Annotated in this window: 115 protein-coding genes (2 of these 115 running past the window's edge); 11 read left to right on the forward strand and 104 right to left on the reverse strand. The window is 40.3% G+C overall.

Annotation, left to right across the window (positions count from 1 at the left end):
- The 53 genes from UFO1_RS25880 to UFO1_RS21215 form a co-directional block, all read right to left on the reverse strand.
- Positions 1–87, reverse strand: partial view of a 3-deoxy-D-manno-octulosonic acid transferase gene (locus tag UFO1_RS25880; protein ID WP_038673948.1) — the 5' portion only. The gene continues 1,209 nt to the left of window position 1, outside the view; 87 of the gene's 1,296 nt are visible here — the first part of the coding sequence; its start codon is at positions 85–87; its stop codon lies off the left edge, out of view.
- 33 nt (positions 88–120) lie between these two features.
- Positions 121–1,842, reverse strand: a complete 1,722-nt coding sequence (msbA, locus tag UFO1_RS20960; RefSeq protein WP_038673949.1) for a lipid A export permease/ATP-binding protein MsbA — start codon at positions 1,840–1,842, stop codon at positions 121–123.
- A 2-nt stretch (positions 1,843–1,844) separates the two neighbouring features.
- Positions 1,845–2,990: a lipid-A-disaccharide synthase gene (gene lpxB / locus UFO1_RS20965; protein WP_038673950.1), complete on the reverse strand. Its 1,146-nt coding sequence runs from the start codon at positions 2,988–2,990 to the stop codon at positions 1,845–1,847.
- 216 nt (positions 2,991–3,206) lie between these two features.
- Positions 3,207–4,010, reverse strand: a complete 804-nt coding sequence (locus UFO1_RS20970; protein WP_038673951.1) for an LpxI family protein — start codon at positions 4,008–4,010, stop codon at positions 3,207–3,209.
- Positions 4,011–4,022: 12 nt separating this feature from the next.
- Positions 4,023–4,841 carry an acyl-ACP--UDP-N-acetylglucosamine O-acyltransferase gene (gene lpxA / locus UFO1_RS20975; RefSeq protein ID WP_038673953.1) on the reverse strand — a complete coding sequence of 273 codons (819 nt, stop codon included), beginning with the start codon at positions 4,839–4,841 and terminating at the stop codon, positions 4,023–4,025.
- A gap of 182 nt (positions 4,842–5,023) precedes the next feature.
- The gene (gene fabZ, locus UFO1_RS20980) at positions 5,024–5,452 is read right to left on the reverse strand and encodes a 3-hydroxyacyl-ACP dehydratase FabZ (RefSeq protein ID WP_038673955.1); all 429 of its coding nucleotides are present in this window, start codon (positions 5,450–5,452) and stop codon (positions 5,024–5,026) included.
- 18 nt (positions 5,453–5,470) lie between these two features.
- The gene (gene lpxC / locus UFO1_RS20985) at positions 5,471–6,289 is read right to left on the reverse strand and encodes a UDP-3-O-acyl-N-acetylglucosamine deacetylase (RefSeq protein ID WP_038673956.1); all 819 of its coding nucleotides are present in this window, start codon (positions 6,287–6,289) and stop codon (positions 5,471–5,473) included.
- 97 nt (positions 6,290–6,386) lie between these two features.
- Positions 6,387–7,160: an amino acid ABC transporter ATP-binding protein gene (locus tag UFO1_RS20990; RefSeq protein ID WP_038673958.1), complete on the reverse strand. Its 774-nt coding sequence runs from the start codon at positions 7,158–7,160 to the stop codon at positions 6,387–6,389.
- Positions 7,161–7,285: 125 nt separating this feature from the next.
- Complete coding sequence (locus UFO1_RS20995; protein WP_038673959.1) at positions 7,286–9,643, reverse strand: hypothetical protein; 2,358 nt, start codon at positions 9,641–9,643, stop codon at positions 7,286–7,288.
- A 275-nt stretch (positions 9,644–9,918) separates the two neighbouring features.
- Positions 9,919–10,782 carry a lysophospholipid acyltransferase family protein gene (locus UFO1_RS21000; RefSeq protein WP_038673960.1) on the reverse strand — a complete coding sequence of 288 codons (864 nt, stop codon included), beginning with the start codon at positions 10,780–10,782 and terminating at the stop codon, positions 9,919–9,921.
- Between the two features lie 34 nt (positions 10,783–10,816).
- Complete coding sequence (locus UFO1_RS21005; protein WP_038673961.1) at positions 10,817–11,440, reverse strand: YjbH domain-containing protein; 624 nt, start codon at positions 11,438–11,440, stop codon at positions 10,817–10,819.
- A gap of 281 nt (positions 11,441–11,721) precedes the next feature.
- Complete coding sequence (gene lpxD, locus UFO1_RS21010; RefSeq protein ID WP_038673963.1) at positions 11,722–12,744, reverse strand: UDP-3-O-(3-hydroxymyristoyl)glucosamine N-acyltransferase; 1,023 nt, start codon at positions 12,742–12,744, stop codon at positions 11,722–11,724.
- A gap of 30 nt (positions 12,745–12,774) precedes the next feature.
- On the reverse strand, positions 12,775–13,194 hold the full coding sequence (locus UFO1_RS21015) for an OmpH family outer membrane protein (RefSeq protein ID WP_038673965.1): 420 nt from the start codon (positions 13,192–13,194) through the stop codon (positions 12,775–12,777).
- A gap of 102 nt (positions 13,195–13,296) precedes the next feature.
- Positions 13,297–14,235, reverse strand: coding sequence for an OmpH family outer membrane protein (locus UFO1_RS21020; RefSeq protein ID WP_038673966.1), 939 nt, complete (start codon positions 14,233–14,235; stop codon positions 13,297–13,299).
- 68 nt (positions 14,236–14,303) lie between these two features.
- The gene (locus UFO1_RS21025; RefSeq protein ID WP_038673968.1) at positions 14,304–14,777 is read right to left on the reverse strand and encodes an OmpH family outer membrane protein; all 474 of its coding nucleotides are present in this window, start codon (positions 14,775–14,777) and stop codon (positions 14,304–14,306) included.
- A gap of 105 nt (positions 14,778–14,882) precedes the next feature.
- A complete protein-coding gene (locus UFO1_RS21030) occupies positions 14,883–16,076 on the reverse strand; it encodes a hypothetical protein (protein ID WP_236639270.1) in 1,194 nt (397 codons plus the stop codon).
- Positions 16,077–16,243: 167 nt separating this feature from the next.
- A complete protein-coding gene (locus UFO1_RS21035; RefSeq protein ID WP_038673970.1) occupies positions 16,244–18,010 on the reverse strand; it encodes an outer membrane protein assembly factor in 1,767 nt (588 codons plus the stop codon).
- A gap of 19 nt (positions 18,011–18,029) precedes the next feature.
- Positions 18,030–18,587, reverse strand: coding sequence for a hypothetical protein (locus UFO1_RS21040; protein WP_038673972.1), 558 nt, complete (start codon positions 18,585–18,587; stop codon positions 18,030–18,032).
- Between the two features lie 154 nt (positions 18,588–18,741).
- Positions 18,742–19,380, reverse strand: coding sequence for a sigma-70 family RNA polymerase sigma factor (locus UFO1_RS21045; RefSeq protein WP_038673974.1), 639 nt, complete (start codon positions 19,378–19,380; stop codon positions 18,742–18,744).
- 15 nt (positions 19,381–19,395) lie between these two features.
- Positions 19,396–23,712: a translocation/assembly module TamB domain-containing protein gene (locus tag UFO1_RS21050; protein ID WP_038673975.1), complete on the reverse strand. Its 4,317-nt coding sequence runs from the start codon at positions 23,710–23,712 to the stop codon at positions 19,396–19,398.
- Positions 23,713–23,923: 211 nt separating this feature from the next.
- On the reverse strand, positions 23,924–25,216 hold the full coding sequence (locus UFO1_RS21055; protein ID WP_038673976.1) for a TolC family protein: 1,293 nt from the start codon (positions 25,214–25,216) through the stop codon (positions 23,924–23,926).
- Positions 25,217–25,339: 123 nt separating this feature from the next.
- The gene (locus tag UFO1_RS21060) at positions 25,340–26,617 is read right to left on the reverse strand and encodes an MlaD family protein (protein ID WP_038673977.1); all 1,278 of its coding nucleotides are present in this window, start codon (positions 26,615–26,617) and stop codon (positions 25,340–25,342) included.
- Positions 26,614–27,378 (reverse strand): ABC transporter ATP-binding protein, encoded by a 765-nt coding sequence (locus tag UFO1_RS21065; protein ID WP_038673979.1) that lies wholly within the window; start codon positions 27,376–27,378, stop codon positions 26,614–26,616. Before UFO1_RS21065 ends, UFO1_RS21060 begins: the two co-directional genes overlap by 4 nt.
- Before the next feature lie 137 nt (positions 27,379–27,515).
- Positions 27,516–28,289 (reverse strand): ABC transporter permease, encoded by a 774-nt coding sequence (locus UFO1_RS21070; protein WP_038673981.1) that lies wholly within the window; start codon positions 28,287–28,289, stop codon positions 27,516–27,518.
- Positions 28,290–28,499: 210 nt separating this feature from the next.
- Positions 28,500–30,314: a SpoIVB peptidase S55 domain-containing protein gene (locus UFO1_RS21075; RefSeq protein ID WP_236639271.1), complete on the reverse strand. Its 1,815-nt coding sequence runs from the start codon at positions 30,312–30,314 to the stop codon at positions 28,500–28,502.
- Between the two features lie 7 nt (positions 30,315–30,321).
- Entirely contained in the window at positions 30,322–30,630 is a 309-nt protein-coding gene (locus tag UFO1_RS21080; protein WP_038673985.1) for a biotin/lipoyl-containing protein, read from the reverse strand.
- 49 nt (positions 30,631–30,679) lie between these two features.
- Positions 30,680–32,089, reverse strand: a complete 1,410-nt coding sequence (locus UFO1_RS21085; RefSeq protein WP_038673986.1) for a phosphodiester glycosidase family protein — start codon at positions 32,087–32,089, stop codon at positions 30,680–30,682.
- 61 nt (positions 32,090–32,150) lie between these two features.
- The gene (locus UFO1_RS21090; RefSeq protein ID WP_038675532.1) at positions 32,151–32,531 is read right to left on the reverse strand and encodes a rod-binding protein; all 381 of its coding nucleotides are present in this window, start codon (positions 32,529–32,531) and stop codon (positions 32,151–32,153) included.
- Between the two features lie 17 nt (positions 32,532–32,548).
- Positions 32,549–33,661, reverse strand: coding sequence for a flagellar basal body P-ring protein FlgI (locus UFO1_RS21095; protein ID WP_038673988.1), 1,113 nt, complete (start codon positions 33,659–33,661; stop codon positions 32,549–32,551).
- 13 nt (positions 33,662–33,674) lie between these two features.
- Positions 33,675–34,271: a flagellar basal body L-ring protein FlgH gene (locus tag UFO1_RS21100; RefSeq protein WP_038673990.1), complete on the reverse strand. Its 597-nt coding sequence runs from the start codon at positions 34,269–34,271 to the stop codon at positions 33,675–33,677.
- Positions 34,272–34,321: 50 nt separating this feature from the next.
- Positions 34,322–35,305: a flagellar basal body P-ring formation chaperone FlgA gene (flgA, locus tag UFO1_RS21105; RefSeq protein ID WP_038673991.1), complete on the reverse strand. Its 984-nt coding sequence runs from the start codon at positions 35,303–35,305 to the stop codon at positions 34,322–34,324.
- Between the two features lie 9 nt (positions 35,306–35,314).
- Complete coding sequence (gene flgG / locus UFO1_RS21110) at positions 35,315–36,103, reverse strand: flagellar basal-body rod protein FlgG (protein WP_038673993.1); 789 nt, start codon at positions 36,101–36,103, stop codon at positions 35,315–35,317.
- 132 nt (positions 36,104–36,235) lie between these two features.
- Positions 36,236–36,979, reverse strand: coding sequence for a flagellar basal-body rod protein FlgF (gene flgF, locus UFO1_RS21115; protein ID WP_038673994.1), 744 nt, complete (start codon positions 36,977–36,979; stop codon positions 36,236–36,238).
- A 37-nt stretch (positions 36,980–37,016) separates the two neighbouring features.
- Positions 37,017–38,045 (reverse strand): rod shape-determining protein, encoded by a 1,029-nt coding sequence (locus tag UFO1_RS21120; RefSeq protein ID WP_038673996.1) that lies wholly within the window; start codon positions 38,043–38,045, stop codon positions 37,017–37,019.
- Positions 38,046–38,207: 162 nt separating this feature from the next.
- Positions 38,208–38,474 (reverse strand): sporulation transcriptional regulator SpoIIID, encoded by a 267-nt coding sequence (gene spoIIID / locus UFO1_RS21125; protein ID WP_038673997.1) that lies wholly within the window; start codon positions 38,472–38,474, stop codon positions 38,208–38,210.
- A 319-nt stretch (positions 38,475–38,793) separates the two neighbouring features.
- Positions 38,794–39,522, reverse strand: a complete 729-nt coding sequence (locus UFO1_RS21130) for a M23 family metallopeptidase (RefSeq protein ID WP_038673999.1) — start codon at positions 39,520–39,522, stop codon at positions 38,794–38,796.
- 183 nt (positions 39,523–39,705) lie between these two features.
- The gene (spoIID, locus tag UFO1_RS21135; protein WP_038674001.1) at positions 39,706–40,698 is read right to left on the reverse strand and encodes a stage II sporulation protein D; all 993 of its coding nucleotides are present in this window, start codon (positions 40,696–40,698) and stop codon (positions 39,706–39,708) included.
- 491 nt (positions 40,699–41,189) lie between these two features.
- A complete protein-coding gene (gene murA / locus UFO1_RS21140) occupies positions 41,190–42,467 on the reverse strand; it encodes a UDP-N-acetylglucosamine 1-carboxyvinyltransferase (RefSeq protein ID WP_038674002.1) in 1,278 nt (425 codons plus the stop codon).
- 63 nt (positions 42,468–42,530) lie between these two features.
- Complete coding sequence (locus UFO1_RS21145) at positions 42,531–43,292, reverse strand: YwmB family TATA-box binding protein (protein ID WP_038674004.1); 762 nt, start codon at positions 43,290–43,292, stop codon at positions 42,531–42,533.
- Between the two features lie 296 nt (positions 43,293–43,588).
- Complete coding sequence (locus UFO1_RS21150; RefSeq protein WP_038674005.1) at positions 43,589–43,996, reverse strand: F0F1 ATP synthase subunit epsilon; 408 nt, start codon at positions 43,994–43,996, stop codon at positions 43,589–43,591.
- Positions 43,997–43,999: 3 nt separating this feature from the next.
- Complete coding sequence (gene atpD / locus UFO1_RS21155; RefSeq protein ID WP_038674007.1) at positions 44,000–45,412, reverse strand: F0F1 ATP synthase subunit beta; 1,413 nt, start codon at positions 45,410–45,412, stop codon at positions 44,000–44,002.
- A 20-nt stretch (positions 45,413–45,432) separates the two neighbouring features.
- Positions 45,433–46,281 (reverse strand): ATP synthase F1 subunit gamma, encoded by an 849-nt coding sequence (gene atpG, locus UFO1_RS21160; RefSeq protein ID WP_038674008.1) that lies wholly within the window; start codon positions 46,279–46,281, stop codon positions 45,433–45,435.
- 5 nt (positions 46,282–46,286) lie between these two features.
- A complete protein-coding gene (gene atpA / locus UFO1_RS21165; protein ID WP_038674009.1) occupies positions 46,287–47,813 on the reverse strand; it encodes a F0F1 ATP synthase subunit alpha in 1,527 nt (508 codons plus the stop codon).
- A gap of 2 nt (positions 47,814–47,815) precedes the next feature.
- Positions 47,816–48,382, reverse strand: coding sequence for a F0F1 ATP synthase subunit delta (locus UFO1_RS21170; RefSeq protein ID WP_038674010.1), 567 nt, complete (start codon positions 48,380–48,382; stop codon positions 47,816–47,818).
- Positions 48,376–48,879, reverse strand: a complete 504-nt coding sequence (atpF, locus tag UFO1_RS21175; protein ID WP_038674012.1) for a F0F1 ATP synthase subunit B — start codon at positions 48,877–48,879, stop codon at positions 48,376–48,378. The genes UFO1_RS21170 and atpF overlap by 7 nt, the downstream gene beginning before the upstream one ends.
- 79 nt (positions 48,880–48,958) lie before the next feature.
- Positions 48,959–49,210 (reverse strand): F0F1 ATP synthase subunit C, encoded by a 252-nt coding sequence (gene atpE / locus UFO1_RS21180; protein WP_038674014.1) that lies wholly within the window; start codon positions 49,208–49,210, stop codon positions 48,959–48,961.
- Between the two features lie 88 nt (positions 49,211–49,298).
- Positions 49,299–49,979: a F0F1 ATP synthase subunit A gene (atpB, locus tag UFO1_RS21185; RefSeq protein ID WP_038674016.1), complete on the reverse strand. Its 681-nt coding sequence runs from the start codon at positions 49,977–49,979 to the stop codon at positions 49,299–49,301.
- 151 nt (positions 49,980–50,130) lie between these two features.
- Positions 50,131–50,367, reverse strand: a complete 237-nt coding sequence (locus tag UFO1_RS25885) for a hypothetical protein (protein WP_236639272.1) — start codon at positions 50,365–50,367, stop codon at positions 50,131–50,133.
- A 172-nt stretch (positions 50,368–50,539) separates the two neighbouring features.
- A complete protein-coding gene (locus UFO1_RS21195; protein ID WP_236639273.1) occupies positions 50,540–50,776 on the reverse strand; it encodes an AtpZ/AtpI family protein in 237 nt (78 codons plus the stop codon).
- A 185-nt stretch (positions 50,777–50,961) separates the two neighbouring features.
- Complete coding sequence (gene wecB / locus UFO1_RS21200) at positions 50,962–52,128, reverse strand: non-hydrolyzing UDP-N-acetylglucosamine 2-epimerase (protein ID WP_038674021.1); 1,167 nt, start codon at positions 52,126–52,128, stop codon at positions 50,962–50,964.
- A gap of 93 nt (positions 52,129–52,221) precedes the next feature.
- Positions 52,222–53,250, reverse strand: a complete 1,029-nt coding sequence (locus UFO1_RS21205; RefSeq protein ID WP_038674023.1) for a glycosyltransferase family 4 protein — start codon at positions 53,248–53,250, stop codon at positions 52,222–52,224.
- A gap of 227 nt (positions 53,251–53,477) precedes the next feature.
- Positions 53,478–54,146 (reverse strand): nucleotide pyrophosphohydrolase, encoded by a 669-nt coding sequence (locus UFO1_RS21210; RefSeq protein WP_038674025.1) that lies wholly within the window; start codon positions 54,144–54,146, stop codon positions 53,478–53,480.
- 6 nt (positions 54,147–54,152) lie between these two features.
- On the reverse strand, positions 54,153–54,569 hold the full coding sequence (locus tag UFO1_RS21215) for a cytidine/deoxycytidylate deaminase family protein (RefSeq protein ID WP_038674026.1): 417 nt from the start codon (positions 54,567–54,569) through the stop codon (positions 54,153–54,155).
- Positions 54,570–55,116: 547 nt separating this feature from the next.
- Between UFO1_RS21215 and UFO1_RS21220 the strand changes: the two genes are divergently transcribed.
- Both UFO1_RS21220 and UFO1_RS21225 read left to right on the forward strand, forming a co-directional pair.
- The gene (locus UFO1_RS21220; RefSeq protein ID WP_038674027.1) at positions 55,117–55,596 is read left to right on the forward strand and encodes an Lrp/AsnC family transcriptional regulator; all 480 of its coding nucleotides are present in this window, start codon (positions 55,117–55,119) and stop codon (positions 55,594–55,596) included.
- Positions 55,593–56,762: an aminotransferase class I/II-fold pyridoxal phosphate-dependent enzyme gene (locus UFO1_RS21225; protein ID WP_038674029.1), complete on the forward strand. Its 1,170-nt coding sequence runs from the start codon at positions 55,593–55,595 to the stop codon at positions 56,760–56,762. Before UFO1_RS21220 ends, UFO1_RS21225 begins: the two co-directional genes overlap by 4 nt.
- 177 nt (positions 56,763–56,939) lie before the next feature.
- Here UFO1_RS21225 and ilvB read toward each other — a convergent pair whose 3' ends face one another.
- The 17 genes from ilvB to rpmE form a co-directional block, all read right to left on the reverse strand.
- Entirely contained in the window at positions 56,940–58,607 is a 1,668-nt protein-coding gene (gene ilvB / locus UFO1_RS21230) for a biosynthetic-type acetolactate synthase large subunit (protein WP_051789044.1), read from the reverse strand.
- 30 nt (positions 58,608–58,637) lie between these two features.
- Positions 58,638–59,708: a 3-isopropylmalate dehydrogenase gene (leuB, locus tag UFO1_RS21235; RefSeq protein WP_038674030.1), complete on the reverse strand. Its 1,071-nt coding sequence runs from the start codon at positions 59,706–59,708 to the stop codon at positions 58,638–58,640.
- A gap of 2 nt (positions 59,709–59,710) precedes the next feature.
- On the reverse strand, positions 59,711–61,258 hold the full coding sequence (locus tag UFO1_RS21240) for a 2-isopropylmalate synthase (RefSeq protein ID WP_038674031.1): 1,548 nt from the start codon (positions 61,256–61,258) through the stop codon (positions 59,711–59,713).
- Between the two features lie 21 nt (positions 61,259–61,279).
- On the reverse strand, positions 61,280–62,272 hold the full coding sequence (ilvC, locus tag UFO1_RS21245; protein WP_038674034.1) for a ketol-acid reductoisomerase: 993 nt from the start codon (positions 62,270–62,272) through the stop codon (positions 61,280–61,282).
- 108 nt (positions 62,273–62,380) lie between these two features.
- Entirely contained in the window at positions 62,381–62,926 is a 546-nt protein-coding gene (ilvN, locus tag UFO1_RS21250; protein WP_038674036.1) for an acetolactate synthase small subunit, read from the reverse strand.
- Between the two features lie 67 nt (positions 62,927–62,993).
- Positions 62,994–63,434, reverse strand: a complete 441-nt coding sequence (locus tag UFO1_RS21255; protein ID WP_051789045.1) for an ACT domain-containing protein — start codon at positions 63,432–63,434, stop codon at positions 62,994–62,996.
- A 45-nt stretch (positions 63,435–63,479) separates the two neighbouring features.
- Complete coding sequence (locus tag UFO1_RS21260) at positions 63,480–64,778, reverse strand: phenylacetate--CoA ligase family protein (RefSeq protein ID WP_038674038.1); 1,299 nt, start codon at positions 64,776–64,778, stop codon at positions 63,480–63,482.
- A gap of 383 nt (positions 64,779–65,161) precedes the next feature.
- The gene (gene glyA, locus UFO1_RS21265) at positions 65,162–66,397 is read right to left on the reverse strand and encodes a serine hydroxymethyltransferase (RefSeq protein WP_038674040.1); all 1,236 of its coding nucleotides are present in this window, start codon (positions 66,395–66,397) and stop codon (positions 65,162–65,164) included.
- Between the two features lie 22 nt (positions 66,398–66,419).
- The gene (locus UFO1_RS21270) at positions 66,420–66,962 is read right to left on the reverse strand and encodes a TIGR01440 family protein (protein ID WP_038675536.1); all 543 of its coding nucleotides are present in this window, start codon (positions 66,960–66,962) and stop codon (positions 66,420–66,422) included.
- 28 nt (positions 66,963–66,990) lie between these two features.
- The gene (gene rpiB / locus UFO1_RS21275) at positions 66,991–67,428 is read right to left on the reverse strand and encodes a ribose 5-phosphate isomerase B (RefSeq protein WP_038674041.1); all 438 of its coding nucleotides are present in this window, start codon (positions 67,426–67,428) and stop codon (positions 66,991–66,993) included.
- A 50-nt stretch (positions 67,429–67,478) separates the two neighbouring features.
- Positions 67,479–67,970: a low molecular weight protein arginine phosphatase gene (locus UFO1_RS21280; RefSeq protein ID WP_038674043.1), complete on the reverse strand. Its 492-nt coding sequence runs from the start codon at positions 67,968–67,970 to the stop codon at positions 67,479–67,481.
- A 58-nt stretch (positions 67,971–68,028) separates the two neighbouring features.
- On the reverse strand, positions 68,029–68,625 hold the full coding sequence (locus UFO1_RS21285) for a manganese efflux pump (RefSeq protein ID WP_038674044.1): 597 nt from the start codon (positions 68,623–68,625) through the stop codon (positions 68,029–68,031).
- A 52-nt stretch (positions 68,626–68,677) separates the two neighbouring features.
- Entirely contained in the window at positions 68,678–69,727 is a 1,050-nt protein-coding gene (locus tag UFO1_RS21290; protein WP_038674045.1) for an L-threonylcarbamoyladenylate synthase, read from the reverse strand.
- Positions 69,728–69,743: 16 nt separating this feature from the next.
- On the reverse strand, positions 69,744–70,610 hold the full coding sequence (gene prmC / locus UFO1_RS21295) for a peptide chain release factor N(5)-glutamine methyltransferase (protein WP_038674047.1): 867 nt from the start codon (positions 70,608–70,610) through the stop codon (positions 69,744–69,746).
- 1 nt (position 70,611) lies between these two features.
- Positions 70,612–71,679, reverse strand: a complete 1,068-nt coding sequence (prfA, locus tag UFO1_RS21300; RefSeq protein WP_038674049.1) for a peptide chain release factor 1 — start codon at positions 71,677–71,679, stop codon at positions 70,612–70,614.
- 96 nt (positions 71,680–71,775) lie between these two features.
- Positions 71,776–72,642: a DUF1385 domain-containing protein gene (locus tag UFO1_RS21305; RefSeq protein WP_038674050.1), complete on the reverse strand. Its 867-nt coding sequence runs from the start codon at positions 72,640–72,642 to the stop codon at positions 71,776–71,778.
- Between the two features lie 90 nt (positions 72,643–72,732).
- On the reverse strand, positions 72,733–72,936 hold the full coding sequence (gene rpmE / locus UFO1_RS21310) for a 50S ribosomal protein L31 (RefSeq protein WP_007958807.1): 204 nt from the start codon (positions 72,934–72,936) through the stop codon (positions 72,733–72,735).
- Between the two features lie 274 nt (positions 72,937–73,210).
- Between rpmE and UFO1_RS21315 the strand changes: the two genes are divergently transcribed.
- From UFO1_RS21315 to UFO1_RS21330, 4 genes are all read left to right on the forward strand, one after another.
- Complete coding sequence (locus tag UFO1_RS21315) at positions 73,211–73,978, forward strand: DeoR/GlpR family DNA-binding transcription regulator (protein WP_038674053.1); 768 nt, start codon at positions 73,211–73,213, stop codon at positions 73,976–73,978.
- 13 nt (positions 73,979–73,991) lie between these two features.
- Positions 73,992–74,945, forward strand: coding sequence for a 1-phosphofructokinase (gene pfkB / locus UFO1_RS21320; RefSeq protein WP_236639274.1), 954 nt, complete (start codon positions 73,992–73,994; stop codon positions 74,943–74,945).
- A 6-nt stretch (positions 74,946–74,951) separates the two neighbouring features.
- Positions 74,952–75,398 carry a PTS sugar transporter subunit IIA gene (locus tag UFO1_RS21325; RefSeq protein WP_038674054.1) on the forward strand — a complete coding sequence of 149 codons (447 nt, stop codon included), beginning with the start codon at positions 74,952–74,954 and terminating at the stop codon, positions 75,396–75,398.
- Positions 75,399–75,670: 272 nt separating this feature from the next.
- On the forward strand, positions 75,671–77,053 hold the full coding sequence (locus tag UFO1_RS21330) for a PTS fructose transporter subunit IIC (RefSeq protein WP_084159892.1): 1,383 nt from the start codon (positions 75,671–75,673) through the stop codon (positions 77,051–77,053).
- Positions 77,054–77,221: 168 nt separating this feature from the next.
- Here the strand turns inward: UFO1_RS21330 and pth are convergent, their stop codons facing one another.
- From pth to UFO1_RS21385, 11 genes are all read right to left on the reverse strand, one after another.
- Positions 77,222–77,779, reverse strand: coding sequence for an aminoacyl-tRNA hydrolase (gene pth, locus UFO1_RS21335; RefSeq protein ID WP_038674058.1), 558 nt, complete (start codon positions 77,777–77,779; stop codon positions 77,222–77,224).
- Positions 77,776–78,603: a polysaccharide deacetylase family protein gene (locus tag UFO1_RS21340; RefSeq protein WP_038674060.1), complete on the reverse strand. Its 828-nt coding sequence runs from the start codon at positions 78,601–78,603 to the stop codon at positions 77,776–77,778. The genes pth and UFO1_RS21340 overlap by 4 nt, the downstream gene beginning before the upstream one ends.
- A complete protein-coding gene (locus UFO1_RS21345) occupies positions 78,596–79,255 on the reverse strand; it encodes a GNAT family N-acetyltransferase (RefSeq protein ID WP_236639275.1) in 660 nt (219 codons plus the stop codon). Before UFO1_RS21345 ends, UFO1_RS21340 begins: the two co-directional genes overlap by 8 nt.
- Before the next feature lie 176 nt (positions 79,256–79,431).
- On the reverse strand, positions 79,432–80,379 hold the full coding sequence (locus UFO1_RS21350) for a ribose-phosphate pyrophosphokinase (RefSeq protein WP_038674063.1): 948 nt from the start codon (positions 80,377–80,379) through the stop codon (positions 79,432–79,434).
- Between the two features lie 104 nt (positions 80,380–80,483).
- The gene (gene glmU, locus UFO1_RS21355) at positions 80,484–81,845 is read right to left on the reverse strand and encodes a bifunctional UDP-N-acetylglucosamine diphosphorylase/glucosamine-1-phosphate N-acetyltransferase GlmU (RefSeq protein WP_038674065.1); all 1,362 of its coding nucleotides are present in this window, start codon (positions 81,843–81,845) and stop codon (positions 80,484–80,486) included.
- A 190-nt stretch (positions 81,846–82,035) separates the two neighbouring features.
- Complete coding sequence (gene ilvA, locus UFO1_RS21360; protein ID WP_038674066.1) at positions 82,036–83,247, reverse strand: threonine ammonia-lyase; 1,212 nt, start codon at positions 83,245–83,247, stop codon at positions 82,036–82,038.
- A 36-nt stretch (positions 83,248–83,283) separates the two neighbouring features.
- Positions 83,284–84,093 carry a pur operon repressor gene (purR, locus tag UFO1_RS21365; protein WP_038674068.1) on the reverse strand — a complete coding sequence of 270 codons (810 nt, stop codon included), beginning with the start codon at positions 84,091–84,093 and terminating at the stop codon, positions 83,284–83,286.
- Positions 84,094–84,284: 191 nt separating this feature from the next.
- A complete protein-coding gene (locus tag UFO1_RS21370; protein WP_038674070.1) occupies positions 84,285–85,043 on the reverse strand; it encodes a nucleotidyltransferase family protein in 759 nt (252 codons plus the stop codon).
- Between the two features lie 83 nt (positions 85,044–85,126).
- Positions 85,127–85,822: a GntR family transcriptional regulator gene (locus tag UFO1_RS21375; RefSeq protein WP_038674071.1), complete on the reverse strand. Its 696-nt coding sequence runs from the start codon at positions 85,820–85,822 to the stop codon at positions 85,127–85,129.
- Positions 85,822–86,691 carry a 4-(cytidine 5'-diphospho)-2-C-methyl-D-erythritol kinase gene (ispE, locus tag UFO1_RS21380; protein WP_038675539.1) on the reverse strand — a complete coding sequence of 290 codons (870 nt, stop codon included), beginning with the start codon at positions 86,689–86,691 and terminating at the stop codon, positions 85,822–85,824. Before ispE ends, UFO1_RS21375 begins: the two co-directional genes overlap by 1 nt.
- A 6-nt stretch (positions 86,692–86,697) precedes the next feature.
- Positions 86,698–87,168 (reverse strand): chemotaxis protein CheW, encoded by a 471-nt coding sequence (locus UFO1_RS21385; RefSeq protein ID WP_038674073.1) that lies wholly within the window; start codon positions 87,166–87,168, stop codon positions 86,698–86,700.
- 238 nt (positions 87,169–87,406) lie between these two features.
- Here UFO1_RS21385 and UFO1_RS24630 point away from each other — a divergent pair, with 238 nt between their 5' ends.
- Positions 87,407–88,039, forward strand: a complete 633-nt coding sequence (locus UFO1_RS24630) for a L,D-transpeptidase family protein (RefSeq protein WP_071842044.1) — start codon at positions 87,407–87,409, stop codon at positions 88,037–88,039.
- Here UFO1_RS24630 and UFO1_RS21395 read toward each other — a convergent pair.
- The 3 genes from UFO1_RS21395 to UFO1_RS21405 all read right to left on the reverse strand — a co-directional run bounded on the left by UFO1_RS21395 (position 88,001) and on the right by UFO1_RS21405 (position 90,671).
- Positions 88,001–88,792: a HipA family kinase gene (locus UFO1_RS21395; protein ID WP_038674075.1), complete on the reverse strand. Its 792-nt coding sequence runs from the start codon at positions 88,790–88,792 to the stop codon at positions 88,001–88,003. The genes UFO1_RS24630 and UFO1_RS21395 overlap by 39 nt on opposite strands.
- A gap of 153 nt (positions 88,793–88,945) precedes the next feature.
- On the reverse strand, positions 88,946–89,914 hold the full coding sequence (locus UFO1_RS21400; RefSeq protein ID WP_038674076.1) for an SPOCS domain-containing protein: 969 nt from the start codon (positions 89,912–89,914) through the stop codon (positions 88,946–88,948).
- 37 nt (positions 89,915–89,951) lie between these two features.
- Positions 89,952–90,671 carry a DUF3794 domain-containing protein gene (locus tag UFO1_RS21405; RefSeq protein ID WP_038674077.1) on the reverse strand — a complete coding sequence of 240 codons (720 nt, stop codon included), beginning with the start codon at positions 90,669–90,671 and terminating at the stop codon, positions 89,952–89,954.
- 204 nt (positions 90,672–90,875) lie between these two features.
- Between UFO1_RS21405 and UFO1_RS21410 the strand changes: the two genes are divergently transcribed.
- On the forward strand, positions 90,876–91,184 hold the full coding sequence (locus UFO1_RS21410) for a hypothetical protein (protein WP_038674080.1): 309 nt from the start codon (positions 90,876–90,878) through the stop codon (positions 91,182–91,184).
- Between the two features lie 158 nt (positions 91,185–91,342).
- Here the strand turns inward: UFO1_RS21410 and UFO1_RS21415 are convergent, their stop codons facing one another.
- The 4 genes from UFO1_RS21415 to yabG all read right to left on the reverse strand — a co-directional run bounded on the left by UFO1_RS21415 (position 91,343) and on the right by yabG (position 94,703).
- On the reverse strand, positions 91,343–92,044 hold the full coding sequence (locus UFO1_RS21415) for a CAP domain-containing protein (protein ID WP_038674081.1): 702 nt from the start codon (positions 92,042–92,044) through the stop codon (positions 91,343–91,345).
- A 168-nt stretch (positions 92,045–92,212) separates the two neighbouring features.
- Positions 92,213–92,455 (reverse strand): hypothetical protein, encoded by a 243-nt coding sequence (locus tag UFO1_RS21420; protein ID WP_038674084.1) that lies wholly within the window; start codon positions 92,453–92,455, stop codon positions 92,213–92,215.
- A gap of 303 nt (positions 92,456–92,758) precedes the next feature.
- Positions 92,759–93,481 carry a TerC family protein gene (locus tag UFO1_RS21425; RefSeq protein WP_038674086.1) on the reverse strand — a complete coding sequence of 241 codons (723 nt, stop codon included), beginning with the start codon at positions 93,479–93,481 and terminating at the stop codon, positions 92,759–92,761.
- A gap of 340 nt (positions 93,482–93,821) precedes the next feature.
- Positions 93,822–94,703 carry a sporulation peptidase YabG gene (gene yabG, locus UFO1_RS21430; RefSeq protein WP_038674087.1) on the reverse strand — a complete coding sequence of 294 codons (882 nt, stop codon included), beginning with the start codon at positions 94,701–94,703 and terminating at the stop codon, positions 93,822–93,824.
- A 244-nt stretch (positions 94,704–94,947) separates the two neighbouring features.
- Between yabG and UFO1_RS21435 the strand changes: the two genes are divergently transcribed.
- On the forward strand, positions 94,948–95,751 hold the full coding sequence (locus UFO1_RS21435; RefSeq protein ID WP_038674088.1) for a glycosyltransferase: 804 nt from the start codon (positions 94,948–94,950) through the stop codon (positions 95,749–95,751).
- Between the two features lie 348 nt (positions 95,752–96,099).
- Here the strand turns inward: UFO1_RS21435 and rsmA are convergent, their stop codons facing one another.
- The 5 genes from rsmA to metG form a co-directional block, all read right to left on the reverse strand.
- Positions 96,100–96,942, reverse strand: coding sequence for a 16S rRNA (adenine(1518)-N(6)/adenine(1519)-N(6))-dimethyltransferase RsmA (gene rsmA / locus UFO1_RS21440; protein ID WP_038674089.1), 843 nt, complete (start codon positions 96,940–96,942; stop codon positions 96,100–96,102).
- Entirely contained in the window at positions 96,917–97,483 is a 567-nt protein-coding gene (gene rnmV / locus UFO1_RS21445) for a ribonuclease M5 (protein ID WP_038674090.1), read from the reverse strand. Before rnmV ends, rsmA begins: the two co-directional genes overlap by 26 nt.
- A gap of 318 nt (positions 97,484–97,801) precedes the next feature.
- Positions 97,802–98,788 (reverse strand): 3D domain-containing protein, encoded by a 987-nt coding sequence (locus UFO1_RS21450; RefSeq protein WP_038674091.1) that lies wholly within the window; start codon positions 98,786–98,788, stop codon positions 97,802–97,804.
- A 262-nt stretch (positions 98,789–99,050) separates the two neighbouring features.
- Positions 99,051–99,812, reverse strand: a complete 762-nt coding sequence (locus UFO1_RS21455; protein WP_038674093.1) for a TatD family hydrolase — start codon at positions 99,810–99,812, stop codon at positions 99,051–99,053.
- A 300-nt stretch (positions 99,813–100,112) separates the two neighbouring features.
- Positions 100,113–102,047 (reverse strand): methionine--tRNA ligase, encoded by a 1,935-nt coding sequence (gene metG / locus UFO1_RS21460; protein WP_038674094.1) that lies wholly within the window; start codon positions 102,045–102,047, stop codon positions 100,113–100,115.
- Positions 102,048–102,447: 400 nt separating this feature from the next.
- On the opposite strand from metG, the gene UFO1_RS21465 reads away from it, so the two are divergent.
- Positions 102,448–102,705 (forward strand): AbrB/MazE/SpoVT family DNA-binding domain-containing protein, encoded by a 258-nt coding sequence (locus tag UFO1_RS21465; RefSeq protein WP_038674095.1) that lies wholly within the window; start codon positions 102,448–102,450, stop codon positions 102,703–102,705.
- Positions 102,706–102,755: 50 nt separating this feature from the next.
- On the opposite strand, the gene rsmI is transcribed toward UFO1_RS21465, so the two are convergent.
- The 5 genes from rsmI to UFO1_RS21490 form a co-directional block, all read right to left on the reverse strand.
- Complete coding sequence (rsmI, locus tag UFO1_RS21470) at positions 102,756–103,586, reverse strand: 16S rRNA (cytidine(1402)-2'-O)-methyltransferase (RefSeq protein WP_038675542.1); 831 nt, start codon at positions 103,584–103,586, stop codon at positions 102,756–102,758.
- 256 nt (positions 103,587–103,842) lie between these two features.
- Positions 103,843–104,592, reverse strand: coding sequence for a tRNA1(Val) (adenine(37)-N6)-methyltransferase (locus UFO1_RS21475; protein ID WP_038674096.1), 750 nt, complete (start codon positions 104,590–104,592; stop codon positions 103,843–103,845).
- A complete protein-coding gene (locus UFO1_RS21480; RefSeq protein WP_038674098.1) occupies positions 104,585–105,400 on the reverse strand; it encodes a stage 0 sporulation family protein in 816 nt (271 codons plus the stop codon). Before UFO1_RS21480 ends, UFO1_RS21475 begins: the two co-directional genes overlap by 8 nt.
- A 2-nt stretch (positions 105,401–105,402) precedes the next feature.
- Positions 105,403–106,392 carry a DNA polymerase III subunit delta' gene (gene holB, locus UFO1_RS21485; protein WP_038674099.1) on the reverse strand — a complete coding sequence of 330 codons (990 nt, stop codon included), beginning with the start codon at positions 106,390–106,392 and terminating at the stop codon, positions 105,403–105,405.
- 9 nt (positions 106,393–106,401) lie between these two features.
- Entirely contained in the window at positions 106,402–106,848 is a 447-nt protein-coding gene (locus UFO1_RS21490) for a YaaR family protein (protein WP_038674100.1), read from the reverse strand.
- 295 nt (positions 106,849–107,143) lie between these two features.
- Here UFO1_RS21490 and UFO1_RS21495 point away from each other — a divergent pair, with 295 nt between their 5' ends.
- Positions 107,144–108,424, forward strand: coding sequence for an ArsB/NhaD family transporter (locus tag UFO1_RS21495; RefSeq protein ID WP_038674101.1), 1,281 nt, complete (start codon positions 107,144–107,146; stop codon positions 108,422–108,424).
- A 3-nt stretch (positions 108,425–108,427) separates the two neighbouring features.
- On the opposite strand, the gene UFO1_RS21500 is transcribed toward UFO1_RS21495, so the two are convergent.
- The 6 genes from UFO1_RS21500 to UFO1_RS21525 all read right to left on the reverse strand — a co-directional run.
- Positions 108,428–109,765: an MATE family efflux transporter gene (locus UFO1_RS21500; RefSeq protein ID WP_038674102.1), complete on the reverse strand. Its 1,338-nt coding sequence runs from the start codon at positions 109,763–109,765 to the stop codon at positions 108,428–108,430.
- 302 nt (positions 109,766–110,067) lie between these two features.
- Positions 110,068–110,601 (reverse strand): AAA family ATPase, encoded by a 534-nt coding sequence (locus UFO1_RS21505; RefSeq protein WP_038674105.1) that lies wholly within the window; start codon positions 110,599–110,601, stop codon positions 110,068–110,070.
- A gap of 32 nt (positions 110,602–110,633) precedes the next feature.
- On the reverse strand, positions 110,634–111,320 hold the full coding sequence (locus tag UFO1_RS21510; protein ID WP_038674107.1) for a thymidylate kinase: 687 nt from the start codon (positions 111,318–111,320) through the stop codon (positions 110,634–110,636).
- Complete coding sequence (locus tag UFO1_RS21515; protein ID WP_038674109.1) at positions 111,321–112,790, reverse strand: aminotransferase class I/II-fold pyridoxal phosphate-dependent enzyme; 1,470 nt, start codon at positions 112,788–112,790, stop codon at positions 111,321–111,323. It lies immediately after the preceding gene.
- Between the two features lie 82 nt (positions 112,791–112,872).
- Complete coding sequence (locus tag UFO1_RS21520; RefSeq protein WP_038674111.1) at positions 112,873–114,672, reverse strand: diguanylate cyclase domain-containing protein; 1,800 nt, start codon at positions 114,670–114,672, stop codon at positions 112,873–112,875.
- 206 nt (positions 114,673–114,878) lie between these two features.
- Positions 114,879–115,343 carry the end of a sensor histidine kinase gene (locus UFO1_RS21525; RefSeq protein WP_071842045.1) on the reverse strand. Its footprint extends 657 nt past the window's final position, so 465 of the gene's 1,122 nt are visible here — the last part of the coding sequence; the start codon falls outside the window, past its right edge; its stop codon occupies positions 114,879–114,881.

Below are 115,343 nucleotides of genomic sequence, written 5' to 3' on the forward strand. Positions count from 1 at the left end.
ACCTTCTTCCCTAATCAATCGTATAAAAAACACCGGGGTAGCTAGCACAACAAGCGCGATTGCTAACAGGTTATAAAGAAAATGCATGTTAGATACCTCTTTTTCTGTCTTTGGCGTTACCTATTTATCAAATTGGACCTGATACAATTTGCTATATAAACCACCTGCGGCTAAAAGTTCTTTGTGAGTACCCTTTTCTTTGATTCTGCCTTTTTCCATAACTACAATCAAATCTGCCCGTTGTATCGTAGACAACCGGTGGGCAATAACAAAAGAAGTACGTCCTATCATCAACTTGTCAATTGCTTCTTGTACCAATTTTTCACTTTCTGTATCTAAGGCAGAGGTTGCTTCATCCAAAATTAATACACGAGGATTTTTCAAAATGGCTCTGGCTATAGAAATTCTTTGCCTTTGTCCACCCGATAGTTTTGATCCTCGTTCACCAATTTGAGTATCATAGCCACCGGGCATATCTAAGATAAAGTTATGAGCATTAGCTGCCTTGGCTGCCTGTACTACTTCATCTTGTGTTGCATCTAATTTCCCATATAAAATATTTTCATAGACGCTACCATTGAAAAGTATGGTTTCTTGAGGCACAATGCCGATTTGCTCCCTTAACGAATGTAAAGTTACAGTTTTTATATCAATACCATCAATGGTAATGTTTCCGTCTGTTGGATCATAAAATCTGGGAATCATATTTGCAATGGTGGTTTTTCCCGCGCCACTTGGTCCGACAATGGCCACCACTTGCCCTGGATTGATTTTAAGTTCTACTTGACGCAAAGCTGGTTCGCCTTGTTTGTATTCAAAGGTCACTTGATTCAATGCTACATAGCCGTTAATGTTCGGTAATGGTATCGCATTAGGCATATCTTCTATTTCCGGTTTGGTATCTAGTACTTCAAATACTCGCTCAGCAGCAGCTAAGGCTTTTTGAATGTTGCCATATACACGACTTAAACGTTTAATCGGATTGGATAAGTTCACTGCATAAACTAAAAAAGCCACCAGAGAACCCGCTGTTAAGTTATCATTGATAACTTCTCGCCCTCCATACCAAATAATCATGGTAACACCAATAGCCGCCAAAAATTCAATAACAGGAGTTAGAGTCGCCATGATTTGAGAATTCTTCATTTGAGCGCGAAAATTATGATCATTTTCTCTACTAAATCGAGCAATTTCATAGTCTTCTCTGGCAAAGGATTTAATAACCCTGACAGAAGAAATGCTTTCTTGGAGTACTGAGGTAATATCAGCAGCCCGTTCTTGCACTGCTGTACTGGATTTTCGCAGTTTTTTACCAAAAACATTAATGGCCTGCCCTACTAAAGGTAAAGTTACCAAAGTCAAGAGAGATAACTTCCAATGTAGATAAAACATAGCCCCTAGTGAGCCAATTAGGGTCATACCTTCTGTAACCAGTTCAATCATTGTCTCTACTAGTGCACCTTGTACGGCTGCTACATCATTGGTAATATAACTCATAATTTTGCCAGTCTGACGCTTTTCATAATAGGACAAGGACAATCGTTGTAAATGGCGGTATACGCCTTCCCGGATATCTATAATGACTTTTTGCCCAATGTAGGACATTAAGTAGGTTTGTCCAAAGAAGAAAATACCCCTGAGAAAAAAAACAATTACAATGCCTATGGCAATGGTGTTCAGCATTGTCATATTTTTGGTCGTTAAGACATCATCAATGACATCCTTTAATATCCATGGTACATATAAGTTAGCACTAGCCGCGAAAATGATGCAGAAGATTGCTGCTATCATTCTTGGTAAATAGGGTTTGACATATTGTAATAGGCGCAAATATATTGTCATGTTTATCCTCCACTTGGTCTATTGGCAACGGCTAAAATTTCCCTTGCTACCCGCTCAACTGCACCTAGCTCACCTAATTTTTGCCGCACTTCTAACAAATCCTGCAGCATAGCATTTTTGACCTTTGGATCACATAAAACAGGTATCACTTCATGCGCAATATTCTCAGCAGTTACCGCATGTTGCAACAATTCGGGCACTACTTTACGCCCTGCAATGATATTGGGCAAACTGATATAGGGTATTTTTATCAAAAGTTTACCCAACAAGTAGGTCAAGGTTGCTACTCGATAAATAATAACGGTTGGTAAGTTGAGCAGAGATGCTTCTAAGGTAACTGTACCAGATGCTGCGATAGCAACATTGGCAATATTCATTAGGTCATAGGTGTTCTTTTCTGTCAAAACAACTGGTATCTTATATTCCGCTATTATGTTATGTAGCATTTCCCGGGAAATTGTCGATGCTACTGGGAGAAAAAATTGGGTACCCTGTACTTGTTCTGCTATTTTTTCCCCAGCTGCCAGCATATCTGGTAATAGCTTAAGAATTTCTTGCTGGCGACTTCCTGGCAACAGTAAGACAATTGGCCGCTTAGGATCGGCTCCAAAGTACTGATAGGCTTCTTCTTTTGGCATAGTTGTTTTTACTATATCTAGCAAAGGGTGGCCAACAAACGTAACATTCGCCCCAGCTTCCTGGTACACATCTGCTTCAAAAGGAAAAATAGCCGCCACTTTTTCTACAATTTCGGCGACTTCTTTTGCCCGGCCTCGTCTCCATGCCCAGACGGTAGGACTAATATAAGATATTACAGGAATACCTTTTTGCTTTGCGATTTTAGCCAACCGCATATTAAAATCAGGATAGTCAATAATGACTAAGGCATCAGGGCGTTCTTTCTCCATGAGCTCGACTAGATCATCGCGTAGTTTAAACAATCTAGGCAGGTTTTTAATGACTTCAACAAACCCGATAACGCCTAAATCCGCAATATCATACACTATATTTACACCCGCGGCTTGCATCGCCTGACCACCCATACCAAATATTTCGACGTCAGGTTGTATGGTTTTCAATGCACTAGCTACACTAGCGCCATGCAAATCACCTGATGCTTCTCCAACCGATATCATGATTTTACACATACAAAGCCTCCATCAATATTGAATGGGAAAAAACATTTAGAAACGTTAAAACACGAAAGGGGATTGAGCTTATGACGACGTGGGGTTTAACCGCCGAGGCGCAGAGAGCGCTGAGGGAATTTAAGTGAAATGCTTAATTGCATTTTTTCCTCTGTGCTCTCTGTGATTCTTTGTGTCCTCTGCGCTTCATTCTTCTATCTATTTCTTCCTATTTTATCACATTACTAGAATTGTTATGCCATGGTCGTTAGCCATTTTTATCACCGTTTCTCGATCAACGAGTAACGTTTTGCCTGCTTCCATGACGAGGGCTGTAGCTCCTGCTATAATCATAGATTCCATGGTGTTCGGGCCTACGGCTGGTACATCAAAACGCATATCTTGATTCGGCTTAGCTACTTTTGCTACCCTCACTCCACCGCGTCCTAGTTCGCCGCCACGACGAATGCATACATCGGTGCCTTCAATTGCTTCCACTGCCATAACAGCGCAGTTTTTGACTACAACCGTTTGTCCAATATCCAGTCTGCCAATCTCTTTGGCCATAGCAAAGCCAAATTCAAGGTCAGCTTGTTCTTCTTCTGTTGGTTTTCGATTTGTAAGTACTCCTGGTCCCGGCATCAACGTACGAAGCAAAGCTGTTTGGTCTAGAACCCCTAGACCTTCTCCAGCCAATTCACGGACAAAAGCTAACATAATGGAGTCATCGCTATTGTCCGTAAGACTGGCTAATAACTTTTGGATTCGACTGTCAAGCTGAACTGCACCTGTGAACATTAATTCCTTTGTGACTTTCCCCAGCATGGTCACTTCCGTAACCCCTGCATTTTTGAGAGTAGTAATAATTTCTTGCAGCTGCCCTACACTAATGTGATATGCCTTGTCTGCAACTTGCTCTAGCTCAGTATCTACACCAGGCACTACTCCTACAGCAATCACGGTAAAGCCCATGCCGCGAGCGGCACGGGCAAATTCTACTGGCAATCGTCCAACACCAGCTAATAAACCTATTGTCTTCATTCTATCAAGCTCCTATTCCCCGTCCCGACGACCGCGGCAGACACCCCGCTCTACATTACGTAAAAAACGCAGGAAGTGTTCCACTTCAGGATAGGATTCCAATTCTTGTTCCATTGTTTCAATGGCTTGTGCCAAACTTAAACCAGAACGGTATAATATTTTGTATGCTTTTTTGATATTGCTACGGGCTTCAATGCCAATGCCAGAACGAGCCATACCAACATTATTTAAACCCGACACTCTCGCTGGATGACCATCAACAATCACGAAAGGCGGAATATCCTGCACTACTTTCGATGCACCACCTACCATAGCGTTCATACCAATCTTAACAAACTGATGAATGCCGGCCAAACCGCCAATAACAGCTCGGTCTTCGACAACTACATGACCTGCTAAGGTAGCTGCATTGGACATAATAACATGGTTGCCCACTACACAGTTATGAGCTACATGAGTATAAGCCATCAATAAGCAATTCGAGCCAATGCGAGTTTCTTCCCCTTCACCAGTTGCTCGATTTACAGTGGCAAACTCTCTAATTTTCGTATTATCTCCAATAAATACATAGCTTTTCTCACCATTAAATTTTAAATCCTGTGGCTCTGAGCCAATCGATGCACTAGGAAAAATAACACAATTTTTCCCAATACTAGTCCATCCATCTATGGCAACATGGGCACTGATCTTAGTGCCTTCACCAATTACTACATTCTCACCAATGACTGCATAGGGCCCAATCTCAACATCTTTGCCAATACGAGCATTCGGATGAACTACTGCTGTTTCATGTATTTTACGCAGAGCTACAACAACCTTTTCCGGCTTCATCTGCACTTCACTCCTTACTAGACTAAATACTTTCCGGTACTGCCTATCCATTCTATTCTTATAGTCCGACTGACCAGTCTAAATATGACAAGTAATATTCAGTTAAATACAACCGTTATGGCGTTTTTTCGCTGACTATCGCATATTTAAACCCCAATACCACTAGTTTTCTTTTATTTACTTTATTTTGATGCTAAAGCGAATAAAAATTCTCCCTCTGCTACTAACTGTTCATCAACGAAAGCCTGTGCCCATATTTTGCCCATGTTGCCACGTACTTTAATCAATTCAGCTACCATACGCACTTGGTCACCAGGAACTACTGGTCTTCTAAATTTGACCCGATCCGCACCAGCAAAAAAAGCTAATTTCCCGCGATTTTCTTCTGGATACAGCATAGCTACTCCACCAACTTGGGCCATAGCCTCCATCAGCAATACCCCTGGCATAACAGGGTGCCCTGGAAAGTGACCTTGAAAAAATGGTTCATTCATTGTTACATTTTTTATCCCCACCGCGCGCTTCATCGGTTCAATCTCAAGAATACGATCCACCAATAAAAATGGATATCGATGAGGAAGAATTTCTTGTATTTCAGTTGTAGACAACATGTAGGTTCAGCTCCTTAACTAAATATGTTCCACTATTTCTTTCGCCAATGCAGTATTTAATGCATGACTTGATTTCACCGCAATCACATGACCTTTGATGCGACCTGCTAGTACTAAATCTCCTATTATATCTAAAATTTTATGACGGACTAATTCATCCTCAAATCTAAGGGGTGTAAGAGCTTTTTCATTATCGTATACTACTGCATTTTCTAAGCTACCGCCTAGAGCCAGTCCTTGCGCCTTGAGGGCTTCTACTTCATGCATAAAACCGATGGTTCGAGCTGGCGCAATCTCACGAATAAAAACATCTTGGTTAATTTCATAATCACCGAATTGAACCCCTAACATGGGATGGGGGTTGATGGAGGTAAAAGTAATTCTAAACCCATCATAAGGTAAAATAGTTATAAATTTGTCATCCGCTCTTACAATCTGTGCCTTTTTTATAGTTACCAATTTACGCAGAACATTTTGTTCTACTGCACCCGCCTCTTGAATCATCTTTACAAAGGGCAGAGAACTGCCATCTGCAACTGGGGGTTCAGCAGCATCGATTTCGACTAAACAATTGTCTATTTCTAATGCATAGAATGCTGCTAAGAGATGCTCCACGGTAAACACTTTGGCCAAGCCATTTTCTAAAGTGGTCGCACGCATTGCATTGGTTACATTACCAGCTATTGCTGCCACTTGTGGTTTTCCTGGTAAATCAATGCGAGAAAAGACAATCCCCGTACCTGGAGGTGCTGGATTTATTGTTATAGTTACATCTTGACCTGAGTGTAATCCGATACCTGTGTATGTTACAGCTTTGGCTACTGTTCTTTGATGCATGATATCCTCCTGATATAATAACCTTTATACATTCTATAAAATATTTCATCTCCCTGCAAGAAGATTTTACAAAATTATTGCATATTTACCAAAATGACTATACAATATTTTTTCCCGTAAGGGTGCGGGCATTGGTAATTTGTTGATATTCGATAAGCTCTTTATATTGCTCACCAACGTGAGAGACAGGGCTGCCGAATACGGTTTCTGGTATGCCTTCTTCTACAATACGCCCTTTATCCATTAGTACAATACGGTCCGCCACATGAATGGCAAAGGAAATTTCATGGGTAACTACCAGCATAGTACTGGCACGATACTTAGCTAATTCTTCCATAATAACTAGAACTTCTCGTACTAAGATAGGATCAAGGGAAGCCGTCGGTTCATCCCAAAGCATAAGCTCTGGCTCGAAAGCCAAAGCTCTTGCAATACCAACTCGCTGTTGTTGCCCACCCGACATTTCAGCAGATTTGTGTTCTGCACGATTTTCTAATCCTACTTTAGTTAGCGCTTCTATCGCTTTATCATATGCAACTTCTCGTGGTATGCCATCCATTACTAACCCTAGCATAACATTTTCTACTGCAGTTAAGCGTCCAATTAGATTAAATTGTTGAAATACAAAACCAATACGCTTACGAACTCTGCGTAACTCTTCTGTTGTAAGCCCTGTAATTTCAGTACCGGAAACCGTGATGATTCCACTATCAGGTTCCACCAGTCGATTAATGGTGCGAATGGTTGTCGACTTACCACAACCAGATGGCCCCATAAGAACCACCGTTTCTCCTTGTTCAACATGCAGATTAAAATCATCTACTGCTACCAAGTTTCCAAAACGTTTATATAAGTTTTGAATCGTAAGCATAATAATCACCTCATTTCATTTTAGAATGTTTTGCTTAATTTGAACCACAAAGACACAAAGGGCACAAAGAATGCTTTTCTTTGTGTACCACGCTAGTGGTATTGTGTCTTTGTGGTTCGCTCTTTTTATTTAAACTTCATTTTCCTTTGATTTAGTTTTTGCAATAGACCTGGACGTCCGTTGGGGATGACGATTTCTCGCATGATTTCATCAATCGATAATCCTAAGGATTGTCCTGCCATCATTTCATCAGTTGAAATTGGGCTAATCCGCTCGGTATAACAAGCAACTAGAAGTCCTAATACTGCACCAATAAAAGGTACAGCAATCCACGGTAAATAAGGAATTCCACCTCTACCTAAAATAAACATGCTAGTTAATAGTACAGCACCTATGACCATACCATATACTCTTTCTGTCGCAGTAAATACTCTAATCATTCGAGTTAACATCCCACGCCAACCTTTGGTCTTTTGTTTTTTCAAAGTGCTGCTGCGACGAATTACTGTCATAATTGCCGTATGATCTAGAGCTAACAGCAGTATTGTCACAATGATAGCTGTCATACCTGATAAAACTGCTCTCACTTCATTTAGCACATTATACACCTCACCACGAGTATTAGGTTCAATAACGCCTAATTCTGTAGAGTATAAAGATACATTCTTATGTCCTACTTGACTATATACCACGGGCGCAATTGCATCCGTGCTAACATTACTAGTCGTAAGAATTTGGATACGTTCACCAGGAATTACTTGTCCCGCAATAAATTTATCTAATAAAGCTACGGAGTGGCTAATGTCTTCATCTTTCAGATTTGGCACAGAAGCCGCCATATATTCTAACTGCCCTGTCACAAGAGGAATATTGAGCTGTCCTAATTGTGCTAAACGACCATTGATGCTATTCATATTTTTCTTAGAACCGTCGATATCAAAGGAACGTAAAGCTGCAATGGTAGTTTGACCATTCACTACAATATTATCGATGGATCCTTTGGCTTGGCGAGCATCAGCCGCCACACGATCCAAGGCTCCTAACCCAGATTTTAGATTACTTAAATTTCTTTGGGAACTAACTAGGTTATCCACGGTAGCACCAACGTCGCTATTTACTAACTTAATCACTTGCAGTGTATTAATTAAACCACCCATGGATTTTGATGAACTATCTACTTGATTCTGTAAAGAAGAAGTATCGATGTTAGCCAAACCACTCGTCGCGGCTTGAATCGTCGTACCTGCTGACTGTAGACTGGTTAACGTTTGATCCATCGCATTGATACTCTTGCCATAATTGTTCAGGGTATCGGTTGCAATGTTAGTTAGATTTTGAGTATCTTGAGCAAAACCAGGAATCTGATTTACAATCTTTGTCGTTTCTGTTAACGCGGAGCCTAATTGCTGCCTTGGATTATTATAGGTCACAGTACCTACCGGTGCACCTACTACATTATTCATCACTTTATAACCTTGGTTATTAGTAAGAAGTGTACTGTCACCTTGGGTAATCGTGCCTTCTGCTTTACCATCAGGACGAACAACTCCAATTTGTACTAGTACGTTACCTTTTTCTACTGGATTGCCTGTTGTTAAAACACCGCTGCCAGCAAATGCAACCATATCACCTTTTACCAATTTTTCATTCCCATTTGGTGTAATGGTAATTTGGGAAGCATAGGCTACAAGGAATCGTTTCAATTCCATCATAGTACTTACTGTGTAGGTCATATCGTCATTTCTGCCATCAATAGAAACATTTTTGGCATATTCTAGCTTCATCTGGGATTGCATAGCATCAGCGATAGATTCTCCCATACGAATTGGATTTTGCGGTTCACTCCCCACTGGAAAGCTGATTTCAACAACTTGGTATTGTTTTAAGATGGTTTTGATTTTTTCTGTTACTAGAGTTGCTTTATCCAGTGACGATAATACCACACCAATGGAAGAACCGTCGCGAAAAGCAAAGCTTACACCATCAATTTGTGAAACTCGGTCCATCAGCATAGCTTTGGCCCCTTCTGGCACACCCCGGATGGTTAGGCGTGGTTCTGTTAAGACTCCAACCCCTGCACCACCAGGAATGCCCCCAAAGATTTTACCCAAATCTTCATAGGTCTGCTTTGTTCTATATTGTGCAGGCACAGCAATAAAGAAGGAGGTTTTACCTGTTATGGTTGGTCCTTCTTTCATTCGTGATCCCGGAAAAACTTCATCAATAATTTTTTGAATGTGTATTGCAGTATCTTCTTTCATCTCTTCACGGGATTGAATGATAATATCATATTCACCATAATCGCCAACTAAACTTGACAATGTTTTGGAGAAATAGGAATTAGCTGCTAAAGATATAGAAGTAGCCAGCAGTGAACCAATCACTATACTAACCACCATGAGAGTCATTACGTCACGATAAAAAGAATCTTTCATAATATTAAATGCGCTTAGTTTTTTAATGTTTTTCATAATAGTAGACATGATTATTCACCCCTCTCCTTCAAGGATATATTATACCACGTATATCAATAAATTAAAATTAGTATATACGATTTTTATGAAATGTATATACTGGAAGGAAAAAGAGTTGTTGAACCACAAAGACACAAAGAGCACAAAGAAGTGTCGTATTCTCCTCTGTGTCCTTTGTGCCTTTGTGGTTTAAATATCTTTTCGTAACACTGTACAATGCAAAAAGCTTTGCTGGGTTCGAGGTACATCACCAAGAACAGAGCAAAGCTTTTTGTTATTATTATTTACTTATTCGGACTGTGTTTCCAACGGTTGTGCAACCAGAACCATTCGTGAGGGTACTTCCGAACGTGCTGTTCAACAATATCCGTTAGCTGCTGCGTAGTTGAAAGAATGTCATCTTCTCGACTAGAGGTTTTTTGTACCCATACAGGCGGATGCAAAATTGCTTTATGAGTTCCATCAGCATTCGCGGTAATAAATGCTGGAATGATAGGTGCATCCTTCATTCTGGCCAAGGCCGCTGCCCCTTGAGGTGTTGAAGCCAAACGTCCAAAGAACTCGACCATTACACCATCCCTACCCGCATCTTGATCCATCAGTAAGCCTACAATTCTTCCTTCCCCCAACATCTTAACCATTTCCCGAACACCGCTTTTATAGGTTATATGCATACCAGCCATAGTACGAGTCTCAATCATAAATCGATCCATGTCTGCGTTCGTTTGCTTCTGCGCCACACCAACTACAGGAAAGCCATACATGGCTAACGCAGCTCCAAAAAGTTCCCAATTTCCACTATGTGCAGTTGCCATTATTACACCATTCCCATAGGATAAAGCATCTTTTAAATACTGGGAATTTTCAATCTGCACGTATTTACTTATATTATCTTTACTCAATTTCGGCATATATAATACTTCCATAAACATTCTGCCAAAACGAGTAGCACTTCTCTTGGCAATAGTAGTAGCCTGTATTGTATCAGCGTCTAAACTGCGTTTAATGTTGTTAACGGCCATAGTCTTTCGTTTCGACGGCACTAGCAGCCAACATACTTCACCTAATAGATTGCCAATGTTTAGCCTTACAGCTTGAGGTAACATACTGACAATACTACTTATTATTTTCACAAATTTATATAGCATGTTATGCACCTTTCTTAGCTATAGTTCAGCATGATTAATTCGTAAAGCTAATTCCTACATAACCGTCGTGATTGCGCCAGCCTGCATCTAGTTTAAGGCCAGGTACAATGGACATACGGGCTCCATAATTCATGTTTTTGCCATCATATTCGGCGATTAACGTTGTAGCAGGGAAGGCATTGTTACCTGTTAAGATACTGACTGGATTAATGGTTTTCTCAATACCGGCAAAGACACCATCAAATCGTCCATTACCTACGCCAGCGTGTATTCGAAAGCCCAAAGGTAAGGCTTTGCTTGCTACAGCATAGGATGAGCGCTTATTATTATTGCCTATGTCTTCTACACCAACGGCTAGACCTGGGCTAAGTACAGTTTCAGGCACCAATGCGAATTTCGCATTCACAAGATTCTTGTTTTGCTGTCCATCATAACGAAAACCTGCCACGCCAAGTTCTAAATTAGGAGCTATGTTAGTATTGAATATACCTACACCACCATCTTTTAAGTGGTAATACCCTAATGAAACTTGGCCTTCACGCAATACATCCGCGGAAGGATTATTAATAAGGCCGGTAGAGCCATTTACTGATGGCGCTGCAAATACAGGCGCAGACGCCAGCAGTAATATACTGATTCCAAATAAAACTTTTTTCATGAAATTTTCTCCTTAAAACAATTTAATTTGAGAACGTAACTATATAGATATTCCCCACGCCTCGCCACATTCCTGCCAAGCTTGTCTAGGTAATATTTGTGTAGTGTGCAGTGCTTAAAACGTAAAGAGTCTTGAACCGCAGAGGCACAGAGGACACAGAGAAGAAACGGGATTAAATACAAAACTCCCTCTTTGTGTTCTTTGTGTCTTTGTGGTTCAATTCTTCTTTATCACTATCTTCTATAAATCTTTTAAATTTAAAATAGAGGCAATAATTGCCTCTATTTGTTGGTTTCTATCGCGTTTAGGCGTTTTTCTAAATCGCGGATTTTTTTGATTAAGTCAGGGATCTTATTGATACCAGCTTCCCCGCGCAGCCATTCCTTATGAGGCTTGGCTGGAAACCCTGCAAGGAAGGAACCCGCTGGTACATCGCTAATGGGAGCCGACCGCGCAGCAAATACAGAATTATCACCAATCGTTATATGTCCTGCGCAGCCTGTTTGCCCCGCAAAAGTTACATGATTGCCAATCTTAGTACTGCCAGCAATTCCTGTTTGTGCCACTAAAAAGCAATCTTCACCAACTACCACATTGTGAGCTAAGTGCACTAGATTATCAATCTTCGTACCTCTTTTAACAATGGTACTGCCCGTTGTAGCTCGATCAATTGTTACATTGGCTCCTACTTCCACGTCGTCTTCGATGATCACGTTACCTACTTGCGGCACTTTTTGATGACGGCCACCTACTGTAATAAAACCAAAACCATCGCTACCGATTACCGCTCCACTATGAAGAATAGTCCGGTTACCAATCTGACAATATTCCCTTACTGTAACGTTCGGATAGATAATACTATCATTACCGATGGTACTTTCTACACCGATATAACTATGAGGGTACACAACGGCATTGTCACCAATCTTCACATGATCAGCAATCACAGCATAAGCCATTATCGCCGAATTTTTCCCAAGAGTCACATCTTTACCAACTACTGCCGTAGGATGTACGCCAGGTTCCACAAGAATGGTAGGTGTAAATACTTTTAATAATTCGGTAAATGCAACTCTTGGATTTTCCACCATAATGGCTGGTTTGGCAAAGTCCGTTACCGAATTTGGTATAATAACAGCAGCAGCATCCGATAAAGCTGCTTTATCCAGGTGAGGTGGTACTGCAAAGGCAATATCCGTTGCACCAGCATCTTCGATATTTGTAACGCCACTAATTTCAATATCACCATCGCCTAGTAAAATGCCATTTACCAGGTTAGCAATTTCGCTTAACTTCTTCTTCAATGGAAATCCTCCCTGGACTGCTAAAAATTCTTATTGGAGTTGTTTAATGACTTCATCTGTAATGTCAGTACCGCCTTGGGCTACACCATTTTTGTATAAAACTACACTCAATTTTTTATTTTTCGCAATACCGTCTAGGGTTTGTTTTATACTCGCATCAATTTGGCCTTCCATATCTTGCTTGGTTTTCATGAATTCTGCATATAAAGTTTCTTGTTTCTTTTGAAAATCAGCTGGACTTAGTGATGCTTTATCTTTTTCTAATTGGTCGCTAAGTTCTTTCCCTTTGGTATTCAATTGATCTTGAAACTGTTTTACCTTCGGACTCTCTGTCATTACCTTATTCACATCAATTACCCCAACGTTGTCACCGCTTGACATACAACCGCCCAAAAGAGCCGCAGTAAGTACTATTAAGAACAATAAAGCAATTTTTTTTCCTTTTTTCATGGTAAGTCCTCCATTTTTTCTACTTTGTTATTTCCTAAAAGGATTGTCGTAGCATTTCATCTACATAATTTGTAACATTCGCTACTATTATATACAATTTTATTACTTATTACACTCTGCAATTACTGCATCTGTTATGTCCACACCACTTACATTCACCAGAGCATTCGTTAATACCGCATCAAAGCCTCGCTCAACAGCAACTTTACCTGTTTTATCTTTAATATTCTCTATGATAGAGTCTTGTAAAGTTCGCATTTCTTGCTGCTTCATTACTAATTGCTCTGAAAGATCATCGTCTACGAGTTTTGTGGTATCTGGTATGGTTGCTTGCTGTGCACTGCGCACTGCCAGTTCTGCCTCTTTCGCAGCAGCTTGCTTAGAAAGTTCTTGGTTCAGTTGGTTACTATAGGCTCCTAGCTCTTCTTGCACAGCAGCTTGTTCAGGTGCCATAGATTGCTCCATTTGTTTTACTAACTGAGCTTGTTTTTCATCCATCTTTTTAGCATACTGATTTTGTAGGGTTTCTAATTCCCCTTGTAGGGAAGTAGTTTCCTCTTTTGTCAGCTGCACTGTTTTCAATTTAAGTTGCAAATTAAAAATTTGCGGCTGGAACTCTTTATCCACTGCTTCGGAGTAGACTTTAAGCTCCTCCGATAGAGTTTTATGCAGGGCTGCTTCTTTAGTAGCAAGCCTTGTATTCATTTCCTTTTGTTTCACTGCCATCTTTTCATTGTACTCTTGTTCAAATGCTTTATTTAATTCTGCCATATTACCTTGCGGCATTTCAGGCATTGTCTGATTGCTTTGATTCTGCTGCGCTAACGCCGCCTGTTCTACCTTAGCTGCTATTGTGTTTGCTTGTTTCTCCAAGGTAAGGAACTGGTTGTATTTAGGATGTCCTTTTACAGCTTTGTTCATATCAATTATACCCACTTGGGGCTGAGCTGGCGCTTTAGTGTCTTGGTCTTTTTTGGTACCGCATCCGGCGACAAGCATCATCAAAGCTAGCGTCACAATAAGAAACCTTCTAGTAGACACCAAGATCACCTCTTTCTAATAAAGAACCGAGCTGGTCAAACCTGCTCGGCCATACTACATTTTTTTATTTACTTCGCGTTTAATTTCTTGCCAACTTCGTCGGTAATATCCTGACCACCAAAAACAACATTGCTCTTATCCATGACAACTGCTAAACCTTTTGCATTAGCTACTGCTTTAATTGCATCATCAACTTTGCTATATACAGGAGCAATTAATTCTTGTTGTTTCAAGGACAATCTTTGTTGTACTTGCGCATAAAAATCTTGTTTTTCTTTATCATTCATGGTAGCTGATTTCGTTTCGAAATCTTTTCTTGCTGATTCTACTTCAGCCTGCATTGTTTCTTGGGCTTTCGCCATATCAGGATGCTGAGAAACCAGAACTTGATAATTAACAACACCAATATTTGAGGAGCTGTTGGCGCTTGCCGCATAGGATTTACCGCTTTGGGATAAAGCCAAACCAACGATACCCAACATAAAAAATACTGCTATTGCCAAGGACACAAACTTAACTTGTTTTTTATCAAATTTAAGCACAAAAACCCTTCTCTCTGCCTACCGGCATCAAATTTTTACCTTTTAATTATAACAGGGTACACTTACATATTCAAGGCATTGCTTGTAAAAGAAACTATATAGTTTCTACAAATTTCCAATTAATCGCAGCCATTGATCATCTTTCGTAATAATATATTCTGCACTTAAGAAATCGTGGAGTTTGTACCGAATGCCTAGCTCATTGTAACCATTCTTGGGAGTGCGTTCTAGACGTAATGCCCAATTGGATTTTAGCTCTTGCTGAAGCCATAATCTATCCTGTGCACTCTTTGTATCGTATTTCAGTCCCAATGTGGTACTAGAGCCAATCTTATGTCCCCACCCAGGAACAAACTCCCAGGCGACGGTACTAGGAATGAAGTTTACTTCTACAAAGGCTTCATCACGCTTGCCGATAAACTTTCCAAAGTGCAATCTAGCCGAAGTATTATCTTGCCGTCGTCCCATGTCCAAATAGCCTTCTAGGGTAACTTTGTATTTATCTGTTTCTACCTTCAACGCAATTTCAGTGTCAACTCCAGGATTAAGCCGGGGAGTAACTTGCAAACCATACTTTTTAGCTAAAGGCTGTTCAGCAACAGTGGATACGAGTTGCGTAGTGAAATAATCACGGTGTCTTTCAAGAAAAGCCACAGGTAAACCAATAAGGTTCTTACTTGTATCATCCATCGTCGGGCGTGCAGCGGCTAGTAAAATATTTGGAATCGTTTCTGACCTAAGAGATACATGTACATCCTGCACTACCGTTCCGATGGGCGATAATGACACTTTCACAAGAGTATGGGTCCCGGGGATGACTTCTATGTTAGCTCGAAACTCTGGCAACTGAGTGGATAGCATTTCTCTTGTCGCTATTTTCGATAGCCCTCCTGCCCAGTCTACCGCATCAACTGGCAATCCGATCAACACATCACTTACTTTTTCTTCTACATTCCCCATGTCTTGTTTAATCAGTTTCACTACTTCTGCCGACAAATTACCAAAATCATATTCCACTGCTACCCCTTGTACCACATCTCCCCATGGAGCCACCTCTACTGTTAAAGTAGTATTCCCACTAGGGGCAAGAGTAACGGATTGCACCGAATATCCAACTAAGACTCGATCAAATATTTCTTTGATCAGTTTTTCATAAGAAGCCTTACCTTCTACAACTTCACTGATCTTACGACCAACCACCATCTGCTCTCCTACAGTACCCACACTGGCAGCCATACGTTTGGCAATCTTGGGAGGTGGCATTTGACTAGAAACAATGGTAACTGTTACTTTCTCCACTTCATCAGAGGCGTGGGCCACTCCTGACAATAGAAAAAGACATAGGAATGCAGTTATACAAACAAGACTAAAGGGATTCCTATTAATGATAATGCACCTCCTCTTAGTTTACCATATTATAGATTTTCGGAGTCAGGTCATAGACCTGACTCCGAAATAAAGTTAGCTTAGAATTGTCCACCAAAGCTAAAGTGAGTTTTCGCACCTTGACCGCCTTTAGCGTAATCAAGACGAATGGGGCCGATTGGTGTAGAAACACGAATCCCTACCCCGACACTAGCCTCTAACTCATTGAGTTTATATCCTTCACCAGTCCAGGCTTTACCAATATCACTAAAGGCTACACCCTCTACTTTACTAGCGATAGGGAAACGATATTCTGCTGTAGCAGCAAGCATTTTATCACCTTTAAATTGGTCATCGCGGTAACCACGAAGAGTATCTGAGCCACCTACGGCAAAACGGCCACTGTCTGGCATTTTACCATCAGCATAACCTACTGTTCCCCGTAGTGCTACAACTTGTGCATGTCCTACTTTAATATAGTTGCGAGATTCCGCAGTATATTTATTGTAGTTAAAGTCACCTCCAAGGGTTTTCCCAGCGAATTCTGCAGTCAGGGAAACTCGGTTGCCTTCTGTTGGACTAAACACATTATCCCGAGAGTCATAGACACGCATCAAGCTGATGCTGTTCGTGGTACCAAAGTTATCTTTTAAATAGTTTGGATGGTTTCCCATAAAGGTTGTAGTGGCTGTATCAGTTTGTACACCACTATAATCCACACCTGATACCCACTTTACATAGCTATCATCACGATGTTTCAAGGTAATATAATTCTGAGTATATTCTCCTTGAGGACGTCCTAAAGTAACATCAAAACCTCTACGATTTTTGTCATAGGTAGATCTGGTGCTACCATCATCTTCATAATCATTATACTCATTTGTCATGTTGTAGAAATTAAAGCCAAGAGAGGTTTGTTTGGCATCTAGCCAAGGACGAGTATAGCTTACGGAATAGTTCCGATTGCTTGCCGTACCACCAAACTCCCAGTGTAAGTTAATTTTGTCTCCTGTTCCGCGGAAATTGTCGTCACCAAGTTCGATGATACCAATCATACCGTCGGATTTACTGTAACCGCCCCCAATGGAGAATTTACCCGTTTTTTGTTCCACTACTGTGGTTTCAAGAACGATTGCATTGGGTTCTTTACCAGGATTCAGTTTCATATTTACATCTTCAAAATAGCCAAGGTTGTACACCTTTTGCATACTACGTTTGGCATCTTTCACATTGAAGGGCTGATTTGGTTTCAACTTCATTTCACGAGTAATAACATAATCCTTAGTTTTCTCATTTCCTTTAATTTGGATGCCTTCCAATACCCCTTCATTGATGGTAATTGTCAGTACACCACCAGTACCCATTGCCACATCACTTACCTTAGTCAGGATAAATCCTTGGTCATGGTAATATTGTTCAATGGCTCTTACATTTTCATTCAAAGTTTTCGAATTTAAGATACTGCCTTTAGTAACTTTCAGCATACTACTTAGCTTGTCTGTTGACACCTTCGTATTGCCTTTAATAATGATATCTTGCAATACCGGGTTTTCCATCACTGTATAAACTACCTGAACTCCTTCTGGAACTTCATTAAAGTTGGATACTACATCAAAAAAAGTACCTAGTTCATAAATAGCCTGCATATCTTGTTTGATTTTCTCCGCTGTTAACGTTTCACCAGGTTTCACTTTCACTACATCCATGATCGTCTTTTCCGCCACAGTAGCATTTCCCGTTATAGAAACGGAAGTGACTACTTTACCAGTAGGATCTGCGGCGTAAGCAGGAGACAAAATGGAGAAAACAAGACTGAGACTAAAGATAGTCGCAAGTAGTATATGCCTATAGTTTTTTTGGATTTTCATGCATAACCTCCTTTTTGTCTTACTGGCCGCGTAATGATTTTCCGGCGGCCCGCACTAATTTTTGCATTTCATCTGGTGATACAGAAACGGATGATTCTCCTTGAGAAGAGGGCTCAGACTTTTTTGTCTGACTAACTACATTATTGGTAGTAACTTTTCTTACTGGCGGAATATCTTCCTTGACGACTGCCTTCTCTTCCGGTTCTTTTAAAACGGGAGGATTCGGTTCCGCCTTGCTATTCCAGGGTATCTTGGATTCCACTGGTAGGCTCGATTTTTCTACCAAAGGAACAGGTACAACACTTTCTGATTGATGGTTCCACCAATACAATCCACTCAAACCAATTGCCATCACTGCTGCGCATAACAAGGCAACTCCATGACGCAGGGCAATGTACTTGTAGCGCCAACGCATAGAGCGGTTGGCTTCTTTAACATGTTGAAGTTCAGCTTGGGCTAACATCAAATCCAACTCACCACGGATGTCTTTTTCCTTATCAAAAGCTTCTTCTGCTTTTGTTAGCCATCCTTTTGCTGAACGCAAGTGCTGATCAATATTCTTTTTTAAATCAGCCATATGCAACACCCCTATTATAAACAATATATATAATCCTGCAAAGAGGCCAGATTATGGTCATTGAATATACGGCAAAAATGTTTATATTCGGAGATTAGCTGTCGTTACTATGAACATGCACCCTATATGTGCCCTTTTCCTCATTGTTTGGCAGTTACCAGTTCTGCATAAACCTGGATAACATACCACGGATACGTTTTATACCTTGCTTTTGCAAGCGGTAAATATGAGAAATACTTACATCTAAACTTTCAGCCAATTGTTTTGGTTCACAATCCTCTAAAAAAACGCCACTTAATACAGCATGTTCGTTACTCGGTAAACGGTTCATCGCATTCTTTACCTGCTCTATAAGATAGTTATGCTCCGCCTGACTAGAAACACCAGCTTTCGTGTCTATCAAAATATCCCTTAGGGTAATATCTTGCTCACTAGATAAAGGACTATCAATACACACGACACCGAATTTCCCTTCTCGCTCCATGTAATTGAGCATACGACCACGAATTCGTTGCGTAGCATAGAGGCTAAAAGCTACACCTCGCTTATGATCATATTTCTCCACTGCCTCAATTAAACCAACAGTTCCTTCTTGGATCATATCCATCATTTTAGTCTCATCCAAGCGCCAGTTAGATGCTACCTTAAATACTAAAGGCTGATACTGTTCAATGATCTTACTTCGACATTCTAAATTTTCCTTTTCTTTATACCCCTGCCACAAGTTCTCCTCTTCTTCTCTTGTTAGCAACTCTATTTTTTTCAGTTCTTTTAGATATTGATTTAAAATCATCTTAATCACCCTTCTTTAAAACCTAAACCTCGCCTCTGCCCCAAGCCATGTTTCATTCTGGTCATCAATTGAACCTGTTATATTGAGGCGTCTGTTTATACTATAGCGAAAGGATAGCTCACTTTTCGTATGATCCACGCCCACGATATAGTTTATTAGTAATTTATCAGTTAAATATTTACTCATTTGCAAATTATAAACTTCCCGGTTGACTGTAGAATCCTCATTTTTATCTGCAGAGCTTTTTTTGACAATATTGGAGGTGGTATCTCTAATAAAACGAAACTCATCCAAACCTAATGCATTTCTCAAACTACCTTCTACCTCACTAACAAAGCGCATTTGTAAACCGGCATCAAGGGCACTAACAAGTTCATCTCGTCCGATTTCCGAATTTGCACCATTTTGTTTATCAAAATAATGGCTGCGCAGAGTCAGGAGAGATAAGATTTCCTGCTGATTCATCGCTGGCTCCGAGGTTAAACTAAATTGCATTGTCCTAGCTGGGCCACTTACATTCAGATTTACCAAGGTCTGTTGCAGACGAGTCTGAGCACTTAGCTTAACGATAGGTTCAAAAGAGGCATATTGCCTGAATTCAACGCTGGCTTCATTGACTTTAAATTGAGTCCTAAGGTAACTGACAGTACCACGAATCCCAATAATATGTCCTGTAACATCCGGCTCCATCATGCTTCCCCCAAATTTCACCCGTCCAGCAGCTAAAATATCATATAGATAAGGGTTGTAAAAACGCACTTTTTTGCCGATTGCAACTTCCACATCTAAATCCATATTCAACTCAGATTCCTTGATTTCGGGAATAGTGGGAATATCAATCATGTCATTTTCAAACAACAGTTTACCTGCCAGTTTTGCCTTACCTCCATCATGGCTAAGCTTCAATTTGCCATCAATAGGTCCTGTAAAGTATTTACTGCGAATAACAGGTTTATCCAGTAACAAGGATATATCATAGTCAGCTAAACCTAATCCCCTTATTTTGGTGGTACCTGTGACACTGTATAAGCCGCTTCCCATATGTCCATCAAATTTCTTAATATTTATTGTATCACCTTCAAAGGCAATATCAACCCCCACTTTTTGGATAGGGTCTTTCAGTGCTGTTAATTTTAAGGTTCCATCATTGACAGTAATATTACCCATCAGTATTGGTTGTCCTAAGGTCCCTGTCACAGTAATTTCGCCTTGTGTTGGGCCTTCAGCCCATGCGACTTCTTTTGTTAATAGGGACAAAATACTTAAATTGGCTTGGTCCAAACGTACTTTGAGATTCATTTCCTCCCCACGATTTCCTTGTTGCCTACCATCTTGACTTAATGCCGCAACTGGAATCACCCCATAGGCGCTGGCTTGGTAAGGACCCTTTTTTAATAAGACTTGATTCACATGGATAATTTCGTTGTCTAAGATCAATAAGCCATACAAAGAATCAAAGGTAGCATTCCCTACTCCGCCATTGGTAATATCTAAGGATAGCGCTGTATGGGGATTATCGGAGAATCCAGAAACTTGAGCTGCAAACTCTAATTTGCCTGTAGGCTTTACGCTGGTATTAAAGAAGGCGGCCACTAATCCGGCATCAATATCCCTGCCGCCTATTTCTAAATCAAGGGGACCATTTTTATTCAAATCTGCAGTGCCTTGTACCATAACAACCCCTGCACCTTGATGTACAGTAAAATCGTTAACGGTAACCTTATTATTTTCCAATCTAACATCAATCGTAACCGCTTCTAGCGGATAGTTCTTAATACTTCCCTCTTTTAAATCTCCTGTTACGTGGATGATGGGCTTATCCATAGTCCCATTCATTTTAATCTGTCCGTTAAGGAGACCACGAACTTCTTTGTCTCCTAATTTGCACATTGCAATGATTGGTTTTAATTCTCCATTTTCTACATCAAGAGTACCATACATTTCTCCCGAATCTAGAGTAAAGCCACCAGAAAAATTAAATTTGCCCTTGCCTTGCTGAAAAGAAATCGCGGGGATATTTACTTCATTTCCAGAAACTGCGATGGTACCTAGGACGCCAGTAAATGTTTGGTTATTAAAGGATAATGCATCCGCGGAAAGTTCACCAGTAAAGTTAGGAATGGCAGGAGTGCCTGTCAATTTCCCTTTAAATTTTGCCTTCCCTGCGGCTGTATATGGAATCTTGCTAGTAATATTGATTTTCGCAAGATCAATATCTTGGGCTACTACATCAAAATTTAAATCATTATTGGGTGAAATACTACCTGACAACTGGATCTGTGTACTGAGTGACTGAATAACAAAGTTATTAATTGTTGTTATCCCTAGCTCCCGTTTGTAAAAACCTGTTCCTTTTGCAAGGAGTTGCCCACGAAAACTACCATCTGTCAGGGTAATATGTCCATCAATAGTGAGATTATCCAAAGGACCTTTTAAGGTCATTTCATTATCTACATTACCTGTCAATTTTTCACCTGGCGCCAACAAAGCTATCAGAGTTTCCGCTCTAGCTTGCTGGGAATTGACTACCATATTAATTTCCTGCTGCCCTGTTAGTTCTAAGGTTCCCTGTATTTTATGTTTGGTTACCCCGTAGGTCATTTCAACGTTTTGTAATGCAATTTTCTGAGGATTCAAGTAAAGACTTCCAATGATTTGGGTAAAGGGTTGGTACAAAATCTCCCCATTATCAGCCCTAAAGTTGGCTGATAGTTCAGGAGCAGTAAGCGTGCCATGAATTTCCCCATCAAACTGGCCTATTCCTTCAACTTTCTTCCCAAGCTTTTCTCCTAAGAGTTGTAATGGTATTCCTTGTCCATATACCTCTAGCTGCATATTTTGCCCTGTAATTAAACCTTTGGCGGTAACCATGCCTTGCCCCAAGCCAACATTAAAATAATCGACTGTAACATTACCACTCTGGTAATAAAAGCCACTAGCAAGAGAGGTAAAACTTGTACCACTATATTTTCCCTGCTCCATGGCTAGGTTGCCCTGTATCTTGGCATTTGCCAAGGGTCCTGTACCTGTAATTACTGCCGTCCCATCCACATAGCCACTCATAGAGGGTATCATCTCAGCTAAATTCTGCGTATCAATGTGCTGCCCTTTTAAAGCAAGCTGGTAGCTAGTGGTTTCTGGTTCTACTTGACCTGATATAGTAACATGCCCGCTAAAGACATCCGCATCTAGTTGATGAATGGTTATTTTTTTATCCGCCATATCTAACTTGGCCTGTACATCAGATACTGGATAGCCTGCAATTTCTCCCGTCTTCATTCCTACATTACCAATAACAGTAGGATTACTGGTAACGCCTGTGACTCCAGCCTCAAAGGATAACTTACCGTTGATTGGAATATTTTCCCCGAGGACTCTAGGATCAAAATCAGTAGAAGCCACTGTTAAATCCAATATTGGCTCACTGGCATCTATACGGACACTACCACGCACAGCGATTGGCTGATCAAAAACTTGGGTTTTAGCAAAAACGTATACTTTTTTATTAGTAAAAGTTATGCCTCCATCTATTTGACGCAAGGGTACACCGTCAATATCTACATCCGCCTTTTTGAGCTGTGCTTCACCAGCCCATTCTATATTGCCTTTGTCATAAGCGGCAATAACTTCTACTTTTTCTGCACTACCGCCTACCAGATTGATAGGGCCATCCGCTGGGCATAATGCTTGGTAGTCAGCCAACATCAATTGATCTACCGTAAGAGTTACCGTACTACGGCCTTGGGTATTGATTGTTCCTTGACCTTTCAGCGCCGCTCCATTATGGAAAGCCTGAAGCTTTAGTTCTACTCTTGGTTTATTCGCAAAATCTAAAGTACCATTTAATTCTTCGAACTCCCATGTGGTGCTATAAGCATTTACAATTGCTTTACCCTCTACTAACTTCACTTTGCTGGTTAAAGGGGACTGCGTAGTTTTACTTTGGTTTAATACATCTTCAATATTCCAATGCCCATCTTTTCTTTGGGTAAGCCAAATAATGGGTTTTTCTATCTGTAAATCGGAAATAGAGCCCACTACATTTTGTCCCCATAAAATATTCCAAGGGCTATAGGAAACAATAATTTTATCACTGGTAGCTAATTTTTCTGCTTGTTTATCGTAAATCGTAATATTATGTATGGTCAAACTATTGTAGGAAGTAACCTCAATATCCCCAACAGTTACTAAACTTCCTAACGCAGAAGCTAACTCTTCACTTAGTATATTCTGAGCTCCAGTCATAACTTCTTGGCTTCTAGTCAGCCAAAAAATACTACCAGCAACAAGAAGCATACCTACTATTATTACTGCAATGATTTTCTCTTTCATTTTAGCCTCCTGATTCACCTCATAAGGCGTTCATAACAGCATATACTTCTACACAAGAAGACCAGCTTCCTTTATCATCGCTTGAATTTATTCTATCCGGGTGAAAGTAATATATTCCATGTAAATGGAAATCAACGCGTAATACCAAGAATGTCATTTTCGGTTTAAAAAAGAGCTGGGATGTCCCATCCCAGCTCTTAACTATTATTTTTTATTTCTTCACCTCTACCACAGGTACACCCATGGCTTTGATTAGGCTGGCTTTGTTTGTATTGAAATCATACATGGCTTGGATATAATTATTCTTCGCTGTCGTCAAAGCAACTTGGGCATCAATTACATCCGTGTTAGTTCCCACGCCCGCGCTATAGCGAACTTGAGCAATTTTGAAATCTTCTTCTGCCTTTTCTACGGCAACTTGGGTAGTGTCAATTCGTTTTTCTGCTTCACTCATATTCAAATAAGCTTGACGCACATCTAATTGCACCGTATCCTTCGTCTGTCTAGCCTGCTCTATAGCCTTTACCACTGCTGAATCTGATTGCTTAATTTTGGCATTGGTTACGCCAGAATCAAAAGGCGTCCAAGTAGCTGCTAAACCGATTGACCAGGTATTATTATCCGCACCAGGAAAGTCCTTATCCTTCCAACCAGTTTTAGCTGTCGCACTTACCGTTGGTAGCTTTCCAGCCTTAGAGCTTTTAACAGCTTCTTTTGCCACGTCAATGCTATAATCGGCCTGAAGGGCTTCTGGCCGATGAGTAAGAGCATATTGAATACTGTCGGCTAATGTCGAGGCATACTTTTCATGTTTTAATTCATCTTTTACTATGACGTCCGTATCTAAAGGTAAACCAATTACATTATTTAAATTAGAAACTGCTAAATCATAAGCATTTTTTGCTTTAATTAAAGCTTGCTGATTATTTGCTAATTCTACTTCGGAACGTAATACATCGGATTTTGCTACCGTCCCCACAGCATATTGAGCCTGCACATTCTTCAAATGTACTTCCATTTGATCAACGGCTTCTTGGCTAACCTTAAGGGAGTTCTTGGTTTGCAAAATTGTAAAATAATCATTAGTAGCATCCAATTTTATCTTTTGTTTGCTCTGTTCTACAGCAGAGTCAGCTACTTTTAGCTTAATTTTTGCCGAGGAAATATCACTTTCTGTCTTGCCACCAGTATATAAATTTACTCCTAAAGATACTGTAGTAGCATAATCAGTATCAGCATCAGCACCCGAATGAAAAAAATTATCACTATGCGCTACTGTTAGTGCGGGTAAGTGTCCACCCTTTGCTACATTAATTTGCAGTTCTGCACTTTTTCGGTCCGCGTCTGTCATCTTGATTGCAGGATTACTGTTTAAAGCCATGGCAATGCTATCTTCTAAAGTTAGCTCGACTGGTGCCGCTAATGCAACCACCGTATTTAGCATTAGTAATCCACCAGTTAACGCTACTGCTAAACGTTTTTTCCAATGAGCATGTTTTATCATGTAAAAATCCCCCTCAATTCGTCGAAACAGTCTTGACTGTTCAGTCAATACATTTCAATTATATGGCTAAATATATCCAGTGTCAACAATAAAAGGAAATGATACCTTAAGATTTTAATTTTCTTAAAAGGTTTTCCTAACGCCCACATAAGTATTTCGATCAGCTTGCTTGTTGATGTTATCCGTCTGACCAACGATAAAGGTATCAGGGGCCACTTGGTATTGGGTACGCAGCTTAACTCTTACGTCATTCGGGTCATAGACATCAACGGATAGTCTCATTTGTTTTCCAACTTGCGTATCAACTCCAACTCCAACCTTACTATCAATTACACCAGCACGGCCAGAAAATTGTTCATTGCCTTTTCCGATCTGAAAATTCCCTTTACTACCATCCCCAATATTATTAACACCAATAATGGCAAAATCCTGAGGCGAGGTAGTAATCTTAACATCAGCATTACTGCTGTATTTTCCTGTATCATTATTGTATAAAGTTTCAAATCCCATTTTAGTTTGAATTGATGATACTTTCGTTAGCATTTTATTGGCCTTATCACTGGCTGCTCTAGCATTTTTCAATGTTTCTTTTAGGTTTTGAGCCGTTTCCGGATCCGTTACAACACCTTCTAGAGAAGCTGCCATTTTCTCTACACGCAAACTAGTATTTTTAATGTTTTGAATGGTTTCTCGCAAATCTTTGGCCGTTTGCCCATCATTATCGACCACTGCCAACATGGTATCTACCCGACCTGCTACATCTCGCAAACTGCGAGACATCGCACTTAAGTTACTTACCATTTCGCTTAAATTTCCCTCATTGTTTTGCACCATACGTGCCAAACCAGCTGTTAAAGTATTAAGATTGTCTGTAATCTCTTTGGCGTTTAGAATTGTCCCTTTCATCGCCGCTTTCACTTTGTCATCACCAATAATTTCATTTAACGATTTCACCAAATCATGCACTTCTGCTAACACCCGATCTGAAGAAGCAATCAGCTCGTCTAATCCCTGAATCTCTTCTCCCCTCACGACTGCATAAGGCACTAAAAAACCAGAACTTTTGCTAGGCGGGATAATGTTAACATATTTTTCTCCCATTAGGCCATCGGCCCCAATAACAAATTTGGATTCTTGGGGAATTTTCGTTCCCGGACTCATTAGCAAGGTCACCTTTACCCCTTCTGGAAGCACTTCTATACCCTTTATCCGCCCAACATCTACGCCTGCATAGCGGACTACATTGCCATCCTTCAAACCATTCACTTGACTAAATACAGCTTGGACTGGATACCCTTGATCGCCAAAAGTAAAACTACCTATATGGATAATCATATAAGCCAATAACAAAAAGGCAATCATACTTACGGAACCGACTTTGGCTTCTGTGCTCATATTCATTTTATTTCTGACCTCCTTCGAACATATGCGCCAGGTGATTTAAAACCGTGAATAAACTGCTGCACAATGGCATTTTCCGTATTTTTAATTTGATCCACGGTACCTATTTCGATAATTTGCCCACCATGAATTACTGCAATGCGATCAGCAATTTTAAAGGCGCTAGACATATGATGAGTAACCACAACAGAAGTAACTCCTAGTACACGCTTGGTGTTCATCATGAGCCTATCAATCGTCCCTGACATAATCGGATCAAGCCCCGCTGTCGGTTCATCATATAACATAATTTCTGGTCTTATTGCAATGGCTCTCGCTAAACTAACACGCTTTTTCATACCGCCGGATAGCTCATTAGGCATTACATTTTCTTGCCCTGCCAAACCTACCATTCGCAGGTTGCGAGAGATAACCTTCTTAATTTCTGGTTCTGACATATCCGTATGTTCTCTGAGGCCAAAGGCTACATTTTCCCCTACTGTCATTGAATCAAACAGAGCGGAATATTGAAATACCATCCCCATACCAATACGAATTTTATTTAAACTATCTTCTGATAGGTTAGTAATTTCCTGTCCTTTAACCCATATTTCTCCCTCTGTAGGTTTTAAAAGGCCGATCATTAGACGTAGTAGTGTGCTTTTGCCGGAACCACTAGGGCCAATAACCACCATAGTTTCCCCTTGAGTTACTTCTAAGTTTATATCTTGCAAAATAGTTTTCCCATGAAAACTCATGCTGATGTTAACCAACTTTATCATAAAATCACCGTCCTATGTTACAAACTGAAAAAAGTAACGTTTTTTTACCGCAGAGGCGCAGAGGACGCAGAGATGGATTTATATTATATTCTCTGCGCTCTCTGCGCCTCTGCGGTTAAGCATATCTCCTAATACCCTTAACGATAGATTAATAACGATAGGAAATAATTGCTGACAAAGATTAAAATAATAGAGCTCACTACAGAAGCAGTTGTGGCTTTACCTACACCTTCTGCGCCTTCCCCGGCTGTCAGTCCTTTGTAACAGCCAATGATGGCAATGATGCCACCAAAAAACATAGCCTTAACTAAGCCCCCCATTATATCATTGACTACTGCAAACAGTTTTATCGAGTGGATATAGGTAAAGGAGCCAATACCAGCATATAAAGTAGCTACTAAATATCCGCCTAATGTACCAATAATATCGGCAAAAACTACTAGCATCGGCACCATAACTACACAGGCCAGGAATCTAGGAACGACTAGGTATTTGATCGGATCAATTGCCATAACCCTCAAGGCATCAATTTGTTCTGTCACCTTCATGGAACCAATCTCAGCGGTAATTGCTGCCCCTACCCGTCCAGCTACGACTACACCTGTTAGAACGGGTGCTAATTCTCTGGCCATGGCAATTGCCACAACACCGCCTACAGATGACTGAGCACCATACTTAATAAATTCATTGGCGGTCTGTAAAGTAATAACCATACCTGTAAATAAAATAGTTAGTAGGACAATCGGTAAGGAATCCACCCCAAGATGTGCCATTTGATGCAGCACATGCTGCATTCTAGGTTGTTTTCGAAAGTGATAAACAGTATTAAAAAGCAGTATCATAATTCGACCACTGTTCTCTGCAGCATGAATCACGTGCCGCCCAATATTCTCCAAGAAAGATAGTAACATACGCAATCCCTCACATTGATATTTCACTTGTAGTAATCATTATATTGAGAATTTGTCATAATATGAAGTATTCCATAAAAAAGACAAGTTCCCTGCACCATCACCACTAGAAATTCATAAAACAAGAAAATCCCTCTTATGTAAATAGTCAATCATTATGAAAAACTATTCATATAAGAGGGTTATTATCTTATAGGAAAACCCTTTTTACTAATTATTTAGTTTGTCCTTTACCACTGTAACTAGGATTTGAGTATCGCCATCAATAATATAGTCCGTTGCGATGCGATTCTTAGATTTATTTTGATTTTTCATTTCTTTATTGCCACTATTTTTTGCATCTAGTTTCAAATGAGCCGTTTGTTCATCCAATGAACTCTCTGGACTTTTATTATCAACGTTATTTTTACTTACTTTGCTACCGCCCATAAGGTTCTCAATGCCCGTGTTGAAAACTTCTACAACAATCTCATTATTACGGTCACGTTCTACGAATTCTTTAATGACATCGGAAAAGCCTTGATTCTTTTGTTTTGGTTTTGCAAGCAGCAGCAAGCCTTCATCAAGCCCTTGCTGTTTTGATAATAGTTGCATTATGGGTACCATGCCGCCCCCTCGTACTTCTAAAGTAAGAGGACCTTCTGGTTGTTCTTTAGGAACAGTAAAGGGTACTATGCGGGCAATTGGTTCGCCACGAAAAGGCTTTATCTTAACGCCTATATCTATTGTCTCGCCAGGTTTTGCCGTAAGGGTCTTAGCCTTAGCCTCAACAATCGTTGCGGTACGACGCTCTTCACTAACTGAAACATTGACTTTAACATCCATAATATCAACTGGATTGTATTGATTGCCTGAGATCATTGTCATAGCATCCAAAAATTCACCTACAGCCGATTCCCCTACACTAGCAGGGCTATAGAACATGTTTTCCCGACGAATGACTTCCACGGGCATATTTCGCCCTGAAATTTCGAAACTAACTTTCGCAGTCCCTGGTCCCACTCTGTCTATTGTTTTATCAATCACATTGAATACAGTAGTCGCAGTTAAAATGGACGATAATTGCTCATCCTTTATTACTTGGATTGCCGAATCTGAGATCTTCCCTGTATCGTTGTCTTTTACCATTATACGTACAGGAATAATGGTAGGATACCTACCCAGTTTTCCGGCTACCGCCGCACCACGATCCTGATTAATTAAGCCAACGGCGTCTCCTGTTGTTCCTACCTTAAATGAATTCTCTAAACCCATTACGGTAGTAAAAACATACGCATTGGTCATAAAATAGCCAATATTCCCCTTCTTTAGGAAGGGATGTCCAAAGGCCAGCACCTTATCACCCTCAACATAAGTAACAGTTCCTAAAGCGGCTACACTACTATCACCTCGGACCAATTCTACTCCTACAGCACCGCCTGGTTCAAGGGGACCAAATCCTGCATCAGAAGGTGCAACTCCTACCTCGTAAGGTGATAAATTAAATGGCTTAAGTTTATCTTGCAACATTGATAAGGCATTACTGCTAAAGCCAGATACCATTAAGGGAGTTGCCATTTCTTCAAATCCTGGCAAATTATCCTCTACCTGCATAGAAGCATTGTATTTATCAGGCATTTCCCACAATTTGAGCATATCGGCTATGGGAGTAACCATACCAATTTTGTGATCTGTTAAAGACCATCCATAAGCGATAGCCCCAACTAGTTTATTATTAATGTATACGGGGCTGCCACTCATTCCTTGGGCAATCCCGCCAGTACGATCAATGACATCACCAAAAGTGCGTACTAGAATCAAGTCCCCGGATGGTCCCTTATTTTTCATAACCCCTAACACTTCTACCCCAAACTCTTCTAGTTTCGTACCAGAAACTACGGTTTTTCCTATACCTTGCATCCCTTGTTTTACGTCTTCTACTGGCATCATTTCAGGGGCAGCCCATACAGAAGATACGGGTAGTGTTAATAAAAAAATAAGCAGTGCCAGACGACACTGCCTGAATATTTTTTGCAAAACTATCATCCTTTCTCTATTTACCGACTTCAATACGAACAACTGTATCGCCTACGGTAATCTTACTGCCAGGTGTAACTAATACTTCCTTAACAACGCCATTTGTTGTGGCTCTCGATGCTGGGACTGCCCCAGTTAACGTGCCAACTCGCACCAAAATATCACCTTCATGAACAACAGTTCCTGGAGTCACTAAACCACTTGCCGTAACAGGCCCAGATAAAGTCGCCTTTTGATCTACTATATTACTCGCCGTAGCCAACAAACTACCTGCTATCAGTAGTAATGCTACTACTGCCACTGTTATCCTTTTTTTGTGTAGCATAAAAGCCACCTCCTTACTTAATTTCATTATACAGTATTGGAGCGAATTATCAATCCTTCGGAGCAATAATTAATGCATCGCCTACAGACCTTTCTCTTCCATCTGAAGGCTTATTTACGATTTTACCCTTTATTACCATTTCACTTGAACCGCCACCATCTAGATTCATCGCATCCACAGCGCCAAATTCCTGCATCAACAATGCTAATTCTAAGAGGGTCATACCAATACTCTGCTCTTGACGACCATCAACAACAACGAGAAGTATATGGCCATCTTTGGTCAGGCCAATCGCCGTTCGTGGAGCCCTGCCAACAGTTATATCAGAAGGAAACTCTTCTAATTTACTTGTTAAAAATACACTATTAGCTTTAATCAACCGTGGCCCTGCACCAAGAACGTAACTGGTACTATCCCATGCGGAACCTAGCGATTGATTGATTTTGATACTATCGCCAACTTTTAAAGCTGCTAATGCTTTTTCATTACTACCATGAGCGGATAAAACAACAGACCCTGGAGGTATGACAGCATTACCATGGGCGATGGCAGTAATGGTATCCTTACTTATAATATAATCTGTACCAAACTCATTAGTACCTGTCATATTGTCATAATAATTGTTATATAAAATCAGGTCATCTGGACCTCTTTCATGGTTGACACCCGTAATTGCTACTAATCGTCCATCTGGTAGGGTAACGCTTCCCTTATAGTCGATCTGATCAAACATAATTTGGCCATTAGGTAATATACCTAAAGCAGTACGCCCTACGGCCGAGGTACTTATTATCTGATCGCCCATTTTTAGCAAACCCAATATTTCCCCATTTGGAGCAAAATAGGAGGCATTAATACCAACAAGTGCCTTGGCGCGCTCGGTCATTGACAAAACACATTCCCGGTCGACAATCGAATCATTTGAGAGCACAGGTTTTACTTGATAAGCACTGCTAGGAGATAAATCAACAACGTAGGCAGTTATAGGGCCTGCATTAGTATTGCGGTATAACGAAGTATATTTTATACCCGTACTAATCTCTTCTTCGTATTTTTGATCAACTTTCTTAGTAATGTCTATCACTACCCGATTTGGATTGGCCAATGTAAATACCTTATAGGTAATAGCAGATGTTTTTAGGTTAATAACAACCCGCTGTTTGCCTGGCTGCACTTCTGATAATTGTAAATCCTTAACTGCTGTATCATTTAATAACAGCGTCGTTAGCTTGATTACACTAGTAGTATTAGTAAAATCAAGTACAATTTGATCCGGATTTGCAGTTAAATTGGCCGTATATACTGGTAGCTCATTTACATCAAATACAATTCTTACCTTATCTGGTGTTTGACTAAACCTAACTTTTTGCAGCACAGAGTTGCCCGGAGCAGCCCATGCAATTTGAGAAAATAAGAGTAGTAGAATCAAGATACTATAGAACCGTTTATAAGCCTTCATTATAAAATAACCCCCATATGAGCAACATCGAATTAATCTTTTTGTGAGAAAAGCCCAGGCACTATTTCGGTGCCTGGGACTTTTGAGAGACCGGTGCTGTAGCAACATGGAGTTGGCGATAAAGCATATCCGCCAATCCCATACCACCAGCTTTTGCCATGTCTTTTGTAATTTCACTATCTAGCATGGATTGCATGGTATCTTCCTGTGAACTATCCACTAACTTTGATTTCTGCACTGTTTTTCGCATGTCAGCCATCATTATGTTTAAAAATACAGCTTCCATATCTTGACATGTTTTTTTGAGTTTGGCATCATCTTTCGACGCTTTGGCCTTTTCTGTTTCCGCTGCCAAGCTGTCAGCAAAATCACCATTTGCTTTATTTTGCGCAGATCCTAAGGTATTTATCATACTAGTTGGACTTATTCCTGATATTTCCATTCCCACTTTTCCCCACCTTAAATTATCTGTAAATCAGCATGCAAAGCACCAGATGCTTTTATAGCCTGTAGTATTGAGATAATATCTCGCGGTGTAGCACCAATTGCATTTAATCCACGGACTACATCTCCTACACTTGCCGTTGATGGCAACACCATGATATTTGCCTTATCCTCGTTCACATTTACTGTAGTACTGTTCGTTGTCACAGTAGATCCGTTAGAAAAAGGTGGTGGCTGAGATACATCTGTCGTTTTTGTAATGCTAATACTAAGCCCACCTTGGGCAACAGCAACTTCGTCAATGGATACATTCGAACCCATGACAATGGTGCCTGTACGCTCATTAATCACAATTCTTGCTATATTATCAGGATTAATATAAAGTTCCTCTATCGCTGCCACAAAACCTACCACATTACTTCCATATCCACTGGGCACGGTTACAATAATCGTCCCTGGGTCCTTAGTTGTTGAAATGGAACCAAAGCGACTATCAATCGTATCAGCAATACGAGTTGCTGTAGTAAAATCGGGTTGGCTCAAAGACAAGGTAATGGATCCGTCTGAAGATACCAATTGTGTAGGAACATCACGTTCTACAATGGCTCCATTCGGAGTTGTACCCGTCGTAAGAAAGTTTTTTTGCTGGCTACTACCACCACCGCTAGCGATGTAGCCTCCTGTAGAAACAGGTCCTTGTCCTACGGCATACACTTGTCCATTCCCAGCCTTCAGAGGTGTTTGCAGTAAAATACCGCCTTGTAAACTCTTTGCGTCCCCCATAGAAGAAATCGTCACATCAATTGTATCACCAGGTTTTGCGAAAGCTGGTAATTGAGCAGTAACCATTACGGCAGCTACATTTTTCGATTTAAGTTGCGATTCAGTAACCGTTAACCCAAAACCTTTTAACATGTTGGCTACTGACTGTCTTGTTTGAACTAGTGTATTGGAATCACCTGTGCCAGATAATCCAGTTACCAGTCCATATCCCACCAATTGATTTGCCCGTACACCTTGCACCTTTGCTACGTCTTTAATCCGTGTTACTGCACTAGACGCCATTGCAGTTGTCAGAACAGACATAGCACAAATCGCAATTGCAACACTAACCGCTAACTTACGCATAATATCCTCCGTTTTAAAACAAGAAATTGAATAGTTGACTTATAATTCCTTGCCGTTGCTTCTTCGAAATAGGGCCATTACCATCCACTCGAATTTGCGCATTACCAATATAAGTAGATAATACTGTATTGTCTGATAGTATATCTTCAGGGCGAACCAGGCCGGAAACTGTAATTTTTTGTTCTTCACCATTTTGCTTAATGCTCTGTGTCCCTGAAATAACTAAAGTACCATTGGGTTTCACTTCGATAACCTGAGCCGACATTTGCCCCGTAACAGTATTTGTATTGGCAAGTGAACCTTTTGCCGTAAAAGAATCAGAGTTACCAGCAGTGGCTGAAGCGATACCATGAAAAATTCCTGTACCTGCATTCATACTTGTGCTAGAAGTTTTAGAGTTACTTGCATTACCAACACGATTCGCGCTGGAACTTTCATTAATGATAATCGTAAGAGTATCACCGACTGCGCGGGCTTTATGATCAATAAATAAATTGGCAGACCCAGCATCACTCCACAAGGACATCGCTGATACTGAAGATGCTGCCATTGGCGCCAAACACAAGAAACCTAACGCCAAGCTAACAATAATCTTTGTTAGGTTAAACATTTTACACCTTCACTTTCGAATCACTACATAATTTAAATTACTTAAGAATCTTATGTACCTTTATACGTAAGCACCTCAACCGTGCTTTCATTTAACACTTTACCTAAAATAATTTTGTTGGAATTTGCATTTCTCACACGAATTAGTTGCCCTTCATATCCATCTTGCATGGCCTGACCAACTGCTGTTACTTCCATAGTAGCAATACGAGTTACCAAGGTTACGGAACTACTTCGTTTGATTACAATCGGTTTAACCACCATAGAATCCGTTAACACAGCACCTGGAGTTATTGAACGTCTAGCCATTAATCCCACAATTTTTTTCTTATCCATAATATAACCTGCTGCTAGCTTACCTGTATCCATACGCTCAAATCGTAAAGCATCTTCTGTAATTAGATCTCCAGCATTGACCTCACGAGTGGCAACTGCTATCTGACGATATAGTTTTACATCAAATTTCAGTGGGAGTTTTGTAAATCTTTGTTCATTTACATTCGTAGTGATCAATACCGTTGTTGGAGTATTATAACGAATACCATAGGGTAACGAGGTACTAAGTACCACATTACCAATAGGAACCTGTATTTCTTGTACATTACCAACGGATGAAATAACAAGATCATCATCCGTAACAGTAGAACCAACCTGGCTCCTAATCGCCGATATGGCCTTGTCAATTAAAGCTTGTCCACTAATACTTTGGGAACTACCGCTAACCGTAAGACTACTGGGTATCTCCCAAGTGATACCACTTAAATCCGCGCCTGTGGCTACTAAACGCATATCAAGCATTTCTTTTGTCAATACAAAACTACTACCAGGATGCGGAGCAGCACCTAATTGTAATTGGCCTAACCTCTGTACTTGTTCTAAACTGCCACCGCCAATATCAGCAATTTCTCCTAGTGTTATTGTTTTGCCATTCACAAAAGCGTGTTCAAAAATTGTAACAGCAACGCCTTGCGCCAGTGCAAGACTCAAGGAAAAGCAAAATTGCAATAAAATCAGCAATCCTATTTTCTTTCCCATTGCTTTCACCTAACGTTTCAGATTGGCAGCCTGCTCAAGCATGGTATCACAAGTGGTGATTGCTTTTGAATTCATTTCATAAGCTCTTTGAGCCACAATCATATTTACCATTTCATCAACAACGGAAACATTAGACATTTCTAACGTATTTTGTACGATTGTACCTGCACTATCAGCACCTGGGTTACCAACTACTGCATTACCGGATGCTGCTGTTTCTTTTAACAAATTTTTCCCCATACTTTCAAGTCCCGCTGGATTTACGAATACTGCAAGCTGTAATTGTCCCAGTTCTTGAGGAGTCGTCTGACCAGATAGTGTTGCCGATACGCGACCATCTGAAGATACTGCAAGATTAGTCGCCCCTTCTGGTACCGTGATAGCAGGTTCTATTGGATAACCTTCTGAAGTAACAATTCGTCCCTGGGAATCCTTTTTAAAAGAGCCATCACGCGTATAGGCCAATGTACCATCCGACAGAGTAACTTGAAAGAAACCTTCACCTTCAATTGCCATATCATAGGCATTTCCAGTCGTTTGAAAGCTACCCTCTGTATATACCTTTTGTGTAGCGACTTGACGCACACCATGTCCAATTTGTATGCCTGTAGGTAATTGAGTATCTGCTCCCGTAGCCGTGCCAGCTTGCCGTATCGTTTGATACATCAAGTCCTCAAAATCGTTACGTACTTTTTTGAAACCTGTTGTATTGACATTCGCCAAGTTATTGGAAATAATATCTACATTTGACTGTTGGGCAGCCATACCTGACGCAGCTGTCCATAATGCCCTCATCATAATAAAAATCCTCCTATGTATGTGCTTATCTGCTTCTACTTTTAAAGCAGTGCTACAATCATTTTCTTGGAGATTACTCCTAATTATATTATCGCAAAAACAGACAAAAAACTTAAATTAATATTCTTAGTTTTAGATCTTGCCGACTTCACTTGCTGCTTTACCCAATAAATTGTCATGAGATTGAATTACTTTACCATTAATTTCATAAGCCCGGTAGTTAGAAATTAAATTCACCATTTCCCCAATCACATTTACATTGGCCATTTCCAAAGCGCCTTGCCTTACGCCACCACTCGCCGGCTGACCTTGTTGCCCTGCAGGTGCAATATATAAACTCGCACCCTCTTTTTTCATTTCTTTCTCATTCATAAAATCAGTTATTTCCAATTTGCCTACTTCATTACCATCAACAATCACACGTCCGTCGCTACCAACTGTCATTTTTCCACCGTTTATTATAATTGGGCCATTTTCTCCCAATACCCGATACCCATCGTTTGTAACAAGTTCGCCTCTTCTACTTTTGGCAAATGTGCCATTGCGAGTATAGCGTTTGCCTTGGGGAGTTTCCACCGCGAAGAAACCCTTCCCTTCAATTGCAAGATCAAAATCATTACCTGTAGTTTTTAGTGTACCAGTCGAGTGATCCGTCGCCACTTCATCCACCATGACCCCAACTCCCATACTACCGATAGTTGGAGATTCTGGACCATCATTCACCCGGGAAATAAGCATACTTGCAAAATCCTTAGTAATTGTCATGTCCTTTTTAAATCCAGCAGTATTAACATTTGCTAAATTATTTGAAATAACATCTGTACGCTGTGCCTCTGCTAACATACCTGACGCTGCAGTGTATAAACCACGAATCATGTTATCACTCCTTTTTTTACCCTAAAGCAAACTAATGTTAAGCAATACTACCTCGTTTTAGTGTTGTTAAACTATCTTCAAGAGTTCCCAAAGAATCTAAAGCTTTGCCTGTACCTAAGGCTACACAAGAAAGAGGATCTTCCGCTAGATAAGTAGGAATACCGGTTTCTTGCTGAATAAGCTTGTCCAAGCCATAAAGCATGGAGCCACCACCAGTCATTACAATACCTCTATCCATAATATCAGAGGACAATTCTGGAGGGGTGATTTCTAGCACTGTTTTTACTCTTTGCACAATAAGAGACACAGACTCATATAAGGCATCAAATGTCTCAGCTGAAGTTATTCGCAAGGTTTTAGGTAAACCAGACACTAAATCACGTCCACGAATTTCCATACTCTCATTGCGGCCTGTGGCTAATGCTGTGCCTATATTGACTTTTATTTGTTCTGCCGTACGTTCACCGATCATAACATTATATTCCCGTTTAACATAACGTACTAAAGCTTCATCAAATTTGTCCCCACCGACTCTTAAAGACTCGCTTACCACAATGCCACCTAAACTAAGAACGGCTACGTCGGTGGTACCGCCACCAATGTCGATTACCATGGAACCACAAGGCTCAGAAATATCTAAACCTGCACCAAGAGCTGCTGCCAAAGGTTCTTCAATTAAATAGGTTTTTTTTGCACCTGCTTGTACAGCTGCCTCTAATACTGCCCGTTTTTCTACTGTAGTAACACCGGAGGGTATACATACCATAATACGTGGTTTAAAAAAGATTTTTCTAGGAACGACCTTTTGAATAAAATGACGTAGCATAGTCTCCGTCGTATCATAGTCAGCTATGACACCTTCTCTTAATGGGCGAATCGCAATAATATTGCCTGGTGTCCGGCCAAGCATACGACGTGCTTCTTCACCTACAGCCAATACTGTATTCGTATCACGATCAATCGCCACTACAGATGGCTCGCGTAGTACAATTCCCTTACCTTTTATGTATACCAATACGTTAGCAGTCCCTAAATCCACTCCAATGTCCATTGACATTCCAAACATGTGTAATCCCCTTCCATTCCACTAGTACTTGTCCATATTTTCTTTTTATTTAAACCACAAAGACAAAAATTTTACTAATCCCATGCGCCTTTGTGGTTAATTAACTGTTTCTAAGTAAACAATGTTCACTTGCTTCCATTCTACATTAAAAAAGAAAATCCTTCATTTTTTGTCACTTTTTCCAACATCTTTATATTTTTTGCGAGTTGCTTCCCCACCACGGATATGGCGCTCTGCCTTATTTTGTTCTAGTATAACTCTTACTCGATTTGCCATTTTCTTATTTACTAACGGTAAACGTTCTATCATATCTTTATGTACTGTACTTTTACTTACACCAAAAACAATTGCTGATTGCCGCACTGTATGTTTGCTTTCTAAAATGTGCTGACAAATGTCCAATACCCTTTTACGGATATAATCTTTCATACTTATTCTGCCCCCTCACCTGCTTTGCTAATATATATGCGGACAAAATAAAAAAAAGCACTATTGTGCTTTTTAAAGGTTACTATTTTTATCCGATGACTAAACCGCTCTAAGATTCCTATCTTCATCTCGTTAACAGTCTGTAATTCCCTGCCCTTGACGGTCAGGGAAACAGGCTGTAAACTCGAAATAAGTTCGCTCTAAGGGTCTCCGGACCCAAGGCTCACTTATTTAAGTGGGAGTTAAGAGCGGCTAAGTCCCTGGATAAGTGCGATTAAGATTCAAATGGAGTTAAAACTCCATCTGAATCAAGTCTTCTTTATTCTTTGCTTACTACTAACTTAGGGTCGATATATTCATCACCCTTTTTGATTGCTAAATGCAAGTGATAGTATGGCTCGGCATCAGAATTGCCCATCTTCCCAATTTCTTCACCCGCTTTGATAAAACTTCCTTTGGCGATTTTAGCGTTTGATAAGGAACCATAATAAACTTTATATATATCATTTTTCACGATTACAGTTAAGCCACTCGTTTTATCTTGAAAGATATCACTCACCTGACCATCCTGTATGGCAGATACCTTCTGCCCTTGTGCTCCCAATATGTCAATACCCGTATGAAAACGCCACTCATTATATAAAGGATGCATTTGCCAGCCAAAGTCAACTTTAATTTGCCCCTTGACTCCATGGAAATCCTTTGACGTAATCATTGGTTCTTGTTTTTTTGTTATTTCAGGACTTGCGGCAGTAACAGATTGAGAACTCTCTTTACTTCTTTCATCGGTTACTGCCGGACTTGGGATAATTACAACTTGCTGCTTTACTTCTTGCACTGGACCTGCTATTATTTCTTGCCGTTTACTTTGTAATCCCATTAATACACTTACCATCAACACAAGAGCGAGCGCCAGCAAACCAACTCCAGTATATAAGTTTTTAAAAGAAATTCGTTCTGAAGAAAACCTTGGTTTTGGCAATACAGTATTGATTCTTTTTAAATAAAATGCTATAGAGGACAGGGTATCAAACTTCAATTTGGACATACTATCACCTCATGCTAAGTATGTCCTTTCTATGATATTTTTAAACAGCTTCTAGCTATAATTATAAGAAAAGACTCGGCTTGTACCAAGTCCTCTGACGCAGGCAGAAGCCTTAGTCGTTCTCACTTGGAATCAAGAAAGTGTTATACTTTCTGGTTCCGTAAGAAAAAATCCTCCCATAATCTAGGAAGCATAGATATTTTTAAGAGCTACTCCCGTATAGTACTGGGTAATGATTTGACGAAAATCATGACCATCTTTCGCCATACCATTAGCCCCATATTGGCATAAACCCACACCATGACCGTAGCCAATTGTATTAAAAACCATTTTTCCATCTTCAATTGCTACGTTAAAGTTGCTAGAACGCAAATCCATTTTTTCGCGAATCTCAGCTCCTGATAAAATTTTACTGCCAATACGCACTTGGCCTACCCTGCCTGATTCTGTTGTGCTGACAATCTGCGCTGGCCCGCTACCTCCGTTTTGCATGGTTGCTACTACTTGGGTTTCCGGCCCTAGTATTTGTTCTACTTGTGCCAACGTAAATTCTTTCTTGTCATGATAGCGGGGTGATTTTTGATCCCAGTTGCAAGGCACACTAATTAAATATGGATAGTCAAAGCCCCATACTTCTTTGGCACTGGCTGTCCGTTCCCCACTCGTCGAATGAAATACTGCCTGAATAAGTTCTCCGTTATAAGTCGCTACTTGGCCCCTTGTTTCCTCTACTGCTCGGCTGATCTTACTCCAATAACGATCATAATTCGTCCCCCAGCGTTCTTTTAATTTTGTCTCATTTTGCCAAGCTTGACTTTGCCTAAAATCAGTACTTACGTCTGCACCAGGTTGTTCTGCAATTCCACTGCCACCAAATGCGACCATGCTTTTAACCGCGTAGGTCCTCGCTGCAACCGCCTGGGCTTTTAATGCCTCCAACTCAAACTCTGCAGGCATTTCTGCCGCTACAACCCCTTTAATATATTCTTCGAGATTCATTTCAACAATTTTATTCTGCTCGTGAAGATATACTCTTATTAATATATGTTCTCCCTTCGCCACGTTCTCACTCCTATCTGAACTTGGTTCTCTATTGAAGCCGCCCACTACCAGAGCCGGAACAATAATAACCAGCACCAATACTAACAATACAGCGCATGCTATTATTTTCTTCACACTTGCCCCTCCCCTTGCTCTACATAACCACTACATTCTATGCCAAGCTTTGGGCAAGTATGACCGGGAAAGAGGATTAAGAAAAAGATACATTTTGCAAACACATAAAGAGAAAACACCTTGAACCGCGAAGGCAAGACTATGAAAAATTGAAAATATAGCTAAAAAAATTTTAAACCACAAAGACACAAAGGGCACAAAAGATTTTTTTCACTACCTTTGTGTACTGCGTTAGCAGTATTGTGCTTTTGTGGCTCAAAAAATTGTTCTCCTGCTGGGACTAACTATTAAATAGTAAAAAATATATGGGATTACGTTAACCGCAGAGGCGCAGAGGACACAGAGGAGATAAAAAAAGAAAAGACTTGGCTTGTGCCAAGTTTTTGGACGCAGGCAGAAGCCTTAGTCGTTCTTACTTAGAATCAAGAAAGTGTTATACTTTCTGATTCCGTAAAAAAACTGGCAAGATAGATATCTCACCAGTTTCTCATTTACTTTTTACATTCATTTGTACCGACACGTTTGATGTCTGCACCGACCCCACATAATTTAGCTACTAATCCATCATAACCTCGGTCAATGTGATGAAGATAACCTACTTCAGTTTCTCCCTCAGCAACGAGACCAGCCAGTACTAGGGCAGCTCCCGCTCTAAGATCCGTGGCTTTTACGGGACAGCCTGTTAACGTAGGAGTTCCTTCTACTACAGCACTACGGCCATCAATTTTTATATTGGCTCCCATACGTTTTAATTCATCTACATGCATAAAACGATTTTCAAACACAGTCTCACTAATCACACTGGTACCATGGGATATGGTAGTCATCGCCATAAATTGAGCTTGCATATCTGTTGGGAATCCAGGATAAGGCAACGTCTTAATATCTACAGCTCGCAAATTACCATCACTTTTGACACGTATACCATTCGTATCTTCTTCAATGGTAACGCCAGCTTCTTTTAGTTTTGCAATGACAGGTTTTAAATGTTCCGGCAAGGCATTCTCAACATATAAATCGCCACCCGCCATCGCGGCTGCTACCATATAAGTACCAGCTTCGATACGATCGGGAATAACTTCATAGGTTTTACCAGTTAATTCAGGGACTCCGTCAATTTTAATTAGATTCGTACCGGCACCACGAATGCGTGCACCCATGGTATTAAGATAATTGGCTAAATCAACAATTTCCGGCTCATGAGCTGGATTTTCTAAAATAGTCTGGCCTTTTGCCATACTGGCTGCCATCATAATATTTTCTGTAGCACCTACACTAGGAAAATCTAAATAAATTCTAGCCCCAGTCAATCCATTCGGTGCAGTTGCTTCAATATATCCATGTCCAATATCAATCTTCGCACCTAGGGCTTCGAAGCCTTTTAAATGCAAATCAATTGGGCGAGTTCCTATCGCACAGCCACCCGGTAAAGATATTTTGGAGTGACCATAACGAGCCAATAATGGCCCCATAATTAAAAAAGAAGCACGCATTTTACGGACCAACTCATAAGGCGCTTCACAACTACCAATTACCGTACTATCAACGAGCATGGTCTGTTCTTCTTTGCTATATTGTACTTCAACGCCCAGATGCTTAAGCACTTGGCTAAACGTACGCACATCTTCTAAATCAGGTATCCCTTCTAATGTGCTCGGGGATGTTCCAAGCAAAGTTGCTGCAATAAGTGGCAATACAGCGTTTTTGGCCCCACTAATTTTAATCGTTCCATATAATTTGTTACCACCGCGGATAACTAATCTCTCCATAAGGTCATATCCTCCCGCAAACTCTACTAATATATTTAAAAGGAATAAGTGCTGTTTTATTAATTAATATTCTTTAGTAATAATCGGTGATCCAATGATGACGTAAGTACGATTATCATATTGACTGTAGCGTGTTGCTATATTTATATTCACCTTTTTGTCACCTACTTGCAGCCACTCTCCAGCAATTGAGGAAAATCCTGTATAACTAAGGAAGTTTTCAGCTTTCAGTTTGTCAATAATAACTCCGTCTATTGCCATAAAAGCTTTTTCTAATACTCTTTGTTGTTCTCCATCCACTAGTTTACCACCAAGCCATCCAATCAAGCAAGTATTAATCTTGGGTGAACCACCATTTTTTTTTATACTGTCACTAATTTTTCGTTGTAACTGTTGGATAGAAGTATTTTCATTCACTATGGACTCCATATTCACCACTAGGTAAGTTTCCATTTGAGAGCTATCTCCCTGTTTGGGAATCACCTGCGCCGCAACAAAAGCATGCCACTCTGGCCTTATTGCTTCCGCTTGTACTGTACGATGAGTGCCCCTTTGCTGCTGTGTCAATTGATAATCTTTAGCGCTTACGTCGAGCTGTTCCATTATCTTTTCTACAGTTTCTTGGAGCTGATTATCATTCATCGCTTCATCAGGTAACTTCGCCCAAGCATTTATACTATACTCGTTAAAATGTGCACCAGTTGCTTCCATAGCTTGCGTTAAAGGTTCTTCAGGAGTAGCAGCAGGTAATTCCCTCACCATAGCAAGAGATAAAAGTAATAAGATTGCTAGGCTCATTGATAATCTTGTCCGAAATTTATACATCCTCTCCACCCTTTTTAATAAATAATTCTTTATATATAAATTACTCTGTATGCCTATTCTTGCCACTTGTTGAAGGAGATATACAAACCTTGTGAACATAAAAAAAGACTTGGTTTAGGCCAAGTCCTCAGACGCAGGCATAAGCCTTAGTCGTTCTTACTTGGAATCAAGGAAGTGTTATACTTTCTGATTCCATAAAAAAACTTGGTATACACCAAGTTTTACTTCATTACTACGTTTTATGACTATAAAACAAAAAAAACAGACTAAGCATAAGCTCAGCCTGTTTTTAACCATTATTCTTTATGTTCTTTAACTCGTAGACGTACCAAAGCACGTTTGAGAGCAATCTCGGCTCTTATCAAATCGATACCCGGACTTGCTGTACGCAAGCGACTTTCTGCACGTTCTTTTGCTGCAGCAGCCCTTTCCAAGTCGATTTCATCAGGTAATTCGGCACAATTTGCCAAGACAGTAATTTTCTCAGGCTGCACTTCAATAAAACCACCACACATGGAAATTTGCAGCTCACCATTCTCGGTAATTACTCGAAGGGGCCAAATTCCCAAGGCAGCAATAAGCGCGGCATGTCCTGGAAGAATACCAATATCCCCAGATGTCGTCCTGGCAATCACCATGGTAACATCCTCAGAATAAGCCATTTTCTCTGGGGTAACAATATCCAGCCTAATTGTTTTAGCCATTTATTATTCCCCTTTCATCGTCCGAGCCTTCTCCACTACTTCATCGATAGAACCAACCATATAGAAGGCGGTTTCTGGTAAATCATCATGCTTACCGCTCAAAATTTCTTTAAAGCCTCGAATGGTTTCTTTCAATGGTACATATTTACCAGGTGTACCAGTAAATGCTTCTGCCACAAAGAAAGGTTGGCTCAAGAAACGTTGCATTTTACGTGCCCGAGATACGGTAAGTTTGTCATCATCTGACAGTTCTTCCATACCTAAAATTGCAATAATATCTTGCAATTCTTTATAACGCTGCAGAATTTCCTGAACACCACGAGCTACTTGATAATGTTCTTCCCCAATAATATTAGGGTCAACAATTCGTGACGTTGAGTCCAGCGGATCTACGGCTGGGTAAATACCAAGTTCCGCAATCTGTCTAGACAATACAGTCGTAGCATCCAAATGCGCAAAGGTAGCCGCAGGAGCTGGATCTGTCAAATCATCTGCTGGAACGTATACTGCTTGCACAGAGGTAATAGAGCCCTTTTTCGTTGAGGTAATCCGCTCTTGCAAAGCTCCTACATCTGTCGCCAACGTCGGCTGATAGCCTACGGCTGACGGCATACGTCCTAAAAGTGCGGAAACTTCAGAACCTGCCTGAATAAAACGGAAAATATTATCTACGAAAAACAATACATCTTGTCCGCCTACATCCCGGAAGTACTCTGCCATAGTAAGACCTGTTAAGGCAACACGCATTCTAGCTCCTGGTGGTTCATTCATCTGCCCATAAACCAAGGCAGTTTTTTCGATAACACCGGATTCCTGCATTTCCATCCATAGGTCATTCCCCTCACGAGTACGTTCCCCTACACCCGCAAATACAGAATAGCCGCCATGTTCTGTTGCAATGTTACGAATCAGTTCCATGATCAGTACTGTTTTACCTACACCAGCACCGCCAAACAAACCAATTTTACCACCCCGAGAATAAGGCGCAATCAAGTCAACAACTTTAATACCTGTTTCTAGGATTTGGGTTGATGTTTCTTGTTCTTCAAAACTAGGGGCCGGACGGTGAATCGGCCAATAATCGTCCACTGCTACTTTATTTTCATTGTTATCTACTGTTTCACCTAGTACATTAAATACCCGACCCAGCGTACCTTTACCCACGGGAATTTTAATAGGGGCGCCAGTATCTACAGCTTGCATACCGCGGGTCAAACCATCCGTAGAAGACATCGCTACGCAGCGCACGATATTATCGCCAAGATGCTGCATAACTTCTACGGTTAAACTAACCTCTACATCCGTAGAGGTATCCGCGATTTTAACAGAGTTATAGATGGCAGGTAACTGTTCCGGAGGGAATTCAATATCAACAACAGGTCCAATAACCTGTATTACTTTGCCTGTACTACTCAAAGGTTTCCCCCTCCTATCTTTTACTTTAACGCCTCGGCACCGCCCACAATTTCGGAAATCTCCCGAGTAATGGTGGCCTGACGGATTTTATTGTAATTCAAAATAAGCTTAGCAATTAATTCTTCTGCGTTATCGGTAGCAGATCCCATGGCTGTCATACGAGCACCTAGCTCACTTGCAGCGGATTGAAGCAATGCTCCATAAATAACGGTTTCCAAATATTGAGGCAATAAAAAATTCAAAACCTCTTCTGCTGATGGTTCAAAGATATATTCTTGATCTGCCGAACTTGCTCCTGTATCTTCGATAGGAAGTAACTTTACACTAGTAGGAATTTGCGTAATCGCCGATTGGAACAAGGTATATACTAAATGAATTTCATCGTATTTACCTGTTTTAAAACCTTCCGCAACAGACCTGGCAATCGTTACTGCATCTTGATAGGTAGGTTTCTCGGAAAATCCAGTATACTCTTCCTCCACAGCATAGCCTCGCCGCGTAAAATAATCTCTCGCCTTACGACCAACAGCAAGGATACTGCTTTTATCTTTCGCCGCTGTAATATGAGGCAATGCCTCTTTTATTACGTTGGAAGAATAAGCTCCTGCTAAACCCTTATCAGCACTTAAAATCAAGTAAGCCACACGATTGACTTCTCTGACTTCTAATAGCGGATGAGAAACATCACTCGCATGATTGGCTACACTTGCCAAGACCTCTCTAACCTTTTCAGTATAAGGGCGGCTAGCGGCAGCTTTTTCTTGTGCTCGACGCAATCTCGCGGCAGCTACCATTTTCATGGCTTTCGTGATTTGTTCAATACTTTTTACGCTTTTTATACGGCGGCGTATATCCTGTGCATTAGGCATTTACATCACCTCGCCGTTTTATCATCTGAGACAAATGTTTCTTTAAATTCTTTAATTGCCTGTTTTAATGCTTCCTCAGTTTCTTTGGACAAAGCCTTGGTCTCTTTAATGGTCTGTCCAATGGTTGGATGATTGGCTCTTAAAAACTTAAGGAAATCGCGTTCAAATGCGGCAACATCACCTAAAGGAATATTGTCAAGATAGCCATTAATGGCCGTATAAATAACAACAACCTGCTCATCTACACCTACTGGAGAATATTGAGGCTGTTTTAAAACTTCCATAGTACGTTGCCCACGATCTAGCGAAGCCTTAGTGGCTTTATCAAGGTCAGAACCAAATTGAGCAAAAGCTGCCAATTCCCGATACTGAGCCAAGTCCAGACGAAGCCGTCCGGCAACTTGCTTCATCGCTTTAATCTGAGCGGAACCCCCTACCCGTGATACGGACAACCCTGCATTAATCGCTGGACGAATACCAGAGTAGAACATTTCACTTTCTAGGAAGATCTGACCATCTGTTATGGAAATAACATTGGTCGGAATATAAGCAGATACGTCGCCTGCCAAGGTCTCGATGATTGGCAATGCAGTAATCGAACCGCCGCCTAATTCTTTGGACAACTTCGCAGCCCGTTCTAATAAACGAGAATGTAGATAAAATACATCCCCAGGATATGCCTCACGACCCGGTGGACGGCGAAGCAGCAAGGACATCGCACGGTAAGCTACTGCATGTTTTGATAAATCATCATATACGCAAAGTACATGACCACCTTTGTACATGAAGTATTCACCCATTGCTACACCAGCATAAGGAGCAATGTACTGCAGTGGTGCACTATCCGATGCAGAAGCAACGACAACTATGGAATAAGCCATTGCACCACTTTCTTCTAAAGTATGTACTACACGGGCCACTGTAGATGCCTTTTGTCCAATAGCCACATAAACGCAAATTACATCTTGCCCTTTTTGGTTCAATATTGTATCAATGGCTATAGCAGTTTTCCCTGTACCACGGTCACCGATAATCAGTTCCCGCTGTCCACGGCCAATTGGCACCATAGAATCGATTGCTTTGATACCTGTCTGCAATGGTTCCTTAACGGATTGGCGAGCTGCAATGCCTGGTGCAAGAAACTCAACAGGACGAAACTCTGTTGTTTTGATAGGTCCTTTCCCATCAATTGGTTGCCCTAAGGCATTGACAACTCTGCCAACCATGGCTTCGCCAACAGGCACCTGCATAATGCGGCCTGTACGGCGTACTGTGTCCCCTTCTTTGATTACCGTTTCTCCACCAAGGAGCACGGCACCTACATTGTCTTCTTCCAAATTCAAGACCATGCCAAATATCTCATTGGGGAATTCCAACAACTCGCCAGCCATGGCTTTTTCTAGACCATGAATACGGGCAATTCCGTCTCCCACCTCGATAACAGTACCAACATCATCTACATTGAGGTCTACCTGATAGTTTTCTATCTGCTGTTTAATAATCGCAGTTATTTCTTCTGGCCTTATTTTCATATTCAGTCTGTCACCCCAATCCCCGTCACTTCGTTATTCAAAAGTGCATTTTTCAATGTTGCTAACTGGCGAACAATACTGCCATCAATTAATTTATCGCCAATTTTAACAATCATCCCACCGATAATACTTGTATCAATACGTTTGGTTATCACAACTTTTTTACCAGTTACAGCACCCAATTTGTTCACAAGAGCATTCTCTTGGTTTTCCCCTAAAGGCATAGCCGTAATGACTTCTGCTTCTAGAATGTTGCGTGCTTCATTTGCCATTTTTATATATTCTCGAATAATATCTGGCAAAACGGTTTCACGTCTTTTATCTACTAATAATAATAAAAACTTAAGAACAAAATCAGTTAAATCTTGCTCAAAAACTTTCCGAATGGTTTCTTGTTTGGCCTTTGCCAACACCTGAGGATGATACATCAGGATGGACAAATCATGATAAGAGGCAATGGTACTCTCTACCAAACGCAGTTCTTGCTCTACTACATTTAGCATATCCTTTTCAGCTGCTAGCTCATAGATGGCTTGGGCATACTTTACTGCTAACTGATTGGCTAGCATGGCAAACCACCTATCTTCTTATCATCAAGTTTATCAATGAAATCAGACACTATGGCAGCGTTGGCTTCGGAATCCATTTTTTCTTTCATAATTTTTGTAGCAGCAGCCATCGATAAAGCTACGACTTCACCTTTTAGCTGAGCTAATGCCAATTCCCGTTCACGAGCAACTTCTTCTTGCACACTTTTCAGTATGCGAGCACTTTCTGCACGTGCCGCTTTTAAAATCTCTTCCTTATTCTCTTCTGCCACTTTCTCGGCTTTCTCTACAATTGCCTGAGCTTGAGCACGTACTTCTACCAACTGCTTTTTGTATTCCAGCTTAAGTTGTTCAGCTTCTCGTCTGTCTCGTTCTGCTGAATCTATGCTGTCAGCAATTTTTCGTTGACGATCTTCTAGGCCCTGCATTAAAGGCTTGTAAGCAAATTTAGCAAGAATGGCAACTAAAATAAGAAAGTTTACAATTTGTGCTAATAGCGTCCCATTTAATTCAACCAATGAAAGCACCTCCTTATCAAACGGTATCAGGAGACACTGGCATCATTTCCATGCCAGTAACCTTATATTGTTTTAAACCTTATTTTAAAAACGGGTTTGCAAATACTAATACAATCGCAATAACAGCAGCGATAATAGGAATCGATTCGATCAAACCTACAGAAATCAGCATATTTACTAAAATAGTACCTTTGGCTTCTGGTTGTCTAGCCATCCCCTCAATTGCTTTTGCTGTTACAGCACCATCACCGATACCAGCACCAATAGCAGCCAAACCAATAGCTAAACCTGCCCCTAGTACTGAGGCAGCAACGATAATTGCATGTTCCATTATAAAATCCTCCTTAAAACATTTTTGATTTACATTACTTACATTTTCAACTATTTTTACCATCTAATTACATGTGTTTAGTCCGAAGCTAATGATGATCATCTTGCAGTGAGTTTGATAGATAGGATATTGACAGCATGGTAAAGATAAATGCTTGTACAATGCCAACAAAAACACTGAAAGCCAGCCATAATGTAGGCACAAAATAAGGTACCAGCATACCCAGAACCAGTAACAGAATTTCACCAGCCAAAATGTTACCAAATAAACGGAAAGATAACGTAATAGGCTTTGCTACTTCCTCAATGATATTAATAATGACAAACGGTACATAGGGTTCAAAGAAATGTTTTACATACCGTATAAGCCCTTTGTTTTTAACGCCCAGAACATGTACGATGATTACAATCATTAACGCTAGTCCTAGAGTTGTATTAATATCATTAGTTGGTGACGTGAAACCTGGGACCAATCCTAATTCATTACCCACTGCTAAAAATAAAAACAGTGTGATAATCAGTGGTGCCAACTTTTTGCCTTTTGCTCCCATGTTTGCTTCCACTTGTTCAAGTAAAGCAACAACCGCCATTTCCAGGAAATTTTGCCAGCCCCGTGGCCGTAATTCAATACGTCTGGTTGCTACCACTGCCAGTAAAATGACAATTGCCATCGTAATCCAAGTCATCGTCAGCGTATCCAAATTAAAGGTTAATCCTGCAAAGTGGGCTAACTTATGACTTCCGATTTCATGTCCTCCACCGTGTTCCATACCCTCCCCCCTTCCTTTTTACTAGTAGAGGTCCTTTCAAAATCCCCATCGCTTTTTGCGTCTAGATCATTTTAAGAACCTCTAGTTAAGTTGCGTATAACTTATACGCCCCATTATGCTAAAACACCTGAAAACAGGCATCTGTGCAACCTCATGTAATATGAAAAAAGCTTTTTCCTACAATAACGACCCCATTTAAAAACATAACAATTTGAAGTGTAAATAAGCCAAAAACTGCTGACCAAAAATCAAGAACAGGTATCTTTAAAGACATAAACAACATAATTACAATAAAACTCAGACGAAGAATCCACCCAATTCGCATATACAGCAGTGCTTTATGTATGGGCATATCGGCACTTTTACTTACCCGATAGCACATTAACAAAAAATAAACCCCGCTGGTGAAAAGTCCAATTATGAACCCTGGTATCCGCCAGCCAAATCCCGTGAAATAGGCACCTACTGAGATAAAACATCCCCATGCTAGGATCTGCAGTAATGTTCGCCGTATTTGTATAACATATTCTTGCATATCTCTGGTAGAAAGTGTTTACTCTCTACTTACCTCCCACTAACCGCTTATACATCGACCACATTCCTGCTATCATACCTAGTATTATACCCACTATCGTCGCCCAAGGACTACTATCTAAGTACTTATCTACCAGTTTGCCCATTAAAACACCTGCCGCTACAGAAGATACCATATAAAAACCAATCGTTGCAGCCGTGTTAATCCCGCTAAACAACTCATTTTTATCCTTCTTCTGCATGGCAATCTCCTCACATTTCATAGATAAGGCGTCCTTCAAAACTAGACATACAATATTCTTACTGTTTCCTAGATAAATATTCCTATTTTCTTTGGATTACTTATTTTTTCGACAAATACCAATAAAATCCTGCTAAATACGTATTATATTGAAAAGAACATTAATACCTTTATACCTTCTTTAATTACTTTTTATACAGATAGCCTTTATTTAACCTTACAACTTCCGAACTGATCAGGTTTTACCTGGGAAAAGCCATACTTCCAAAGAATGGTTTCTACAATTCGACGAGATGCCTGTCCATCACCATAAGGATTGCAAGCATTTGCCATGCGGTCATATTCTACATGATCCGCCAGTAGGAGACGAGTCTCTTGATAAACTCGGTCTTTGTCCGTACCAATTAGTTTTACAGTGCCTGCCTCAATGGCCTCGGGTCTTTCTGTATTATCTCGTAATACTAGTACCGGTTTTCCTAATGCTGGTGCCTCTTCTTGTACACCACCTGAGTCAGTGAGAACAAAGTGGGAGCGTGCTAATAAATTAGCAAAAGGCTGATACTCTAATGGATCAATTAGCTTAACCCGTTCTATACCGCCTAATTCACTATTTACCACTTCTCGGACAAGAGGATTTTTATGTACAGGAAAAACGACTACTACATCCTCAAACTCAGTAACAATCTGCCTAAGGGCTTGATAAACATGCCGCATAGGTTCACCTAAGTTTTCTCTGCGATGTGTCGTAACTAGAACGACTCGATTATTTATATAGTCAATCCCGTCTAGCATTTCATCTGCAAATTTGTAATCTTTATTTACGGTAGTCAATAGGGCATCTATCACCGTATTACCTGTAACAAAAGTAGCTTCTTCTGCTACAGCTTCTTTTAACAAATTGGCCTTTGCTGTCTTAGTTGGTGAAAAATGCATATCCGTTAGGGATCCGGTCAATTTTCGATTCATTTCTTCTGGGAAAGGGGAATATTTATTTTGCGTTCTAAGACCTGCCTCAACATGTCCCACCGCTGTCTGATGATAATAAGCAGCTAAAGCTCCTGCAAAGGTTGTCGTTGTATCTCCATGTACCAATACAATATCAGGTTTTTCTTTACCAATGACTTCATTCAAGCCTTGCATCGCTCGAGCGGTAATATCAAATAATGTTTGCCCTTGGGACATAATATCTAAATCATAGTCAGGAACAATCTGAAATAACTGCAGCACCTGATCAAGCATTTCTCTATGTTGCGCGGTAACCGCTACAATCGGTTGAATCTGTTCAGGATGTTTATTGAGTTCTAAAATAACTGGCGCCATTTTAATCGCCTCTGGCCTTGTTCCAAATACTGTCATAACTTTAATACGTGACATTATATACTCCCCTTTAAATCTGTTTTGGAAAACCTTGGAGGAACACTCTATTAACAAAAATAGGCAGGCATAATGCCCGCCCACTTGTGTGACTTAATGACTTTCAATCGATTTCGTTGCCTTTAATACCCCTATTTTCCTTGCGCCAATAAAGGCAATACCAAGCAAAGCAATTACAATAAAGGCTCCTAACGATTTGTTCACCTCAGTCAAGGCAATTGCACTCAGACCTAAACAGCCGCTTATGACATACATCAATAGTACTGCTTGTTTTTGGGTTAACCCCATTTCTAATAAACGGTGATGCAAATGACCTTTATCTGGTTTAAAGATAGGACGTCCGCTCATATAACGACGAATAATCGCGAAAGCAGTATCTAAAATTGGCAACCCTAACGCTACGATAGGTACAATTAGGGCGATAGTAGCCGCACTCTTCACTGCACCTAGAATGGATATCGCTGCTAGCATATATCCCAAAAACATACTGCCTGTGTCACCCATGAAAATCTTGGCAGGATTAAAATTATGCTGCAAAAACCCTAAGGCACTACCTGCTAAAGCAGCTGTTAACACAGCCACTGTCCAAAAATTCTGTTGCAATGCAACTAACAGAATCGTTACTGAAGCAATGGTAGATACACCCGCAGCCAATCCATCCAAACCATCAATCAAATTTACTGTATTTGTCAAACCAACCACCCATAAGATAGTGAGAGGAATCGACAAATATTCTACATACAGCATATCCCCAAAGGGATTGGTTAACCATTCAATGCGAATGTCGAACATAACCAGTACAGAAGCCGCGACAATTTGTCCTAATAATTTCACTCTAGCAGGTAATGGTTTTAAATCATCAATAATACCTACAATTAAAATTACCGTACCACCAACTAATAGGCCCATAATTTCACGACTCACATACATGCTTGCTAGTACAGCCAACACAAAGGCTGCATAAATAGCTAAGCCCCCCATTCTCGGGATAGGCCGAGTATGCACTTTACGAGCATCCGGAGCATCTAAGGCTCCTACTTTTATTGCTAAATCTTTTACCCGCGGTGTTACAAAGTAAGCAACCGCTAAGGCAACGGTAAACGCCACAATATATGTCTGCATTATTAAGCACCTCATTTCTACACAACAATCCCATTTTACATCACGTCAATACCCTTGTCAAACGGATTCTATCAGGATAAATCCTCATTATTACTAGCATATTGAGCCTTATGCCCTTATATGGAATGCATTAAAGAAATTGTAAAATCATTGTCGAGACGCTAGGAGTGGTCTTAGACATATCCTTTCATAATTTTGCATCTATACTATTTAATATAACCTATTTATTAGGGGCAGTCTATACAATAACCTTTGCGTTTCAGTTTTTCAATATGAGCTTTTCTTAGTTCCTGTATATTAACATGATACTTTTGCGCCAAAATATACATCATAGTAAAACAACATTGGGCTACATCTAATAATTCATAAGCACATCCTAGCAAAGCTGCTTCTTTTGTTAAGTCAGCTTCTTCTCCTGATGCCCCTGCTCTTTTCCCCAAATACTGAGTAAGCTCACCAATTTCTTCTTGAATTTTGCATACCGTTGTCAGCAAACTTACCTCTTCCAAGATAAGCCGAGGTAATTTTAAATATTTAAAATCACCAACCGTCGTGATGCTGTATTGAAGGCGATTATCAAATAAATACCCTTTTTGTTCTAACTTGCTTAGATGCTGACCAATTAAAGTATCCACCTCTATCCCATAAGATTCTTCCATTACAAATAACATGGTTACACAAGTTTGCGCTACATCCAACAGTTCACCAGCAACTTCGGTAAGTAAAACTGTTCCTTGGTCACTAGCATCCTCTTCCTTCACTAGTGTATTTTCATAAGGTAAAAAGTGCAATACGGCTCTTGCGAGTTCACCAGCTTCCTCCATAATTTTAAATAATGTGGAGTCTAATGTTGGCGTAAGGTTATTTAATTTAGGTAGGTAAATTGGTTCAAGCATAATCTATCACAGCCCCTCTTTTGGCATATATACCACCTCTACTGCAGATAATGCAAACCAATCTGTATGGGGGTTATAATCTCTAGCATACACGACTTTGGTTATACCTGAAGTAATAATTAGTTTTTGGCACTCAGGACAGGGCCTATCAGTGCAATAAAGAGTAGCTCCTCGCCGTTCATCTGGCGTACATTCCAAAAGGGCATTGGGTTCTGCATGTATACAGCGTACGCAATGCTCCCCTAACATAGCACAACCATCATCTATACAATGAGGTAATCCCGCTGGGCTCCCATTATAACCTGTTCCTTTAATACGCTTATCTTTCACAATGACTGCACCTACATGCCTTCTTAAGCAAGTACTACGTTCTGCCACTTGAAAGGCAATATCTAAAAAGTATAAGTCCCAATTTTTCCGCATAATTACCTCCGCTACTTCAATTCAACAGCAATCAAACATACACCAATTATACTATAGATGATAAGTGAACTAAAGAGCCAATCTATAGTATCAGAAAATACAACAGGAATGGAAAATAAACCACAGAGGTACAGAGGACACAGAGGGGAATTTTTTTAAAAAAACACTTTTAAACACGAAGATTTGAAGAATACTAAGAGAATTTAAACCTATATCGCCTCTGTGTTCTCTGTGTTCTCTGCGGTTCAATTCCCTCTTCTTTTTCAATTTGCCAACATCTATAAATCGAATATTCTAATTATATCATAGGAAATATGGCATTTTTTTTGTAAATCCATGTACTTCTCATCAGTATATGTGGTATCCTAGAAAATACAGTAACTTTTTTATCCGATGACTAAACCGCTCTAAAACTCCCATCTTCTATAAGTGGGAGTTAAGAGCGGCTAAGTCCCTGGATAAGTGCGACTAAGATTTAGATGGAGTTAAAACTCCATCTGAATCAAGTCTTCTTTATCCTATTATTTTATCAAGGGGGACCTTTTCTATGAAAGAACTTTTGGAATGCCTAGAAAGAGACCATACTCAATCACCAGAGCAGCTAGCGGTTATGTTAAACAGACCAGCACCGGAAATTGCCGCACTTATAAAACAATTTCAAGATGAAAAAATAATCTTAAAATACCAAACCATTATTGACTGGGAAAAAGCAGGTGTCGATAATGTAACAGCTGTGATTGAAGTCAAAATTACTCCCCAGCGAGAGGTTGGTTTTGATGCCATAGCGGAACGCATCTGCCGATATCCAGAGGTCCGAGGTTTATATTTGATGTCAGGAGGATATGACCTGTCTGTAACTATCGAAGGGGCTAGTTTAAGAGATGTTGCTGATTTTGTCTCTACTAAATTATCAACCATCGATGGGGTCGTTAGCACCAACACCAACTTTATGTTAAAGAAATATAAATATGCTGGGGTTATCATTGATGACTTAGAAGAAGAGCACAGGCTGGTGGTATCACCATGAATTGGTCAGAGCGCATATCGCCAACTGTAAAGGCTATTCCGCCTTCTGGCATTCGGCGTTTTTTTGATATTGCTGCCGAAATGAAGGGTGTCATTTCTCTAGGTGTAGGCGAACCTGATTTTGTCACACCCTGGCACATCCGAGAAAGCTGTATCTATGGACTGCATAGAGGTTATACTTCCTATACCTCTAATTATGGACTTCTTGAACTTCGCGAGGAAATTGTTAAATCTCTCTATAATGACTACCAAGTTACATACAACCCCAGGCAAGAAGTACTAGTGACAGTGGGGGTAAGCGAAGCATTAGATTTAGCTATGCGTGCTCTGCTTAGCCCTGGTGATGAAGTTTTGGTGCCTGAGCCCTGTTATGTATCCTATAAATCCTGCGTCACACTAGCAGGCGGTGTTGCCGTTACAGTGCCTACCAGTATTGATAACCAGTTTTGCATCACTGCAGAGCAGTTAGAAGCTTACGTTACACCTCGCACGAAAGTGCTATTGATTGGTTATCCTAATAATCCTACTGGCGCTGTTATGACAAGAGAAGCTTTAATGAGTATTGCAGCTTTTGCCCTAAAGCATGACCTTATCGTTATTTCTGATGAAATCTATGCTAAGCTCACTTACGATGGCACCCATACCTGTTTCTCTAGTCTACCAGATATGCGGGATCGTACCATAGTTTTAAACGGTTTTTCTAAGGCTTACGCCATGACCGGCTGGCGTATTGGTTATGCAGCCTCTAATGCTGATTTTATCGGGGCTATGACTAAAATCCATCAGTATACGATGCTATGCACTCCCATTACAGCCCAAGTCGCTGCAATTGAAGCTCTCAAAAGAGGGGAGTCACAGGTTACTCATATGGTTACAGAATACAATCAACGTCGCCGCCTTATTTTAGATGGGTTTCGCGAAATCGGACTCGAATGTTTTGAACCGAAAGGAGCGTTTTATGTTTTTCCTTCGATAAAAGCAACTGGCCTAACTTCACTCGAATTTGCGGAGCAGTTATTGATGTCTGAAAAAGTAGCCTTAGTGCCAGGCAATGCCTTTGGTGATAGCGGCGAGGGATTTGTTCGTTGTTCTTATGCCACATCAACAAAAAATATTACAGAAGCCCTCCAGCGGATTGGGCGGTTTGTGGCAAGTCTAGAAAAATAACGAAACCGCAGAGACGCAGAGAACACAGAGGCAGGATATCTTTTTTTATTAAAATTCCTCTCAGCGTACTCTGCGCCTCTGTGGTTAATCATATTTTCCAAGCTTACTCCACAAACATATCTCCTTCTATCATACAAAAATAGAGACCTGGTCATAATCGACCAGGTCTCTATTTTGTTAAATATCCATAAACGTATCTAAGGGTGAATTAGGTACTAACATGGGGGTTACTAAATGCTCTGTGAGAATCTTTACTACAATAAGTCTTGGGCTGTTACTTTCAAGGGCATCAGCAAAAGCCTCAATAAACTCTTCTTGCGTCGTAGCTAAAGCCCCTTCAATGCCAAAGGATTTCGCAAAACAGACAAAATCCATTTGCACCGTTTGCAGTGAAGCAGAATATCGTTCTTTGTAAAACAACTCCTGCAATTGACGGACCATCCCTAATGAACTGTTATCAACAACAATAGTAATCAAAGGCAGATTCTGCGTCCTAACCGTAAATAACTCACAGCCAGTCATCTTAATGCCGCCATCCCCTACAATGGTAATCACTCTCTTATCAGGAACAGCTAACTGTGCCCCAATGGCGGAAGGTAAACCAAAGCCCATTGTTCCTAAACCACCAGACGTAATCCAAGAACGAGGCGACTCTATATTTAAATTTTGAGCAGCCCACATTTGGTGCTGTCCTACATCCGTGGCAAAGATAAACGGTTTACCAACTGTAACCTCTGATACATGCCTAAGCATCCAAGGTGCAGTCAATATATCCTTACCATAATCAACTTTAAATTTTTCTTTCCATACCTCAATCTTATCCCACCAAATAGGTCCATCAACAGGTTTAATACGTTGATGCAAGATTTCCACTAATTGTTTTACATCTCCCGCTAAGGCAATATGGGTGATAACATTCTTATCCAATTCGGCGGGGTCTACGTCAATATGAATGACTGTTTTCCCCTCTGCATATTTAAACTTATTCCCTGTTACTCGATCATTAAATCGACTGCCAATGGCAATGACAACATCAGCACCATGGACAGCATGATTGGCTACCTTGCCACCATGCATCCCCGTTAATCCTAAAAACAAAGGATGTTTCGAAGGAAATACACCTAAGCCCATCAGAGTGCTCACCACAGGAGTACCAATTTTTTCAGCTAAACCAATAACCTGTTCATATGCCCCAGAAGTAACGACACCACCACCTACAATCATCACTGGCTGACTTGCTCTTGCTATGGCTTCCACTGCTTGATCAATGGTTCTACTGCCATATTCAGACAGTTCCCATTGTGGTTTTGCTTTCTTTACCTTTTTTTCAGGGGAAAAAACAAATTTAGCTGCCTGAATATCACTTGGTATGTCAATTAAAACGGGCCCTGGACGTCCGGAACAGGCAATTCGAAATGCAAAGCGTATGACTTCTGGTAATAAGGTTACATCTTTGACGAGAAAATTATGTTTTGTTACGGACATGGTAATACCCGTTGTATCTACTTCCTGAAAGGCATCATTACCAATAAGATCCGTAGAGACCTGCCCCGTAATAACCACCAAAGGCACAGAATCCAAATACGCATTAGCCAGCCCAGTTACCAAATTTGTCGCCCCCGGCCCACTAGTGGCAATGCAAACCCCGACTCTTCCACTGGCACGAGCATAACCATCAGCCGCATGTATCGCACCCTGTTCATGTGCTGTGAGGATATGACGTATTGAGCCGCCATAAATGGCATCGTACAAAGGTAAAATACGTCCTCCTGGATAACCAAAAACCGTATCTATTCCTTGTTCTAATAAACACTCCACAATCGCTTGTGCACCAGATATCTCCATACAAGTCACCTCCTTACATTAGGGCATTACCTAAAGTTTCCCTTCAATCAGTCCAGCCATTTCCTCTGTTGTCACCTTTGTCGATCCAGGTTTATATAGATCGGCGGTACGATATCCTTCTAGCAAAACCTGTTCTACAGCCTGCTCAATTTGAATGGCTGCTTGTTCAGCACCCAGGGAATAACGTAGAAGCATGGCAGCAGACAAGATGGTGCCTACTGGATTTGCTAAACCTAGGCCTGCAATATCTGGAGCTGATCCATGTATTGGCTCATAGAGCCCCGTACCATCACCAATACTTGCTGATGGCAGCATACCAATCGACCCCGTCAATACTGCAGCTTCATCACTTAAAATGTCACCAAATAAGTTATTGGTTACAATTACATCAAACTGCTTTGGTGCCAAAATCAGCTGCATAGCACAGTTATCCACGTATAAATGGCTCAAATTAACATCAGCAAATGTTCCAGCTGTCTCATTTGCTACCTTTCTCCATAATCTCGAAGAAGCCAATACATTGGCTTTATCTACGGACACCACTTGATTACGACGAAGTTTAGCAGCCTGACAGGCCAATGCAACAATGCGGCGAACTTCAGGGGCACTATAGATTTCAAGATCAGAAGCCTGCTCAACACCGTTAACCATTGCAGCTTCACTTTTCGCCCCATAATAAATACCACCATTTAATTCACGTACCAATAAAATGTCTACACCAGAAATAGCTGCGGCTTTTAACGGAGAGAACTCAATTAGAGCCTCCGATACCTTAATCGGGCGCAAATTAGCATAAAGGCCTAATTCTTTGCGCAATCCTAAAATTGCCTTTTCTGCCCGTATTTCAGGAGCAACACCATCCCATTTTGGACCACCTACAGCACCTAAGAGAACAGCATCTGCATTTTTAGCTGCTTTAATTGTGCTATCCGGTAAAGGCATCCCATAAGCATCAATCGCCGCGCCACCAGCTAAGTGTTTAGCAAAGGTTAGCGTTACATTACTTTTACTTGCTATCTTATTTAATATACGGACAGCTGCCGAAGTTATTTCTTCTCCGATGCCATCCCCCGGAATTACAACAATATTTTTTTCACTCATAATTATTTGCTCCCAACCACCTGCTGCGCCTGAGGATAACCGCATACAGTCAAACGTTTATTAATAGCATTAATATAGGCTCTTGCACTGGCCTCGATAACATCTGTACTTAAGCCCCGCCCATTGAAGACAGAACCGTTATATTCAATCCATACCGTGGCTTCCCCTAAGGCGTCTTCACCAGCAGTAATGGCTTTTAACTGATAATCCTTCAAACCGATGGCAAACCCAGCAGCTTGTTCTATGGCTTTAAAGATGGCATCTACCGGTCCGTCTCCACAGCTTGCTTTTTCTGTAAGGCCATTACTGGTCTCTAAGCGTACAGACGCAGTTGCCACATTATCACTGCCGCCGCTTACTACTTGATGAGATACTAAACGATACCAAGCTGGCTGCATAGACGGTTTATCAATAATTAAGGCGGCGATATCCTGATCAAAGACCACTTTCTTCTTATCTGCTAAGTCTTTAAACTTGGCAAATAACACATTAATAGTTTCACTATCAAAATTATAATCCATCTGTTTTAGACGTTCTTCAAAGGCATGCCGGCCAGAATGTTTTCCTAGGACAATGGCGTTGCGACTCATACCGATGACCTCAGGAGAAATAATCTCATAGGTCAAAGCATTGCTCATAACACCGTGTTGATGAATACCTGATTCATGAGCAAAAGCATTGTCTCCTACTACAGCCTTATTGATCTGTACATCCACGCCAGTCAACGCGCTGACTTGGGTAGAAGCCCGATAAATTTGCTTAGTATCAATCCCTGTCGTTACCTTGTAATAATCACGACGGGTATAAAATGCCATAACCAATTCTTCTAAAGCAGCATTACCTGCCCGTTCTCCTAAGCCATTGATGGTACATTCTACCTGACTTGCCCCAGCCTGCACTGCTGCCAAGGAATTAGCTACGGCTAATCCCAAGTCATTATGGCAATGAACACTGATATCTACTTTATCAATACCAGGCACATGTTCTCTTAAGTAACGAATTAAAGCTCCATATTCATCAGGGGTCGTATAACCAACTGTGTCAGGCACATTAATGACAGTGGCACCTGCAGCAATTGCCTTCCCATATACCTGACAAAGGAATTGCCAGTCTGACCGAGAAGCATCCTCTGCGGAAAATTCGATGTCTTCCATAAATTGCTTGGCATAACGCACAGACTCTTCTGTCATCTCCAGCACCTTATCTCTAGACATCTTTAACTTATATTCCATATGAATATCACTGGTAGCAATAAAAGTATGAATTCGTGGCCGCTGTGCTTTTGCTAAAGACTGCACCACAGCATCGATATCTTTTTTGTTCGCCCTTGCCAAACCGGCTATCACAGGCCCCTTAATCATCTCAGCAATTTGACTAACCCCTTTAAAATCACCTGGGGAGGCGATAGGAAACCCAGCTTCAATGATATCCACTTTTAGCTTAACCAAACTTTGGGCAATTTCCAGCTTTTCATGCATATCCAAACATACGCCAGGCGTCTGCTCACCGTCACGTAGTGTGGTATCAAAAATTTTAATATTACGTTCCATACCAACACCTCTATCTTGCAATTATTTTTTCAACCAACTCATCATGCCACGCAATTCTTTACCTACTGTTTCAATTTGATGCTGCGCTTCTCTGCGTCTTGTTGCGGTGAATTCTGGGCGGTTAGCTTGATTTTCCAAAATCCAATTCTTCGCAAATACACCAGTTTGTATTTCCTTCAGAACTTTTTTCATTTCTAATTTGGTTGCATCAGTTACAATCCGGTTGCCAATCATATAATCACCATACTCAGCAGTATCACTGATTGAATAACGCATTGCTGCCATACCGCCTTCGTACATTAAGTCTACAATCAATTTCAGCTCATGCAAACATTCAAAATAAGCAACCTCAGGCTGATAACCAGCTTCCACTAATGTTTCAAAACCTGCTTTTACGAGTGCAGTAGCACCGCCGCACAGAACAGCTTGCTCACCAAATAGATCTGTTTCTGTTTCTTCTTGGAAGCTAGTTGTTAATACGCCCGCTCTCGTTCCGCCAACACCCCATGCATAAGCTAAAGATAAGGCTTCTGCTTGACCGGAAGCATCTTGATATACAGCTTTCAAGCAAGGTACTCCAGCACCTTCTTGGAATACGCGACGTACTAAATGACCAGGTCCCTTTGGCGCCACCATAAACACATCTACGTCTGCTGGTGGTGTAATTTGATTAAAGTGAATATTAAAACCATGAGCAAAGGCTAAAGCAGCACCCGGTTTCAAATTAGGGGCAATCTCTTCCTTATAAATCTTAGCTTGTTTCTCATCAGGAACTAGAATCATAACTACATCCGCAGCAGCTACTGCTCCGGCGACTTCCTTAACTTCCAAGCCATCTTTTTGTGCTTTTTCCCAAGACTTACTTCCTTTGTATAAACCAACAATTACTTTTACGCCATTATCATGTAAATTCAAAGCATGGGCATGCCCTTGGCTGCCATAGCCTATAATAGCCACCGTCTTGTTTGCAATTAATTCTACTACCGCATCTTTGTCATAATACATTTTACTCATCTTCATCATCTCTCCTAATTTTAAATATTATCGTATTTATTTTAAAAACTGCCTCTTCAGTTGCCTATGAGAGGTGGTCTTTACCGCTTTTTTGTACACTTTTTTCGATTATAATTCCCCTTGGGATGTGTCAAACAACTCGCTGACTTCACATTTTTCCTTTTCGTAAATACTACAGTCTCCCCGTTGCAGGCCAACAACACCTGCACGAATCATTTCTATGATCCCGTAAGGGGATAAGGCTGCAATTAGGGCATCTGCATTGGTTTTGCCGCTAGTGATTTCTACAATTAAAGATTGCTCAGATATATCTACGACTTTGGCTCCAAAGGATTCTGCTAACTGCAAGACTTCTAATTTCTTTTCTTTACCTGCTCGAACCTTTATCATAGCCATGTCTCTTACCACCGCAATATTGACTGGTAAAATTTCGACGGCACGTACTTCCACTAACTTTTCTAACTGCTTAACTACCTGTTTCACGATAGCATCGCTTCCCTGCATAACAGCTGTAATGCGGGAATATTCAGGTACGTGGGTAGTGCCTACTGCTAAACTTTCAATATTAAACCCACGACGTGAAAACATCCCAGCCACCCGCACCAGTACTCCAGATTGGTTTAATACCAAAATGGATATTGTATGATGCCCCACAACATTCACCTCCACTTTTGGCTATAGCCCCATGGCGTCAAATTTCTAATGTCATAACAAAAAAGAATTACCAATAAAAATCTGTTTCCTGCTCCTTCTCCCTGTGCTGACCTTCCTCATATTCTCCAAGCAATTGCTCAGCCTCTTTTAGTGCATCCACTTTTAGCACAATCCGCGCCCTCTCCGTGCCCACCACAGCAAAAGCATAAAAATATTCAATATTAATACCTGCACTACTTAGTTTTTCGATTCGGCCTAGCAAACTGCCTGGGCTATCATCTAATACCATGGTTAATACAGGTGTTACCCTTAAAGCAAATTGGGCCTTTCGTAATACTTGTTCTACTTTATCAGGCTGGTTAACAATAAAACGTAAAATTCCAAAGTCAGCTGTTTCGGCCACCGACATAGCTCTAATATTAATGTTATTTTCATGTAAGGTTGCTAATACTTCTGCCAGTGTCCCTGTGCGATTTTCTAGAAATACTGATATTTGCTGAATAATCATACGCTAGCTCTCCTTTTCGGATCGTCATAAGACTTACATGCATTCTTAGATTTGTCGATTGTCAATTACCCGTTTGGCTTTGCCTTCACTTCGTTCTAACGTTTTGGCAGCTACTAAGCGTACCTTAGCCGTTATTTTTAAGACACTCGCTAACTCTGTCTGAATCTTTCGTTCCAACATTTCTAAACGGCGCACTTCATCAGAAAACATAGCTTCGGAAATTTCCACCATGACAGTCAAGGTATCCAGATGCCCTTGGCGATCAACAATCAGCTGATAATGGGGTGAGGTTTCCCCTAAACCAAGCAAGACACTCTCAATCTGAGATGGGAACACGTTAACTCCACGAATAATTAGCATATCATCACTACGACCCATTACTTTACTCATACGCACAAGAGTGCGTCCACAGCCACAAGGGCTACGATCTAGCACCGTTAAATCCCGGGTCCGATAACGAATCATCGGCATGCCTTCCTTGCTAATAGTAGTCAGTACCAATTCGCCTTTTTGCCCGTCTGCCAGGACCTCTCCCGTCAGGGGATCAATAATCTCTGGATAAAAATGATCTTCATTAATATGCAGCCCCTGCTGCTCGGAACATTCACAGGCAACACCCGGTCCAATAATTTCACTCAATCCATAAATATCGGTAGCCCTAATATTAAGGCTTGTTTCAATTTGACTTCGCATCTTATCTGACCAAGGTTCAGCTCCTAATATCCCAACCTTTAGCGCTGTACTTTTCGGATCAATTCCCATCTCATTCATAGTTTCGGCCAGGTGCAGGGCATAGGAAGGAGTGCAAGCCAATGCGGTTGTGCCAAAATCTTTCATTAGAGAAATCTGCCTAGCCGTGTTTCCACTTGATACAGGAATGACAGAAGCTCCTACTAATTCTGCTCCATAATGTAAACCCAAGCCACCTGTAAATAAGCCATAGCCATAGGAGATTTGCACAAAAGATTGTTTACTAACACCTGCTGCTGTTAGTGACCTAGCCATGACTTCTGACCACATGCCTAAATCTCTTTTTGTATAACCAACAACCGTAGCTTTACCTGTCGTACCACTAGAGGCGTGAATACGAACAATTTCACTAGGTGGTACCGCGAATAATCCATAAGGATAATTATCTCGCATATCTTGTTTCGTCATAAACGGTAACTTGCTAATATCCGCCAGTGTTGCTATATCTTGAGGCAATAAGCCTTCTTGCTGCATAAGAGCTCGATAAAATGGTACTTTTTGATACATATGTTCTACTACATCGCGTAATCTTCTGGCCTGCAATTGTTGCATTTGGTCATGTTCCATGGTTTCAATGGTCTTATTCCAATACATACAAGTCCCCCTTTGACAAACATTCTCGTTTTTAAAGAATTCAATCACTATAATGACCGCTACAGAAAAACAAAACTGTTTTTTGTAGCTACATGATGTAACATTTTAAGCCATTATACCAGTCATCACAGAGAAAAAGCAAGAATATTTTACTGTTTTACGGTAAGAAAAATAATACAAAATACGACGATAATGTTTTGAATCCTTCCCAGAGTAGGTAACATTGAGAAAACATGCTTGCAGCACAAAAGTATGTACAACGCATTAAAAACTATAAAAAGGCAAACAATGAATACATAGAGAGAAAAGAATCATAAATAAATAGAAAAAGATCGACTCCGAATAAATCGGAATCGATCTTAGTTTTGTTTTATATGTATTCCTTATGCGTACAATGGATATTTTTTGCACAGATCGGCAATCATGGTAGCAGCCTTGGTTTTTACTGCATCATCTGCTGAATTCTTCAGTACCATAGCAATAATCTCAGCTACAATATCCATATCTGCTTCTTTCATACCGCGAGAAGTAATCGCTGCTGTACCAATACGAATGCCACTGGTAATAAAAGGGCTAGTAGGATCATAAGGAATGGCGTTTTTATTCACAGTAACACCCACCGCATCTAGCACCTTCTCTGCATCTTTGCCTGTCATATTCTGCGGACGCAAATCAACCAGCAACAAGTGATTATCAGTGCCGCCAGAAACCAAAGTGAACCCAGCCTTTGACAAACCTGCTGCTAAGGCTGCTGCATTTTTCACAATTTGCTGTTGGTACATTTTAAACTCATCTGTTAACGCTTCTTTGAAAGAAACGGCTTTTGCAGCAATAACATGCATTAATGGCCCGCCTTGCATGCCAGGAAATACGGATTTATCAACTTTTGCTGCTAACTCTGCTTTGCACATAATTACGCCGCCACGTGGTCCGCGCAAAGTTTTATGCGTTGTTGTAGTTACAATATCAGCATGTCCGATAGGACTAGGATGTAGTCCTGCTGCTACTAAACCAGCAATATGCGCCATATCCACCATAAATAAGGCTCCTACTTCGCGAGCAATTTGACCCATACGTTCAAAATCAATAATTCGAGAATAAGCACTTGCACCTGCAACAATCATTTTGGGGCGATGCTTGGCAGCTAGTTCGGCAACTTCATCATAATTTATACGATGGGTTACCTCATCTACACCATAGGGTACAATATTAAAGCATTTACCTGAGATATTAACAGGGCTGCCGTGAGTCAAATGTCCGCCATGGGCTAAATTCATCCCCAAGATCGTATCACCCGGCTGTAAAAAAGCAAAATATACTGCCGTATTTGCTTGGGCACCAGAATGAGGCTGTACATTGGCATGTTCTGCACCAAAAAGTTGTTTCACCCTATCAATCGCTAGCTGTTCTACAACATCTACATGTTCACAACCACCATAGTAACGTTTTCCTGGATAGCCTTCCGCATATTTATTTGTCAACACGGATCCTTGGGCTTCCATAACCGCCTTACTCACAAAATTCTCAGAAGCAATTAGTTCCAACTTATTTTGCTGCCGATGCAATTCTAAATCAATGGCTTTTGCAATTTCCGGATCAAAACTTGATAGCATACTCATGTTTATTCCCCCATATTTATAATTACTCATAAACAGCCCGTGAACCGCCAATTAACTTAGGACGGGTTCGAGCTGCCGTAACAAACGCATGTCCAATATGTTTCCGGGATAACCGTACAGGTATGGCTACGGCTTTTAAATGCATACCAATTAAGGTACTCCCAATATCAATCCCCGCATGGGCCTTAATATTTTCTACTACAACAGGGTTTTCAAAAACCCTCATCGCCTCAGATGCTAAGGCTCCGCCCGCCTTTGGAACAGGGATTACCATGACAGGTTCTAAACCATAGCGTTCACTGACTTCTGCTGTTATTACTAGTCCGCGATTTAAATGTTCACAGCACTGTATTGCAAGGCACACTCCAAACGGAGCACATGCCTCCAATAAGCCGCCTAAAATAGCCTTAGCTACTTCGGAAGAGCCAGAAGAACCGATTCTTTCACCAATTACTTCACTTGTACTACAACCTACTACTAGAATTTGCCCTGGAGCAAGTTTTGCGATTCCTAACAATTCGGTAGCAGCCTCTATCGTCTGTGTTTTAATTGCGTCCAGTTCTATCACTGTACTAACCTCCACCAGATCATCTTTATATTTCTAATGCAGAGATTTTTTCAACTCGCTTCGCGTGGCGACCGCCAAGAAACTCCGTATTAAGCCAAGTAGAAACAATCATTCGAGCCAAACCTGGGCCAATGACTCTTTCCCCCATAGTTAAAACATTGGTATCATTGTGTTCTCTCGTCATTTGGGCTGAAAACACATCGTGACAAAGAGCAGCTCGAATGCCTTTTACTTTATTGGCAGCAATACTTATACCAATACCGGTACCACAAATCAAAATGCCTCTCGTATACTCGCCACTAACTACAACATCACAAACTTTTTTTGCGATATCTGGATAATCAACTGCCTCTGCAGAATAAGTCCCAAAATCTTGAAACTCGATGTTTGCTTCTGTCAACAAACTCTTAATCTCTTCTTTCAACCGAAAACCGCCATGGTCACTACCTATCGCTACTAACATTATAAACCTCCAACCTCTTTACAATAAGGTAGCGTGTCTTAAAACACGCTCTATTCGTCATTTTTCTCTATGCAATCCTTTTTTCCTGCAAGGGTCACTATTTTCTTCCAAGACTTTTCTAAATTTTTTTCTATTTGCTCTGCACACATCTCATAAACAGCAACATTCTCCCCATAAGGATCCATAATATCTCTATCCTCTCCGGCAAACTCTGCCAAGGTATAGACCTTATCTATCGCCTCAGGCATAATTCCAAGCACCGCCGCCTTATGACTCGCTGTCATGGTTAAGAGTAAATCAGCAGATTGGATATCCCCAGGGAGAAGGCGATGAGAACGATGACTTAGCATATTGATACCACGCCGCCCCATAGCCATTTGAGCTCCCATAGAGGCGCCACCCTCACCCCATACAGCAACACCAGCAGATGACACAACAATTTGATCCGTTAAGTAATGTTTCTCTATTTTGCCCCTAAGCAATACTTCAGCCATGGGACTACGACAGGTATTGCCCGTGCAAACAATTAAAATTTGCAGCATATTGATCTTTCAACTGCCCTTCTCCATTTAATATTATATCTCATCCGTTACATTTTTATCATATCACTGTCCACAGCACGTGTAATCCTAGCAAAATAAGAATCATTCCGCCTAGAAGCTCTACTCTGCCGCCAATACATCGCCCCACCTTACGGCCCAAGCCTAAGCCCATTAAGGCAATAATAAAGATTACACTCCCTAAAATGACGCTTAATTTCAGCAAATCTACATCCATCATACCCATGCTGAAACCGGCGGCAAATGCATCAATACTCACACTTGTTGCCAATACAATAAGAGAAAAACCCTGCAAGGGGTGTACCTTATTTTTATTTGGAACAGTATCCGCCAGATTTTCCTTAATCATATATATGCCCAACCCAGTTAAAACCAATGCTCCTAAGATACTAGCCCAATTTTCCATTGCAATAAATGAATATTGGCTATGATATGTACCTACCCGCTCCACTACTGCTCCCAAGAAGTGCCCAATATAGTAACCTAGCAATATAAGTACAATGTGAAACAAAGCAAATACAACTGCCGCCCGGAAAACAATCTTACGCCGCATTCGATTCATACCGATAGGAACCGCCACTGAGAACAAATCTGTTCCCAATGCTGCACTTAGCACCAGGATCTCTAAACTACTCACCCAACCCCACCTCCACTTAGAGTATATATATGTGGAGTGCATGGGGGATATGTTATCCGTTCACGATACGATAACCACTTGCTTTGCGAAGACGATTCATAATCGCCAGTCCAAGCCCATCTTCTGGAATACCTTCGGTATAAATTATATCTACAGGATTATCATCGTAACTTCGCAATGCCTTATATAAATTGGCAGCAATTTCATCAATTCTCTTACGACTACCATAAACAAAAGCTACTACTTCTTTCGGCAGCCTAGCTGCTGTTTCTGTTGAAACCACGGCACCTACTTTTTTACCTTCTGCCAGCGCTGTGTTTATTTCCTGCAACAGAAGATCTGCCAAATGAGGGTAGGCACCTTCAAATAAAACCATAGGTGCATCTGGAGCGTAATGACTATATTTCATTCCAGGAGACTTAGGTGCAAGTTCAAAACTACCGGCAAGGGTTGGATCAATTTCCACTTCCCCTACTGTTGCCATTAGCATTTCTAAGGTAATCCCCCCCGGTCTTAACAAGGTTGGTACGGGCGTAGTACAATCCACAACAGTTGATTCTACACCAATTTGGCAATTACCAGCATCCACAACAGCATGTATCTTCCCCTCAAGGTCATCCAATACAGCCTGGGCACTCGTTGGACTAGGTCGTCCCGAGGTATTCGCACTAGGTGCTGCAATGGGCGTATCCGCCAGGGAAATAAGCTGCCTAGCAACTATGGAGTCCGGCAAACGAATTGCTACCGTCTCTAGCCCCCCTGTAATAATATCAGGCACGATAGCCTTACGCCGCAATACAACGGTTAGAGGTCCAGGCCAAAAAGCCTCCATCAATACTTTCGCATTTGTTGAAATATGCGCAGCCAATTGATCAACATCCTCACGATTGGCAATATGTAAAATCAAAGGATTATCAGAAGGCCTACCCTTAGCTGAAAAAATTCCAGCTGCAGCTTTTTCATCAAGTCCATTAGCCCCTAGTCCGTAGACAGTTTCCGTAGGAAAGGCCACTAGCTTGCCTTGTTTTAAAAGTTCTGCTGCCTTAGATAACACCGCCTTATCAGGATTTTCTTTATCCACAATAAAATATTCAGTATGCATAACTAAAAACCTACCTTTACAGTCCTTCTATCACCACAACCCGCTCAATGCCACCGTAGTCTTTTATAATTTCGCTTAGTTTAAAATCCCCGCTTTTTTCTGCCATATTAGCTACAAGCTGAGCTTGCCCAATACCGACTTCCATTACAATAAAGCCACCAGTTACTAAATATTTTCTACCTTCTTTTATAATACGACGATAAAAATCTAGCCCATCTTGACCGCCATCTAAGGCTAAGTTAGGTTCTTGCCGTACTTCAGGGGTAAGCCCCCGAATATCTGCTTCAGGAATATAAGGAGGATTGGACAAAATAGCAGTAAACTGTTGTCCTTCTACAGGAGCAAACAAATCGCCCTGGCAAAACGTAAGTCTCTCATGTACTTGATGCTTCATTGCATTTTTTTTTGCCACATCGAGAGCCGCTGCTGAAATATCAACGGTCACACCACTTGCTGTAGGTAAGTTTGCGAGCATACTTACACAAATAGCTCCACTCCCTGTACCAATATCCAAAATATAAGGGTTTCCTAACATAGAAAGACGTTTCAAAGCCGCTTCTACCAGTATTTCCGTATCTGGTCTAGGAATGAGGACAGCGGGTGTAACCTCAAAATCTAAGCCCATAAATTCTTTTACCCCAATAATATAAGCGACTGGTAAACGAGCAGCTCTTTTTTTAACAGCCACACGAAAAGCTGCTAACTCCTTTTCTTCTAAGGGTTGATCAAAATGAACATATAAATAAAGTCTTTCTTTATCTAGAATATGGGAAAGCAGTACTTCCGCATCAAGGCGCGGATTTTCCACGCCTTTGTCTAAGAAGTACTGCCTTGTCCAGTTTAAAATTGTCTGAATGGTCCAAATTTCTTTCTTATTTTCCATATCATTCACCTTGCTGCATACGTTCACTTTGGGCTGTGGCAATCAAAGCATTAATCACTTCGTCAAGGTCACCATTAAGAACAAAATCCAATTTATGCAATGTCAAGCCAATCCGATGATCTGTCACCCTGCCTTGAGGAAAATTATAAGTGCGAATCCGTTCACTGCGATCCCCTGTACCTACCTGGCTCTTACGGGTTTCTGCCATTTCCGCGTTATGTTCTGCCTCCGCTTTCTCTAGCACCTTAGCTCTGAGTACACGCATTGCCTTATCCTTATTCTTTAGCTGAGACTTTTCATCCTGACACTGAACAACTATGCCTGTCGGCAAATGAACAATTCTAACTGCTGACTCTGTTTTATTAACATGCTGACCACCAGCACCGCTGGCACAGTAGGTATCAATTCGAAGATCATTTTGATGAATTACTACATCTACTTCCTCAGCTTCAGGCAATACAGCCACTGTGACAGTAGAGGTATGAATACGCCCACTTGATTCTGTGGTTGGAACACGTTGTACACGGTGTACGCCACTTTCATATTTCAATCGACTATAGGCACCATCACCGTGAATTTCAAAGACTACTTCCTTAAAGCCACCTAAATCCGGTGCATTGGCATCCAATAATTCGGTACGCCAACCTTGATTTTCAGCATAGCGAGTATACATACGAAACAAATCCCCAGCAAATAGGGCAGCTTCGTCGCCACCAGCTCCGCCACGAATTTCTACAATTACACTTTTATCATCATTAGGGTCTTTGGGTAATAACAAAATGCGCAATTCTTCATTCAGTACTTCATTTTTTGCTTTTAGTTCCGCAAGCTCTGCTGACACCATCTGCCGGAAATCATTATCCAATTTATCGTTGAGCATTTCAAGGGCATCTGCTATTCCTTGTTGTACTTCTTTATACTCCCGAAATTTTTCTACGATAGGTGTCATTTTAGAATGAGTCTTGGTAAGTTTTTGCCACTCTTCCATATTAGCCATTACCGAAGGGTCGCTAATTAAGTTTTCCAATTCAAGATGCTTATCTTCAATGGCCTGCAATTTATCCCGCATGGTCATTCTCCTCTAAATCTATTTTGTATCAGAAGCACAAAGAACATACAATACTTTGTTTTTGAACAAATTTGTGTTCTTTGTGCTTACGGATAGCTATACTTCTTCTACTGGTCGAACTGCTTCTAATGCTTTAATAGCCACTTCCAGTTGATCATCACTTGGTTCTCTTGTGGTTAATTTCTGCAATAATAAACCTGGCATAATTGCAACCCGTACCCATGCAGCTTCACTTTTTCCTGCAAAACGAATGATTTCATAAGCAAGACCTGCTACTACTGGCATCAGTATAATACGAGAAACAATGCGGATCCATAACTCTGGCCAGCCTAGAAAAGCGAACATAATAATACTTACAATCATTACAATCAGCAAAAAGTTGGTACCGCATCTAGGATGCAGCGTGGTATATGTCCGCACATGTTCAACATCTAAGGGAACTCCGGCTTCATATGCATGAATTGTTTTATGTTCAGCTCCGTGATATTCAAATACTCGCCTAATATCCTTCATCCTAGAAATCGCCGTAATATATACTAGGAAGATCGATAGCCTCAATACGCCTTCCATAAGGTTTAACAATCTTGGATCAGTAATTGCACTATGAATATATTTTGCCGCATAGGTAGGGATAATTACAAATAACACAATGGCTAAACCAAGAGAAAAAATCATGGTTAGCGCAATTTCCTTATTTGATAATTCTTCCCCTTCTTCACCAGCCGCTTGGGCTGAAAAAGATAATGCTTTGAGACCTTGTACTAAAGACTCAACCAAGGCAACGACGCCTCTTAGCATCGGTTTTTTCAAAATGGGATACCGGTCATTAACAGGTGTAAAAGGTTCCTTTTTGATGATGATCTCACCTGAAGGCTCCCTGACGGCAGTTGCAATCATGCCAGGACCACGCATCATTACACCCTCAATGACTGCTTGCCCACCAATACTTACTTTCGGTTTCATGGTATCCCTCCTTTATTTTATAAGAAAAGGGCTTATATCTTTGCTACAGATATAAATGTAGCAGAGCATTTCTGCTCTGCTACCCCGTTTTTAGGCCTGTTGACCGTAACGTTTATTGAATTTCTCAATACGTCCACCGGCAGTTATATTACGTTGCTGACCAGTAAAGAACGGATGGCATTTTGAGCACACATCAATACGTAATTCTTTCTTAATAGAACCAGTTACAAAAGTGTTGCCACAACCACACATTACTTTTGATTCACCATAATTAGGATGAATTTTATCTTTCATTTATTGCACCTCACTTTAAAGCCGCTTACTTGCTTTTCACCACATTATTATAGCATACCAGCTTATGCTAAGCAATATTGTTTTTTCTTTATAAATTATAAATATTTGTAAATTATAAAAAAACTATTAAATGATAAAACCCAACTAACTTTAGGTATTTTGAATATTTTTTTGATCGTTTGTGATTGACTTTCTTGCCACATCCTCTTATAATGATCACAAATGAACATTTACTGATTAAACTGAAAACACAGTTTTCTTTAGGAGGGCATATATGTTTGCTGAAGAACGGCGTAATAAGATTATACAATTTATAAATGCAGGCCAGCCTGTTAAGGTAATTGAGCTTAGTTCTTTATTCACAGTATCAGAAGCTACCATACGCCGCGACTTGCAAGAACTTGAAAATTTAGGTCTTGTTCAGCGGACACATGGAGGTGCTGTTTCTGTCCAATTAGGTTCTGAACTCAGCTTTCAAGATCGCGAAGTATTCCTTTTAAACGAAAAAAGAGACATTGCCGCTACAGCTGCCAGCATGGTTAATGACGGTGAAACCATTCTATTAGATGCGGGTACAACCACCCGTGAAATTGCTCGGGCATTATGCGGCAGGAAGTTAACTGTTGTCACTAACAGCATGGATGTTGCTTTCGTTTTTGCCGAGGAACCAGATATTGAGGTACTTTTATTAGGCGGTACATGGAGAAAATCCATTAATTCTCTCGTAGGCCCGCTAACGAATGCGATGCTTAAACTTTTCTGCTTTGATAAAGTTTTTCTTGCTGCTAACGCCATTGACTGCACTTTAGGCGCAACTACTCACCATCTAGCAGAGGCTGAAACTAAGAGAGCTATGCTCCAAGCTGGTAAAACTACTATATTAGTAGCTGATCATTCCAAGTTTGATAAGAAAACCTTTACCCAAATCTGCAGTTTAGATGAATTATCTATGATTATCACTGACAATGGCATGAATAAGGACACTCTGGATATTATAAATAACTACACCCAGGTTGTTATCGCTGAATCCACTACATTATAAAGGAGTGAATGTTTTGAATCAAAATACTATAACACCTATCGTTACTATCACTTTTAATCCCGCTCTCGACCGTACATTGCACTTACAAAACTTCACTTTGGGAGAAGTCAATCGAGTCGATAACGAACGTACCGATCCCGGCGGTAAAGGAATCAATGTGGCCAAAGTGATAAAAGCTCTCGATTATCCAGTACTTGTCACAGGATTCTTAGGCAAGAAAAATGCTTGTTCTTTTCAGGAGTATTTTGATCAAGAAAATATACACAACCATTTTGTGGAAGTAAAGGGAGAAAATCGTGTAAACATTAAAATTGTTAATGCTACAACTGATGTAGTCAGCGAATTAAATTTCCCTGGTATTTCACCAACAATAGCAGATTTAGATAATTTACAAACTACGCTACGTCAACTTGCTACCAAACATAAATGGTTCGTATTATCCGGCAGTTTGCCACCCACAATGCCAACTGATACCTATGCCACCTTTATTGAGATTTTACATCAATATGATTGCAAAGTAATCTTAGATACTAGTGGACCAGCATTAGTTGCCGGCATTGCCGCCCGACCATTCGCAGTTAAGCCAAATTTACCAGAACTTAGCCAATTAATGAATTCGCCCATGGATTCAGATGAGCAAATTCTTGGCGCCATACAATATCTACTAAACCAAGGCATCGCTAAAGTAGCCATTTCCCTTGGCGAAAAAGGTTCTTTAGTCGCTGACTGCAATCAAATCTTAAGAGCTATAGCCCCTAATGTACCTGTTAGTAGTACAGTTGGAGCAGGTGACGCTTTTGTAGCTGGTTTTAGTGTAGGGCAAGCGCGTAACCTATCCCTTACTGATAGCATCCAACTAGCATCAGCCGCTGCAGGTGCAGCCGTTACGCTCCCCGGTACACAAGCTGCTTCTTTGACAGACGTTAATAAACTATTAAACCAAATTGAAATACAAAAGTGGAGGTAATTTAAAATGAATATTCAAGATTTATTATCAGCAACAAGAGTGAAATTCAACCTAGAGGCCAGTAACAAAGAAGACGTTATTAATGAGTTGATTGAAATTCTCCATGCCGATGGCAAACTTACGGACAAAGCTAAGTATAAAGAGGCAGTCTTACGCCGCGAGAAAGAATTTTCTACAGGAATCGGTATGGGCATTGCAATTCCTCACGCTAAAGATAGTAGCGTTAAGGAGGCCGCTCTGACTTTTGGGATATCAAGAACTGGCATTGATTATGAAGCACTAGACGGAACTGCTGCTCATTTATTTTTTCTGATTGCCGTTCCTGCAGATTCTAATGATGTCCATCTTAAAGTGTTATCCTATATTTCCCGCAAGCTCATGCATCAAGAAGTAAGAGATAAATTACTATCCGCTGCAACCTACGAAGATGTATTAGCAGCGTTTGAAGCGTAAGACAAACAACGAAGCTTTTTGAGTTGCAAAGGCTGGAGGACACTTTAGATTACTTTTTATCCGATGATTAAACCGCTCTAAGACTCCCTTCTTTTATAAGTGGGAGTTAAGAGCGGCTAAGTCCCTGGATAAGAAGGGCTAAGATTCAGATGGAGTTAAAACTCCTCTGAATCAAGTCTTCTTTATATCTATTGATCGTAATAGTCTTTGCAATTCATAAAACATACCCTTTCTGTATTACAGAAAAGCAAAATTAGAGGAGGGTTTTTATCATGAAATTATTAGCAATTACGTCATGTCCTGCCGGGATCGCCCATACCTATATGGCAGCTGAATCCTTGCAAATGAATGCCAAAGCAATGGGAATTGAAATGAAAGTGGAGACCAGAGGTTCTGTAGGTGTTGAAAATGAAATCACTCCCGAAGATATCAAAGGCGCCCATGCTATTATTATTGCTGCTGATACGCAAGTCGATAGAGAACGTTTTCGTTCGATTCCTATTATTGATGCGTCTGTACAAGAAGCTATAAAGGACCCCAAGGGATTAATCGAAAAAGCCACTAATGCTAAAAAAACAACAGACTTTATTGAAGCAGTAGAAACTTCCAAAGAAGCACAAAAAAGCAAAAGAAGTGGCCCCTACAAACATCTTATGAATGGCGTATCCTATATGATCCCGCTAGTAGCTGCTGGAGGTTTAATTATTGCCCTTTCCTTTGTTTTTGGCATTGAAGCCTTTAAAGAAAAGGGAACCTTAGCGGCTGCCTTAATGGATATTGGTGGTGGTTCTGCCTTCGCCCTTATGGTCCCCTTACTTGCCGGTTTTATTGCTCATTCTATTGCTGACCGCCCTGGTTTAGTTCCTGGCCTAGTTGGTGGTATGTTAGCTGCAAAGATTGGTTCTGGATTCCTTGGTGGTATTATTGCCGGTTTCCTTGCTGGTTATATTGCCTTATGGATCAAGACTTATGTGAAATTACCTAGAAATCTAGAAGGTTTAAAACCCGTACTTATTATTCCTTTCTTTTCCACCTTGCTCATTGGTCTTTTAATGATTTATGTTATTGGAACACCTGTAAAAGCGATTATGGATGCTATGACTGAAACATTAAAAGGTATGACTTCCGCTAATGCAGGTTTCTTAGGACTTATCCTTGGTGCTATGATGGCTTTTGACATGGGCGGTCCGATCAATAAGGCTGCTTATACCTTCGGCGTTGGATTATTAGGTAGTAATGTTTTTGAACCAATGGCAGCGATCATGGCTGCAGGCATGACCCCACCTCTAGGTTTAGCACTTGCTACATTCCTAGCCAAAAACAAGTTTACCCCTGAAGAACGAGAAGCTGGTAAAGCTGCTTCTGTAATGGGTATTTCTTTTATTACTGAAGGCGCTATACCATTTGCCGCTGCCGATCCACTCCGTGTTATTCCCTCTATTGTAATCGGTTCAGCGATTACTGGCGCATTGTCAATGATATTTAATTGTGCTTTAAGAGCTCCTCATGGCGGCATTTTTGTTTTGCTGATTCCAAATGCGGTAAGCAATGTAGGTATGTATGTTGTGTCCATCGCCATCGGAACTGCTATCACTGCATTCCTGGTTACTATTCTTAAAAAAAGTGAAGCAACAACGAATACAGCAAAAGGATAATGTTTATAAGAAAAGACTTGGCTTGTGCCAAGTCCTCGGACGCAGGCAGAAGCCTTAGTCGTTCTTACTTGGAATCAAGAAAGTGTTATACTTTCTGATTCCGTAAAAAAAACTAAGATGCAGCTAGAGTTTCAACTCCAGCTGCATCTTAGTTTTCCCATTTAGCAATCACTTGTTATGCAGATTCATTGCCTTGTTCATACCTTGTGTGATAATCGACTCCACCGCTTCAGCCGCTTTATCGATTGCCTCTACAAGCAGGGGCTGCTCTTCTACTGTAAAGCGACTAAGGACATAGTCTACAACCTGCCACCCTGTTGGCGGACGACCAATTCCAATTCGAACACGGGGAAAGGAATCGTTAGCTAAATGAGTCAGCAAGGATTCAATTCCTCGATGGCCTCCAGATCCGCCTTTCATTCTAAGACGCAAACGACCAGTAGGCAAATCCATATCGTCAAAGATAACAATAACATCTTCCGGAGCAACTTTGTACCATCGGGCCAGCTCGCCTACTGCTACACCGCTTAGATTCATATAGGTTTGAGGCTTCACTAAGAGCACTGGCTCCTCTTTTCGCTGTTCCGCAATTAGTGCTTCCTTACGATTCTTCCAATTACTAACACCCCAGCGTCGTGCTAATTCATCAATCACCATAAAGCCGACATTGTGACGTGTGGCACTATATTCTTGCCCCGGATTACCAAGACCTACTACAATCTTCACCCTTTACTGTCCTCCATTTTTGTTAAAATCTCGTCTACTGTCACAAATTTATACCCTTGAGCTAACAGGGTTTGAATAATACGTCTAGTAGCTTCTACAGTTTGCGCTCGCGAAGCCTGAGACGCGATACCATCCCCATCATGTAGCAGAATAATAGAGCCATTCTTCACCTTACTTACCGTGCGGTCTACAATCACTTCAACTCCCGGATTGGTCCAATCCCGGCTCATGACTGACCACTCTACAACCTTTAAGCTTCGTTCCGCCATAACTTCTAATACAACAGGATCGCGGAAACCATGTGGTGGCCTTACTAGATGGGGTGCAGTACCAACAGCAGCTATAATAGCTTGATTCGTGGAGTCAATTTCATCAACAATTACCTTCCGATCCGCTTTTAATAAATCAATGTGATGATAGGTATGATTTCCCAATTGATGCCCCTCAGAAGCAATACGACTTACTAACTCAGGATGTTTTTTAACATTTTCTCCAATAACAAAGAAGGTGGCAGGTACATGAAATTCTTTTAATACATCCAATACCTGCTCCGTGTAGGGGGGATAAGGCCCATCATCAAAGGTGAGAGCCACTACTTTCTGTGTAGTTCTTACTTGGCTAAAAACTCTGCCAAAAAACTCGTTTTCCGGCAGTACAGCACTAAGAGTTAAAAAAATCCCCGCTGTAATTCCAAGGACAGCTAACCACATCCCTGTACGTATAGGTTTTGTTGCAACATTACGATAATCCAAGATCAAACCAGCCAATACGATAATTGTCAGTAGCCCTAACATACTAATCAATCGTATATTTATATCAAACATGATCGTGCTCCATTTCCTTGTACATAATCATCCACTTTCCTTGTGAATCTGCCGTATAACCTGCAAAAACGAAATTCCACTTTTCGTATAATCGAATGGCTACTTCATTTGAGGGCCTTACTTCTAAGCGCACTCGATTAGCTCCTTTTTTCGAAAAATACTTTATTGCATTTTCTAATAGTAAATTGGCTACTCCTTGGCCCCTTGCCTTTTCTGCGACAGCAATAGATAAAATCCTGGCATTTGCCGGCTTACTGGGAGTAACGGCTGAGTAAAGAAAGGCCACTTTATTCATTATAATGACTTTAACTGGATGCAAACCAAAACCATATTTCCCAGTGATCCATCGCCAAGCCCATTTTAGCAAATGACCTTCCCATATTGCCCGCAGCCACAAATTTGATAATTCAGTAGGAGCAAAACAATAGCCTACCACTTTACCCGATACATCTCGGGCCACAATGGCAGCCTCAGGCTCTGCCTGATAGACTAAGGTAAATACATCCTGCATCGCCTGAGGATCTGGCAAAACTCCACCACAATGATGGAGCACACTTTCACGAAAACTCTCTGTAAATAATGATGCAATTTGAGGTATATCGGCTATTGTCGCTTGACCTATGCTAAATTCTCCATTTTTCATCCCCACCATTACCATCACCAACCTTACTGGGATTATACCATATGATAAGCAGAGAAAAAATAGGTAGTACCATAAAGAGAATGGGTGTAATACGTTTTTTTAACCACAGAGGCGCAGAGGGCACAGAGTGGACAGAATAAAGAACAGGGCGGAATGTTGCCCGCCCTGTCTAATCAATATATAGCTTACTCGTCAAACATTCTACTAACTGGAAGTTCACCAAAAATTCTAAGTATGGCTTCACCCAAAAGAGGTGCAATGGATAATACCTTAATTTTATCACATTCTTTTTCTGCAGGCAGAGGAATTGTATTTGTAATAACTAATTCTTTAATAACAGATGCCTTAATGCGGGCCACAGCTGGATCACTTAATACAGCATGAGTACAGCAAGCGTATACTTCTTTTGCACCAAATTTTATTAACGCATTGGCACCTTCCGTTAAAGAACCAGCCGTATCAACGATATCATCAATCATAACGGCTGTTCTTCCTTCTACATTGCCGATAAGATTCATAACTTCTGCAACACCAGGCATAGGACGACGTTTTTCAATGATAGCAATTGGCGCATGCAGCCTATCGGCCAATTGTCTAGCGCGAGTTACACCGCCTAAATCTGGAGACACTACAATCAAATCATCCAAATTCTTAGAACGAACATAATCTGCTAACAAAGGTACTCCAGGCATATGATCCACTGGGATATCAAAGAACCCTTGAATTTGACCTGCATGCAAATCGACTGTAAGGACACGGGCAACACCAGCTGTTGTCAATAAGTCTGCAATCAATTTAGCAGATATAGGTTCCCTGCCTCGAGTTTTACGATCTTGCCGTGCATAAGCATAATAAGGAACTACGGCCGTAATTGTACGTGCAGAAGCCCGCTTTGCAGCATCAACCATAATTAAAAGCTCCATCATGCTGTCGTTTACGGGATTACAAGTAGGCTGCACTATAAATACATCCTTACCGCGCACACTTTCATCAATGATGACTTGCGTTTCTCCGTTGTTAAAATGCCCAACAAAAGCATTCCCCATAGTAAGACCCAAATGGTCAGCAATCTCTTTAGCCAACCCTGGATTGGCATTACCGGAAAAAATCCGCAACCTCTTCATATCTTCCATTGTAAAACGTTACCTCCTGATTATGCTTTTTTCTTACGAAATCAATTTATATTAAAAGAGAAAATCTTTCTCCTATGCTAACTTTTGTTATCTTCCATGTAACTTTACTTTTTCGCAGCCCAGCCATCAATATTGCTTTGACGTGCTCTAGCCACACCTAAAGACTCTGATGGTACATTCTTTGTAATAGTCGAGCCTGCAGCTACGTAAGCACCTTTACCGACGGTAACAGGAGCCACTAAATTAGTATTACAACCAATAAAAGCACCATCCTCAATAATGGTCCGACTTTTGTTCTTACCATCATAATTCACAGTTATGGTGCCTGATCCAATATTTACTTTTTCCCCCATATCTGTGTCGCCAATGTAACTTAAATGAGGAATTTTGCTACCTTCACCAACCTGAGAATTTTTTACTTCGACAAAATTTCCAACCTTAACCTTATCAGCTAACACCGTCTTCGGACGTAAATGAACATATGGGCCAACAATTACATCATTACCTACTTTACAATCATGGGCATAGCTAAAATGCAAGGTAGTATTATCGCCAACAATACTGTCTTGGATACGACTATTGGGTCCTATTTGGCAGTTACCGCCAATTGTAGTGTTACCTTCAATCCAAGTAAATGGATAAACTATGGAGTCTGGACCAATCGTTACTTCCTGGTCAATAAAAGTACTATCGATATCCATAATGGTAACGCCAGCATCCATTAGCTCTGCTAACTTACGCTTTCTGACTATTTTCTCCGCTTCCGCCAATTGCATACGTGAGTTGATCCCTAGTGTGTCTTGATAATCATCTACTTTGACTGCCCATACTTTAGAGTGAGCCGTTGCCAAAATACCAATGACATCGGTTAAGTAATATTCACCTTGCATATTATTGCAGTTTGTATTTTGTAGTGCTTCAAATAAAGCAGCCCGTTCAAAACAATAGATACCTGTGTTTACTTCGTTGACTGCTAATTCTCTACTATTGGCATCCTTTTGTTCCACAATTTTCAGGACTTGTCCGCTGGCATCTCGAATCACACGTCCATAACCTGTCGGATTCGGCATATGAGCCGTCAACACTGTTGCTGATGCCCCAGCCGCTTTGTGCTCAGCAAAAAGTTTTCCTAAGGTTTTTCCCCTTAGCAGCGGTGTATCGCCACATAACACCATTACCGTTCCATCAAAGTCTTTTAAAAACTCAGCCGCCTGCATGACCGCATGGCCTGTCCCTAATTGTTCCGCCTGAACGACAAATTCAGCCTGCTTTCCTAAAGTACCTTCTACACATTCTGCACCAAAACCAACAACTACAACTTTTTTCTTAGCTCCTGCTACATCTGCTGCATCAAGTACATGCTGCACCATTGGCTTGCCACCAATCTTATGTAACACTTTGGGTAAGGTTGACTTCATCCGTGTACCTTTGCCTGCCGCCAAAATTACCGCCAGTAAATCAGACATTAACCTTCCTCCATTCGACAAAACTCCATATTCTCACTAAGGATAACAATGTATTCAAATCCTCAAACTTCTTTACTTTTCGACATCAAAGACAACATTCCTGCCTATAAAATAAAGTTTGATAATAATGAATTTTCTAGTTATATTAGAATGCATTAAAGAAACTAATTTATCTTCCCTTTAATTAAACTCATATCGTTCTCGCACTATATCCGTGCTGACGTAAATTATGCAAAATTTGTTCCGTATGCAGTGCATCTCTTGTCTCTAAACTAATTTCAATAACGGCTTGCCCAATCGGAACATTTTGTTCTACACGATCATGAAAAACAGAAATAACATTTGCTTGCGTATTCGCAATTACTGTCAATAATTGCTGTAACAAACCAGGCCGATCCGTGATTTGTGTAGAAATTTTAATACGTCTTCCAGCTTTGACTAACCCTCTTTCTATAATACGAGAAATAAAGTTTACATCTATATTTCCGCCAGATACGACACTTACGACTTTACCCTTGGCAGGAATCTTATGATTTAATATTGCTGCCAACGCAATTGCCCCTGAACCTTCCACCATTAATTTTGCTCTTTCCAACAGCATTAAAATCGTACTTGCGGTGGCTTCATCATCAACAACTACGATATCGTCAACATAATGATCTACAATAGGAAAAGTTAAATCTCCAGGAGCTTTTACAGCAATCCCATCGGCAATAGTCACAGCATCAGGCGTACTTTTTAGAATATGAGCATATTTAGACATATACATGGCGGGTGCCCCTTGGGCTTGGACACCATAGATTTTCACGTGGGGAGCCAATTCTTTTACAGCAAGGGCAATACCAGCAATCAATCCACCACCGCCAATGGGCACGACAATCGCTGAAACATCCTCTAGCTCTTCTAATATTTCAATTCCCACTGTCCCTTGCCCTGCGATTACTTGATAATCATTAAACGCATGAATAAAGGTTTGCCCATTTTCTTGTTCTAATTCTTGCGCCCTATGAAAAGCATCATCATATACGGTTCCACTCAACAGGACTTCTGCACCATATCCTCTAGTCGCAATTATCTTAGCTAAAGGTGCCACTTCCGGCATGACAATTGTGGCTCTTGCTTCCATCATCCTCGCAGCATAAGCTACCCCTTGGGCGTGATTTCCTGCCGATGCGGCAATAACTCCTTTGGCCCTTTCCTCAGGAGTAAGGGAATGAATTTTATTATAAGCACCACGCAATTTAAAAGAACCTGTTTTTTGTAAATTCTCCAGTTTTAAATATACATCACAACCAGCCATATTACTAAATGTAACACTCTTATCCAAAGGGGTATGATGAATCACATCATACATGGCATGATGGGCTTGCTTAACATCAGCTAAGTCGATACCTTGTTTCATAACAACATCGCCTCCTAAATCATTTAGAAACAGTAGTTATAACACGGGTCGAATATCTATTGTCTTAGTATGCTGCCCAACGTCATGTAACATGAGTAATGCTAAATAATCTTCTACTAATTTTTTTTCTGGCTCATTGGTAGCAATGAGTACACCTGTGCCTACAACCTGTGCACCTACCTCATTCGCTAAGTCTATCATACCAAGTGCGGTGCCACCAGCCTTCATAAAATCATCGATTACCAGTACCTTCGAACCAGCAGCGAGAGCCCGGCGAGGCAGGGACATAGTTTGAATTCGTTTTGTAGAGCCCGTTACATAGTTAATACTTACAGAAGGTCCTTCTGTAACCTTACTACCTTGCCGTACAATAACTAAGGGTAAACCAAAAGCTCTAGCCGTTGCAAAGGCCAGAGGAATTCCCTTCGTCTCAACTGTCATAATAAAATCAGGTGCTAAATGCGAAAATCTGGCCCTAAAAATTTCACCGGCTTGCATCATTAAATCAGGCATAAATAAAATATCGGACATATATAAAAAACCACCAGGAATTATCCGCTCGGGATCAGAGAGTTGTTTTGCTAACTGGGTCAGCATAGTATTCATGCGTTCCTCTGAAGGGCATGGAACGTACCTTACACCGCCAGAGGCTCCTGACACTGTTTCTACTGTTCCTAAGCCAAATTCCTGCATTGACTGTTTTATAGTTACCATATCCTCACTTAATGTTGATTTTGCTGCGCCAAACAAGCTGCTAAAATGTCCCAATGAAAATAGATAGCCAGGCATGTCCATCAACATTTTGCTAAGGGCTACAACTCTTTCCACTCTCCGTACTTTCGTCATTGCTTTTTATCCTCCATCATGAAAAACACCGAATATTATCCTGTTTTTTAATATTTTCATTCACTTTCTCCGCAAAAGATCAAATCCCTGCACAAAATTATAATTATTTTTCATTTTAACTGCAAAAAAAGCAGAGGTATTCTAATGTTATAAGGCGTGACTTGGCATAAGCCAAGTCACGCCTTATAACACTAGGAGCGAAAAGAGAAAGTAGTGCGAACCAATTCTAAATCGCTTGGTTTATCAACATCAATCCCCAGCTCAGGATAGGGCGATTGAACAACAGCACCTGTAATACCTAATAATGTAGCTACCCTTTCTTTCACCTTAGTTAAACTCAATGTCCCAAGGAAAAATTGTAATACAAATCCCCAACCTAATATGCAACAAAGTTTAAAAGGATTTTTACGATTATTAATGAGCCTCTCAGCCACTAAGAGGCATTGCGGTACAATTTTGGGATTAACTAAAAAAATATTGCCCCCCGTATAGGTTCCATCCTTAAAACGTACATAAGTGCGTTTGCTACTGGGATAAAATTTATTATTAATTTCCTTACTAACAATCGGATAATACAAATCCGCCTCTACCTGGGCGCATTGGGTGAAAAAATCAGCTATGGCATTCGGAGTTAAAAGGGGAATGTCTGCAGTAACGACTAGCACCTTATTTTCATGACCTAACGCTTTCATCCCCAGTTGAATTGTCTCTAAAAGAGTACAGCCTCCCTCAAGTAGTACTGCATTATCTGGAAATCTGCATTTTTGCAATTGAGGAATTGGCCCCATTATAAATATTCGATCCACTTGGGGGGAAGCTGCCAATGCATCTGCCACAAAGGTCACCATAGGTTTACCAGCTATTTCAATCATCGCCTCATACGACTGAGATGAAAACTTACTCAAATGTTCACTATTTTCACCGCCAGCCAGTATAATGGCATCATACATATAACCCAAACCTCCCATGTGAATGTTCATTAAAGTTTATAAAAATCACGATCTCTCTATATAGTATCCAAAAAAATCGAAAACTATTCTTGCTTTGAATGCGAACCCTTCTCTAGCATATTTTTTAATAAGACTTGTTCCGCATTCGCCATATGTTCTCCTGCAAATTGTTGAGCTAAGGATACATTTCTCTGTCCTAACGACTCAACCATGCGAGTATGTTCACCAAACATTTCTTTAAGTCTACCTGGATATGACATAGATAAAGACCTAAAACGAGTGAGTTGTTCCCGTAAATTATTTATGATTCCCACAAGGCGTTCATTCCGACTCGCCCGGTATAAAATATCATGAAATTGGCTATCGGCTTCTACAATTTTATCCATATCATTTACTTCAATGTAGCCGCCAATTTCGACTAAGAGCCTTTCCATTTGTTCTAATTCTTCTTCGGTAATACGTTCTGCTGCCAGTCCTGCAGCTAAAACATCCAATGATGTTCTTACTTCAAATACTTCTGTAATATCTTTAATCGAAAGATCGGAAACATAGGTGCCACGCCTTGGAATCATTACGACAAAGCCTTCCAATTCTAACTTGCGGATGGCTTCCCTGACCGGGGTACGACTTACACCTAACTCTTCAGCTACTTGGATTTCCATCAAACGTTCTCCAGGTTGTAATACACCAGAAACAATTGCATTCCGTAAGGTTTCACATACCACTTCCCGAAGAGGTTGATAGCTATCTAACTTAATTGGTAATAAACGCCGCTCCATTATACTCCCCCATTTTTTCCTACTATCTTAGTTACAAATACTTCTGCCGACCTTTGGCTTCTAATTTTTGCAGCAAGGTACTCGGCTCCGGCCTGCTCCTCTACTAGTCCAAAGACAGTAGGCCCGCTGCCCGACATCAAACTGGCCATTGCACCGTATTGCATCATAGTTTTTTTGAGTTCCTTAATTTCAGGATGCTCTTTAATTGTTACCGTTTCTAATACATTTTGCAAGCGATTGGCTACACCAGTTAGATCGCCCTGGTTTAGACAAGCTACCACTCCATCAGTATCAGGATGATCTTTTACATCCTGTCCCCGATATTGGCGATAGACCCAAGCAGTCGAAACACCAATGGGCGGCTTTGCCAATACTACATAACAAGGTTTTAAGTCCGTAAGTGGCTTTAATAGTTCACCTCGTCCTGTTGCCAGCATAGTACCACCTCGTAAACAGAAAGGTACATCTGAACCTAACTTAGCTCCGAGTATCTCCAATTCGGAAACAGATAAGCCTAACTTCCATAATTTATTAAGTCCCGTTAGCACACTGGCAGCATCTGTGCTGCCACCAGCTAAACCAGCAGCCACAGGAATGTTTTTTTCCAGATGAATATGTACACCTTTATTCACTTGACAAGTTTCTTTAATCAGAGCTGCCGCTCGGTAAGCTAAGTTTCTATGATCACAAGGCAATCTGGAAATATTACTTTTCACACTTATATTGCCATTTTCTCTTTCTTCTAAATGAAGTATATCAGCAAGTTCTATGGCTTGCATTATCATTTCTACTTGATGAAACCCGTCCTCTCTTTTATAAAGGACATCAAGGGTTAAATTAATTTTCGCATTTCCTCTTACTTTTAGCATACTCACCTAATCATTCATTTGCTTTACAGCAACTTCTTCCTGGGCTGTTAAGACTTGATCAATATCTAATAAAATAATTAGACGATCGTCCGTCTTGCCAACTCCATTAATAAACCGAGAATCTACCGCGATTGAAGCCGGTGGCGTCTCAATGTTTGCGGTGCTCAACCTTACGACTTCTTTCACTGCATCAACGGTAACACCTACGGTTTGTCCATTCATTTCTACAACAACAATCCGTGTATCATCATCATGCTCTGTTATTGATAATTGAAATCTTTTTCTTAAATCAATCACCGGAATGATGCGACCCCTAAGATTAATAATTCCTTCCATGAAAGAAGGTGTTTGCGGCAACTTAGTAACTGGTAATAAGCGGTTGATTTCCTGAACTTTCGTAATAGGAAGTCCATACTCCTCACTTGCCAGCCGAAAAGTAACCAACTGTAATTCATCTTCTGCCTTTATATGCTCCATATGGTAATGCACCCCCACAAAACAATGATTTTATTGTATTCGACATGATAGGGGGGTTTGCCTGCAAATATCAGTAATATTTTATACAATATATTTTATATCTTTTGGGATTGTCGAGCCTTTACTACTGAATTGTCGTCATGGATATTTTGACCCTTTACTACCCCTATTTATACGCTGCACCAGCCAAACCATTTGAACATATAATAACTAAAGATTTTTTCAGGAGGTAGATTTTATGAATCTTCGTACCCTCTACTTGCCCCACCGATTACTTACTGTTGATTTTAAGGAAGATAGCGAGAACCCTCTCATTGGAGAAATACAGCAGCTACTGGTCAAACAAGAATTTTATCAAGGACCGATCCATAATAAATATGATATAGAAACAATCCGCGCCGTTACTTTATTCCAAGAAAAAGAGCACCTTCCTACAACAGGAATGGTAGATCCTCTTACCTACTGCCGCCTGCAACAAGCAAGAATCACTACCATCAAATCTCTGCCTTCCAGTAAACGAGCTGATTTGTCCTTACCTAGAGCCAATATTTTGATTACCGAATCTTCTCGGCAACTGTCACTCTTTAATGGTAACACTCCTGTACGTCAGTATCCAGTAGGGATTGGTAAATCCGCCACTCCCACACCTCTAGGGGATTATTCCATTGTTTATAAAATGATGAATCCAGGTGGCATGTTAGGTACTCGCTGGTTAGGTTTAAATTTGGATTCGTATGGCATTCATGGTACCAACCAACCTTGGTTAATTGGTACTATGGTATCCCATGGCTGTATTCGTATGCACAATAGCAATGTTGAAGAACTCTTTTCCCTAGTAAAGGTGGGTACGCCTGTTTATATCCGGAATTGACTGACATAAACGCAATACGATTGCATCCACCATTTCACAGCGGCTTATCATAAAGGCAAGCAACGCTTCTCGCTCTTCTACTTTGGGCAGCCACTCCTGAGGAATGCTCTCTACAAGCTGAACTAAATCCTCCTTAGTAATCTCTTTAACCCGGGCTGCAAAAGGAGCAAAATCTTTGGCGATGAGAAAATAAGTAAGTAACCAACCATATACCCTACGTTGATTCACAGCTATTTTCGTTACTAGTTTTTCTAACGTCCCTACATTCCAGCGCCCACGCACAAATAGGTGAGAATTATCAATGGCATATAACATATGAACAGAGTCTTTTACATGTGCTAATAAATTTTTGCGATTTTTTGTACGATCAATGTTGTGAAACATATGATCAAATAACATGACACCAGCCATAGCTGTTTTATTCACAGCCTTATATAAATTATTTCGCGTGACATATCGATTACTATGAATATATTGACTGGCGAAATGCGTTCTACAACGAATCCCCGCAGCACGCATCCGCTTATTTTTTTGTAGTACCTGCTGATCAATCTCTAGCATATCTCCTGGGGGAAAACATAATTCCATCCGTTTACCAAACCAACATGCTATATATTCATTCACTAGTACCTTTGCTCCCATGGGATTATTTTGTAATTTAACCACATATACGTTTCCGTCATTTGCGCGAAACACCTGAGGTGATGTAACACCAACTCCTACTGAACCAAGGTATTGAACTGCTGTTAGCACCTTCCTCCCCCCCTCTTTTTCCAAGTTGCGATAAATTTTCCCTTATTTTTTTATCTAGTACTCTACAATATATGCACCCTTATTAAATACTAGTAAAAAAATACCGCACAAACTACTTATATAAGCAGGTTGTGCGATATTTTTGCGCCTTCATTATCCTTTGGGAGTTGTTGGTGTACCAGCAGTCTGGACTAACCAACTTGCAACCCAACCTACGGTAGAACTGCTATTAAGAACCACTCGATACCAGCCAAAGGCCTGTTCTTTAATGATTACTGTGTCACCTTTTTTCGCCTTGACCACCACAGGAAAATTAGTGCCTGGACCTGTGCGAATATTAACATTATCTCCGGTAATAGTACCTGTTCCGCTAACTCCCATACTCGTACCAGCAGTTTGAGGAATACCTGGTCCGGTTACATTAAATTCTCCATAACCCATACTTGGTCCGGTTACAAAATAGTTTTCTTCACCAACACCCTCAATATTTCCACCACCCGTCTGTGAAGCAGAAACAATGTCTTGGTTATTAAATAAGGATGTCGTTGCATCGGCGGTATTATACGATATTTCGCTAACGTCTGTAACTGGCCCTAGGGCATACACATCCATTTGCGTTGTTACAATAACACGTGCCCAGAATTTAAGAACAATGGTAACATATACTTTACGTCTATCATGATGCTTATGGAATTCATAGTTTACATACTCAACAGTAAGATCGGCAGTAGCATCCATGCCTGGCTCTGCACCAGGAAGATCAATATCCCGAGTAAAACGTACATGGCGTTTTTCAAATGCATGAACGGGTTGATTGGGCAGATCTGCTACATACATTACTTTTACTTCTAAATCACCGCGAATAATAACCTTATTTCTAATAACATCTACTGTATCAATATCTACATCTTTTACATACACATCAATGACTTGTTCAATATCTGGCTTTTGCTCAGGTAGGAACATGTCAAATTCTACAACCTTTTGCTTCATTTCTGCGCCTAAGACTTGTTCGACTTCAATCGTTTCCGGGCCTGGCTCTGGACATCCGCAATTTTCTGCCATGGTATTCATTGTTTCAATATCTGTGGCCCTAGAACTTTGCTTTAACTCATCACTCATTAAACTCCCCCCCTTTAGAAACATATGACTACCTTACTCATCCTTTAGGTTTGGTAGGCAGGCTGCCTACCGCGCCAATCTGCACTTCACGGTCGGCGATAACCTTACCAATAATCTTAAGTACGATGGAAATGTCAAACTCACGACTGCAATGGTGATGGTGGTGTTTGTGATGCTTGTGGTTATTGCAATTATGGGCATCATTGCAATTATGGTGGTCGTGATCGTGGTCGTGGTGGTCGTCATCACAATCATTGTCGCTATCGTCATCACAATCGTCGTCACAATCATCATCAGCATCATCATTGCAATCCATTTCGCCATATTTGTACTTGTAGGCACGAGACCATTCATCACAATCATAATCTACAAATTCGACGAAGACACTGGCATCCGCATCCATACCTCGACGTGCACCAGGCATATCAATATCCTGAGTCCATCTGAAATGCTTGATTTCAATAGCATGCACAGGGTTATTAGGTAAATCAGCTACATAGATGGTTTTTACTTCGAATTCACCGCGAACGATTATTTTATCAAAAATTACATCAACACAATTGATTTCTAAATTCTTGACAAAAACATCAATAATCTGTTCAACAGCAGGTTTTGTATCAGGAACAACAACATGGATATCCAGAACCTTTTGTTCTTCTCCTTCTCCAATGACTTGGCGCACAATAATATTTTGCGGGCCAGTTTCCACTCCTAATGTACACGGATTATAGTTTTGACGAATATCTTTATCGTCCACACGTATTCCCCCCTTTTTATGTTCTATTTATATATATGCCGACATGATATTTTATGTGCAAAAAGGTTTAAACAAATGGCGTCAGTAAGATATTTTACTTCTAAAAAATATTATATTAGACATAACACTTTAACCGCTACTCGCATAGCATATAATAAATCCCTTTTCACAAGGTAGTGCTAAAATAAAGGAGGCTGTTAATTAATGGATTATCCAAAATACGACTGTCATCATCACAAGCAAGACTATTGCCATATGGATGAAGAAGATCACTGTGATGAAATGCCCTATATGAAAGAAAAAATGGGTGAGGATTGTTATTCGAGCATGTGTTCAGATATGTCAAAAATGAAATGCAAAATGGAAAAAGAATGTGTGAAGACCTATAAAACTTATTACAAACTGTATAGAGTATGCCAATACCGCCTTTACAAAATTTGCCCCTGCTGTGGTCATGAATATGATTATCACAGGCACCGTGGCATGTGTCCTAAATGCGGCGTTTCTATGTAATTTTGAATGATAAGAAAAGACTTGGCTTAGGCCAAGTCCTCAGACGCAGGCAGAAGCCTTAGTCGTTCTTACTTGGAATCAAGGAAGTGTTATACTTTCTGATTCCGCAAAAAAAACCTACGGCTAGGCCGTAGGTTTTTTTACTGTTTTTTAAGGTTTTACTTGCCAATAAATTCTTGTACTACATAGGCTGATCCTTTGGAATCATAAGCGACACCAACCCCAACGTCTGTGTAGCTGGAATTAAGAATATTCGCCCTGTGACCTGAGCTGTTCATAAAAGCTGTTTCAGCAGTCGTTACATTTGTATTAATTGCTAAGTTTTCCCCTGCTGATTTATAGCTGATCCCCGCATTCGCCATCCGATCGAAAGGTGATTTACCATCCGGATCCGTATGAGCAAAGAAGTTACGTTGTATCATATCCTTCGCGTAATTTTCCCCTAATTTTGTTAACTGTGAATTAAGCTTCAATGGAGCTAAGCCATTTTTTGCTCTATCTGCATTTAATAAATCAAATGCTAATTTTTCATTTGCTGCCGTTCCCGTTGTTGCAGCAGGTGTTGTGGTAGTCGTGTTTCCTGTAGTAGTCGTTGTATTTCCTGTTGTAGACGTTGTAGATTTACTTGGCGTACTAACGTCTCCTTTACTTCCTCCATGACTTGAAACTAAGGCAATCAAACCTAAAGCCAAAGCTCCATTTACGAGTCCTTTATTATCTTTACTCTTTTCGTCCTGGACACTGACCTCAGATTCAGCTGCGAACGCAGCTTTAGCAAAAATTCCGCCAAACGATGTCGTGACTAGTGAAACCGTTAAAAATCCAAGGGTGACCATACTAAATAACTTTTGGTTTTTCAATATAATTACCTACCTCTCTACTTAACATAATAATGCCTTTTATATTGGACATAAGAGTGTTTATTCCACATACAACAGCGAAAATCCTGTTTTTAGGTTGTGGTAATGTTTACATAACAATATATTTCGATGTAAAAAAAATAGAACAATGGCATTGCGCCTTTTGTTCTATTGGCTTATATTTATTCTACTTCTCCTGGATTTCTTACTTTTCCATAATTCTATGCACCCCGCCCCGCCATTTAACACGGCAAAGAGCCCTGCTCCCACTAGCCCTAGGCCACTTAGGATTTGATCATTCATAATAACAGCAATACCAGCACTTATTGCTACGATTCCAAGCATAAGATGAAAGACAAAATGGAACCCCCAAAAAGACCAATGTCTCCATAACCCGATATCCTTCTCCATAACCCCACCCCTTTTGTTATTTATTTAAGGTCAACAATTACTATCTTTACTGTAAATAGAACAGAAATACTACAAGGATTATTATCAACTTATTCTTTACCAGTTTAATTAAATTAAAGTCTAGTAATTCAAATCTATCTTGTATCTCTCTATTGTATGTAAGTCAGCCCAGGTTAGTTTCAGCAATTATTTATATGTAATTTGCGGACATACAAAAATCCCAAGGCATATTGTAATAAAATTTGGCTATCTACTGCAAAATAGCTCGCTCCTTTGATGTAAAAGGATAGCTACAATAGCCTTTTAAGCATTCCGTTTGCGGCAGTGATGCACCACAAATGTACCAAAGAATATAGTTAACAAGATAGAGAAAAACACCGTTTGGCTAACATGGTAATTAAAGACAGATGCCATCATTTTAGCGCCAATAATACTAATTAAAATATATGCCGTTGTTTCTAACTCTGGATATTTATTAATTAGGGTCAAAAAGATCTGCGCCACCCCTCTCATCATCATGACACCAAAAATACCTCCTAGGTATAAAACCCAAATGTGATCGCTGATCCCAAAAGCAGCCAAGACGCTATCAATACTAAAAGCAATATCCATAATTTCAACAGCTAATACGGTACGCCAAAAACCATGTGGCGTTTCCGTGACAGCATTATCCTTACCGCTTTTTTTATAAAAGTAGTGCTGAAATGACATCCATAAAAGATACAAAGCACCAGCAGCTTTAATCCACCAGATTTTAATTAAATAAGTACCTAGGCCTATAGCGACAAATCGAAACAGATAAGCACCTAATATACCATAAAACAACGCCCTTTTCTGACGATTTTTCGACAAATGCTTAACCATGATCGCTAGCACTAGGGCATTATCCGCTGATAACAGCCCTTCTAATAAAATCAAGCTACCGATAATCGCCCAATTCATAGGATTATAAACAACACTAGTAAATTCCGCCATATTAAAAAAATGAGAATAGTTTCCTAATATCCCTGTAATAAATTCATTCATTCCTATACCTCCGATTATTACCACCTATTCTTAACTATCTTTTTAATCTTATCAAAGCTCATATAACTCTTACCTTTCCAATTATATATATGTTAAATTGCAAGCAAAAACACAAAAATTTCATAAAGAAGACTTGATTCAGATGGAGTTTTAACTCCATCTGAATCTTAGTCGCACTTATCCAGGGACTTAGCCGCTCTTAACTCCCGCTTATCGAAGATGGGAGTCTTAGAGCGGTTTAGTCATCGGATAAATAGAGGCACTAATTTAGATATCTATATAAAGATAGAAAGTGAAAAACACCTCCAATGATCGCAAGTCATCATTGGAGGTGTTTTTATTAAGTACCATAAGGTGTCTTGGGTAATCCTAATCTGAATTTCCCTCTTGTTTCTACCCCACCTACTCCTTCAATACCTGTAACGGATGCTGTAATAGCATCACCTAAATCTACTGTACGATTGATCGGAGTAAAAGCCACTTTTTCTGCAATAAAAACAGGATCATAAGCATGAATGAAAATCCTTGTCGGTGCACTTGCAAAATTCGATCCTGCGGCCAGTATTGCTTCAAAGTAAGATTGGCAAGCACCAGCAAAAATGACCAAGTCATCCCTTGACGGTTCAAAGATTCTAGCCTTTTTTACTGACTCTATAAAATATTTAGAGTTACGGTAATTATTAATATCCCGTAAATCCTTTTTTCCGCCGCCTATTAGGGCGTCGTGACCCGTTAGCACCAAAATATCGGGGCGGTATTGATCGACTAACTCAATCACTTGTTCAGATTGTTTAGACTCCTCAATGCATCGGCCAACGGCTTGCATGTTCATTTGTCCATAGGTTTTCAAACACATGTTAAGATACTCTTCATCGCCATCCAAATGCAAAACCCGACCAGGTAAATCAAAGTAATCATACTTCTTAGAACTCTCCGAACGGTTTAGATTGACTCTTTCTCGTTCTATACTACGCCGCATCATAACCCTTTTTAATGTATCATTATGCACACTTTCCATATGCAAAATTTCATTACGCAAATGCTCTGCACCTACACGTTCCAAATCAACGATAGGCGCATCTGCTACTAAGCGTAAATGCATCCCCTTTAAGACACAGTGCAACTGCCCTACAGTATCTTCGAATATGTCTGTTACTTTAAAGACAATATCACCGCCATGGGATTTGCGGATTACCAAATCTCCTATTGCTACATTCGCCACCTTCATCCCTCCCTCGCTTATTACATACTATGTAGCATAAAGCAAAATGCCACCAATGGGAGAAGGGAAGAAAAAATGTTGATGCTTTTGTTTTGATCTAAACTTTGATCTCAGTTTTATTCAAACGTATATTTATCTTTTTCAAATCGGTGTCAAAATACACCTCTATTCAATATACTGTATTACACCTGTGGCCTTTTTAAGGTCACATGCACCGCACTCAAAATCATCGAGGTGATGGCGCATGATTACTGTGGTTGTCCCAGCAAAGAATGAAGCTGGACGTATTGTAACAGTCCTACAAAACTTAAGCACATTACAAATTGATCAAATTATTTTAGTAGCAAACGGCTCCGTTGATTCTACGTTGCATGAAGTCTTACAAATTGGTATTCCAAAGTTACAAATTCTTTATTTTCACGAACGTCTCGGTATTGACATCCCCCGAGCAATTGGCGCAAAGGTAGCTTTAGCAATGGGCAGCGATGTAGTGGCTTTTGTGGACGGTGATATGGTAGGAACTTTTGCTGAAAGTTTAACAGAACTTATTGATGGAGTATTAATTAAGCACTTGGATATGGCTTTAACCAACTGTTATCCCTCCCCGCCCCGCCACATAGAACGCTATAACCCTACCTTCCAATGGAGATTAAACCTTAATAAAGAACTAGGTTTAGACAAAAAAATAAACTTAGCAACTCCCTCCCATGGTCCCCATGCCGTTTCACGGCGTTTTTTAACCACTATACCCCTTCGCGAATTAGCAATCCCCCCCGTAACTATGGCATTGTCAAGAATTAACAAACTTAAGATTGACGTAGCCACTACAATTCCCCATTATCAATTAGGCTCATCTCTTAAAACCAATGTTCACGGTGCTAAAATTATTGAAACCATTGTAGGTGATTGCCTAGAGGCAATTAGTGTTTTTCAAAATACTCCCCGTACACGCCAATGGCAAAACAAAACCTATACAGGTTATCATAGCGAACGACGCTTTGATGTATTAGACCATTTTCTCACAGGGAATCCATTATGTTTGAAATAACTCCTTAGCAAAGCGTTTTTTTGTTATGACAACGGGACTTTTTGGGGCACCACTAACTCATTAAGCAGATAAAGAAGGCCTACTTTTAAAAAAGTAGGCCTTCTTTATATACTTTTTTATCCGATGACTAAACCGCTCTAAGACTCCCATCTTCATCTCGTTAACTGCCTGTAAATCCTGCCCTCTGGTTAGGATAACAGTCTGTAAAACTCGAAGTAAGTTCGCTCTAAGGATTTTCGAATCCAAGGCTCACTTATATAAGTGGGAGTTAAGACCAGCTAAGTCCCTGGATAAGTGCGACTAAGATTCAGATGGAGTTAAAACTCCATCTGAATCAAGTCTTCTTTATTACTGAATCCAAACGTTCTCAATGGCAGCAAATTCTTCAATTGATAAGGTCTCACCACGGCGAGTACCATCTATGCCTGCTTTTTCTAAGATAATCTTCAGTGTTTCTGCAGGTACACCTGTTGTTTTCAGCGTGTTGGACAGGGTTTTACGGCGCTGAGCAAAAGCAGCCTTGACAATTCTAAAAAAGACTCTTTCATTTACTTCGACCGGGGGTTTTTCTCTTACCGTACAGCGAATCACAGCCGAATCTACAGCTGGCGGCGGAACAAAGGATGCAGGTGGTACTTTGAACATAATTTCTGGTTTCGTATAATACTGGACGGCTACAGATAATGAACCATAGTCTTTCGTACCAGGTACAGCCACCATTCGTAGAGCAACTTCTTTTTGCACCATAGTTACCAATACATCAATTGGCATCCGCGCCTCTAATAGACCCATAATAATAGGTGTAGTAATATAGTAAGGTAAATTAGCGACCACTTTATAACGAGGTGCCATTACTTCCTTGGCGATATTAATCTTTAAAATATCTCCATGGACTACGCGAATATTATCATAGCCTTCTAGAGTTTTTGCCAATACTTCAATGAGTCGCCGATCAATTTCCACAGCCGTAACATTGGCTCCCGCTTCTGCAAGACCTTGCGTTAAAGTACCAATGCCAGGACCAATCTCTAGCACCGCATCTCCATCTGTAATATTGGCAGCCTCGACAATACTGCGCACCACATGTTCATCAATTAAAAAATTCTGCCCCAATTTTTTGCTCATACGAATACCAAATCGTTTTAGGATGTGGTACGTAACTTCTTTATTTGCTATAGTCGGCTGTTTCATCGTATGCCTCCAAATTTAATTCTACGGCCTGTTCAAACTCATTACGGGTTACGCCGTAATGATTCAGTCGCTGCAAAAAGGTTTTCGCATTGGCATAACCAATACCAAGTTTGGCTCCTAAGATTGCTCGCCTAGCTGAAGCATCCTTCGCGCCACTTAAACCCCAGTTCATAATGTCTGCCCAAACAAACTCTTCACTTGGCTGCCACTCTAAATAGCGCACCTTCGAAAGTGCTGCACGGATGGCTTCACCAGATGCTTGTTCAATACCAATATCATTTTTTGCCATTGCATCCTCTTTAGGAACAAAAGCATGTTTCGCCTCGGGAAAACGTTGGCTCAAAAATTTGCGGATTCGCTCACCAGCACTATCTGGATCCGTCAAAATAATTATGCCCCGTTTTTTATAAGCATGTTCAATTTTTTCTAAACTATGAGCTGATAACCCAAAGCCACCTGTCGAAATGCAATCAGCATCCACAGCCCGCTTTACCGCGTGTATATCATTTTTGCCTTCCACAACAATAACTTCTTTAATCAATTCATTCTACCTCTTCCAGATACGTTCTCACTACAAAAAAACCGCTAGTGGTATTTCAAATATAGAGAATGTAGAAACTATTTGAACCACAAAGACACAAAGAGCACTAAGAAGTTTTTCTTTGCGGAATCAGAAAGTATAACACTTCCTTGATTCCAAGTAAGAACGACTAAGGCTTCTGCCTGCGTCTGAGGACTTGGCCTAAGCCAAGTCTTTTCTTATGTGCCTAAGCAGCGACATTGTGTCTTTGTGGTTAATAACTACTATTTTAATATCCTTATTATAGTATCAAAAAAAGAACAGGGAGTATACCCCCTGTTAGTCAAGAACATAAACTTTTACTACGCGTCTACCAAATCTCCAGGCCTCACTGTCATCTTCCATACATAAATCAATACGATTACCAACAATAGCACCACCAACGTCAGCAGCCGTAGCTAAACCATACCCTTGTACATACACCTTGGTTCCAAGAGGTATGACATCAGGATCCACGGCCACAATACCACGGCGAGCTTGTACGCCGGTTGCCGTTATACCAGCCGATGATCCATCCGTTGGCAGGTAAGCACTGGCCTCCATTGCTTCTACTCGACTAAATCTCATGGATCCCCTGGATGTTTCAATCATATCTCGAGTACCCACATGAATGACCTGAGGCTTTGGCGCCTCTTTAATCTTCTCACTAACTTGTTCAGCACTTACCTCTACACCATCAGCAAAATGAATACGAACAGTAACGGTTTTAATACCATCCTGTCCGTCTTCTACAACTCTCTCTACACCTTTCTCCATTGTGGAATCAGGCTGACGAACTACTGTAAATCGTTCGGGAACATCGCGTTCAACAACTTTTTCCGTTAACGATACAGCCTGAATCACCATATTTGCTTCTAACTTGGTCTGTCCATCCGGAATAAGCTTGGTATTTTCTTTTTCTAATCCCAAGCTTTCAGCCAATTCTCCTATCGTAGGTTTAGCGGTTACCAAAACCTCTGTTTTTCCCCGATAGGTCATTGTAACAGGCACAGCACGATATACAGAAATCACACTGCCATCAGCCAGTTTTGCTGTTGACAGACGATATTCGTCTTTGGATCCTAAATTTATTCCGGCTTGAGCTAAAACCTCTTCCGGTTTACTATGTAATGTGCTAATCATCATGGTGCTGCCATCCACGGCAATTTGAACCTTCTTGTTGGCAAACATGAACCCTGTCGCCACCAATAAAACAGTGAACAGTGAGAGAAGTAGGGGTAGCATCTTTTGTCGAAAAATAAACTTTTTCAATTCGATTTGACGCATAAAATACCTCCTTTTCAAACGTTTGAGTATTATACCACGAGTTTCGTTTATTGTCCAATATTATTTTAAATTTTGTTAATTATTTTGCTAAATTATATAGATTATTTGCCAAAATGTCCTTATTTATGCATGAATTAGAAAATAGTCATCTTAATCCTTAAAATTAAGAAATCGATTAAAGCTAACCTCCTTTTCTAAAATAAAAAGTGGGAATACTCTTTATCAAGATATTCCCACACAAGGTAATTTATTCTGTTAATTTCTATATTTTAAATAAACTTCTTATGTTCTCTCTGGTTGCCTTAGCTAATGCAGACAATTCTATACCACGCAAATCGGCAACCTGTTGGGCAACCAACTTTACATAAGCAGGCTCGTTCCTCTTTCCCCTATGAGGATGTGGTGTTAAATAAGGAGAGTCTGTCTCCACTAACAACCTCTCCAGAGGAACCGTTGCCGCAATTTCTGGAAGCTTTGCAGCATTTTTAAAGGTAATGGGACCTGCTATAGAAATATAAAGCCCCATCTTAAGTACTTCACGGGCCATTTCTAAGCTACCGGAAAAACAATGCAATACACCTGGCACTCCTTTGGCTTCCTTTCTCAAAATATCTAAAATCTCTCCATGGGCATCACGGTCATGAATAATAAAAGGTACGCCCGTTTGCCGCGCAATATCAAGTTGGCGAATGAAAACAGCCCGTTGCACTTCCCGAGGTGATAAATCATAATAATAGTCTAAACCAATTTCACCAATCGCTACAACCTTATGTAACTTTGTCCACTGAGCGAGTTGTTCGTAATCATCTTCCAAAGCGTCTTTTGCGTCATGAGGATGGATGCCTACAGCTGCATAGATATTTTCATACTTTTGTGTTAAGGCTATAGAACGAGCCGAGGAAGCCATACAAGCACCTACATTAATGATTCCTGTTATACCATTTTCCAAGGCTCTAGCCACTACTTGATCACGATCATTATCAAACTTTTCATCATCGATATGAGCATGAGAGTCAAATAACATAGAAAAACAACTCCTTTATTCTAGTTGACAAAAGCGCCTATTGCAGGCGCTTTTGCTTTTTTATGTAAATTTATCCGATGACTAAATCGATCTAAGACTCCCATCTTCATCTCGTTAACAGCCTGTAATATCCTGCCCTCTGGTTAGGATAACAGTCTTTAAAACTCGAAGTAAGTTCGCTCTAAGGATTTTCGAATCCAAGGCTCACTTATATAAATGGGAGTTAAGAGCGGCTAAGTCCCTGGATAAGAAGGGCTAAGATTCAGATGGAGTTAAAACTCCATCTGAATCAAGTCTTCTTTATTTTACTTTACTACCAGCTGGCATTTCGGGAGCGGTGACGACGATTAGTTTTTCATCACAAGAAGCAGCAAGTACCATACCGCGGGATTCAATGCCTCTAATCTTCGCTGGTTTTAAATTGATTATCATCACTACACTTTTTCCTACCAAATCTTCTGGTGCATAGTGTTTAGCAATTCCTGATACAATGGTGCGTTGTTCTGTACCTAAATCTACTGTAAGTTTTAAAAGTTTATCAGCCTTTTCCACCTTTTCAGCTGCTAGTACAGTAACAACTCTAAGATCCATTTTGGCAAACTCTTCAATTGTTACTTCAGGTAAACTATTTGTAGACTCTGCCACCACATTTGTTTTTGGTTTCTCTTCTGTCTTTTCCTCAACTGGAACTTCAACTACTTTATCCTCAATCCGTGGAAAAATTGGTTCTGGTTTTGCTACCAAGCCATTGACTGGAAGTTTCCCCCAACCTTTGACATCCTCTAAGGATACGGTTTTAAAGTCAGCAGGAATGCCTAGCTGAGCCCAAATTTTAGGTCCTGTAATCGGCATAAAAGGATAAATAAGAACCCCCACAACTCTAAGGGTTTCAGCCAAATTGTACAATACTGTGTTGAGACGTGCCCTCTTAGACTCATCCTTTGCCAATGCCCATGGTGCAGTTTCATCAATATATTTATTGGTACGGCTGATCAATGTCCACACTATTTTTATGGCAGCATTAATATCCATGCTATCCATTAACTTTTCATACTGATTTACAGTACTTTGTACTAACTCTGTCAGGGCTCTGTCAACTTCTTCTACATCACCAGACGGCTTAATAACCCCTTCATTAAAGCGGCCAATCATATTTAAAGTCCGATGTAATAAATTGCCTAAGTCATTGGCCAAATCTGCGTTTATGCGGTTAATTAATGCTTCCCGCGAAAAATTTCCATCCAACCCTAATGTAATTTCTCTAAGCAGAAAATAACGGATGGCATCTGGACCAAATTCTTCAATTAAAGCCACTGGATCAATTACATTACCTTTGGATTTGGACATCTTATCCCCTTCCATGATTAACCACCCATGGCCATATACCTGGGAAGGTAGTTCAAGATCCAAAGCCATTAAAATAATTGGCCAAATAATACTATGAAACCGCACAATTTCCTTGCCTACTAAATGTATATCTGCTGGCCAGAATTTTGCAAATTTCTCTCGGTCATCAAGATATCCAGCAGCGGTAATATAATTGGTTAAGGCATCAAACCATACATAAACTACATGTTTGGTATCAAATGGCACGGGAATGCCCCAATCAAAGGTAGTACGAGAAACACATAAATCTTCTAGACCACCCTTAATAAAATTGAGCATTTCATTTCGTCTAGTGATTGGCTGAATAAAGTCAGGATTACTTTCAATATAAGCAAGCAATCGATCTTGGTATTTAGACATACGGAAAAAATAGCTTTCTTCTTGTACCATTTCTACAGGACGACCACAATCAGGACATTTTCCATCTACAACCTGACGTTCAATCCAAAATGTCTCGCAAGGTGTACAATACCAGCCTTCATAAGCAGCTTTATAAATGTCACCCTTATCATAAATCTTTTGGAAAATAGCTTGTACTACCTCATGATGGCGTTGTTCTGTTGTACGGATAAAATCATCATTAGAAATATTAAGTTTTTCCCATAATTGTTTAAAGGAATCTACAATTTTATCAACATAAGCAATCGGAGTAACATTTTGTTCCGCAGCCTTTCGCTGAATTTTTTGGCCGTGTTCATCAGAACCTGTAAGAAAAAGAACCTCGCAACCATTCAAACGTTTGTACCTAGCCGCTGCATCTGCAATTGTTGTCGTATAAGCATGACCGATATGTAAACGATCACTCGGGTAGTAAATTGGTGTTGAAATATAAAATGGTTTTTTTTCCATAGCTTTTAATAGCCTCCTTATATTGTGTAACATAAAATAATTATAGTAGTAAACTTTAACATTTTCCAGATTTAAAAGACCAATTTTCCTTTACTTATGTAAACCTATAGGTATTGCACTTAAAATTCTTTACAATAATCATTCACGCCATAATTCGACATTTAAATTATTTTTTTATATCTTTTTAAGATGATCCTATTTTACCAAAAATATACACTAATGTCGAATGATTCTAGCCTCTTTCCACCATTCCCCTCATTATGACAAAATTCTCCGGAGTATTGTACAACATATTTACTGTTATGGTAAAAATAGGTTGACAGCTTGTATAATTTTTGGTAGTATTTAGTTAGACATAAATTGTCGAATGTTGTTGTAAAGAGAGGAGAAATCAATTACTATGAAATCAACTGGTATTGTAAGAAAAGTGGACGAGCTAGGCAGGGTCGTTATTCCAATTGAATTACGCCGTACACTCTCCATTGAAGAAAAAGATGCCCTAGAAATTTATGTAGATAGCGATCGTATCATTTTGCGCAAATATGAACCAGCTTGTTCTTGTGTGTTCTGTGGTAACGCTGATGAAGTAACGGTCTTTAAAAATAAAAACATCTGTAAAGAATGTTTAGACGCCATGGCAGTAACAAAAGCTGTTTAAGATTTATAAGAGGTTCTATAACCTCTTATTTTTTTTGCCCAAAATTAAAATTACTCCAATGTAGCCTGGTAGACTTCTCTTTTTGATACCCCTCTTTTAAGAGCAATCGTTTTGATCGCTTCTTTTTTTGCTACACCTGTTTCCATTAGTGCCATTACGGCTTCTTCCAGTGTAAGTTGTTCCCTGTCTGCCTCTAGTATCTCCAAATCTTCATCACATGTTTGTCCACCTACAATAAGAGTAAATTCCCCTCTAGGATCATTTTCGGCAAAATGCACAGCTAAAGTCTCTAATGATCCTCGAATAAACTCTTCAAATTTCTTTGTGAGTTCTCTAGCTGCCACTGCCGGCCTCTCGCCAAATGCCCCACTAAGTTCTGTTAATGTTTGTTTTATCCGATGGGGCGATTCATAAAACACCATCGTATAAGGATTGGCAGCAAAGCTGGTTAGTAATTCCCTGCGTTTTTTTTTGTTTTTTGGTAAAAATCCGATAAACGTAAACATTGTTGTATCTAGGCCTGAAGAAACGAGTGCTGATAAGGCGGCATTCGCTCCAGGCAATGGCACTACCTGGATACCTGCCTCTATAGCTAATTGCACTAAATCAGAACCTGGATCTGAAATTCCCGGCAAACCAGCATCACTTACGACAGCAACATCTTCTCCTGCCAGTAAACGTTCTATTATCTCAGGACCTCTTGTCACTTTGTTATGTTCATGATAGCTAACTAGACGAGTATGTATTTCGAAATGGCTTAACAATTTTCGAGTATGACGCGTATCCTCCGCGGCAATGACGCTAACTTCACTAAGTACCCTCACTGCTCGGTAAGTCATGTCTTCTAAATTTCCAATCGGCGTAGCGCACAAATACAACATACCAATTTTCTCGACCAAATACTTTCACTTCCTTTTATGGTATAGAATAGTAACTAAGGCGTATACTTCAAGTTTTTTGAACCGCAGAGGCGCAGAGGACGCAGAGAGAAATTTCAGTTCTCGTAATAACGCCTGTTCTGGTGTGCCCACTGCGGCTCAATGATTCCTCAATACATCCTTAAAATCAGATTTGCTCTGTAGATGCTAAACGAGAACGAGTAATGGGTATATACGCTACCCGTTACTCGTTACGTTTCTATCTATACTCTTTATAATACTTCATTATTTCTTCACTATAGCTGCCATCAGTTTTGTAGACAATTAGCGGTGGTAATACTTCAAGGCCTGGATTTGCTCCTCGTATGCCTTCTACTAAGAGCATGGTCGGTTTTTTACCAATACTGCTGTATACGAGTTGTAACCTTTTCGGTTCAATACCGGCCTGACTCATTATCGTTAATATTTCAGCCATACGTTCCGGCAAGTGAACCATAGCAAATCGTCCACGGCGATACTTTAACAAATAACGAGCAGCATTTATAACATCTTCTAACGTAGCAGTTACTTCATGCCTTGCCATAGCCACTTTATCATTTGGATTTATATGACCTCCGCCGACTGGACGATAGGGTGGGTTAGAAACTACCAAATCGTAACCATCTGAGGAAAATATATCTTTCACTTTACACAAGTCACCTTGCATAATCGTTACTTTCTCATCTAATTTATTTAAATTAACACTGCGACTTGCCATATCAGCCATGGATTGACTCAATTCCAGGCCAGTTACATGTCCAATGCCTCTGGTTGCCAAAATTAGAGAAATCACACCAGTTCCTGTCCCCAAATCTACCGCCTTTGCCCCTGGCCTTACAGTAGCAAAGTGGGATAACAGCACCGCATCTAAAGAAAAGCAAAATTCCTTCTCATGCTGAATTATCTTTAGCTTCCCAATGAGCAAATCATCCAATCGCTCCTCTAGGCCTAATACCACTTGGTTATCCATTGTTATCCTTCTCAACAACTTCTTCCCAAGGAATAACTACCGTATTACCATTCGCAAGCAATACCGCTGCATTTTTTTTGGCTTGGTTCACAGATGTAACTTTGCCTTCTCCATCTATCGTAATGACCTCACATCCAACAACCGGAGGGGCAATTTTTTTGCAGCAAGGTCCATAGGAGTCATTTTCATATTTTAAGCAACACATTAATCGTCCACAAATCCCCGATATCTTTGTAGGATTAAGAGAAAGCTTTTGATCTTTGGCCATTCGAATCGAAACGGGCTCAAAATCTCCTAAGAAAGTAGAGCAACATAAGGGTCTGCCGCAGCAGCCGATTCCTCCCATCATTTTCGCTTCATCCCGTACACCAATTTGTCTAAGTTCAATGCGAGTACGAAATACAGCTGCTAAATCCTTGACTAAATCACGAAAGTCAATACGTCCTTCCGCAGTAAAATAAAAAATAATTTTATTTACATCAAAAGTGTACTCTACATCAACTAATTTCATATTTAGACCATGTGTTTTTATTTTTTGTTCGCAAATAGAAAAAGATTCCTTTTCCTTAGCCCTATTTTCCTCTACCTTAATGCTATCCTCAGCAGTTGCTTTACGCTGCACTGTTTTTAACGGGGCTACAATCGCATCCTCGGTTACTTCTCGTGGTCCAATTACAACTTCACCATATTCTAATCCTCTAGCAGTTTCAACAATTACAAAATCTCCTGCCACCAGCATAATGTCACCAGGTGCAAAATAATAAACTTTGCCAGCTTTTTTAAAACGAACACCTACTACTGTTTCCACCTTCAAACCCCCCTTGCCAAATCATATATTTTTATCAGTAACGCTTCACTTGTAAGCCTTGTATTTGCATTGGCCTGAAAGGCTCGCCTAGCAACTTCCACTACTTTAATGGCTTTCGTTAATTGACTTTCCTTCCACCGATCAGCCTGTTCACTCAATTCTTCCACAATATCTATATTAAACACAAATTGCTTGCCTTGCCCCGTTACAAGCAATAGTATATCACGCAATATATAGGTTAAATACCTTATTATATCTAAAATTTCGTTACGCTCCATTTTTTCTAATTTGGCTGAAATATCCCATATCTTATCAATACCGCCATAAACTACTCTTTCCATTATCTCCATTGCCTGATTCCGTAGGGCAAAACCTTCTGGCGCAAGCAATGCAAGTGCAATCCCCATACGACCGGCACTAAGGCGAGCTGCCACCTCAGACTGTCCTGGCAAGCAACCTTTGTTAATTAATGCTTGGACTAACTCATCATCCATTAAAGGTTGAAAAGAAATCACCATACAGCGAGATAAAATAGTAGTCAGCATCATATCTTTACTTGCAGTAGTTAATATAAATATAATTTCTCCTGGCGGGTCTTCTAGCACCTTCAATAAGCTATTAGTAGCTTGCGTGGTCATTAACTGAGCATTGTCAATGATACACACCTTTCGCTGGCTAATATAGGGCGCCAACGAGACTTCATGCTGCAAATTCCGAATCTGTTCAATTTTAATGGTTACCCCATCAGGGACAATTGATAAAAAATCAGGATGACTATCATAGGACATTTGTAAACAAGAAGGACACTTACCACAGGGTCGTTCTCCCTCATTATTACATAATAAAGCCGTTGCCAGTACTCTCGCAACCATACTCTTACCAATGCCAGCCGGTCCAGCAAGTAAAACAGCATGAGGCATACGTTTGCTTTTTTCCATATGACGCAATATCGCTACCTGGTCCTTATGCCCAATTATATCATTCCACTCCATACTGCACCTCTACATATATAAATCCACTAGCATGCCACGAATTGCGTCTTGCTTCGCTAAGATATCCAGCTTCTTTTCCTGCCCCTGGCGCACATCCTCTGTTAAACTATCTAACGTCGCATCCACCTTTTTAATGATGGTATACACTTTCTGTCTTCCATGGCGATCCCAACCTTGTTGCGATTGTAACGTATACATACGGCCTACAGCCTCACCAACAAATTGCCGTACTACTTCACGGTATTTTTTAAGTTCGGAATAGGTAGGTACTTCACCTAATTTTTTCCCTTGATTGTCAATCTCCACCAATAAGGCATTTAATCTTTCTCGAGATTGTCCATCCTGATTTTTGAGCAGGTCTGAGGCGAAATGGCCTTGAGATGTCTCGGTCTTATTCGTAGTATCCCTCTCCAAGGGAGATGGCAACTGAGGAGCACCCAACGTATTAATTTTCATATAGGTCACTGCCTTTCACGCTATATTGAGCCACAATTTACTAGAATTACAAAATAACATCTGATCATTTAAATTATAATTGTTTTACAGTAAATAATCAATTTATGCTTTTATTACTAGTAAAATAACCTAGTTTCACAAGAAAACTATTTTTTTGTGAAATATTGACTCTCATTACCAATTATCGTATACTAATTCCAATAACTTTAGGTACAATATAATATCTTGTTTTTTTATGGAGGAGTCTGCAACAAGACTTCTCCATGATTTTTTTTAAAAAGAAGGAGGGTATTTTATGAGTTCAGCACCGTCCTTTTATGGTGCTATCACAATCTTCATCCTTGTCTATGCCATGATCATCCTAGAAAAGTTTAATCGTACAGTGATCGCCATGACCGGTGGTCTAGTTATGATACTTGTAGGTTTTTTGAGCCAGGAAGTAGCCATCAAAGATGATATTGATTTTAACACGTTAGGATTACTTATCGGAATGATGATTTTGGTGTCCATTACGCGTCGCAGTGGTATTTTTGAGGCGGTTGCAATCTGGGCAGTACAAGTAACAAAAGGCTATCCTATTTCCTTGCTGGCATTACTTTCTATCATTACTGCCGTTGCTTCCTCATTATTAGATAATGTTACTACAGTACTACTCATCGTACCTGTTACCCTGACATTAACGGAACGTCTCAATATAAATCCTATGCCTTTTCTTATTACCGAAATACTCACCTCTAATATTGGAGGTACTGCCACCCTAATCGGTGATCCTCCTAATATTATGATAGGCAGTGCCACTCACCTAACCTTTACCGACTTTATTGTTCACTTGGCTCCTATTGCCTTTTTGATCTTACTAGTTACAGTTCTTCTTTTGCTGCTATTTTATCGCAAACAATTACAGGTCGAAGAAGAACACCGTTTGCAAGTACTAACCTTATCTCCTAAAGAACAGATTAAAGATTGGTTACTATTGAAACAATCCCTATTTGTACTCGCTCTTACCTTAGTCGGCTTTTTGCTTCATGGTACGCTGCATCTAGAGTCGGCAACTATTGCAATGACAGGAGCCATGCTACTTATGTTAGTTAGCCAGGAAGAGCCAGAAGATATTTTACTACATGTAGAATGGCCTACCGTCTTTTTCTTTACAGGACTTTTTATCTTAGTAGGTGGTCTTAAATCAACGGGCGTTATTAAAGCCTTAGCCCAGTGGGCTTTAGCTTTCACAGGCGGCCAAATTGAATTAACAGCTTATTTAATCATTTGGCTTTCGGCTATCGCTTCCGCGTTTATTGATAACATACCCTTTGTTGCTACTATGATCCCTATGTTACAAGAAATGAGCGCCATCTCAGGCACTCATATGGAACCCGTTTGGTGGTCACTGGCTCTTGGTGCTTGCCTAGGAGGTAATGGAACCTTAATTGGGGCCTCTGCCAATGTCATCGTGGCTGGTATTGCAGAAAAAAATGGTTACCCCATCTCTTTTCGCCACTTTTTATTCGTCGCTTTTCCCTTCATGATTTTATCAATTATCATGGCTCATATTTATGTATACCTACGATATTTCTAGTCTCTACATTTCACCTAATTTGCGAAGCTCCCAGAACAAGAATATACCTGTCAGTAAAGCAGAAGAAAAATCAGCGATAGGACTAGCCACCCAAGCTCCCTGCAGCCCTAACATTTTTGGTAAGAAATACAATAGGGGAATCAGTATAATTAGCTGTCTCGACATACTAAGCACAATGGAGTAACCTGCTTTACCAACAGCTTGAAAGTAATTCGCTCCAATAATTTGAAAACCAATCACTGGCAGCATGCATAAATTAATCCGCATCGCCTCAGAACCAATAGCAATCAGTTCAGGGTTATCATTAAACAACATAATAATTTGTTTATCAAATACTTGGATGATAATAAAGCCAACAATTGAAAACAAAGTTGCAGCCCATATACCTATTTTTAAAGCCTTCATAACCCTTCCGTAATTACCCGCTCCATAGTTATACCCAATGATTGGCTGCAATCCCTGACTGATTCCAAAAATAGGCATAAGCATAAGCATTGCCATTCGGTTAATAATGCCAATGGAAGCAATCGCCAATTCTCCACTATATTTTAATAAGGTAAAGTTAAATAAAACTGTTACTAAACTAGCAGCGATCTGCATTAAAAAAGGTGACATACCAATCTTAAAAATATTAATCACAATTTTTTTTTCTAATCTAAGATTGGCAGAGCGTAATTTTAGCAAACTTTTCTTTCCCAAAAAGTAAAATAATACCCACAAAGCCGATACCCCTTGAGACATTATTGTCGCCAAAGCAGACCCGCTGATTCCCAGATTAAAAACAAAAATAAATAAGGGATTTAACAGAGTATTTAACACTGCTGAAATGAGAACGGTAGACATCGCCATTTTAGGATTTCCCTCAGCCCGCACAATATTATTCAAGCCAAAACCTACATACATAAAAGCACTACCAAGAACTATAATCCTGGTGAAGTCCCTCGCATAGGGCAACACCGTCGGTTCAGCACCTAAACTACTTAATATCGGATCTAGAAATAACAGTATACAGGCTGTGAAAGCAATGGAGAGTATCATGGACAGAGTAAAAGCATTGCCTAGTATTTTTTCGGCTTCTTGTTGTTTTTGTTCGCCAATTCTAAGAGAAACGGTAGCAGCCGCCCCTACACCTACTAACATACCAAAGCCCATTAAAACCGTCATAATGGGAAAAGCGATAGTTACTGCGGCGAGACCAACTTCACCCACGCCACGACCAACAAAAATGCTATCAATTACATTATAAAAAGCATTTACTACCATCCCCGTAATGGCTGGTAGGGAAAACTGCCAAAGCAGTGTAGAAATTTTCTCTTCCCCTAATGATTTTGAACGGTCCATAGTCCCTCCATTTTTTAATTGATCTACTTTATCCGATGACTAAACCGCTCTAAGACTCCCATCTTCTATAAGTGGGAGTTAAGAGCGGCTAAGTCCCTGGATAAGTGCGACTAAGATTCAGATGGAGTTAAAACTCCATCTGAATCAAGTCTTCTTTATTATACCATTAATTCTCAAACATCATTCCTTTCCCCATAAACCGCTACTTACTTACATTGGATTTGATCTTGTTAAAATTCACTTTTTTATTAGCAAAAAGGTGAATGCTACATCTTGCTAGCGTTCACCTTTTTCATAGCTAATTATGTAGTTTGTTCCTTACTTTTGTACTCACGACAAATTTCTAAAATTTGAGTGCAGGCGTCATCTAATTGACCATCATAATTACGAACAATATAATCACAATCCTCTGCACACTTAGAATCTAATTGTATTTGTTCTAGAATTTTCATTTGTTGTTCTTTATCACTTTGAATCGGTAAGCGTTTTTCCAGTTGATACATTGGGCAATCAATATATACAGTAACGGCAAAAGGAATGCGGTGTTTAATTTGCTGAGCACCATTCCAATCTAAGGTTACTACACAGTCTTGTGTTTTTGATTTCTCGACTTCTTCGCGGCTAAGACCAAAAAAAGAGTTTTTATATAGTACACTTTCCACTATATCAACCTTTTTAAAGTCCTCTTTTTTCACAAAATAATACGCATCCTCAGGTTCACCGATTTTTCTTGCCCGGGTTGTATGAGAGCGAAGTCTATGCATACCAGCGGTTTCTAGTCTCTTTTCTATGGTTGTTTTTCCACATCCATTTGCGCCAAGTAAAACAATCAACATATGGCCTTACCCCCTATCCTATATATTGACTACTATACCATACTACTAGCCAATATATCCTGTACCTTTTGGTATACTTCTTCATGGATTTGTGCCACAGTTTTAAGTTTTTTACCATCAATACATTGAATTTTATGCCATTGATACTTTTCGGCAATAACACAGTAATTAAAATAACAGTGTTCTAAGTATTTTTCATCCCTTTCATGAATATCCGCTTTTTCTTGCCCTTGCTGTTTTGCCCGCTCCTGTCTAAGGATAAGACTATATGCTGGCGGCATATCAAGAAATACAACAGCATCAGGAATAGGCAAACCAAATTTAGCAAATTCCAGATCCCATAACCAATCTAAAAAAGCATCCTTTTCTTGCTCATTAATAATTTTTACCGCCTGATGAACCATATTAGACGTAGTATAACGGTCTGCAATGATAATACCGCCCTGACGATAAAATTCTCCCCAATCTTGCTTATAAGATGCATAGCGATCTACAGCATAAAAACTTGATGCAGCATAAGGATTCACTGCATCTGGACTATCACCAAACTCACCATTTAAATACATTTTAATCAAAGCAGAAGAATTGCTTTGATAATCAGGGAATGTCACTTTGCGGACACTTTTCCCCTCCGATACCAAGCGATTGTACAATTTTTCAGTTTGTGTTGCTTTGCCACAACCATCTCCAGCTTCAACAATAATCAATTTACCATTCATTTAATCCACCACTTTAATCGTTTTTAGCGTATAATCTTCAGGACCAGATACGTGCATACCACCTTGTTGCAGCAATTGACAGTAATCAATAATTTCCTGAGTAATCCTTTCCCCTGGACAAAGCAAGGGGATCCCTGGAGGATAAAAGGTAATAATCTCAGCACAGACCATACCTACGGATTGAGTAAAATCCACCATGCAAGTGTTTCCGAATAAAGCATCGCGAGGCGATAACACTCCCTGAGGCGCTGTAGGATAAGGAGCTTTGATACATTTTTCTACTAATGAAAAGTCGTAAGGTTTGGCATGTTTTTCTGCCATATCTTTCAAAGCTGTCACCAATGCATTTACTTCGTACTCCCCATCCCCTAAGGTAATTAAAAAAAGAATATTATATAGATCTGATAACTCAGCTTGTATTTTGTATTCATGGCGTAGTATCCGTTCAGCCTCACCGCCAGTTAAGCCTAACCCTTTCACGGTAACTGTAATTTTCGTTGGATCTAAATCAAAAACACCTGGTTCTCCAAGCTTTTCTGAACCAAAACAATATAAACCAGGGATTTTATTAATTTCCGCCCTTGTCCAATTGGCTAAGTCAATTGCCTTTTCTATCAATTGAGGCCCTTCTAAAGCCATCTGCATGCGTGCTACATCCAACGATGCCAACATAATATAATTGGGACTTGTCGATTGAGTTAGCTGCAGCATTGCCTTTAAATGCGGAACCCGTACACGTCCTTCTCGGCAATGAACTAAAGAACATTGAGTTAGGGCACCAATAATCTTGTGACTGCTCTGGGCACAAGCATCTGCCCCCGCATCTAAAGCTTGTATCGGTAACCGTCTGCTAAAACGAAGATGAGGACCGTGTGCCTCGTCTACCAACACTACCATATTATTTCGATGTACAAGGGCTACAATCCTTTCTAAATCCGTAGCTACACCATAGTAAGTAGGATTTATAACCAATACTCCTTTGGCATCAGGGTGCTCAAGCACCGCTGCTTCAACCATTTCCGGCGTAACACCCATAGCAAGTCCCAGCTCGTTGTCCACTTCCGGCTGAATAAATATGGGAATGGCGCCGCTTAATATAATTCCGCCAATGATGGAACGGTGAGCATTACGGGGTACGATAATCTTCTCACCAGGCCCGGCAACGGCCATTATCATGGCATAAATACCACCGGTAGTACCATTGATAACAAAAAAGCTATGATCAGCACCATATAACTGCGCTGTTAAATCTTGCGCATCTTTTATACAACCATGAGGTTCATGGAAATCGTCCAATTCTTCCATTAAAGCCAAATCTAAAGCTAAAGCATTTTTGCCAATTAGTTTTTCTAATGCAACGTGCATACCTTTGCCTTGTTTATGTCCTGGTGTATGAAAAGGAATGACTTCCTCTTTAACATAATGTTGCATCGCCGCTAGTAAGGGTGTATCCGTTTGCCTTAAACGCAACTATCTCGCCTCCCTTAAATAGGTAATTTTCCACCTGCATATTATACCCATTTAACATGAAAAATGACAGGTAAGCTGATATCTAATTTAGTTTACTCCTTTTATTCCTTAATTTATCCTCATACATATTTTTATCTGCTTCTTTAAATAGTTCTTGTATATCTAAGTTCTGTCCTGTCTGGACAGCCCAGCCAATCGAAATTCGCACAACCTGTCCTTCCAAAGTCCTATCTAGTTGGCCCTCTTTTAACTTACTCTCAATTCCTTGGCTCACTTTTTCTACGACTAGAGAATCTGCCTCCGGCAATAAAATTACGAATTCATCGCCGCCAATACGAGCCACCCTATCTCCTATACGGCAAGCTCGCCGTAAGGCAGTCGCTGCGGCAACAATCAAGGCGTCCCCGAAAGCATGTCCTAATGTATCGTTAACAATTTTTAGACCATCAACATCACAAACAATGATGCCTACCGACTTGTAATGTCTCGAAGAAATACGCTGCATTTCTTCTTCAAAATAGGTACGATTATAAAGACCTGTAAGAGAATCATGCATACTCATATAGCGTAATTTTTCTTCCACAAGCTTACGCTCAGCAATTTCCTCCTGGGCTTGTTTATAAAGCACTGCATTATCATAGGCAACGGAAGCTAAGCCAATAAAACGTTCTAACAAGAATTTTTGCTCCTGGGTACATTCCCAGCCTGGCTCGTTAATGTAAATAGAAATGACACCAACAACTCTTTTATCCGAAAACAGAGGCATTCCAATAATAACTCCACCGCATTCCATATTGTGACTTGATATAGAATTTGCCCTTTTCTGATAATCATTTATGATAATGGTCTCACCCGTGTTAAACACTTCACCAAGAATACCCTCATCTTTATACCGAATTTCGCCTAGGTCATCTTCTTCCTTTCCAACCGCAAACTTAAGCTCGGCCTCCACATTACCAGGTTTTAAAAGATACAAACTGCCACTTGCATTATCAAACAATTTCACAGCCTGAGTCACGATCATAGCCAACACATCATCAAGATCTAAACGATTTAGCAATTGCAACGATACTTCATTTAATGCTAATAAATATTGATTTTGTAAACTTAGTTGAGCATCCATTGCCTTGCGATCTGTAATATCAATGACAATTCCGATAATACTCTTGATGTTCCGTTCTTCATCGTATACCGCGGATGCAGACAATCGAGCCCAAAAAATAGTTTTATCTTTTCTAATATAGCGCCGTTCAATATGATATTCCTGCTTCTTATTCTTAACCAACTTTTTTACTTGCTCTCTCATAACTGATTTATCATCAGGATGCGTTACCTGTTCTAAGGTAATATTATATAACTCTTCCATGGAATATCCTAACATCTCTACAAGTTTTTGATTGGCATAAATACAGTGACCACGCTCATTCAGCATTCCAATTCCGACTACAGCATTGCTTAAAATACCTTGCAATTTCTCTTCACTTTTTCCTAATGCGATCTCCGCCTGCCTTGCGAGTAAAATCCTTTTTATACGATACTTTAAGACGTTCCAGTACACAGGTTTTGTTAAATACTCACCGGCGCCTGCTACAAAGGCCCGCTCCACAGCTTCTTCATTATCATATGCTGTAATTAATATAATGGGGGTTTTGCTTCTCTTTCTTTCCTGCTGCAAATATTCACATACAGCATAGCCATCCATCTCTGGCATAATTCCATCTAGGATGAGCAAATCAGGCCCAATTTTGTCAAACATTTCAAGAGCTTCTCTACCGTTCGCAGCTTCGTAAACCTTATAGCCCCAAGAGATAAGGTTGTTGCATAATATTTGACGTTCCAATTTACTATCGTCGGCAATTAGAATTTTAAATTGATGATTCATGCCATCCATCCCTTGTAATAAAATACTCTTCTAATTAACAAGATTTTACGGTCATTATGACATATTATAATTGTTATATTATAACAAACATCCACATAAATCTACTATAATCCATTCGTAAAATGAATAAAAAATACAAACTAGAAACTACATTTTTTTAATTCAACGAAAAAAAGTAATAGGAATATACTTTACGTATCCCCCTACTACTTTAAATTTACCTTAATAATAATCTTTGTACCTACCGTTAATTCTGATTTAATTGTTAGTTCACCATTCAAAAGATTTACTCTTTCCTGCATACCTAGCAAACCAAAACTTTCACTACCAAAATTATCTACCATCTCAAAACCTTCGCCATTGTCTTCAATTGTAGCGAACAATAAATTTGAACGAAATTCTATCACAAGGGAAATTATACTCGCTTTGGCATGTTTCTCAATATTTGTAACGGCTTCTTGAAAAATTCGAAAAAGACCGGTTTCCACATAAGAATCCAACCTTCGCTCTGTACCCAACACTCTAACTTCAGAGATAATTCCACTCCGTTCTTTGACTGCATCCAAAAAACGTTTCATTGTCGGTATCAAACCCAAATCATCAAGCGTCATCGGGCGTAAGTCGAAGATAATTTTTCTCGTTTCTTTTAAACACATACGCACTTGTTCCCG

The sequence above is a fragment of the Pelosinus sp. UFO1 genome, from assembly GCF_000725345.1.
GTDB lineage: Bacteria > Bacillota > Negativicutes > DSM-13327 > DSM-13327 > Pelosinus.

Coding starts and splice junctions, on each gene's coding strand:
- UFO1_RS21040 (WP_038673972.1), bottom strand. CDS start 18,587: ATGGCTGATTTAAAAAAGAATATTGATCAGCACTTGCGTTCAGCAAAA.
- lpxB (WP_038673950.1), bottom strand. CDS start 2,990: ATGTGTAAAATCATGATATCGGTTGGAGAAGCATCAGGTGATTTGCAT.
- rsmA (WP_038674089.1), bottom strand. CDS start 96,942: ATGAAACAGCCGACTATAGCAAATAAAGAAGTTACGTACCACATCCTA.
- UFO1_RS21150 (WP_038674005.1), bottom strand. CDS start 43,996: ATGGCTAAAACAATTAGGCTGGATATTGTTACCCCAGAGAAAATGGCT.
- UFO1_RS21045 (WP_038673974.1), bottom strand. CDS start 19,380: ATGATTTTAAATCAATATCTAAAAGAACTGAAAAAAATAGAGTTGCTA.
- atpA (WP_038674009.1), bottom strand. CDS start 47,813: ATGAAAATAAGGCCAGAAGAAATAACTGCGATTATTAAACAGCAGATA.
- UFO1_RS21280 (WP_038674043.1), bottom strand. CDS start 67,970: ATGCTGCAAATTTTAATTGTTTGCACGGGCAATACCTGTCGTAGTCCC.
- UFO1_RS21080 (WP_038673985.1), bottom strand. CDS start 30,630: ATGCTACACAAAAAAAGGATAACAGTGGCAGTAGTAGCATTACTACTG.
- ilvA (WP_038674066.1), bottom strand. CDS start 83,247: ATGAAACAAGGTATCGACTTAGCTGATGTTAAGCAAGCCCATCATGCC.
- UFO1_RS21330 (WP_084159892.1), top strand. CDS start 75,671: ATGAAATTATTAGCAATTACGTCATGTCCTGCCGGGATCGCCCATACC.
- purR (WP_038674068.1), bottom strand. CDS start 84,093: ATGACGAAAGTACGGAGAGTGGAAAGAGTTGTAGCCCTTAGCAAAATG.
- UFO1_RS21060 (WP_038673977.1), bottom strand. CDS start 26,617: ATGAATATGAGCACAGAAGCCAAAGTCGGTTCCGTAAGTATGATTGCC.
- UFO1_RS21145 (WP_038674004.1), bottom strand. CDS start 43,292: ATGTATAAATTTCGGACAAGATTATCAATGAGCCTAGCAATCTTATTA.
- msbA (WP_038673949.1), bottom strand. CDS start 1,842: ATGACAATATATTTGCGCCTATTACAATATGTCAAACCCTATTTACCA.
- UFO1_RS21385 (WP_038674073.1), bottom strand. CDS start 87,168: ATGGAGCATATAAAGGCAGAAGATGAATTACAGTTGGTTACTTTTCGG.
- UFO1_RS21120 (WP_038673996.1), bottom strand. CDS start 38,045: ATGTTTGGAATGTCAATGGACATTGGAGTGGATTTAGGGACTGCTAAC.
- prmC (WP_038674047.1), bottom strand. CDS start 70,610: ATGGAAAATAAGAAAGAAATTTGGACCATTCAGACAATTTTAAACTGG.
- UFO1_RS21500 (WP_038674102.1), bottom strand. CDS start 109,765: ATGGACCGTTCAAAATCATTAGGGGAAGAGAAAATTTCTACACTGCTT.
- lpxC (WP_038673956.1), bottom strand. CDS start 6,289: ATGCATCAAAGAACAGTAGCCAAAGCTGTAACATACACAGGTATCGGA.
- UFO1_RS21370 (WP_038674070.1), bottom strand. CDS start 85,043: ATGTATGATGCCATTATACTGGCTGGCGGTGAAAATAGTGAACATTTG.
- UFO1_RS21065 (WP_038673979.1), bottom strand. CDS start 27,378: ATGATAAAGTTGGTTAACATCAGCATGAGTTTTCATGGGAAAACTATT.
- UFO1_RS21050 (WP_038673975.1), bottom strand. CDS start 23,712: ATGAAAGAGAAAATCATTGCAGTAATAATAGTAGGTATGCTTCTTGTT.
- UFO1_RS21510 (WP_038674107.1), bottom strand. CDS start 111,320: ATGAATGGTAAATTGATTATTGTTGAAGCTGGAGATGGTTGTGGCAAA.
- UFO1_RS21410 (WP_038674080.1), top strand. CDS start 90,876: ATGGATTATCCAAAATACGACTGTCATCATCACAAGCAAGACTATTGC.
- murA (WP_038674002.1), bottom strand. CDS start 42,467: ATGGAGAGATTAGTTATCCGCGGTGGTAACAAATTATATGGAACGATT.
- UFO1_RS21225 (WP_038674029.1), top strand. CDS start 55,593: ATGAATTGGTCAGAGCGCATATCGCCAACTGTAAAGGCTATTCCGCCT.
- UFO1_RS21505 (WP_038674105.1), bottom strand. CDS start 110,601: ATGTTGATTGTTTTACTTGGCGCAAATGGATGTGGAAAAACAACCATA.
- flgF (WP_038673994.1), bottom strand. CDS start 36,979: ATGATTCGTGGTTTATACACTGCAGCGTCAGGTATGTTAGCAGAGGCA.
- UFO1_RS21495 (WP_038674101.1), top strand. CDS start 107,144: ATGAGTTCAGCACCGTCCTTTTATGGTGCTATCACAATCTTCATCCTT.
- UFO1_RS21085 (WP_038673986.1), bottom strand. CDS start 32,089: ATGAAGGCTTATAAACGGTTCTATAGTATCTTGATTCTACTACTCTTA.
- UFO1_RS21425 (WP_038674086.1), bottom strand. CDS start 93,481: ATGAATGAATTTATTACAGGGATATTAGGAAACTATTCTCATTTTTTT.
- UFO1_RS21240 (WP_038674031.1), bottom strand. CDS start 61,258: ATGGAACGTAATATTAAAATTTTTGATACCACACTACGTGACGGTGAG.
- UFO1_RS21450 (WP_038674091.1), bottom strand. CDS start 98,788: ATGCGTCAAATCGAATTGAAAAAGTTTATTTTTCGACAAAAGATGCTA.
- leuB (WP_038674030.1), bottom strand. CDS start 59,708: ATGAGTGAAAAAAATATTGTTGTAATTCCGGGGGATGGCATCGGAGAA.
- UFO1_RS21070 (WP_038673981.1), bottom strand. CDS start 28,289: ATGTTACTATCTTTCTTGGAGAATATTGGGCGGCACGTGATTCATGCT.
- UFO1_RS21220 (WP_038674027.1), top strand. CDS start 55,117: ATGAAAGAACTTTTGGAATGCCTAGAAAGAGACCATACTCAATCACCA.
- UFO1_RS21260 (WP_038674038.1), bottom strand. CDS start 64,778: ATGTATTGGAATAAGACCATTGAAACCATGGAACATGACCAAATGCAA.
- UFO1_RS21455 (WP_038674093.1), bottom strand. CDS start 99,812: ATGTTATTTGACTCTCATGCTCATATCGATGATGAAAAGTTTGATAAT.
- ilvB (WP_051789044.1), bottom strand. CDS start 58,607: ATGGAGATATCTGGTGCACAAGCGATTGTGGAGTGTTTATTAGAACAA.
- prfA (WP_038674049.1), bottom strand. CDS start 71,679: ATGCGGGATAAATTGCAGGCCATTGAAGATAAGCATCTTGAATTGGAA.
- UFO1_RS21000 (WP_038673960.1), bottom strand. CDS start 10,782: ATGCTATATAAATTTGTGAAAATAATAAGTAGTATTGTCAGTATGTTA.
- UFO1_RS21305 (WP_038674050.1), bottom strand. CDS start 72,642: ATGAAACCGAAAGTAAGTATTGGTGGGCAAGCAGTCATTGAGGGTGTA.
- glmU (WP_038674065.1), bottom strand. CDS start 81,845: ATGTCTGATTTACTGGCGGTAATTTTGGCGGCAGGCAAAGGTACACGG.
- UFO1_RS20990 (WP_038673958.1), bottom strand. CDS start 7,160: ATGCTTACGATTCAAAACTTATATAAACGTTTTGGAAACTTGGTAGCA.
- UFO1_RS21375 (WP_038674071.1), bottom strand. CDS start 85,822: ATGGAGCGGCGTTTATTACCAATTAAGTTAGATAGCTATCAACCTCTT.
- UFO1_RS21005 (WP_038673961.1), bottom strand. CDS start 11,440: ATGAAAAAAGTTTTATTTGGAATCAGTATATTACTGCTGGCGTCTGCG.
- UFO1_RS21100 (WP_038673990.1), bottom strand. CDS start 34,271: ATGTTTAACCTAACAAAGATTATTGTTAGCTTGGCGTTAGGTTTCTTG.
- flgG (WP_038673993.1), bottom strand. CDS start 36,103: ATGATGAGGGCATTATGGACAGCTGCGTCAGGTATGGCTGCCCAACAG.
- wecB (WP_038674021.1), bottom strand. CDS start 52,128: ATGTCACGTATTAAAGTTATGACAGTATTTGGAACAAGGCCAGAGGCG.
- UFO1_RS21255 (WP_051789045.1), bottom strand. CDS start 63,434: ATGATTATTCAGCAAATATCAGTATTTCTAGAAAATCGCACAGGGACA.
- UFO1_RS21170 (WP_038674010.1), bottom strand. CDS start 48,382: ATGCTAGCCAATCAGTTAGCAGTAAAGTATGCCCAAGCCATCTATGAG.
- UFO1_RS21400 (WP_038674076.1), bottom strand. CDS start 89,914: ATGAGTGATGAGTTAAAGCAAAGTTCTAGGGCCACAGATATTGAAACA.
- flgA (WP_038673991.1), bottom strand. CDS start 35,305: ATGGGAAAGAAAATAGGATTGCTGATTTTATTGCAATTTTGCTTTTCC.
- atpB (WP_038674016.1), bottom strand. CDS start 49,979: ATGGAACACGGTGGAGGACATGAAATCGGAAGTCATAAGTTAGCCCAC.
- UFO1_RS21315 (WP_038674053.1), top strand. CDS start 73,211: ATGTTTGCTGAAGAACGGCGTAATAAGATTATACAATTTATAAATGCA.
- UFO1_RS21215 (WP_038674026.1), bottom strand. CDS start 54,569: ATGCGGAAAAATTGGGACTTATACTTTTTAGATATTGCCTTTCAAGTG.
- rpmE (WP_007958807.1), bottom strand. CDS start 72,936: ATGAAAGATAAAATTCATCCTAATTATGGTGAATCAAAAGTAATGTGT.
- UFO1_RS21205 (WP_038674023.1), bottom strand. CDS start 53,250: ATGCAGACATATATTGTGGCGTTTACCGTTGCCTTAGCGGTTGCTTAC.
- UFO1_RS21015 (WP_038673965.1), bottom strand. CDS start 13,194: ATGAAAAAAGGAAAAAAAATTGCTTTATTGTTCTTAATAGTACTTACT.
- UFO1_RS21055 (WP_038673976.1), bottom strand. CDS start 25,216: ATGATAAAACATGCTCATTGGAAAAAACGTTTAGCAGTAGCGTTAACT.
- UFO1_RS20970 (WP_038673951.1), bottom strand. CDS start 4,010: ATGAAGACAATAGGTTTATTAGCTGGTGTTGGACGATTGCCAGTAGAA.
- spoIIID (WP_038673997.1), bottom strand. CDS start 38,474: ATGAAAGATTATATCCGTAAAAGGGTATTGGACATTTGTCAGCACATT.
- lpxA (WP_038673953.1), bottom strand. CDS start 4,841: ATGAAGCCGGAAAAGGTTGTTGTAGCTCTGCGTAAAATACATGAAACA.
- UFO1_RS21340 (WP_038674060.1), bottom strand. CDS start 78,603: ATGTTTGATATAAATATACGATTGATTAGTATGTTAGGGCTACTGACA.
- UFO1_RS21290 (WP_038674045.1), bottom strand. CDS start 69,727: ATGCATACTGAATATTTTATTGTGGATAAAGAAAATCCTGATAAGGCG.
- atpG (WP_038674008.1), bottom strand. CDS start 46,281: ATGCCTAATGCACAGGATATACGCCGCCGTATAAAAAGCGTAAAAAGT.
- glyA (WP_038674040.1), bottom strand. CDS start 66,397: ATGAGTATGCTATCAAGTTTTGATCCGGAAATTGCAAAAGCCATTGAT.
- UFO1_RS21420 (WP_038674084.1), bottom strand. CDS start 92,455: ATGGAGAAGGATATCGGGTTATGGAGACATTGGTCTTTTTGGGGGTTC.
- UFO1_RS21325 (WP_038674054.1), top strand. CDS start 74,952: ATGAATATTCAAGATTTATTATCAGCAACAAGAGTGAAATTCAACCTA.
- UFO1_RS24630 (WP_071842044.1), top strand. CDS start 87,407: ATGAATCTTCGTACCCTCTACTTGCCCCACCGATTACTTACTGTTGAT.
- UFO1_RS21090 (WP_038675532.1), bottom strand. CDS start 32,531: ATGGAAATATCAGGAATAAGTCCAACTAGTATGATAAATACCTTAGGA.
- ilvC (WP_038674034.1), bottom strand. CDS start 62,272: ATGAGTAAAATGTATTATGACAAAGATGCGGTAGTAGAATTAATTGCA.
- UFO1_RS21210 (WP_038674025.1), bottom strand. CDS start 54,146: ATGCTTGAACCAATTTACCTACCTAAATTAAATAACCTTACGCCAACA.
- metG (WP_038674094.1), bottom strand. CDS start 102,047: ATGGAAAAAAAACCATTTTATATTTCAACACCAATTTACTACCCGAGT.
- UFO1_RS21095 (WP_038673988.1), bottom strand. CDS start 33,661: ATGCGTAAGTTAGCGGTTAGTGTTGCAATTGCGATTTGTGCTATGTCT.
- UFO1_RS21475 (WP_038674096.1), bottom strand. CDS start 104,592: ATGGATAACCAAGTGGTATTAGGCCTAGAGGAGCGATTGGATGATTTG.
- holB (WP_038674099.1), bottom strand. CDS start 106,392: ATGGAGTGGAATGATATAATTGGGCATAAGGACCAGGTAGCGATATTG.
- UFO1_RS21520 (WP_038674111.1), bottom strand. CDS start 114,672: ATGAATCATCAATTTAAAATTCTAATTGCCGACGATAGTAAATTGGAA.
- UFO1_RS21465 (WP_038674095.1), top strand. CDS start 102,448: ATGAAATCAACTGGTATTGTAAGAAAAGTGGACGAGCTAGGCAGGGTC.
- UFO1_RS21345 (WP_236639275.1), bottom strand. CDS start 79,255: ATGGTGGGGATGAAAAATGGAGAATTTAGCATAGGTCAAGCGACAATA.
- UFO1_RS20995 (WP_038673959.1), bottom strand. CDS start 9,643: ATGTCTACTATTATGAAAAACATTAAAAAACTAAGCGCATTTAATATT.
- UFO1_RS21490 (WP_038674100.1), bottom strand. CDS start 106,848: ATGAAAATTAATACGTTGGGTGCTCCTCAGTTGCCATCTCCCTTGGAG.
- rpiB (WP_038674041.1), bottom strand. CDS start 67,428: ATGTTAGTAGCGATAGGTAGTGACCATGGCGGTTTTCGGTTGAAAGAA.
- UFO1_RS21435 (WP_038674088.1), top strand. CDS start 94,948: ATGATTACTGTGGTTGTCCCAGCAAAGAATGAAGCTGGACGTATTGTA.
- UFO1_RS21350 (WP_038674063.1), bottom strand. CDS start 80,379: ATGGAAGATATGAAGAGGTTGCGGATTTTTTCCGGTAATGCCAATCCA.
- UFO1_RS21130 (WP_038673999.1), bottom strand. CDS start 39,522: ATGTCCAAATTGAAGTTTGATACCCTGTCCTCTATAGCATTTTATTTA.
- ispE (WP_038675539.1), bottom strand. CDS start 86,691: ATGCTAAAAGTAAGAGGAAATGCGAAAATTAATTTAACCCTTGATGTC.
- atpE (WP_038674014.1), bottom strand. CDS start 49,210: ATGGAACATGCAATTATCGTTGCTGCCTCAGTACTAGGGGCAGGTTTA.
- UFO1_RS21075 (WP_236639271.1), bottom strand. CDS start 30,314: ATGATAGTTTTGCAAAAAATATTCAGGCAGTGTCGTCTGGCACTGCTT.
- fabZ (WP_038673955.1), bottom strand. CDS start 5,452: ATGTTGTCTACAACTGAAATACAAGAAATTCTTCCTCATCGATATCCA.
- UFO1_RS21195 (WP_236639273.1), bottom strand. CDS start 50,776: ATGAAATGTGAGGAGATTGCCATGCAGAAGAAGGATAAAAATGAGTTG.
- rsmI (WP_038675542.1), bottom strand. CDS start 103,586: ATGTTGTATTTGTGCGCTACGCCGATTGGAAATTTAGAAGACATGACT.
- UFO1_RS21035 (WP_038673970.1), bottom strand. CDS start 18,010: ATGAAAATCCAAAAAAACTATAGGCATATACTACTTGCGACTATCTTT.